This is a genomic window from Kitasatospora sp. NPDC004723 (assembly GCF_040609255.1).
Lineage (GTDB): Bacteria > Actinomycetota > Actinomycetes > Streptomycetales > Streptomycetaceae > Kitasatospora.
In genome coordinates, this window is the sequence record NZ_JBEXJT010000035.1 from 1 (window position 1) to 88,924 (window position 88,924).

At 73.3% G+C, this 88,924-nt stretch carries 90 protein-coding genes, 1 tRNA gene and 1 pseudogene; 39 read left to right on the forward strand and 53 right to left on the reverse strand.

Annotated features, from left to right (window positions below):
- Positions 1-121 precede the first annotated feature (121 nt).
- The 3 genes from ABZW10_RS27155 to ABZW10_RS27165 all read left to right on the forward strand — a co-directional run bounded on the left by ABZW10_RS27155 (position 122) and on the right by ABZW10_RS27165 (position 2,352).
- A complete protein-coding gene (locus ABZW10_RS27155; protein WP_355370534.1) occupies positions 122-1,234 on the forward strand; it encodes a Gfo/Idh/MocA family oxidoreductase in 1,113 nt (370 codons plus the stop codon).
- A gap of 99 nt (positions 1,235-1,333) precedes the next feature.
- Entirely contained in the window at positions 1,334-1,819 is a 486-nt protein-coding gene (locus tag ABZW10_RS27160) for a hypothetical protein (protein WP_355370537.1), read from the forward strand.
- The gene (locus ABZW10_RS27165) at positions 1,816-2,352 is read left to right on the forward strand and encodes a hypothetical protein (protein ID WP_355370539.1); all 537 of its coding nucleotides are present in this window, start codon (positions 1,816-1,818) and stop codon (positions 2,350-2,352) included. Before ABZW10_RS27160 ends, ABZW10_RS27165 begins: the two co-directional genes overlap by 4 nt.
- 16 nt (positions 2,353-2,368) lie before the next feature.
- On the opposite strand, the gene ABZW10_RS27170 is transcribed toward ABZW10_RS27165, so the two are convergent.
- Together ABZW10_RS27170 and ABZW10_RS27175 are read right to left on the reverse strand one after the other, a co-directional pair.
- Entirely contained in the window at positions 2,369-2,791 is a 423-nt protein-coding gene (locus ABZW10_RS27170; protein ID WP_355370541.1) for a type II toxin-antitoxin system VapC family toxin, read from the reverse strand.
- Positions 2,784-3,071: a type II toxin-antitoxin system prevent-host-death family antitoxin gene (locus ABZW10_RS27175; protein ID WP_355370544.1), complete on the reverse strand. Its 288-nt coding sequence runs from the start codon at positions 3,069-3,071 to the stop codon at positions 2,784-2,786. The genes ABZW10_RS27170 and ABZW10_RS27175 overlap by 8 nt, the downstream gene beginning before the upstream one ends.
- 124 nt (positions 3,072-3,195) lie before the next feature.
- Between ABZW10_RS27175 and ABZW10_RS27180 the strand changes: the two genes are divergently transcribed.
- The 9 genes from ABZW10_RS27180 to ABZW10_RS27220 all read left to right on the forward strand — a co-directional run bounded on the left by ABZW10_RS27180 (position 3,196) and on the right by ABZW10_RS27220 (position 11,255).
- The gene (locus tag ABZW10_RS27180) at positions 3,196-3,456 is read left to right on the forward strand and encodes a hypothetical protein (protein WP_355370547.1); all 261 of its coding nucleotides are present in this window, start codon (positions 3,196-3,198) and stop codon (positions 3,454-3,456) included.
- A 47-nt stretch (positions 3,457-3,503) separates the two neighbouring features.
- Positions 3,504-4,001 carry a hypothetical protein gene (locus ABZW10_RS27185; RefSeq protein WP_355370550.1) on the forward strand — a complete coding sequence of 166 codons (498 nt, stop codon included), beginning with the start codon at positions 3,504-3,506 and terminating at the stop codon, positions 3,999-4,001.
- Between the two features lie 86 nt (positions 4,002-4,087).
- Positions 4,088-4,384 carry a DUF6412 domain-containing protein gene (locus ABZW10_RS27190; protein WP_355370553.1) on the forward strand — a complete coding sequence of 99 codons (297 nt, stop codon included), beginning with the start codon at positions 4,088-4,090 and terminating at the stop codon, positions 4,382-4,384.
- A gap of 104 nt (positions 4,385-4,488) precedes the next feature.
- Positions 4,489-5,202 carry a YidC/Oxa1 family membrane protein insertase gene (locus tag ABZW10_RS27195; protein ID WP_355370555.1) on the forward strand — a complete coding sequence of 238 codons (714 nt, stop codon included), beginning with the start codon at positions 4,489-4,491 and terminating at the stop codon, positions 5,200-5,202.
- A gap of 126 nt (positions 5,203-5,328) precedes the next feature.
- Positions 5,329-6,099, forward strand: a complete 771-nt coding sequence (locus ABZW10_RS27200) for a CDP-alcohol phosphatidyltransferase family protein (protein WP_355370558.1) — start codon at positions 5,329-5,331, stop codon at positions 6,097-6,099.
- A 222-nt stretch (positions 6,100-6,321) separates the two neighbouring features.
- Positions 6,322-7,581: a serine hydrolase domain-containing protein gene (locus tag ABZW10_RS27205; protein WP_355370561.1), complete on the forward strand. Its 1,260-nt coding sequence runs from the start codon at positions 6,322-6,324 to the stop codon at positions 7,579-7,581.
- 214 nt (positions 7,582-7,795) lie between these two features.
- Complete coding sequence (locus ABZW10_RS27210; protein ID WP_355370563.1) at positions 7,796-9,082, forward strand: serine hydrolase domain-containing protein; 1,287 nt, start codon at positions 7,796-7,798, stop codon at positions 9,080-9,082.
- Positions 9,083-9,201: 119 nt separating this feature from the next.
- Positions 9,202-9,864, forward strand: coding sequence for a WHG domain-containing protein (locus ABZW10_RS27215; protein WP_355370566.1), 663 nt, complete (start codon positions 9,202-9,204; stop codon positions 9,862-9,864).
- Positions 9,861-11,255 carry a carotenoid oxygenase family protein gene (locus ABZW10_RS27220; RefSeq protein WP_355370569.1) on the forward strand — a complete coding sequence of 465 codons (1,395 nt, stop codon included), beginning with the start codon at positions 9,861-9,863 and terminating at the stop codon, positions 11,253-11,255. Before ABZW10_RS27215 ends, ABZW10_RS27220 begins: the two co-directional genes overlap by 4 nt.
- Here the strand turns inward: ABZW10_RS27220 and ABZW10_RS27225 are convergent.
- Together ABZW10_RS27225 and ABZW10_RS27230 are read right to left on the reverse strand one after the other, a co-directional pair.
- A complete protein-coding gene (locus ABZW10_RS27225; protein ID WP_355370572.1) occupies positions 11,232-11,660 on the reverse strand; it encodes a hypothetical protein in 429 nt (142 codons plus the stop codon). The genes ABZW10_RS27220 and ABZW10_RS27225 overlap by 24 nt on opposite strands.
- Before the next feature lie 374 nt (positions 11,661-12,034).
- Positions 12,035-12,397 carry an ATP-binding protein gene (locus tag ABZW10_RS27230; protein WP_355370574.1) on the reverse strand — a complete coding sequence of 121 codons (363 nt, stop codon included), beginning with the start codon at positions 12,395-12,397 and terminating at the stop codon, positions 12,035-12,037.
- Positions 12,398-12,599: 202 nt separating this feature from the next.
- Here ABZW10_RS27230 and ABZW10_RS27235 point away from each other — a divergent pair, with 202 nt between their 5' ends.
- From ABZW10_RS27235 to ABZW10_RS27255, 5 genes are all read left to right on the forward strand, one after another.
- Entirely contained in the window at positions 12,600-13,463 is an 864-nt protein-coding gene (locus ABZW10_RS27235; RefSeq protein ID WP_355370577.1) for a helix-turn-helix transcriptional regulator, read from the forward strand.
- A gap of 4 nt (positions 13,464-13,467) precedes the next feature.
- Positions 13,468-13,653: a DUF397 domain-containing protein gene (locus ABZW10_RS27240; protein ID WP_355370580.1), complete on the forward strand. Its 186-nt coding sequence runs from the start codon at positions 13,468-13,470 to the stop codon at positions 13,651-13,653.
- A gap of 87 nt (positions 13,654-13,740) precedes the next feature.
- Positions 13,741-14,349 carry an RNA polymerase sigma factor gene (locus ABZW10_RS27245; protein WP_355370583.1) on the forward strand — a complete coding sequence of 203 codons (609 nt, stop codon included), beginning with the start codon at positions 13,741-13,743 and terminating at the stop codon, positions 14,347-14,349.
- Positions 14,346-15,371 (forward strand): CU044_5270 family protein, encoded by a 1,026-nt coding sequence (locus ABZW10_RS27250; RefSeq protein WP_355370586.1) that lies wholly within the window; start codon positions 14,346-14,348, stop codon positions 15,369-15,371. Before ABZW10_RS27245 ends, ABZW10_RS27250 begins: the two co-directional genes overlap by 4 nt.
- A 115-nt stretch (positions 15,372-15,486) precedes the next feature.
- Positions 15,487-16,149: a peptidase inhibitor family I36 protein gene (locus ABZW10_RS27255; protein ID WP_355370589.1), complete on the forward strand. Its 663-nt coding sequence runs from the start codon at positions 15,487-15,489 to the stop codon at positions 16,147-16,149.
- A 77-nt stretch (positions 16,150-16,226) separates the two neighbouring features.
- On the opposite strand, the gene ABZW10_RS27260 is transcribed toward ABZW10_RS27255, so the two are convergent.
- Positions 16,227-17,744, reverse strand: a complete 1,518-nt coding sequence (locus ABZW10_RS27260; protein WP_355370592.1) for an MFS transporter — start codon at positions 17,742-17,744, stop codon at positions 16,227-16,229.
- Between the two features lie 178 nt (positions 17,745-17,922).
- Between ABZW10_RS27260 and ABZW10_RS27265 the strand changes: the two genes are divergently transcribed.
- Positions 17,923-18,669, forward strand: a complete 747-nt coding sequence (locus ABZW10_RS27265; protein ID WP_355370595.1) for a TetR/AcrR family transcriptional regulator — start codon at positions 17,923-17,925, stop codon at positions 18,667-18,669.
- A gap of 269 nt (positions 18,670-18,938) precedes the next feature.
- Here ABZW10_RS27265 and ABZW10_RS27270 read toward each other — a convergent pair whose 3' ends face one another.
- The 7 genes from ABZW10_RS27270 to ABZW10_RS27300 all read right to left on the reverse strand — a co-directional run bounded on the left by ABZW10_RS27270 (position 18,939) and on the right by ABZW10_RS27300 (position 27,022).
- Entirely contained in the window at positions 18,939-19,991 is a 1,053-nt protein-coding gene (locus tag ABZW10_RS27270; RefSeq protein ID WP_355370742.1) for an adenosine deaminase, read from the reverse strand.
- A gap of 126 nt (positions 19,992-20,117) precedes the next feature.
- Entirely contained in the window at positions 20,118-21,377 is a 1,260-nt protein-coding gene (locus ABZW10_RS27275) for a DUF445 domain-containing protein (protein ID WP_355370745.1), read from the reverse strand.
- Positions 21,378-21,537: 160 nt separating this feature from the next.
- The gene (locus tag ABZW10_RS27280) at positions 21,538-22,884 is read right to left on the reverse strand and encodes a nucleotide sugar dehydrogenase (RefSeq protein WP_355370598.1); all 1,347 of its coding nucleotides are present in this window, start codon (positions 22,882-22,884) and stop codon (positions 21,538-21,540) included.
- Positions 22,881-24,185 carry a glycosyltransferase family 2 protein gene (locus tag ABZW10_RS27285; protein WP_355370600.1) on the reverse strand — a complete coding sequence of 435 codons (1,305 nt, stop codon included), beginning with the start codon at positions 24,183-24,185 and terminating at the stop codon, positions 22,881-22,883. Before ABZW10_RS27285 ends, ABZW10_RS27280 begins: the two co-directional genes overlap by 4 nt.
- 180 nt (positions 24,186-24,365) lie before the next feature.
- A complete protein-coding gene (locus tag ABZW10_RS27290; RefSeq protein ID WP_355370602.1) occupies positions 24,366-25,325 on the reverse strand; it encodes an ATP-binding cassette domain-containing protein in 960 nt (319 codons plus the stop codon).
- 31 nt (positions 25,326-25,356) lie between these two features.
- Positions 25,357-26,211 carry an ABC-2 family transporter protein gene (locus ABZW10_RS27295; protein ID WP_355370747.1) on the reverse strand — a complete coding sequence of 285 codons (855 nt, stop codon included), beginning with the start codon at positions 26,209-26,211 and terminating at the stop codon, positions 25,357-25,359.
- Between the two features lie 10 nt (positions 26,212-26,221).
- On the reverse strand, positions 26,222-27,022 hold the full coding sequence (locus tag ABZW10_RS27300; protein ID WP_355370750.1) for an ABC-2 family transporter protein: 801 nt from the start codon (positions 27,020-27,022) through the stop codon (positions 26,222-26,224).
- A 340-nt stretch (positions 27,023-27,362) separates the two neighbouring features.
- On the opposite strand from ABZW10_RS27300, the gene ABZW10_RS27305 reads away from it, so the two are divergent.
- Complete coding sequence (locus tag ABZW10_RS27305; protein WP_355370605.1) at positions 27,363-29,888, forward strand: transglycosylase domain-containing protein; 2,526 nt, start codon at positions 27,363-27,365, stop codon at positions 29,886-29,888.
- Between the two features lie 60 nt (positions 29,889-29,948).
- Here the strand turns inward: ABZW10_RS27305 and ABZW10_RS27310 are convergent, their stop codons facing one another.
- The 4 genes from ABZW10_RS27310 to ABZW10_RS27325 form a co-directional block, all read right to left on the reverse strand.
- The gene (locus ABZW10_RS27310; protein WP_355370607.1) at positions 29,949-31,127 is read right to left on the reverse strand and encodes a winged helix DNA-binding domain-containing protein; all 1,179 of its coding nucleotides are present in this window, start codon (positions 31,125-31,127) and stop codon (positions 29,949-29,951) included.
- A 24-nt stretch (positions 31,128-31,151) separates the two neighbouring features.
- Positions 31,152-31,967 (reverse strand): MBL fold metallo-hydrolase, encoded by an 816-nt coding sequence (locus ABZW10_RS27315; protein ID WP_355370609.1) that lies wholly within the window; start codon positions 31,965-31,967, stop codon positions 31,152-31,154.
- 192 nt (positions 31,968-32,159) lie between these two features.
- Complete coding sequence (locus ABZW10_RS27320) at positions 32,160-32,462, reverse strand: co-chaperone GroES (RefSeq protein WP_078881937.1); 303 nt, start codon at positions 32,460-32,462, stop codon at positions 32,160-32,162.
- A 211-nt stretch (positions 32,463-32,673) separates the two neighbouring features.
- Positions 32,674-33,015, reverse strand: coding sequence for a DUF3618 domain-containing protein (locus ABZW10_RS27325; RefSeq protein ID WP_355370612.1), 342 nt, complete (start codon positions 33,013-33,015; stop codon positions 32,674-32,676).
- Between the two features lie 141 nt (positions 33,016-33,156).
- Here ABZW10_RS27325 and bcp point away from each other — a divergent pair, with 141 nt between their 5' ends.
- Both bcp and ABZW10_RS27335 read left to right on the forward strand, forming a co-directional pair.
- Positions 33,157-33,633 (forward strand): thioredoxin-dependent thiol peroxidase, encoded by a 477-nt coding sequence (gene bcp / locus ABZW10_RS27330; protein WP_355370614.1) that lies wholly within the window; start codon positions 33,157-33,159, stop codon positions 33,631-33,633.
- Between the two features lie 181 nt (positions 33,634-33,814).
- Complete coding sequence (locus tag ABZW10_RS27335; RefSeq protein ID WP_355370617.1) at positions 33,815-34,498, forward strand: hypothetical protein; 684 nt, start codon at positions 33,815-33,817, stop codon at positions 34,496-34,498.
- Positions 34,499-34,591: 93 nt separating this feature from the next.
- On the opposite strand, the gene ABZW10_RS27340 is transcribed toward ABZW10_RS27335, so the two are convergent.
- Positions 34,592-36,955, reverse strand: a complete 2,364-nt coding sequence (locus tag ABZW10_RS27340; protein ID WP_355370753.1) for a chitinase C-terminal domain-containing protein — start codon at positions 36,953-36,955, stop codon at positions 34,592-34,594.
- A gap of 393 nt (positions 36,956-37,348) precedes the next feature.
- On the opposite strand from ABZW10_RS27340, the gene ABZW10_RS27345 reads away from it, so the two are divergent.
- Both ABZW10_RS27345 and ABZW10_RS27350 read left to right on the forward strand, forming a co-directional pair.
- Positions 37,349-38,188, forward strand: coding sequence for an HNH endonuclease (locus ABZW10_RS27345; protein WP_355370619.1), 840 nt, complete (start codon positions 37,349-37,351; stop codon positions 38,186-38,188).
- A gap of 14 nt (positions 38,189-38,202) precedes the next feature.
- A tRNA-Leu gene (locus ABZW10_RS27350) sits at positions 38,203-38,280 on the forward strand.
- Between the two features lie 62 nt (positions 38,281-38,342).
- On the opposite strand, the gene rdgB is transcribed toward ABZW10_RS27350, so the two are convergent.
- The 4 genes from rdgB to ABZW10_RS27370 all read right to left on the reverse strand — a co-directional run bounded on the left by rdgB (position 38,343) and on the right by ABZW10_RS27370 (position 40,723).
- Positions 38,343-38,948, reverse strand: a complete 606-nt coding sequence (rdgB, locus tag ABZW10_RS27355; protein WP_355370622.1) for an RdgB/HAM1 family non-canonical purine NTP pyrophosphatase — start codon at positions 38,946-38,948, stop codon at positions 38,343-38,345.
- A gap of 58 nt (positions 38,949-39,006) precedes the next feature.
- Positions 39,007-39,396, reverse strand: a complete 390-nt coding sequence (locus tag ABZW10_RS27360) for a hypothetical protein (protein WP_355370625.1) — start codon at positions 39,394-39,396, stop codon at positions 39,007-39,009.
- A 194-nt stretch (positions 39,397-39,590) separates the two neighbouring features.
- Positions 39,591-40,325 carry a ribonuclease PH gene (gene rph, locus ABZW10_RS27365; protein WP_355370628.1) on the reverse strand — a complete coding sequence of 245 codons (735 nt, stop codon included), beginning with the start codon at positions 40,323-40,325 and terminating at the stop codon, positions 39,591-39,593.
- Positions 40,326-40,489: 164 nt separating this feature from the next.
- Positions 40,490-40,723: a PTS glucose/sucrose transporter subunit IIB gene (locus tag ABZW10_RS27370; RefSeq protein WP_063349220.1), complete on the reverse strand. Its 234-nt coding sequence runs from the start codon at positions 40,721-40,723 to the stop codon at positions 40,490-40,492.
- A 379-nt stretch (positions 40,724-41,102) separates the two neighbouring features.
- Between ABZW10_RS27370 and ABZW10_RS27375 the strand changes: the two genes are divergently transcribed.
- The 4 genes from ABZW10_RS27375 to ABZW10_RS27390 all read left to right on the forward strand — a co-directional run bounded on the left by ABZW10_RS27375 (position 41,103) and on the right by ABZW10_RS27390 (position 46,914).
- Positions 41,103-42,392, forward strand: coding sequence for a PTS transporter subunit EIIC (locus ABZW10_RS27375; RefSeq protein ID WP_355370632.1), 1,290 nt, complete (start codon positions 41,103-41,105; stop codon positions 42,390-42,392).
- Between the two features lie 407 nt (positions 42,393-42,799).
- Positions 42,800-44,077 carry a PTS transporter subunit EIIC gene (locus ABZW10_RS27380; protein WP_355370635.1) on the forward strand — a complete coding sequence of 426 codons (1,278 nt, stop codon included), beginning with the start codon at positions 42,800-42,802 and terminating at the stop codon, positions 44,075-44,077.
- A 495-nt stretch (positions 44,078-44,572) separates the two neighbouring features.
- Positions 44,573-45,628 carry an LLM class flavin-dependent oxidoreductase gene (locus ABZW10_RS27385; protein WP_355370638.1) on the forward strand — a complete coding sequence of 352 codons (1,056 nt, stop codon included), beginning with the start codon at positions 44,573-44,575 and terminating at the stop codon, positions 45,626-45,628.
- A complete protein-coding gene (locus tag ABZW10_RS27390; RefSeq protein WP_355370641.1) occupies positions 45,625-46,914 on the forward strand; it encodes an NtaA/DmoA family FMN-dependent monooxygenase in 1,290 nt (429 codons plus the stop codon). The genes ABZW10_RS27385 and ABZW10_RS27390 overlap by 4 nt, the downstream gene beginning before the upstream one ends.
- Positions 46,915-46,933: 19 nt before the next feature.
- Here ABZW10_RS27390 and ABZW10_RS27395 read toward each other — a convergent pair whose 3' ends face one another.
- Positions 46,934-47,221 carry a helix-turn-helix transcriptional regulator gene (locus ABZW10_RS27395; protein WP_355370644.1) on the reverse strand — a complete coding sequence of 96 codons (288 nt, stop codon included), beginning with the start codon at positions 47,219-47,221 and terminating at the stop codon, positions 46,934-46,936.
- A gap of 57 nt (positions 47,222-47,278) precedes the next feature.
- On the opposite strand from ABZW10_RS27395, the gene ABZW10_RS27400 reads away from it, so the two are divergent.
- A complete protein-coding gene (locus ABZW10_RS27400; protein WP_355370647.1) occupies positions 47,279-47,410 on the forward strand; it encodes a hypothetical protein in 132 nt (43 codons plus the stop codon).
- A gap of 43 nt (positions 47,411-47,453) precedes the next feature.
- Here the strand turns inward: ABZW10_RS27400 and ABZW10_RS27405 are convergent, their stop codons facing one another.
- From ABZW10_RS27405 to clpS, 9 genes are all read right to left on the reverse strand, one after another.
- Positions 47,454-48,200, reverse strand: a complete 747-nt coding sequence (locus tag ABZW10_RS27405) for an MBL fold metallo-hydrolase (RefSeq protein WP_355370649.1) — start codon at positions 48,198-48,200, stop codon at positions 47,454-47,456.
- 198 nt (positions 48,201-48,398) lie between these two features.
- A complete protein-coding gene (locus tag ABZW10_RS27410) occupies positions 48,399-48,590 on the reverse strand; it encodes a MerR family transcriptional regulator (RefSeq protein ID WP_355370652.1) in 192 nt (63 codons plus the stop codon).
- Positions 48,591-48,747: 157 nt separating this feature from the next.
- Complete coding sequence (locus ABZW10_RS27415) at positions 48,748-49,716, reverse strand: cysteine synthase (RefSeq protein ID WP_355370654.1); 969 nt, start codon at positions 49,714-49,716, stop codon at positions 48,748-48,750.
- Positions 49,717-49,801: 85 nt separating this feature from the next.
- Positions 49,802-50,080 carry a MoaD/ThiS family protein gene (locus ABZW10_RS27420; RefSeq protein WP_355370657.1) on the reverse strand — a complete coding sequence of 93 codons (279 nt, stop codon included), beginning with the start codon at positions 50,078-50,080 and terminating at the stop codon, positions 49,802-49,804.
- A gap of 103 nt (positions 50,081-50,183) precedes the next feature.
- Entirely contained in the window at positions 50,184-50,303 is a 120-nt protein-coding gene (locus ABZW10_RS27425; protein WP_310593142.1) for a putative leader peptide, read from the reverse strand.
- 151 nt (positions 50,304-50,454) lie between these two features.
- A complete protein-coding gene (locus tag ABZW10_RS27430) occupies positions 50,455-50,886 on the reverse strand; it encodes a M67 family metallopeptidase (RefSeq protein WP_355370660.1) in 432 nt (143 codons plus the stop codon).
- Positions 50,887-50,940: 54 nt separating this feature from the next.
- The gene (locus ABZW10_RS27435; protein ID WP_355370662.1) at positions 50,941-52,398 is read right to left on the reverse strand and encodes an amino acid permease; all 1,458 of its coding nucleotides are present in this window, start codon (positions 52,396-52,398) and stop codon (positions 50,941-50,943) included.
- A 231-nt stretch (positions 52,399-52,629) separates the two neighbouring features.
- A complete protein-coding gene (locus ABZW10_RS27440) occupies positions 52,630-53,214 on the reverse strand; it encodes a DUF2017 domain-containing protein (protein ID WP_355370665.1) in 585 nt (194 codons plus the stop codon).
- A gap of 88 nt (positions 53,215-53,302) precedes the next feature.
- The gene (gene clpS, locus ABZW10_RS27445; protein WP_030308112.1) at positions 53,303-53,596 is read right to left on the reverse strand and encodes an ATP-dependent Clp protease adapter ClpS; all 294 of its coding nucleotides are present in this window, start codon (positions 53,594-53,596) and stop codon (positions 53,303-53,305) included.
- Positions 53,597-53,795: 199 nt separating this feature from the next.
- On the opposite strand from clpS, the gene ABZW10_RS27450 reads away from it, so the two are divergent.
- A complete protein-coding gene (locus ABZW10_RS27450; protein ID WP_355370667.1) occupies positions 53,796-55,112 on the forward strand; it encodes a nicotinate phosphoribosyltransferase in 1,317 nt (438 codons plus the stop codon).
- A 232-nt stretch (positions 55,113-55,344) separates the two neighbouring features.
- Entirely contained in the window at positions 55,345-55,935 is a 591-nt protein-coding gene (locus tag ABZW10_RS27455; protein ID WP_355370669.1) for an isochorismatase family protein, read from the forward strand.
- Positions 55,936-55,962: 27 nt separating this feature from the next.
- On the opposite strand, the gene ABZW10_RS27460 is transcribed toward ABZW10_RS27455, so the two are convergent.
- A complete protein-coding gene (locus ABZW10_RS27460) occupies positions 55,963-56,991 on the reverse strand; it encodes a hypothetical protein (RefSeq protein WP_355370672.1) in 1,029 nt (342 codons plus the stop codon).
- 256 nt (positions 56,992-57,247) lie between these two features.
- Here ABZW10_RS27460 and ABZW10_RS27465 point away from each other — a divergent pair, with 256 nt between their 5' ends.
- Complete coding sequence (locus ABZW10_RS27465) at positions 57,248-58,006, forward strand: hypothetical protein (protein WP_355370674.1); 759 nt, start codon at positions 57,248-57,250, stop codon at positions 58,004-58,006.
- A 550-nt stretch (positions 58,007-58,556) separates the two neighbouring features.
- Positions 58,557-59,054 (forward strand): hypothetical protein, encoded by a 498-nt coding sequence (locus ABZW10_RS27470; RefSeq protein WP_355370677.1) that lies wholly within the window; start codon positions 58,557-58,559, stop codon positions 59,052-59,054.
- A 149-nt stretch (positions 59,055-59,203) separates the two neighbouring features.
- Here ABZW10_RS27470 and ABZW10_RS27475 read toward each other — a convergent pair whose 3' ends face one another.
- Both ABZW10_RS27475 and ABZW10_RS27480 read right to left on the reverse strand, forming a co-directional pair.
- Entirely contained in the window at positions 59,204-59,776 is a 573-nt protein-coding gene (locus ABZW10_RS27475; RefSeq protein WP_355370679.1) for a DinB family protein, read from the reverse strand.
- Complete coding sequence (locus ABZW10_RS27480; RefSeq protein ID WP_355370682.1) at positions 59,773-60,246, reverse strand: helix-turn-helix domain-containing protein; 474 nt, start codon at positions 60,244-60,246, stop codon at positions 59,773-59,775. The genes ABZW10_RS27475 and ABZW10_RS27480 overlap by 4 nt, the downstream gene beginning before the upstream one ends.
- 123 nt (positions 60,247-60,369) lie before the next feature.
- Here ABZW10_RS27480 and ABZW10_RS27485 point away from each other — a divergent pair, with 123 nt between their 5' ends.
- Both ABZW10_RS27485 and ABZW10_RS27490 read left to right on the forward strand, forming a co-directional pair.
- Positions 60,370-61,017 (forward strand): NAD(P)H-binding protein, encoded by a 648-nt coding sequence (locus ABZW10_RS27485; RefSeq protein WP_355370685.1) that lies wholly within the window; start codon positions 60,370-60,372, stop codon positions 61,015-61,017.
- Between the two features lie 72 nt (positions 61,018-61,089).
- A complete protein-coding gene (locus ABZW10_RS27490; RefSeq protein WP_355370687.1) occupies positions 61,090-61,659 on the forward strand; it encodes a GNAT family protein in 570 nt (189 codons plus the stop codon).
- Here ABZW10_RS27490 and mycP read toward each other — a convergent pair.
- The 6 genes from mycP to ABZW10_RS27520 form a co-directional block, all read right to left on the reverse strand.
- Complete coding sequence (mycP, locus tag ABZW10_RS27495; protein ID WP_355370690.1) at positions 61,650-62,921, reverse strand: type VII secretion-associated serine protease mycosin; 1,272 nt, start codon at positions 62,919-62,921, stop codon at positions 61,650-61,652. The genes ABZW10_RS27490 and mycP overlap by 10 nt on opposite strands.
- Positions 62,922-63,012: 91 nt before the next feature.
- Positions 63,013-64,575: a hypothetical protein gene (locus ABZW10_RS27500; RefSeq protein ID WP_355370693.1), complete on the reverse strand. Its 1,563-nt coding sequence runs from the start codon at positions 64,573-64,575 to the stop codon at positions 63,013-63,015.
- Positions 64,572-65,024 (reverse strand): hypothetical protein, encoded by a 453-nt coding sequence (locus ABZW10_RS27505; protein WP_355370695.1) that lies wholly within the window; start codon positions 65,022-65,024, stop codon positions 64,572-64,574. Before ABZW10_RS27505 ends, ABZW10_RS27500 begins: the two co-directional genes overlap by 4 nt.
- Positions 65,025-65,117: 93 nt before the next feature.
- Positions 65,118-65,828 carry an endonuclease V gene (locus ABZW10_RS27510; RefSeq protein WP_355370698.1) on the reverse strand — a complete coding sequence of 237 codons (711 nt, stop codon included), beginning with the start codon at positions 65,826-65,828 and terminating at the stop codon, positions 65,118-65,120.
- 197 nt (positions 65,829-66,025) lie between these two features.
- Positions 66,026-66,757, reverse strand: coding sequence for an RDD family protein (locus tag ABZW10_RS27515; RefSeq protein ID WP_355370700.1), 732 nt, complete (start codon positions 66,755-66,757; stop codon positions 66,026-66,028).
- 91 nt (positions 66,758-66,848) lie between these two features.
- Positions 66,849-68,258, reverse strand: coding sequence for an RDD family protein (locus ABZW10_RS27520; RefSeq protein WP_355370703.1), 1,410 nt, complete (start codon positions 68,256-68,258; stop codon positions 66,849-66,851).
- Between the two features lie 403 nt (positions 68,259-68,661).
- Between ABZW10_RS27520 and ABZW10_RS27525 the strand changes: the two genes are divergently transcribed.
- Positions 68,662-69,105, forward strand: a complete 444-nt coding sequence (locus tag ABZW10_RS27525; protein ID WP_355370706.1) for an SsgA family sporulation/cell division regulator — start codon at positions 68,662-68,664, stop codon at positions 69,103-69,105.
- Between the two features lie 74 nt (positions 69,106-69,179).
- On the opposite strand, the gene ABZW10_RS27530 is transcribed toward ABZW10_RS27525, so the two are convergent.
- The 4 genes from ABZW10_RS27530 to ABZW10_RS27545 all read right to left on the reverse strand — a co-directional run bounded on the left by ABZW10_RS27530 (position 69,180) and on the right by ABZW10_RS27545 (position 74,930).
- On the reverse strand, positions 69,180-70,580 hold the full coding sequence (locus ABZW10_RS27530) for a glycosyltransferase 87 family protein (protein WP_355370709.1): 1,401 nt from the start codon (positions 70,578-70,580) through the stop codon (positions 69,180-69,182).
- A 161-nt stretch (positions 70,581-70,741) separates the two neighbouring features.
- On the reverse strand, positions 70,742-72,421 hold the full coding sequence (locus ABZW10_RS27535; protein WP_355370712.1) for a cellulose binding domain-containing protein: 1,680 nt from the start codon (positions 72,419-72,421) through the stop codon (positions 70,742-70,744).
- Positions 72,422-72,636: 215 nt separating this feature from the next.
- Complete coding sequence (locus tag ABZW10_RS27540; protein ID WP_355370714.1) at positions 72,637-74,208, reverse strand: ATP-binding protein; 1,572 nt, start codon at positions 74,206-74,208, stop codon at positions 72,637-72,639.
- A complete protein-coding gene (locus ABZW10_RS27545) occupies positions 74,205-74,930 on the reverse strand; it encodes a response regulator transcription factor (protein WP_355370717.1) in 726 nt (241 codons plus the stop codon). Before ABZW10_RS27545 ends, ABZW10_RS27540 begins: the two co-directional genes overlap by 4 nt.
- A gap of 154 nt (positions 74,931-75,084) precedes the next feature.
- Here ABZW10_RS27545 and ABZW10_RS27550 point away from each other — a divergent pair, with 154 nt between their 5' ends.
- Positions 75,085-75,642 carry a hypothetical protein gene (locus ABZW10_RS27550; protein ID WP_355370719.1) on the forward strand — a complete coding sequence of 186 codons (558 nt, stop codon included), beginning with the start codon at positions 75,085-75,087 and terminating at the stop codon, positions 75,640-75,642.
- 27 nt (positions 75,643-75,669) lie between these two features.
- Here the strand turns inward: ABZW10_RS27550 and ABZW10_RS27555 are convergent.
- A pseudogene (locus ABZW10_RS27555) lies at positions 75,670-76,116 on the reverse strand (VOC family protein); the annotation flags it as partial.
- Positions 76,117-76,417: 301 nt separating this feature from the next.
- On the opposite strand from ABZW10_RS27555, the gene ABZW10_RS27560 reads away from it, so the two are divergent.
- Entirely contained in the window at positions 76,418-76,993 is a 576-nt protein-coding gene (locus ABZW10_RS27560) for an Lrp/AsnC family transcriptional regulator (RefSeq protein ID WP_355370722.1), read from the forward strand.
- Between the two features lie 22 nt (positions 76,994-77,015).
- On the opposite strand, the gene ABZW10_RS27565 is transcribed toward ABZW10_RS27560, so the two are convergent.
- The 5 genes from ABZW10_RS27565 to ABZW10_RS27585 form a co-directional block, all read right to left on the reverse strand.
- Positions 77,016-77,822, reverse strand: a complete 807-nt coding sequence (locus ABZW10_RS27565; protein WP_355370725.1) for a S16 family serine protease — start codon at positions 77,820-77,822, stop codon at positions 77,016-77,018.
- A gap of 79 nt (positions 77,823-77,901) precedes the next feature.
- Positions 77,902-78,552, reverse strand: a complete 651-nt coding sequence (locus tag ABZW10_RS27570) for a helix-turn-helix domain-containing protein (RefSeq protein WP_270146684.1) — start codon at positions 78,550-78,552, stop codon at positions 77,902-77,904.
- Between the two features lie 355 nt (positions 78,553-78,907).
- Entirely contained in the window at positions 78,908-79,279 is a 372-nt protein-coding gene (locus ABZW10_RS27575) for a DUF2752 domain-containing protein (protein ID WP_355370756.1), read from the reverse strand.
- 75 nt (positions 79,280-79,354) lie between these two features.
- Positions 79,355-79,600 (reverse strand): TM2 domain-containing protein, encoded by a 246-nt coding sequence (locus tag ABZW10_RS27580; protein WP_355370729.1) that lies wholly within the window; start codon positions 79,598-79,600, stop codon positions 79,355-79,357.
- A gap of 266 nt (positions 79,601-79,866) precedes the next feature.
- Complete coding sequence (locus ABZW10_RS27585; protein WP_355370759.1) at positions 79,867-81,699, reverse strand: DEAD/DEAH box helicase; 1,833 nt, start codon at positions 81,697-81,699, stop codon at positions 79,867-79,869.
- A gap of 328 nt (positions 81,700-82,027) precedes the next feature.
- On the opposite strand from ABZW10_RS27585, the gene ABZW10_RS27590 reads away from it, so the two are divergent.
- The gene (locus ABZW10_RS27590; RefSeq protein WP_355370731.1) at positions 82,028-82,459 is read left to right on the forward strand and encodes an SsgA family sporulation/cell division regulator; all 432 of its coding nucleotides are present in this window, start codon (positions 82,028-82,030) and stop codon (positions 82,457-82,459) included.
- Between the two features lie 80 nt (positions 82,460-82,539).
- Here ABZW10_RS27590 and ABZW10_RS27595 read toward each other — a convergent pair whose 3' ends face one another.
- The 3 genes from ABZW10_RS27595 to ABZW10_RS27605 are packed head-to-tail and all read right to left on the reverse strand — an operon-like array spanning position 82,540 to position 87,076.
- Positions 82,540-85,152, reverse strand: coding sequence for a DUF2156 domain-containing protein (locus tag ABZW10_RS27595; protein WP_355370734.1), 2,613 nt, complete (start codon positions 85,150-85,152; stop codon positions 82,540-82,542).
- Positions 85,149-86,474, reverse strand: a complete 1,326-nt coding sequence (locus ABZW10_RS27600; protein ID WP_355370737.1) for an alpha/beta hydrolase-fold protein — start codon at positions 86,472-86,474, stop codon at positions 85,149-85,151. Before ABZW10_RS27600 ends, ABZW10_RS27595 begins: the two co-directional genes overlap by 4 nt.
- Positions 86,471-87,076 (reverse strand): class F sortase, encoded by a 606-nt coding sequence (locus ABZW10_RS27605; RefSeq protein WP_355370762.1) that lies wholly within the window; start codon positions 87,074-87,076, stop codon positions 86,471-86,473. The genes ABZW10_RS27600 and ABZW10_RS27605 overlap by 4 nt, the downstream gene beginning before the upstream one ends.
- A gap of 480 nt (positions 87,077-87,556) precedes the next feature.
- On the opposite strand from ABZW10_RS27605, the gene ABZW10_RS27610 reads away from it, so the two are divergent.
- On the forward strand, positions 87,557-88,834 hold the full coding sequence (locus tag ABZW10_RS27610) for a hypothetical protein (RefSeq protein ID WP_355370740.1): 1,278 nt from the start codon (positions 87,557-87,559) through the stop codon (positions 88,832-88,834).
- The last annotated feature ends 90 nt before the right edge of the window (positions 88,835-88,924 follow it).

An 88,924-nucleotide genomic window follows, 5' to 3' on the forward strand; every position in this document is an offset into this window, starting at 1 on the left:
TTCCGATGTGGGGCGGCCGGGCGCCCCCCCCGCCCCCGCCCCCCGGCCCCCCGTCCCCGGCCCGCCCCATGGCGGCGCCGAATCCGGGGCCGGGCGGGCGCGCCGTGGTTGAGTAGGCCGTATGACGACCTCCGCGCGCCCCGTCCCGCCGACCGGCCCCTCCGGCGGTCACCCGCCCTTCCGCGTCGGTCTGATCGGCTACGGCCTGGCCGGCTCCGCCTTCCACGCCCCGCTCATCGCCACCACCCCCGGGCTCCGGCTGGACGCGGTGGTCACCGCCAACCCGGAGCGCCGGGAGCAGCTGCGGCGCGAGCACCCCGGGGCGCGCGCCGTCGACACGCCCGAGCAGCTGCTCGCCGACCCGGAGGCGCTCGACCTGGTCGTCATCGCCTCCCCCAACCGCACCCACGCCCCGCTCGCCCGCGCCGCCCTGACCGCCGGGCTGGCCACCGTGGTCGACAAGCCGCTGGCCGGGACCGCCGCCGAGGCGCGCGAGCTGTGCGAACTCGCCGAGGCCGGCGGCACCCTGCTCACCGTCTTCCAGAACCGCCGCTGGGACGGCGACTTCCTCACCGCCGCCCGGCTGGTCCGCGAGGGCGCGCTCGGCCGGGTGCACCGCTTCGAATCGCGCTTCGAGCGCTTCCGGCCCAAGCCCAAGGCGGGCTGGCGCGAGCTCGCCGACCCGGCCGAGGTCGGCGGCACCTTCTACGACCTGGGCAGCCACCTCGTCGACCAGGCGCTCACGCTCTTCGGGCCGGCCGACACGGTGTACGCCGAGATCGACATCCGGCGCGACGGCGCGGTGGTCGACGACGACGCCTTCCTCGCCCTCACCCACGCCGACGGCACCCGCTCCCACCTGTGGACCAGCGCCGTCGCCCCGCTGATCGGCCCGCACCTGCGGGTCCTCGGCGACACCGCCGGGTACGTCAAGTGGGGCATGGACCCGCAGGAGGCCGCGCTGCGCTCCGGGCTGCGCCCCGACCCCGCCGCCGGGACCCCCTGGGGCACCGAGGACCCCGCCCGCGACGGCGTCCTCGGCACCGACGGGTCCGCCGTCGCGGTGCCCACCGACCCCGGCGACTACCCCGCCTTCTACGCGGGCGTCGCCGCCGCCCTGGCCACCCCCGGCACCCCGCCGCCGGTCGACCCGCGCGACGCCGTCGCCACCCTCACCGTCCTGGAGGCCGCCCGCGCCTCCGCCGCCACCGGCACCACCGTCCGGCTCGGCTGACCCCGGCCCCGGCCCCGGCCCCGGCCCGCCGCTGAACTCCGCTGAACTCGGCCCGCCGCACCTACCGGCCCGCTCCCCCGTCCGCCTACGCTGCACCCCATGCAGACCTGGGAGGAGCGGTACCGCCAGGGCCGGGCGGACAAGGCGGACCAGCAGCAGCGGGCCCGGGCCGACGCGGTCGCCCTGCAGCGCCGCAGCTGGGCCCGGGGCGAGAACGTGCACGGGACGCCGGTCACCGTGACCGCCCCGGACGGCCGGCCGGTCGGCCTGCGGGTCGTGTGGGCCGGCGCCGGACTGCCCGCCGGCCGCGAGCCCGACAGGCGCCGGACCCGCAGCCGCTTCCTCGCCGGCCTCCTGGGAGGCCTCGCCGCGCTGTCGGAACTCGTCGGCGCCCTCGCGCTGCTGGGCCTCGCCCTGCGCTGGCTGTTCATCGAGCTGACCGGCCGCCCGCACTACGCCGTGCTCGCCACCACCGACGGCAGCCCCCTCGCCGTCCACCGCACCCGCCGCCGCAGGCAGGCCCTGATCGCCGCGTCGGCGCTCGCCGACCGGATCGAACACGACGGCACCGCCGCCCTCACATGACGAGGGACGAGGAGCAGCGCCGCCGGGAGCGGGAGTGGACCGCCGAGTTCGAACGACGGGCGGCGGCGACCGACGCGGCGCGGGCGGAGCGCACGCGGGTCGAACGCGCGGCTGCCCTGCGGGCGGCCTGGGCGCGCGGCGAGCGCGGCGAGCGCCATGCGTTCACCGAGGTCGGCGGCCCGGACGGCGGCGAGCCGGTGCGGATCGCGGTGGTCTGGCTCGGCCGGTTCCGGGCCGTGGCCAGGGCCTGCCGCCCGTCGGCCTCGGGAGGCGGCCAGATCACCGACGGGCTGGGCGTCGTCCTCCTGCTGCCGGTCCTGCTGCTGCTGGGGCTCGACCACGGCCTCCGCCTGCTGTTCCTCCGGCTCTCCGGCCGGCCGCGCTGGGCCGTCGTCGCCGCCGTGGGAGCGGGCGGAAAGCCCGTGGTCGTGCACCGCGGGCGTGACCAACGGCCCGCCGCCCTCGCCGCGGCGGCCCTGGCCGAGCGCGTCGAGCGGGAGGGCGCGGCGGCCCTGCGGACCGGGGGCGGCTGAGCGGGGCCGAGCGGGATCAGACGCCGATGACCTCGACCGCCGAGCCCAGCCCCTTGAAGTCCGCGACGTTGCGCGTGTACAGCGGCAGGCCGTGCGCGGAGGCGATCGCGGCGATCATCAGATCGATCCGGCGCGGACGCGGCTGCCGCCCGGCGGCGATGGTCAGCGTCACCAGGGTGCCGTAGCGGGCGGCGGCGGCCGCGTCGAAGGGCAGCGGCTCGAAGTCCGCCATCGCCGCGCCCAGCACCTCCATCCGGGCCGCCCGGCTGATCGGGTCGCGGGCCATCGAGACGCCCTGCTGCAGTTCGGCGAAGGTGATCGCGGTCAGCTCCGGCACGGCCGGCAGGTCGGCCGGGCTGAGCAGCGCCAGGTCGATGTAGACACAGGTGTCCAGCACCCCGGCGGGTCGCCGCCGGGAGGCCCGCCGTCGCTCAGCCACGCCGCGGCCGCTCGAACGGGTCGCCGTCCTCGTCGCCGACCAGTTCCTCCGGGCCGAAGTCCTCCTCGGCCTCCTTGCGCATCTGCTGGTAGTCCACCCGCGGCAGCTTCACGTGCCGCGCCACCAGTTCCTCCGCCGTGAGCCGCCGCCGCCCCACGACCGGCCGCAGCTCCGCGACCTCGACCCCGTTCCTGGTGATGTGGAAGGTCTCCCCCGCCTCCACGGCGTCCATCACCGCGGCGGAGTTGTTCCGGAACTCCCGCTGGGTAATCGTCTTCATCCTCCCAAGGTAGCCCCGTGTAGCACCTGCGGCTACACCTCGCGCTCGATCCGATCCAATAAATCGATCGCACGGACGCCACCCATTCGTTACGCTGCGCACACGAGCAGTCACAATGGGGGGGATGCAGTACCAGGTCAATGTGTGGGACCGGTACAACTGGGACTCGGGCAAGAGCACGAACATCGCCGGTATCAACGTCTCGGACTCGGACATGCAGGGCCTCCACCAGACGGGCCTGGCACAGGAATACAACTTGAACGGCCGAAGTACACCGTCGACCCGGACGGTGAGCGACACCGGGCCGGTTCTGCCTGCGGGCACGGGTGAGCGGTACACCGACCGGGAGGGCGGGCGTACCGACGCCGGGAGGGAGACACGGTGACCTCCACGTCACGAGCCTCGGCAACGGCCGGCCGCTCCCGTCGGCGGTTGCTGATCGGCGGATTCACGGCACTGGTCGTGCTGGTGGCCGCCGCCGTGGGCGGCCTCTACTGGCTGGACTACGAGTCTCGCCATCCCGAGCCCGACAGTGGGCGGCCAGGCGCCTGGATGTCCACGAGCGCGGACGAGGTGTCCCGCTTCGCCCATGTGGGAATCCCGGCCGCGGCGATCGACGTCCGGTGGGGCTACCAGAACGGGTTCCAGGACGACTTCGCCGTCCTCGCGTTCCGTGTGCCGCAGGCCGGGCTGGAGGACTTCAAGGGCACCCTCACTGTCTCGGGCTGGGCCGAGAGCAGGTACGTCCAGAGCGCGGATCTGGACGGCTTCCAGCACGTGGGCGCGCCCGATCCATCAAGCACGCTCCCGCTGACCTGCGGGGACTTCTACTCACCGGGTCCGGCCAAGCAGATCGGCACACGCGTCTGCTTCGCCGCACGGGACGACGGGACGAGTCAGGTGTGGGTCAGCGCGATGCACACACCCTGAACCGGGAACCGGGGCGGGGGTCCGATCGTCTTCCCGGTCTGGAACACTGAACGCACGGGTCCGGAGCGCACAGGGAGGGCGGGGACGTGACGGTGATCGCGATGCTGCTCGGGGTGCTCCGGGTGCTGAGCGGGGAGTGGCTCGCCGAGGGTGGCGGGTCGCTGACCTCGGTGGCGGCCGCGGCCGCCGTGGTGCTGGTGGCCGGGGCGGTCGCGGGGGCGCTGGTCGTCGCGCGGCTGCTGGGGGCGCGGGCGCCCGCGAACGTACGGGACGGGATGCTGCGCAGGCGCGCGTTCCGGACGGCGTTCCTTCCGCAGCGCGATCCGGATGCCCGGGGCCGGCGACGCCCGAGGGCCCCGGGGGCGGCCCCGGCGGCCGCGTAGTCCCGGTAGTAGTCCCGGCAGCAAGTCCTTCCCGGCACACCGCACAGCGCGGCCGTCCTCCGCCGACCACTCGTACCCCGAGGCCCCGGAGGGCTCACCCCGTCATGTCCGTTTTCGCTGTTCTCGACCCGGCCGTCGGCCTGGCCCACGACGTCGTCGCCGCGCTCGCGCTCGTCGTCCCGACCGCGCTCGCGATCGTCCTGTTCACCGTCTGCGTCCGGCTGGCGCTGCACCCGCTGGCGCGGGCGGCGGCCCGCGGCGAGAAGTCGCGCGCCCGGCTGGCGCCGCGGGTCGCCGAGCTGAACCGCCAGCACAAGGGCCGCCCGGAGAAGCTCCAGGCGGCGCTCGCCGAGCTGTACCGGGAGGAGAAGGCCTCGCCGTTCGCGGGGTGCCTGCCGATGCTGGTGCAGATCCCGTTCTTCTCGGTGATGTACCGGCTGTTCACCACGCCGAACGACCTGCTCGGCCACACCCTGCTCGGCGCCCCGCTCGGTCTGCACGTGGGCCAGGTGCAGGGCGCGGGGCAGTGGGCGGTGTTCGCCGTGCTGTACGCGGGCCTGGCGGCGGTGGCGTACGCCGGTTTCCGGCGGGCCCGGCGCGCGCAGGCCGTGCAGGCGGCCAAGGCGGTGCCGGGCACCCCGCCCCAGCCGGGGCTGGCGTTCCTGCCGTACCTGTCCTTCGGCACGGTGCTGTTCGCAGCCCTCGTACCGCTGGCGGCCGGGGTCTACCTGCTGACCACCACCACCTGGACCGCCGTCGAGCGCGCCTGGCTGTACCGGGACGGCGCGCCGGAGCCGGCGGGCGTCGCCCTGGTGTGACGCCCGGGTCGGCCGGACCGTCCGGCCTCCTCTAGCCTGTGTGATCGTTTGGACCGGTCGGGCCGGACGATCACACAGGTGAGATCACGCGGGTGAGATCACACGGGCGAAGGGAAGGTTCGGATCATGGCGGTCGCTGCTCCGGCGTTGGCCGAGTTGCGGGAGGTCTGCCAGCCGCAGGCGAAGCTGGCGAGCCGCAACGGGGAGCACTGGGCGGGACGGCTCTACATGCGCGCCGTCTCGCTGCGGGTCACCCGGCAGCTGGTGCGGACCTCGGTGTCGCCCAACACCCTGACCTGGGTGATGGTGGTCTGCGGGGTGGGCGCCGGGGCGGCGCTGCTGATCCCCGGGCTGCCGGGCGCGGTGCTGGCGGTGGCGCTGATGCAGGGCTTCCTGCTGTTCGACTGCGTCGACGGCGAGGTGGCCCGCTGGAAGCGGCAGTTCAGCATCGCCGGGGTGTACGTCGACCGGCTCGGCGCGTACCTGGCGGACGCCGCGCTGATGATCGGCGCGGGTGTCCGGGCCGCCCGGGGCGGGTCGGAGCTGTGGGTGTCGGTGGGCCTGGCGGCCGCGCTCGGCGTGGTGCTGCTGAAGGCGTCGACCGACCTGGTGGACGTGGCGCGGGCGCGCAGCGGGATGGCCCCGGCGAACGAGGAGTCGACGCAGCCCCGCTCGCAGGGCATCGCGACGGCGCGCCGGCTGGCCTCGGTGTTCAAGATCCACCGGGTGACCAACGGGATCGAGGCCTCACTGGTGCTGCTGGCGGCGGCCGTCGTGGACACGGTGGTCGGCAACACCGACCCGACGCAGGCGACGGTCGCCGCGATCACCGTGATCACCTGGGGGATGGTGGTCGCGCACCTGGCGTCGATCCTGTCCTCTTCCCGGCTGCGCTGAGCCGCACGTAGGACGGCTTCGGAACGGCGCGCCGACCTGCGGGGCGGCGCGCCGTCAAGCGTCCACGCGGTGATTCGGGGGCGCGCAACCCCCCTCTCCCGTCGCACGGCGAACCGTCCTCGGGGGCCACGGCGATGCCCCCGGAGGACGACGCGGGCCGGTCGGACCGGGTGCGAACGTGGGTTCGGGGCACCGGAGTTCGGGCCCCGGGGAGGGATCACCATGAACGTCACCCGCACCGCCCGCGCCGGCCGCCGCACCGTGCGGCTCGCCGCCGTCACACTGGCCGGGGCCACCGTCGTCGCGCTCGCTCCGACGGCGGCGACGGCCGCCGGAGGGACGGCCGCACCGCCCGCCGTATCGGCCGACGCCGCCGCCCGGGTCGACCTGGGCCCCGAGCTGCGGGCCGTCGTCGAGCGCGGCTCCTCGACCGCCGCGCTCGGCGAGGCGCGCGAGAACGGCCGCCGGGTCTGGCGGGACGCCACCGGGGTCGCCGACCTCGACTCGCAGCGGCCGGCCCGCGCCGACGGCCGGTTCCGGATCGGCAGCGTCACCAAGACCTTCGTCTCCACGGTCACGCTCCAGCTCGCCGACGAGGGCAAGCTCCGGCTGGACGACCCGGTCGAGCACTACCTGCCGGGTGTCGTCCCGAACGGCGGCGCGATCACCCTGCGGCAACTGCTCAACCACACCAGCGGCTTGTACGACTACCTGTCGGACCCTCGTTTCCTCTTCGAGGACGAGGCGAGCCTGCGCAGCTACCTCGCCGACCGCCGCTGGAAGACCTGGAGCCCGGCCCAGCTGATCGAGGTCGGCGTGCAGGCGGCGCCGTACTTCCCGCCCGGGCAGGGCTGGCACTACTCGAACACCAACTACGTCCTCATCGGCGAGGTGATCCGCAAGGTCACCGGGCACAACTGGCGCAGCGAGGTGGACCGGCGGATCGTCAAGCCGCTGCACCTGAACGACACCACGTTCGCGGGCGCCCGGACGGGCGTCCCCGGACCGCACGCGCACGGCTACGCCAAGCTGCCGGAGGGCCCGGCCGACATCACGCTGATCAATCCGAGCTTCGGCGACGCGGCCGGCGACGGCATCTCCACCACCGCCGACCTCAACCGCTTCCACGCCGCCCTGTTCGGCGGCAAGCTGCTGTCGCCGGCCCGGTTCGCGGAGATGACCACGGCCGTGCCTGCGCCACTGATCTTCGCGCACTACGGGCTGGGCCTGATCCGGTACGACCTGTCCTGCGGCGAGGTCTGGGGCCACACCGGCGGGATACCGGGGTACAACACGCTGTGGCTCGGGGCGAAGGACGGCACCCGGCAGTTCTCGCTCTCCTACAACCTCACCCAGGGGTCCGAGACCGATGACACCTTGACCACGCTGAACGCCTTCATCGAGAAGGCGTCGTGCGGCCCGGCCGGTGCCGCCACCACGGACACGCGCACGGCGAAGTCGCCGTTCACGCTGCTGCCTTGAGCGACCGGCCGGGCGGGGACACACGGGCGTCAAGCCCGCTGATGCCGATTAGCCATCGCGGCCACCCCCGCCGTTCGACCGGGTCCCGGGATACCGCCGGTGGACCGCCGGGGGCCTCCGGGGCCATCCGCAGGACGACGCGGGGCGGGTGGGGCGGATGCGAGCCTGAGTGAGACGAGAGGCCCGAGGTCCGGGCCGGGGAGGGTGGATCGATATGGCGTTCATTCAGGTTCAAGCACCGCGCAGACGCGGCCGGTTGGGGAAGCGGCTGGCGGCCGTCGCGCTGGCCGGGGCGAGCGTCGTCGCGCTCGCCCCGGCGGCGACGGCCGCGGCGGCGGACGCGCCCGCCGGGGTCGACGCCCGCAGGGGAGGCGTCGACGCCCGGGCGGAGCTGCGGGCGTTCATCGCGGACGGCTCCTCGACGGCCGCGTTCGCCGAGGTCCGGCAGGACGGCCGCCGGATCTGGCAGGGCGCCGCCGGCACGTCCGACCTGGCCACCGGGCAGCCGGTCAGGCCGGACGGCCGGTTCCGGATCGGCAGCGTCACCAAGTCGTTCGTCTCGACGGTCGTGCTCCAGCTGGTCGCCGAGGGCCGGCTGCGGCTGGACGACCCGGTGGAGCGCCACCTGCCGGGCCTCGTCCCGAACGGCGGCGCGATCAGCGTGCGCCAACTGCTCAACCACACCAGCGGATTGTTCGACTACCTGGAGGACCCGCAGTTCTTCTACCGGGACGAGGCGAGCCTGCGCGACTGGGTCCACGGGTCGAGCCGGTGGCAGGACTACCGGCCGGAGCAACTGGTCGCGATCGGCTTCTCGCACGCGCCGTACTTCGCGCCGGGACAGGGCTGGAAGTACTCGAACACCAACTACGTCCTGGCCGGGATGCTGATCCGGAAGCTGACCGGGCACAGCTGGCAGAGCGAGGTCGAGCGGCGGATCGTCAAGCCGCTGCACCTCGACGACACGACCTTCCCCCGGTCCGAGACCGGTGTGCGCGGCCCGCACGCCCACGCGTACGCCAAGCTGGCGGAGGGCCCGGCGGACATCACCCGGCTGAACACGACCGTCGCCGACGCGGCGGGCAACGGGATCTCCACGCCCGCCGACCTCAACCGCTTCCACGCCGCCCTGTTCGGCGGCAAGCTGCTGCGGCCGGCCGAGCAGGCCGAGCTGACGCGGACGGTGCCGACCGGCTCGGGGCACTCGTTCTACGGACTCGGCGTCGCCAAGGCCGACTTCGGCTGCGGCCCGCTGTGGGGCCACGACGGCGGGCTGCCGGGCTGGGGCACGCTGCTGTTCGGCACGGCGGACGGGAAGCGGCAGGTCGCGCTGTCGTACAACCCGTACGAGGGCACGGACCAGTCGGGTCTCGACGAGGCGGCCGTCAACGTGGCGATCAAGACGCTGTGCGGCGCGCAGGCTCCGGCCGGCGCGGCCGCGGACGCGGCGGCGGGGCTGTCGGCCCTGCGGGGCGCGGGCGCGGCGGGCGCCGCGCGCTGACCGAGGACCCGGTTCGGGCGCCGACCACGGGGTGGCGCCCGAACCCGGGTCGATGCTTCGTCAGTTCCCTTGTGGACATCGGGTGGTAACGGCGTTTTCCATCGGTTACGTTGTTACCCATGAATACGATCTACCAGGACGCGTTACAGCGCGGCCAGGAATCGGCCCGCGCCGCCGTCCTCGACTGCGCGATCGGCCTCCTCATCGCCGACGGCCCCGCCGCACTGACCATGCGGCGGGTCGCCACCGAGATCGGCGCGTCGACCAAGGTCCTCTACACCATGTTCGGCGCCAAGGAAGGACTCGCCGACGCCCTGTACCGGGAGGGGTTCGCCCGGCTGCGCCGCGCCCAGGAGCGCACCCCGCGCAACGCCGACCCGCTGACCCACCTCGATGAGCTGGGCGCCGCCTACCGGCAGCACGCCCTGGCCGAACCCGCCTACTACCGCGTCATGTTCGAGCACGCCATCCCCGGCTACCGTCCGAACGCCGAATCCCTCGCCTCCGCCCAAAGCGCCTTCGACGCGTCCGTGGCCGCCGTCCAGGCGTGCATCGACGCCGGGGTCTTCCGACCCGGGGATCCGTACGAGATCTCCAAGCTGTTCTGGGCCGCCGCGCACGGCGCGGTCAGCCTCGAACTCGCCGGCCACTTCCCGCCGGAGAGCGCGGCCCGCCGCTACACGGCGCTAATGACGGCGGTCGGCTACGCCTTCCTGGCCGACGACCACCGGCCCGACGAGTCCGACGAGTCCGACGAGTCCGACGGAGGACGGAACGCATGACCGGCCCGACGCGCACCAACCGCTACCTGTCGGGCAACTTCGCCCCCGTCACCGAGGAGGTCACCGCCTACGACCTCCCCGTCACCGGCCGGATACCCGCCCACCTCAACGGCCGGTACCTGCGCACCGGCCCCAACCCGCTCGGCGTCGAGGACCCGGCCGCCCATCTCTGGACCCTCGGCGAGGGCATGGTGCACGGCGTCCGCATCCGTGACGGCCGCGCCGAGTGGTACCGCAACCGCTGGGTCCGGTCCGCCTCGGTCGCCGACCGGCTCGGCGAACCGCGCCGTGGCGGGCCGGTCGACGAACGCATGGACTTCGCCCCGAACGTCCAGGTCGCCGGGCTGAACGGCCGCACCTTCGCCCTGATCGAGGGCGGGCTGAAGCCGTACGAGCTGACGTACGAGCTGGACACGGTGGGCGCCTGCGACCTCGGCGGCACGCCCGAGGGCTACACCGCCAACGCGCACTCGGTGTTCGATCCGCGCACCCGCGAACTGCACTCGCTCGCCTTCCTCTACGGCGTCGAGGCCGTCCAGCACATCGTGATGGACGACACCGGGACCGTCAGGCGTGCGACGACCATCCCCACGCCGGGCAGCCCGTACATGCACGACTTCGCGCTGACGGAGCAATATGTCGTGCTCTTCGACGGGCCCGTGGTCTTCAGCGCGGCCCACCTCGGCACCGGCGTGCCGTTCGTCTGGGACGACAACCACCAGGCGCGGGTGGGCGTGATGCCCCGGGAGGGCGGCGAGGTCCGCTGGTTCGAGATCGCGCCGAGCCTCGTCGGGCACACCCTCAACGCGTACGAGGACGGCACGGACGTCGTCGTCGACATCGTGCGCCACCCCGAGGGCTTCACCATCCGGGACGTCGGACGGAGCCGGCCGACCCTCGACCGCTGGACCGTCGACCTCGCGGGCGGCGGGCGGGTACGGGAGGAACGGCTCGACGACCGCGTGCAGGAGTTCCCGCGACTCAACCCCCGTTACACCGGGCGGCCGTACCGGTACGGATACGCTGCCGCCGTCGAGCTGTACGCGCCACCGACCGGCGTGGACAACCCGCGCCCGGACGAGGGCTTCAGCAACGCGCTGCTCAAGCACGACCTGCTGCGCGGCACCACCGAGGCCCATGAGTTCGGGCGGTTCGGGGCGGTCGGAGAGGGCGTGTTCGTGGCGGGCGAGAACCCGGCGGCGGAGGACGACGGTTATGTGATGGCCTACGTCCACAACCCCGAGCGCGGCGCCGCCGACCTGGTGATCCTCGCCGCCCAGGACTTCGGCGGCGAGCCGGTCGCCCGCATCCACCTGCCGGTACGCGTACCGCTCGGCCTGCACGGCAACTGGGTGCCGGACGGTGAGTCAGGGGCGCACGAGATCGAATGAGTTACTGGAGCCCGTGGACCGGAGGATGTGCTTCCCGCTGTCGGTGATGTGGTTCACGAACGTGAGGGTGCATCGCAGGGGCCGCTCGATGCTGACCGTCACCAGGTGGTCGGATTCCGGGTCCTGGCGGTAGCGCCAGGCTCCCTCCGTCACCTTCACAACGCTCGCCGTGGAAGGGGATCCGGGATCCTCGCAAGCGGACGCCGGTATCGCGGAAGACCGGCCGAGCCGTCCGCCCTCCACCAGCTCCAGTTGGGCATCGGCCGGCCCCTCCACCACCCATCGGCCCGCCGGGCTCGGCGGCGGGTCGGTGGAGAGGAGGGAGGGGAGCACGAGGAAGGCGCCGAGCACCAGGAGGAACGCCAACACGACGGCGGGGACGGCATACTGCGTTGATTTCGACACGCCGGGGAGGGTAGCAGCGCAGGTCTCCGCCTCCGGAGTGCGCTCCGGGGAGGAGCTTCGACCCGCCGATCGGCAGGTGGACGAGGGGAGTTCGGCACCTGGACGATGATCGGGCCACGGTCGTCGTCATCCCTGCCCACCCCCTGCGGCGGGCGATGACGGGGCAACGACGGTGGCGGATGCGTCCGACCTGGCCGACCGGGCAGCCGGTCAGGTCGGGCGCGCGCCGCGCCGCGCCGCCCCGGGCGGGGGCTACTCGGGTATGCGGTGGTCGCGGTCGTGGCGGTGGGGGTCGTGGAGGAAGTCCGAGCGGAGTCGGCAGACGGCGCCGACGATCGCCGCGGTGATGATGAGGGCGAGTAGACCGAGCATGGTCAGGCGGCGTGGTCGAGCTCGAACCAGACCAGCTTGCCGAGCTTCTGGGGCTCGGCGCCCCACCGGTGGGTGAGGCCCTGGACGAGCTGGAGGCCCCGGCCGGATTCGGCGAGCCCGGCGGGGGTGCGGGGGTCGGGGAGGTCGGAGGAGTTGTCGGCGACCGAGACCCTGAGCGTGCGGTCGAGGAACAGGACGAGGACGACGGGCGAGTCCGTGCGACCGTGACGCCAGGCGTTGACGATCAGTTCGACGAGGGCGAGTTCGGCATCGGCGATGGCGTCGGGCCGGAAGCCCGCGAGGTTCATGGCGGAACGGAGCGCCTCGCGGGAGACGGTGAGGGAGGGGGTGTTGCGGTTACACATGGGGACTCCCAGCGGTGTAGGTGGGGGCGCACCGGATGGAGGCATGAGGGTGCCAACTGCCCTATTGAGGGACGTTGATGACAATCCGTCCGGTGAGCGGTGCATCACAGACTGTAGGGCAGAGGTGGCACATGTGCGGGCACTTCTACCACCTTCATCACTCGATAGAGGGATCGCTGGACCCGCCGAGGAATCAAGGTGGATGCTTGAGGGCATGCCACCACGAACCACCCCGACGGTCAGGCAGGAACGGGTCGGTATCGAACTGCGGAAGATGCGCAACAGCATCGGCCGCACGACCGCCCAGGCCGCCGCACTACTCGGGCTCGATCGGACGAAGATCACTCAGATCGAGAAGGGGTACTACCCGGTCAACTCGGAGCGCATCCGCGCTCTCGCCTCTGACTACGAGGAGAGCGATGCCGAGTTCGTCCATGCCCTGTCCCGTATGGCCGAGGAGCGGCATCGCGGATGGTGGGTCGAATATCGCGGCTCTGTACCGGCCGGATTCCTGGACATCTCCGAGATGGAGTTCTTCGCCCAAGGCATGCACACGTACCAGGTCTGCCACATCCCGGGAGCCATGCAGACCGAGGAGTACGCGCGTGCGATCTTCCAGGACGTCTATCCGCCGCTGTCGCCTCGGCTGCTCGAAGCGCGCGTCGAGAATCGAGCCCAGCGCTCAGCGTTCCTGATGGCCAAAGGCGCCCAGCCCTACACAGCCGTCGTCCACGAGGCTGCACTCCGGATGCGTTTTGGAGGTCGCAACGCTGCCCAGAGGCAACTGGAGCAGTTGTTGACCTTCTCGGAACTCCCTCACGTCACGCTCCATGTGCTCACCTTCGAGGCCGACGGCTTCAAGGGGGCTGGGCAAGGGATCATCTACGCGAAGGGCCCGGTTCCCCGGCTGGACACGCTCCAACTGGATGCGGTTGGTGGGCCAGTGTTCCTCCATGAGCAACGACAGCTGGAGAACTATCGCCACATTCTGGAAACCATGACAGAGCGTTCCCTGTCACCGGTGGAGTCCCGAGACTTCATCACAGTCCTCAAGAAAGAGATCTAGCACGATGGATGACCTCCGCTGGCAGCGCCCCAAAGCGTGCGGCGAGGGTGCGAGTTGCCCAGAAGTGGCCATGGCCGATGACATGGTCTACGTCCGGAGCAGTCTTCTGCCGACCTCCATAGCCCGGCTGACCCTGCCGGAGTGGCGCGACCTCCTCTCCGGGGTCCGCAACGGGGAGTTCGACGTCTGACCCCCCTCCTTCTCTTCCTCCCAACTTCCTCAAACTTCCCTGGAACCGCCTCCGTCCTGCGGACACCAGATCTGCGTGGAGTTCTCCTTGTCCAGTAAGCAGACGCAGGCCGGCGAGCGCCAGCTGTTCGCCGAGCTCTACGATCAGCACGCTCGCACGGTCTTCGCGCACGCGTACAGATCCACCGGGGACCGCGACCTCGCGGACGACATCGTCTCCCTCACCTTCCTCGAAGCCTGGCGGCTCCGACGGAAGCTCCGCGACGAAGTCCTCCACCCCCGCGCCTGGCTGCTGGCCATCGCCACCAACGTGCTCCGCAACACCGCCCGCACCGCCCGCCGGCACCGCGACGCCATGTCCCGGCTCCCCCGCCGCGACCCGATCCCCGACTTCGCCGACGAGGTCGTCAGCCGGATCACCGACGCCAACACGGCCGCCGCCGCCGTCCGGGCACTCGACCAGCTCGGCGGCCCGGACCGCGAGGTCTTCACCCTCGTCGTCTGGGCCGGCCTCGGTTACGCCGAGACCGCCCGGGCACTCGGCATACCCGTCGGAACCGTCCGCTCCCGGCTCTCACGGGTCCGGGACAAGCTCCGCCGGATCGTCGACGCCGAGGATCCCCCCGCACCACGCCGGAGGGCCGGCCTCGCCATCAGCCATCAGTCCGTGGGCCACCACCAGGAAAGGCGGCCATGAGCAACACGCGCACCAACCACTCCGAGTGGAACGAACACAGCGAGCGCCGTGAACTCGCCCGGCTGCTCCCCCCGCCGCCCCACCCGGAGCCCTCCCCCTCACACCTGGCCGCCCGCCGTGACGTCCTGCTCGCCGAGTTCGGCCGCCCCCGCCCCTTCTCCGCCCTCACCGCCCGCTGGCGCGGCCTGGTCGTGGTGGCCGCCGTCGCCACCGCCGCCGCCATCACCGCCGCCTCCCTCACCCCCGACACAGCCACCTCGCAGACCCCTCCGCCGCCCGCCACCGCCGCCTCCGTCGAACTCCTCGACCGGATCGCCAGGGTCGCCTACGCCCAGCCCCAACCCCCCGCCCAGGACGACCAGTTCACGTACCTCCGGACGGTCTCCCACAGCCGCAGCCTCACCGAGGCCCCCGACGGCACCATGGCGCGCTCCCACCTCACCGCCGACACCGAGCGCTGGACCGCCGTGGACGGCAGCCGGACCGGCCTCGAACGCCGTGACGGCGCCGACTCCCGGGTCCCCGCCGCCCAGGGCTCGCTGAACTCCCCCACCTACCGCCTGCTGACCACCCTGCCGACCGACCCCGACGCCCTGCTGAAGCTGATCTACAACGACACCCGGCTGAACCACGGCTCCGGTTCCGCATCGACCACCGGGGCCGACCACCAGGCCTTCATCGCCATCGGCGACCTCCTGCGCGACTCGGTCGTCCCTCCCCAGGTGAGCTCGGCGCTCTACCGCGCCGCCGCCCGCATCCCCGGAGTGGTGGCCGTGGACGACTCGGTCGACGCCACCGGTCGGCACGGAGTGGCCGTGGCCCAGGTGAACGACGGCCGGCGCTTCGAGTGGATCTTCGACCCCGCGACGCTGCGACTGCTCGGCACCCGCACCGTCCTGATCCGGGACGGAGTGTGGGGCAGCGCCGGTGACGAGGTGGATTCCACCGCCGTGCTCGTCCAGTGCATCGTCGGCGCCCCCGGCGAGCGGCCTCCGGCGGAAGCTGCGGAATCAAGCCATTGAGCCAATTCGGCCAGCCATTGACCGGTCCTCGTCGGAACTATTGTGCGAACGGCCGATCCGGCGTTGGGTCGTGGCAGCACAGTCCTGCCACGACTCATCAGGGGAGAAGTTGACCGTGCGTTCCTTCCGCATGCTCGCCGTCGTCACCGCGGCCGCCGGCGCGCTCGCGCTGGCGGCACCGGCGGCCACGGCGGCACCCGTGCCGTCCGCGCCGGCGGTCCCGTCCGCCGACGCCCGGCAGTCCGCCGCTCCGGCGAAGGCAACGCCGTCCAAGCCGGTGATCGCCACCTACAAGGGCCGGCAGATCGACCTGGCCAAGGGCTGGGACGGTGCCCGTGTCTGCACCGAGGTGACCGGCGGTGCCGTCTACTGCCACGACAGCGTCGCCGAGGCCGACCAGGCCATCGCCACCATCGACCCGGCGCTCGCCCAGGCCGCCAAGGCCGCACCGGCCCCGGCCTCCGGCGTCGTGCTGACGCCGGCCTCGCCCTCGGAGTGCGGCTCCGGCTACGCCTGCCTCTGGGAGCACTCCACCTACACCGGCGTCCTGCTGCGCTGGTCGCAGCCGGGCACCAAGTACCTCTCCGACTGGTCGTTCCGCGACCAGGCCAGCGCCGCCTGCGCGTACCGCTCCGGCGGCATGACGATCTACGACGACCGCACCCTGCAGCCGGACCCCTCGTTCTACGTGGGCAACGGCTCCTGCTACGACCTCGGCCCCCTCCCCTACCCGTACGGCGGCTTCTGGAACGACAAGGTGGACTACGTCGTCCTGTAGCCCCTCCCCCGGCGACGCCCGAAGGCCGGCCCCCTCTCCCCGGGGTACCGGCCTTCGTCGCGTCCGCCCTCCCCGCGTCACACCGCCAACTCGGCGACGTCCTCCTTCGGCGCCTCCAGGGCCTCCGCGGCGCCCGTCTTCTTGTTCCGCAGTACCACCGCCGCCAGCAGCGCCGCCGCGAGGACGCCCGCCGCGCTCACCGTCAGGGTGGTGGACATCGCCGAGGTGAACGCCTCCCGGGCCGCGTGGGCGAGGCCCGGGTCGTTCCTGGCCCCGGCCTCGGCCAGTGCGCCGACGATCGACTGCGAGGCCTGCTCGGAGGTGCCCGCCGGCATCTTGTCCGCGTAGCCGCTCGCCAGGAGCGAGCCGAGGATCGCGATGCCGAGCGCGGTGCCGGCCTGCTGGATGGTGTCGTTCAGCGCCGAACCGACGCCCGCCTTCTCCGGCGGGATCTCCCCCATCAGCGCGCCGACCGCCGCCGGCATCGCGAGGCCGGCGCCCAGGCCGAGCAGGGCCAGCGCCACCGCCGGGACGGTGAAGCCGGTGTCCGCGTCGACCGTGCTGAGCAGGACGAACGAGCCGGCCATCATCGCCATGCCGACCAGGACCAGCGGCCGGAAGCCGACCTTCGCGGTCAGGCCGGCGCCCGCGCCGTTGCCGATCAGCGCGGCGACCGCCATCGGCACGAAGGCCAGGCCCGCCTTGACCGGCGAGTAGTCCAGCACGAACTGCAGGTACTGGGTGAGCACCAGCAGCAGGCCGCCGTTGCCGATCTGGACCAGGGTCAGCGAGAGCGAGCCGCCGCTGAAGTTGCGCTTGCGGAAGAGGGCCAGCGGGACCATCGGCTCCGCCACCACGTTCTGCCAGACCACGAAGCCGCCGAGCGCCACCACCGCGACCACCAGGGAGACCAGCGAGGTGCCGCCGAACGCGCCGTGCTTCGGGATCTCGATGATCCACCAGATCAGCGCGGTCATGCCGACCGCCGAGAGGACCGCGCCCAGCGGGTCGGGCTTCTGCCACGGGCCCCGGGACTCGGGCATCAGGACCAGGGCGGCGGTGATCGCCAGCACCACCACCGGCACGTTGATGAAGAAGATCGAGTGCCAGGAGAAGTGGTCGATCAGCACACCGCCGAGCACCGGGCTGCCGACCAGGCCGAGCATCGAGACCGACCCCCAGGCCGCCATCGCCTTGCCGCGCTCGTCCTCCTCGAAGACGGTGATGAGGATCGACAGGGTCGAGGGCATGATCAGCGCCCCGCCGACGCCCATCGCCACCCGGCTCGCGATGACCTCACCGGGGTTGGTGCAGAGCGTCGCCGCCAGCGAGGCCGCCCCGAAGAGCAGCAGACCGATGATCATGACCTTCCGCCGGCCGAACCGGTCGCCGAGGCTCCCGGAGGTCAGCAGCAGCCCGGCGAAGACCAGGATGTAGGAGTCGAGGATCCACTGGGTGTCCTGCGCGGTGGCCTTCAGGTCCTCGGTCATCGACGGCACCGCCACGGTCAGCGCCATGCTGTCGACCACCAGGACGAGCGTGCTGAGGCACAGCACGATCAGGATCCACCAGCGCCGCGGGTTACGGCCTTCCATGATTGCTTCCCCTCCGAAGTACGACTCTGCGATTCGACGCTGCTGCGTACGATGTTCCGTCGATGCGCACACTGTACGCAGCACGGAACAGTGTGCGCAACAGCGATTCCTGTACGCTTCCTGCGAACGGTGTACGCGTTGATTTCCCTGCACCGATCCCCCGAAGGAGGACCGGCCGATGGCTGCCAAGAACCCGATCCCTTCCGTGTGGGCCCGCCCGCAGCGCGCGCCCGAACAGCCCGCGCTCAGCCGGGACGCGATCGTCCGCGAGGCGATCGCCGTGCTCGACGCCGACGGGGTCGAGGCGCTCTCGATGCGCAAGCTCGGCGCCCGCCTCAACGCCGGCGCGACCTCCCTCTACCGGCACGTCGCCACCAAGGACGAGCTGATCGAACTCGCGCTGGACGAGGTCTTCGGCGAGATCCCCGTCCCGGACCCGGGCGCCGCCGACTGGCGGGCCGACGTCACCGCGACCTGCCAGGCCTTCCGGACCACCACGCTGCGCCACCGCTGGCTGGGGTCCGTCATCGGCCAGGCCGGACTCGTCTACCTGGGGCCCAACCTGGTCGCCGTCTCCGAGCGGATGGCCGCACTGTTCTCCGCCGTCGGCTTCCCGGAGCCGTCCCGGGCCATCGAGACCGTGCTCTCCTACGTCCTCGGGATGAGCACCACGGAGGCCGCCTTCCTGACCACGGTGATGCGCAGCGGCCGGACCGAGGCCGAGTTCATCGCCGGGCTGATGCCCGCCGCCCAGGAGGCGGTGGCCGGGCACGAGTTCCTCGCCGAGGCCTTCGCCGACGCCGCGGCCGACGCCGTCGCCGCCACCGACCCGGCCACCCTGCGGAACGCGAAGTTCGACTACGGCCTGAACGTCATCCTCGACGGACTGGCGCTCCGCCTGCCCGGGCGACAGCCCAACTCCTAGGGCATGTCCGGCACCACCGTAACACCATAGATGGCACCACCGGCGCCAGCGTCGGCACCAGCTGCGCCCACAGCAGCCGTGAGCCCATGGCGAAGGTTGTCGACGTACGGCGTGAGATCCATGGCCAGAGCATGGCACACCAGTGGTGCCATGTCGAGACTTTTTGGCACCATCAAGTGGCGCCATTCAGTGCACACGTGGCGCCCGCAGCACGCCGAAGGCCCCGCCGGCACTGGCCGACGGGGCCCGAAGGAGCGGAAAACCGCAGGTCAGCCCTGACGCCACCGCGTCAGATGGGCGTCGATCTCGCCCGCCAGCCGGGCCTTGCCCGACACATCGAGGAAGGACGCCTCCACCGCGTTCTTCGCCAGCGCGGCCACCCCGGCCTCGTCCAGGCCGAGCAGCCGGGCCGCCACCGCGTACTCGGTGTTGAGGTCGGTGCCGAACATCGGCGGGTCGTCGCTGTTGACGGTCACCACGAGCCCGGCGTCGACCATCCGCTTGATCGGGTGGTCCTCGATCCGCTCCACCGCGCGGGTGGCGATGTTGGAGGTCGGGCAGACCTCCAACGGGATCCGGTGCTCGCCCAAGTGGTCGAGCAGCGCCGGGTCGGCGACCGCCTGGGTGCCGTGGCCGATGCGCTCGGCGCCGAGCACGCGCAGCGCGTCCCAGACCGTCTCCGGCCCGGTGGTCTCGCCCGCGTGCGGAACGCTGCGCAGGCCGGCCGCGCGCGCCCGGTCGAAGTACGGCTTGAACTGCGGGCGCGGGACGCCGATCTCCGGGCCGCCGAGGCCGAAGCTGACCAGGCCCTCGGGGGCGAGGTCTACGGCGAGCCGGGCGGTCTCCTCGGCGGCGGCCAGGCCGGCCTCGCCGGGGATGTCGAAGCACCAGCGGAGCACCACCCCGAGGTCCTTCTCGGCGCGCACCCGGGCGTCCTCGATGGCCTCCATGAAGGCGACGTCGGGGATGCCCCGGCTGACCGAGGAGTAGGGGGTGACGGTCAGCTCCGCGTACCGGATGTTCTGCCGGGCCATGTCCTCGGCGACGCCGTAGGTCAGGGCGCGGACGTCCTCGGCGTCGCGGATCAGGTCCACCACGCTCAGGTAGACCTCGATGAAGTGCGCGAAGTCGGTGAAGGTGAAGTACTCGGCGAGGGCCTGCGGGTCGGCGGGCACCTTGGCCCGGCCCCGGTGGCGGGCGGCCAGCTCGGCGACCACGCGCGGCGAGGCCGATCCGACGTGGTGGACGTGCAGTTCCGCCTTGGGCATCGCGGCGATGAACGCCTCGATGGAGCGGTCCGCGGGGGCCGCGGGGGCTGCCAGGGCGTCTGCGCTGGGGGTTCCGATCCGACTTCCGTCCGGCTGGACCACGGTGGGTGCCCTTCTTCTCTGAGACTGAGGCTCTACGCGCGTTTTCTGGTGGTGCAGGAAAGGATAAGCAGCCCGGGCTCAGCCGCCGAGCGCGACCGCCACGGTGTGGATCAGCAGCCCGGCCAGCGCGCCGACGACCGTGCCGTTGATCCGGATGAACTGGAGGTCCCGCCCGACGTTGGCCTCGATCTTGCGCGAGGCGTCCTCGGCGTCCCAGCCCGCCACGGTCTCGGAGATCAGCGAGGTGATCTCGGCCCGGTAGGTGTCGACCAGGTACTGGGCGGCGTCCTGGAGCCAGCCGTCCACCTTGGCCTGGAGCTTCGGATCGGTGGCCAGGCGCGTGCCGAAGCTGCGCACGCCCTCACGGATGCGCCGGCGCAGCTCGCTCTCCTCGTCCTCCGCGGCGTTCAGCACCAGCGAGCGGACGGCGGCCCAGGTGGAGGCGATGAGGTCCTGCACCTCGGGCCGGGCAAGCAGTTCGCCCTTGGCCCGCTCGACCCGGGCGATGGTCTCCGGGTCGGTCTGCAGCTCGGTGGCGAAGTCGGCGAGGAACTTGTCGATCGCGCCGCGCGCCGGGTGCTGCTGGTCGTCCCGGATGTCGGTGACGAAGCGCATCAGCTCCTTGTAGACCCGCTCGCCGACCTGGTGGTCGATGAACTTCGGGGTCCAGCCCGGGGTCTTCTGGGTGACCCGCTCGACCACCTCGGCGTGGTTGTCGGTGAGCCAGTCGTGCGCCCGGACCGCGATGAGGTCGACCACCCCGTGGTGGCCGCCGTCGGCGACCACCTTGCCGAGCATCCGGCCGGCCGGCTCGGCGACCGAGGTGGCGGCGGCGCGGCGGGTGACCGCCTCGGCGACGACCGCCTGCACGTCGTCGTCGCGCAGCACGGCGAGCACCCCGCGCAACGCCGCCGAGGCCTCCTTGGTGACCCGCTCGGCGCTGCCGGGCGCGGCCAGCCACTCGCCGAGCCGCCGGGCGATGCCGAGCGCGGCGAGCCGGCCGCGCACCACGTGCCCGGAGAGGAAGTTCTCGCCGACGAAGTCGCCGAGCGAGCGGCCGAAGGCGTCCTTCTTGGTCGGGATGATCGCGGTGTGCGGGATGGGCAGGCCGAAGGGGCGGCGGAACAGCGCCGTCACCGCGAACCAGTCGGCCAGCGCGCCGACCATGCCGGCCTCGGCGGCGGCGGCCAGATAACCCGCCCAGGCGCCGGCGCCGGCCGCCTTCGCCCAGGTGGCCAGGGCGAAGACCAGGGTCGCGAGGGCCAGCAGGCCGGTCGCGATGGTCTTCATCCGGCGCACGCCGCGTCTCTTCTCCTCGTCGGCCGCGGTGAACCGCATTCCGGGGCCGGTCCCGCTGAAGGCTTCGTCGCTCACCCCGTCAGTCTGCCCGCTGCCCGGCGCGAACGGACGGCGCGCCCGGGTGCCGTGTGCCCCTCCGGTGCCGCGCCCGCCGGAGTGCGGCCCTCCCGACCCCGAGAAGGTCAGCGCGGATGCGGCGTCACGCGCCCCCGAGCACGATCCGGCGCACCCCGGCGACGCCCGTCCAGCGGGCCGGATCGGTGCACCGCCGGCCGTCCAGCAGCACCCGGACGCCCGGCAGGTCGGCCGGGGCCAGCTCCCGGTACTCCGGGTGGTCCGCCTGGAGCACCGCCGCCACCACCGGCTCGCCGCCGTACGGGGGCAGGCCCAGCGCCGTCAGCTCCGCCGCCGGGTACAGCGGATCGGCCACGTACGGCCGGGCCCCGGCCGCGCGCACCGCCTCGACCAGCGGGAACACCCCCGAGTACGCGGTCTCCTTGACCCCGCCCCGGTAGGCGGCCCCGAGCACCAGCACGCCCTGCCCGGCGAGCCCGCCGTCCAGGGCGCCGGCCAGCACCCCGACCGCGTACGCCGGCATCTCCAGGTTGGCCGCCCGCGCCGCGCCGACCACCGTCGCCGAGGGGTCGTTCCACAGGTAGAGCCGCGGGTAGACCGGGATGCAGTGGCCGCCGACCGCGATGCCCGGCCGGTGCAGATGGCTGAACGGCTGCGAGTTGCAGGCGTCCGCGACCGCCGCGAAGTCCACCCCGATCCGGTCCGCGTACCGGGCGAACTGGTTGGCCAGCGCGATGTTGACGTCCCGGTAGGTGGTCTCGGCGAGCTTGGCGAACTCGGCGGCCTCCGCGGACTCCAGCTCCCAGACGCCGTTCGGCCGGCCGAGGGCGTCCAGGTCCGGACGCGGGTCGAAGTCCAGCACCGCCCGGTAGAACGCGGCGCCGCGCCGGGTGGCGGCCGGGTCGGTCCCGCCGACCAGCTTGGGGTAGCGGCGCAGGTCGGCGAAGACCCGGCCGGTGCGGACCCGCTCCGGGCTGAAGACCAGCGCGAAGTCCCGGCCGGGGGTGAGCCCCGAGCCGGCCGCCAGCCGCGGCGCCCAGCGGCCCCGGGTGACGCCGACCGGCAGGGTGGTCTCGTAGCTGACCAGCGTGCCCCGGCGCAGTCCGGCCGCGACGGCGTCGGTGGCGGCGTCGAGCAGCGCGAAGTCGGGGGCGCCGTCGGCGGCGGTGACCAGCGGGACGACCAGGACGACGGCCTCGGCGCCGGCGACGGCCGCCGCGGTGTCGGTGGTGGCGCGCAGCCGTCCCTCGGCGACCACCCGCTCGAGCGCCTCGTCCAGGCCGGCCTCCCGGGGGAACGGCGGCCGGCCCTGGTTGACGGCCTCGACGACCGGCGGGGCGAGGTCGGCGCCGGTCACCTGGTGGCCCTTGGCGGCGAACTGGACGGCGAGCGGCAGGCCGAGCTTGCCGAGGCCCACCACGCAGACGTCGAGCGGCCGGCCGGCGGGCGGCCGGATGTCGAGCGGGGTCACCGGCCGCCCCCGTTCGCGGCGGAACCGGACCGGGCCACCGCGTTCGCCAGCCGGCGCCAGGCCGGGTGGCGGCGCAGCCGCCGGCGCACCCGGACGGGCACCGCGCCGCGCCACAGCTGCTGCACCAGCGTGGGCGGCGGCGCGGCCGGTTCCCCCGGGGGGCCGGCCGCCTCGTCGGAGGGCTCGGGTGCCACGAGTGCCTCCTCCCCCAGCAGGAACAGCGCGTCCGCCGCTCCCGGCGCGCCGCCCCGGAAGGCCGGGTAGCCCGCGTACCGGCGCCGTACCCCGTCCGCCCCGTCCTCGGTCACCACCGGCGGCGCGCCGTGCTCCGCCTCGTACGCGATCAGCTCGCACAGCGCGCCGTACTCCCCGCGGGCGGCCATCTCCAGCCGGATCCGGTCCGCCGGGGCGAGCCGGTGGTACACCTCGTGGGCGGCGAACCGCCGGACGAGTTCACCGACGCCCGCGCAGACCTCCTCGCGCAGTCCCGCGTCCAGCGCCAGGAAGTCCTCCCCGAGCAGCTGAGGCACCTCCCAGCCGAAGTGCCGCGCCCTGATCGCGTCCAGCTGCCCTCCGGGCGCGGCGAGTTCGGCGGCCACCCACTGCACCGCCGCGACGCCCCGGATCCGGTCCAGCGCCCCGGCCCGCTGGGTGACGTTGCCGCGGTCCTCGCGCAGCACCAGGAAGTAGTGGTCGTCGTCGGCGAGCACCGAGATCCGGCGGGCCCGCAGGCAGGCGGCGAGGGTGAAGGGCTGGTCGGAGTAGACCTTGAGCTCCTCCTTGCGGGCCAGGTTGTGCCGCCGGACGAGGTCCAGCCGGAACAGCTTGGTGTCGGCGAGCGCCCAGGCGAGGGCCGAGTCCTCGAAGCCGACCGAGGCGCGGGTGGCGTCGAAGATGCCCTGCGGGACCAGCCGCCCGTTCACCCCGACCTGCTTGGGGATCAGCACGTCCGACTCCCAGGCGTCGGCGGCGGTCACCATCCGTTCCAGTGCCTCGTCGCCGAGCCAGTCGTCGGCGCCGAGGAAGAACACGTACCGGCCGCGGGCCAGCGCCAGGCCGCGGTTGGTCGGGGCGGCCGGGCCGCCGGAGTTGGCCTGGTGGACCACCGTGAACAGCCCGGGGTGCCGGTCCGCGTAGGCGTCGAGCAGCTCGCCGCCGCCGTCCGTGGAGCCGTCGTCGACCGCGACCACCTCCATGCGCGCGGGCCCGATGCTCTGCCGGACCAGCGAGTCCAGGCAGGCGGTCAGGTACGGCAGGGTGTTGTAGACCGCGATCACCACGGTCACGTCGGGTGGGGTCATCGGGCGCTGCCCTCCGGTGCGCGGGTCGCCAGGACGGTGCCCGGCGCCGGGCCGCCCGTGGAACGGGACGGGCGGCCCGGCGCGGGGCGATGAAACGGTCAACTAGGCGGCGTGGCACGGGGTCACGTCCGCCACCCGCACGAGCGAGCGACACCGGACACCCGCTCCCCGGTCGAACGCTCAGCCGATGGCGGCCTCCGCGTACATCCGGGCGATCACGTCCTCGATGGCGGGCTCGCGCACCGAGAGGTCGACCAGCGGGTAGCGGGCGGCGACGGCCGCCACCAGCGGGGCGGCGCTCTGCTGGGCGGGGAAGGCCAGCCACTGGCGCGGGCCCTCGACCCGGACCACCCGGGCGCCGGGCACCTCGATCGGCGGGGCGGCCTCGGCCAGGTCGACGACCAGGGTCCGTTCGCTGTCGCCGACCGCGTGCAGGCCGTCGAGACCGCCGTCGTAGACGACCCGGCCGTGGTCGATCACCATGACCCGGTCGCAGAGCTGCTCGATGTCGGTGAGGTCGTGCGTGGTGAGCAGCACGGTGGTGCCGCGCTCGCGGTTGACCTCGCGCAGGAAGTCGCGCACCTTGCCCTTGCTGACCACGTCCAGGCCGATGGTCGGCTCGTCCAGGTAGAGCACGGCGGGGTCGTGCAGCAGGGCGGCGGCGAGGTCGCCGCGCATCCGCTGGCCGAGCGAGAGCTGGCGCACGGGCGTGTCGAGCAGCGCGCCGAGGTCGAGCAGTTCGACGCAGCGTTCCAGGTTGACGCGATATCGGTGCTCGGGGATCCGGTAGAGCCGGCGGGCGAGTTCGTAGGAGTCGCGCAGCGGGAGGTCCCACCAGAGGGTGGTGCGCTGGCCGAAGACGACGCCGATCCGGCGGGCCAGCGCGACCCGTTCACGGGCCGGGTCGACGCCGGCGACGCGCAGCCGGCCGGCGGTGGGGACGAGGATGCCGGTCAGCATCTTGATGGTGGTGGACTTGCCGGCGCCGTTGGGGCCGATATAGCCGACGCACTCGCCGGCCCGGACGGTGAAGGTCAGTCCGTCGACGGCGCGCACCTCGCGCTTCTCCCGCTTCAGCCGGCCGGCCTTGGCGCGGACGGTGAAGGTGCGGCGGACGTCGTCGAGTTCGATCAGTGTCATGGTGGTTCCCAGGTCGAGGAGGTGGAGGAGGTCAGCCGCCGGCGCCGCGGTAGGCGCGCAGTCCGATCCGCCAGACGAGGCCGGCCGCGGCCAGCGAGAGGACGGCGGCCAGGGGCGAGGCGAACTGGAAGGCGGTGGGCAGGCCCAGCGGGTCGGGCTTGTCCAGGATCCGCAGCGCGGGAAGCCAGTTGACGAAGGCCAGCGGCACGCCGAAGACCGTGCCGGCGACCAGTTCCTTGGCGAAGACGGTCGGCGGGTAGTGCAGCAGGGTGGCGCCGCCGTAGGTGAAGGAGTTCTGCAGTTCCCTGGCCTCGCCCCACCAGAACTGGAGGCTGGCGAAGCCGATGAAGACCGCGCTGAAGATCAGGGTGCCGCAGACCACCAGCACGGGGACCAGCAGCACCCGGTCCCAGGTCCAGTGGGTGTCCAGCGCGGCCAGTGCCCAGGCCAGCACGGCCGCCGCCTGGAGGGGCCGGCCGAGCCGGCGCAGCGAGAACCGTTCGGCGCAGAGCTGGGCGAGCGCGGGTGCGGGCCGGACCAGCATGACGTCGAGCGTGCCGGTGCGGATCCGCTCGCCGAGGGCGTCGATGGAGCCGACGAAGAGGTTGGCCAGGCCGAGGGCGAGGGCCGAGGTGCCGTAGAGGAAGCCGAGTTCGGACAGGTTCCAGCCGCCGAGGCTGTCGGTGTGGCGGAACATCAGGATGATCACCAGGAAGTCGAGGAAGGTGACCACGAGGTTGGCGCCGAGCGTCATCACGAACGAGGCCCGGTAGGACATGATCGCCCTGGTCCACATGCCGGCGACGAGCCACCAGGAGCGCAGCGCCCAGGCCGTGCGGGCGGTCAGCGGCTCACGGGCGGTGCCGGGCAGCGGCTCACGGGTCATGACGGCCTGGTCAGCCACCCTGGACCACCACCTTGCGGGTCGCCAGCAGCTGGACCAGCCGGCCGGCCGCGAGCAGCACCACGGCCCAGGCGAGCTGGAAGCCCAGCGCGCCGAGCAGTTGGGTGCCGGTGACGCGCTCCAGGAAGACGTCGGTGGGCACCTTGATCAGGGCCGCCCAGGGCAGCAGCGGGGCGACGGTGCCGAGCAGGCCGGGGAAGAGCGCGAGCGGCAGCAGCATCCCGGAGAAGAACAGCGACACCACCATCAGCACCGACTGCACGCCCTCCGAGTCGTGCAGCCAGAAGCCGGTGAGTGAGACCAGGAAGCGCAGCCCGAAGCTGACCACCACCGCGAGCAGCGTGGCGAGCAGGAACGCCAGCCAGGTCAGCGGGTGTTCGGGCATCCGGGTGTGGAAGACCAGGGCGCCGGCGAGCGTCGGCGGCACGCCCCGGGCGAGCAGTTCGAAGCCGGCCCGGCCGAGGTCGGTGGCCAGCCACCAGCCCTGGAAGTCCACCGGGCGGTAGAGGTCGATGGCGATGTCGCCGCTGCGGAAGCGCTCCTGGACGTCGTCCTGGAAACCGCCGCCCATGACGGCGACGGTGGCCAGCAGGGCCTGGCTGACCCAGATGTAGGTGACGGCGGCGGCCTCGTCGTAGCCGCCGAGGCCGGGGCGGGCGTGCCAGAGGGCGAGGTAGGTGTAGGCGAGGATGAAGCCGAAGACGGTGTTGGTGAAGGCGCCGGCCAGGGTGGCGGCCCGGTAGGTGGAGAAGCGGCGGAAGGCGCCGCGGACGACGGCGGCGTACAGGAGCAGGGCGGCCCGCGCGCCGCCTGGAGCGCCGTCGCGATCGGGGGGACGGAGCTCGGCCTGCGTAGGCCCAAGCCTCTGCATATTGTCTCCTTATCGACAAATGGCGGTACAGGGAGACCCCTGTCCGCGCAGCAGCGCATGCCGGAGCGGCTCCGACCGCCTTCCCGGGGGGGCCGGGACGGTGGGCGGAGCTCGAAGCGGGCCTCGGCCCGAAGTGGCTGCGCTATCTGGTTTGCACCTTTCACCGTACTGCGGCGAGATCCCTCGCGCACCCGGTTTTCCCACCACCCGGACGGAGTCGCCCCGACCCCTGATCCTCGGTCAAATAGCACATAATCTCCGCATGACCCTGAGCACCGGCCGCCGGGCCAGACGGGCCGCCCGCCGCGAGGCACGCCGCGCCCTGCCGTTCCGGCGGCGGCTGCTGCCCACCTGGCGGATCGTCCTCGGCGCCGTCCTCGCCGTGCTGCTGCTCGCCGTCGGCGCCTTCGCCGTGCTCTACGTCATCGTGCCGCTGCCCGACCCCAACGCCCAGGCGGTCGCCCAGAGCAACGTCTACCTCTACGCCGACGGCGTCACCGAGATCGCCCGCACCGGCGCCGTCAACCGCACCGACGTCACCATCGACGAGGTCCCGGTCAGCACCCGGCAGGCCGTCGTCTCCGCCGAGGACCGCACCTTCTACCAGAACCGCGGCATCGACCTGAAGGGCATGGTCCGGGCCGGCTGGAACAGCCTGACCGGCCAGGGCCTGCAGGGCGGCTCCACCATCACCCAGCAGTACGTCAAGAACTACTACCTCACCCAGAGCCGGACCATCGAACGCAAGGGCCGCGAACTCCTCATCGCCCTCAAGGTCGACCAGCAGCGCGGCAAGGACGAGATCCTGGCCGGCTACCTCAACACCAGCTACTTCGGCCGCGGCGCCTACGGCATCCAGAGCGCCGCCCGCGCCTACTACGGCGTCGACGTCTCCGAACTGACCCTCCCGCAGAGCGCCTACCTCGCCGCCCTGCTCCAGGCCCCCAGCGCGTACGACGTGAAGACCGCCACCCCCGCCAACCGCGAGAAGGCCGTCGCCCGCTGGCACTACACCCTCGACGGCATGGTCCAGCTCGGCTTCCTCAGCGCCACCGAACGCGCCTCCCTCGCCTTCCCCGACCCGATCGACCCGCAGCCCGCCAGCGGCCTGGCCGGCCAGGCCGGCTACCTGGTCGGCGTCGCCGACGACTACCTGGTCGGCAGCGGCATCCTCGACGGCGCCACCCTCAAGGCCGGCGGCTGGCGCATCACCACCACCTTCGACCAGAAGAAGCAGGACGCCTTCGCGCACGCCGTCCAGGACGAGCTCACCGAGGAACTCGACCCCACCGCCCGGCCCGGCACCGACAGCGACGTCCGGGTCGCCGGCGCCTCCGTCGAACCCGCCACCGGCCGCGTCGTCGCCGTCTACGGCGGCCCCGACTACGCCGAGCAGCCCTACAACGACGCCCTGCGCCAGGACAACCAGATCGGCTCCACCTTCAAGCCCGTCGACCTCGCCGCCGGCCTCACCTCCCACCACAGCAGCGGCGACGGCCGCCCGATCACCACCGAGACCCGCTACGACGGCACCAGCGCACGCCCCGTCACCGACGGCCCCACCCCGTACGCGCCGCCCAACGAGGACGACATCGACTACGGCCCGATCAGCCTGCGCCAGGCCATGGTCAAGTCCGTCAACTCGGTGTACGCGCAGGTCGGCGTGGACGCCGGGCTCGACCACGTCCGGGAGACCGGCATCCGGCTCGGCATCCCCGCCGACGTCCCCGGCATGGACCCGGCCAACACCTCGATGACGCTCGGCACCGCCACCCCCAGCGCGCTCGACCTGGCCGGCGTCTACGCCGCCCTCGCCAACCACGGCGAGGCCCACCGGCCCTGGTCGGTCGCCGGACTGGAACGGATCACCCCCGGCACCGGCCCCGTCGAGCCGCCGGAGCTGCCCGCGCACCACACCACCGCCGCCCTCGACCGGGGCACCGCCGACGCCGTCACCGACGTCCTGCGCGACGTCATCAGCCCGCGCGGCACCGGCTCCGCCGCCCTCGGCCTCGGCCGGCCCGCCGCCGGCAAGACCGGCACCACCGACGCCAACCTCTCCGCCTGGTTCGCCGGCTACACCCCCGAACTCGCCACCACCGTCGGCCTCTTCCGGGAGAACCCGAGGACCCACGCCAAGGAACCGCTGGCCGGCACCGCCGGCTACGCCCGGATCAACGGCGGCGCCTTCCCCACCCGGATCTGGACCGCCTACATGAGCGACGTCCTGGAGGGCACCCCCGTCCAGGACTTCGAGCTCGAACCCAGCGAAGGCAACGGCCGCCCCGGCACCGGCGGCCCGACCGACACCCCGAGCGGCACCCCCGCCACCACCGCCCGCGCCTCCGCCACCCCGACCGCCCCCTCCCCGGCCCCGGACCCGGCCGGCGGCCACGGCGGCACCGTCCAGGCCCCGGCGGCACCGGCCGCACCGGCGGCCCCCGCGGCCCCCGCGGCCCCCGCGGCCCCCGCGGCCCCGGCCGTACCCAGGCGGCCCACCACGCCCACCACCGCACCGGCACCCGACCGGACCAGCACCGCCCCCGAGCCGTCCACCCCCGTGGCCCCCACCGCCGCGGCCTCCGCCCCCCAGGAGTCCGCACCACCGCAGCCCACCCCCGGCACCCGGCCGACCACCGACCGGCCCACCGCCGAACCGCCGTCCACCGCCCCCGGCAAGACCTCGGACCCGACCCGCACCCCGGCACCGCCGATCCCGCCGGTCCCGCCGACCGGCAGCGGCAAACCCCCCGCCACACCCCAGCCGGGCACCCCGCCCCCGGCCTGACAGCCCGGGGCTCGGCCCAACGGGCTCAACGGACTCAACGGGCTCAGCGGGTCCGGCGACTCAGGCCGCCAGCTCGCGCTCCAACGGCGTACGGAACCGCGGCGTCACCCGGACCGCTCCCAGCCACCCCGCCAACCGCTCCGCCTCCACCGCGACCGCCGCCCGCACCCCGGCCCCCGCGTCCTCGAACAGCCGCCACACCACCTCGCCGTCCGCCCGCTGCGCCCAGCCGCCGACCACCCGGCCGCACCACCACACCGTCGGCCCCGCGTTCCCCGCCCGGTCGAACAGCGCCGGCACGTCCTCGGGCCGCAGGTACCAGTCCCGGCCCCGCCAGCCCATCACCGCCGGATCCAGCGCCGGCAGCAACGCCGCCCACGGCTCCGGCTCCGCCACCGGCTCCTCGTCCCCCGGCAGCACCAGGCCCGCCGCACCGCCCGCCGTCGCCACCTCCACCGCGCCCACGTCCGCCAGCGCCTTGCGCACGTCCCCCAGCGTCCAGCCGGTCCACCACTTCACGTCCTCGACGCTGCCCGGCCCGTACCGCGCCAGCCAGCGCCGCACCACCTCCGCCTTCGCCTCCCGCACCGGCACCTCCGGCCACGGCGCCACCGGCGCCCACGGATAGCTGCTGCTCAGCCACGACCCGCGCGGCCGGCACCGCCGGACGTGCCCGTCCGAGGCCAGCAGCCGCAGCAGCCGGCTCCCCACACTCTGCTTCGCCTCGTACGGCTTGCCCGCCGACATCAGCATCGTCTCGCGCAGCGCCGGCACGTCCGCGCCCAGCTCCGCCGTGGTCGCCTCACCCCGCACCGCCAGCGCCGCCAGCACCGCCCGCTGGGTCTCGGCCAGCCGCGCCTCGTCCCACCCCTCGGCGAAGTCCGCGAGGTGCTTGAGCAGCGTCGCCCGCTCCTTGGCGGCGATCTGCCGCGCCGCCGCCGCGCTCACGTACGGCGCGAACTCCTCGGTCACCGCGAAGATCGTCCGCCGCATCGACAGCAGCTTCACCAGCGAGACCTCGTCGTACAGGGCCCGCTCCACCTCGGCCGCCGACGGCTCGCGCAACCGCGCGCACGCCGACAGGTACACCGTCGCGGCATCGGTGGCGTGCAGCCCGACGACCGCGTCGGCCACCTCCTCCACCCGCGCCGCCCGCCCGGCGGGCGCCAGCAGCAGCCGCCGCCCCAACCGCGCCCGCCGCTGCCCGTCGTCGACCTGGACCACCCCGTTGCTCGCCATGGGCGGATCCTAGCCAGGGGCTGCTCAGACGTTCGGCGACAGGACGAAGAGCGGGAACACCCGCCGCTGCGGCACCTCGCCGATCTCGTCCAGCGCCGCGCGGATCTCCCGCAGATGGCCGACGGTCAGCTGCAACGGGACCTCGTGCGGCTGGTAGGTGTACCGGATCGGGTAGTCCACCCCCGGCTTCACGCTCATCTCGATGTGGCAGCCGAGCACATGGCTGACCGTCCGGGCCTCGCAGAAGTCGATCAGCCTGCGGATCGACCGGCCGAACGCCGCCCAGTCCTGGATGTAGAGCCGCCCCGGGTACACCGTGTCACCGGTGAGCAGGAACCCCGTCCACGGGTCGTGGAAGGTCACCGCCGCCTCGTGGTGCCCCGGCGTCGCCAGGCACTCCAGCACCCGGCCCCCGAGGTCCACCCGGGCCACGGCGTCGGCGTCCCGGTCGAACCCGAAGAACGCCCAGGCCGTGCTCAGGTCCGCGGGCACCAGCCGGGTGTCCGGCCGGTCCGCGAACTGCCCGTCCCCCGCGACGTGGTCCCCGTGCCCGTGGGTGTGCAGCACCAGCAGCTCGTACCCGTCCCTCGGGTGGCGCTCCAGCCAGTCCGCGACGAGCCCGTCGACGGTCGCCCGCAGCGGGAAGTACTCCGCCGAGGCGGTGGCCCCGGTGTCGATCAGCACCGCCCGCTCGTTGCCGAACAGCAGGAACAGGAACGGCGCCTCGTAGTTCACCGCCATGTTCTGCCGCAGCACGAAGGTGTGCTCGTCGTACTCGTGCACCTGGATGTCCGGATCGGTGTTGTGCTTCGCCGACTCCGACCCGTGGATCCACCGCACGTCCAGTCCCCGCACCCGCGGAGCCGTCCCACCGAAATCGATCGGCGAAGTCCCCATGCCGTCCCCCGTCCCGCTGTCCGGACCATCATCCCCTCCGGCGAAACTACCACCACGCCGGGACGGACCTGCGGAAAGGCCGGTGGGCCGCCGCGCCCACGGCACGGCGGCCCACCGGGGAGAACCGCTCGGCGACTACAGGTACAGCCCGGTCGAGCCCTCGGTGTCGCCGAAGCGCATCGCGGCGACGGCGTGCAGGTCGCGCTCGCGCAGCAGGACGTAGGTGGCGCCGCGGACCTCGACCTCCAGCTTGTCCTCGGGGTCGTAGAGCACCCGGTCACCGGGCTCCACGGAGCGCACGCTCTGGCCGACGGCGACCGCCTCGGCCCAGGCGCAGCGCTTGGAGATCTCCGCGGTCGCCGGGATCAGGATGCCGCCGGTGGAGCGGCGCTCGCCCTCGCCGGCCTCGGTCTTCACCAGCACGCGGTCGTGCAGCATCTTGATCGGCAGCTTCTCGCCGAGCCGGTCGTGACGCGGCGCGTCGCCCGCGCCGGGCAGGGACTGCTGGGTCGGTTCGTCGTTCGTACTCACGACCCCGAAGGTACCGCTCCCGGGCGCGGCGTGTGACGCCAGCCCGGTGCCGCGGGCGGGCCGGCGGACCGGCGCGGGCCGGGCAGCGGCTGCCCGGCCCGGGAGATGCGGCCGTGGCTCAGCGCTTGCGGCGCCTGCGCGCCGAGGCGACCAGCAGCACCAGGCCGACGCCGACCAGCGCGGCCGGAACGATCCGCTCCTTGCGCGGCTGCCCCTTCTCGTCCACGAACTGCGCGCGGGCCTGCTCGACCAGGCCGCTCGCGGCCACGTACGCCCGGCCGGCCTTCTCCTCGACGGCGGCCACGGCCTTCGCCTTGACCTGGGCGGAGACGGTGGTCGGGTGCACGCGCACGGCGAGCTCGTCCAGCGTCGCCGCCAGCTGGGTGCGGGTCCGGGAGATGTCCGCCTCGATCTGGGCGGTCGTCCGCGCCGACTTGTCCGTACTGCTCGCCTCGCCCACTCGGGCCACCCCATTCACTGATGTTCGTCCTGTGCGACTGACCCAGTGTGTCAGCTGCCACGCGGGGCCGCGCGGCCCCACCCACCATCGGAGGTAAGTTTGCCGTGGTACGACCGCCCGTCCAGCACCAGGAGAAACCCCGTGAGTGAGCGTCTCCAGCCCGGTGACACCGCGCCCGCCTTCACCCTGCCCGACGCCGACGGCAACGAGGTGTCCCTCGCCGGCCACCTCGGCCGCAAGGTGATCGTCTACTTCTACCCGGCCGCGCTCACCCCCGGCTGCACCAAGCAGGCCTGCGACTTCACCGACAACCTGGAGGTCTTCTCCGGCGCCGGGTACGACGTCATCGGCATCTCGCCGGACAAGCCGGAGAAGCTCGGCCGGTTCCGCGAGGCCGAGGACCTCAAGGTCACCCTGCTCTCCGACCCGGAGAAGAAGGTGCTGGAGGCCTACGGCGCGTTCGGCGAGAAGAAGCTGTACGGCAAGACCGTCACCGGCGTGATCCGCTCCACCGTGATCGTGGACGAGCAGGGCAAGGTCGAGCACGCGCTGTACAACGTGAAGGCGACCGGCCACGTGGCCAAGCTACTGCGCGACCTCAAGGTCGAGGCGGCCTGACGCACCGCCCGGACACGCGGCGGCGTCTGACACTTCGTCACCGCCGTGTCCCGGTGCTGTCCGCGCTCTGCCCGGAACCTGTCGGACGGACCCCGGCGCCCCTAGCGTTCTGTTCCACCGGGCGCCAGCGGCCCGGGCCCGTCCTTGTCAGGGGAGCAAAGCCGTGCAGAGTGCCAGATCCGTGTCCACCGCCCGTGTCGCCCTCGCCGGCGCGATCGTCGCGGCGCTCGCGCTGACGGCCTGCGGGCCGGAGAACGACGACACCGCCGCACCGCCGCCGGCCACCGCGACGGCGCCACCGACCGCTCAGCCGACCGCCACCGCAACCGCAACCGCAACCACTCAGCCGACCACGACCGCGACCGCGACCGCCAAGCCCTCCTCCCAGACCCCGGCCGGCAAGCGGCAGGTGGTCGAGACGATGACGGCCGGCGGGCTGGCCAAGACCATCGGCCAGGACGCGGTCTCCGACGTCGCCGTGGACCCGGGCGAGATGCGCGACGACATGCACATGGTGCTCGCCAACTTCGACCGCCCCGGGCAGACCTCCGGCCGCCGGATCCTGCTGATCGCCGTCGACAACATCCCCGAGGACCCGGCCAAGCGCCGCGAGCACCTCTGGCGCGGCATGATCGACTACGCCCTGCAGCGCGGTTCGACCGGCACCCCGACCACCGCCGCCCCGTTCGCCGCCGGACCGCTGGGCGGCTCGCTGGAGTGCCTGAAGCTGCCGGAGGCGCCCACCACCGACGTCGTCTGCGGCTGGTCCGACGCCTCCACCGCCGGCGTCGCGCTGTTCCCGAGGACCACCCCGGCCGAGGCGGCCGCCCTGTTCGCCAAGATGCGCGGCGACATCGAGAAGTAGGCCCGCGACGGAACCGGAAAAGCAGCGGTGGCGGCGCACCCCCCGACCGGGTGCACCGCCACCGCCGTCTCTCACCTCAGGCGACCGCTGTCATCAGCAGGCGCCGAGGTCGCTCCAGACACCCCAAGAGCCGCTGGCGCTCGGGTCGTCGCCCTTGGTCCACCACTTGTTCTGGTAGTAGTGGCCCTTCCAGGAGACCTTGGTCGGGGTGGCGTAGGTGGTGCCCGCGTCCCAGCTCGGCGCACCCGCGCAACCGGCCGGCGTGGTCGGCGGCGTCGTGGGCGGAGTGGTCGGCGGGGTGGTGGGCGGAGTGGTCGGCGGCGTCGTGGGAGGCGTCGTCGGCGGGGTGGTCGGCGGCGTGGTGGGCGGGGTCGTGCCGCCGTCCACCGCACCGCGGGTCAGGTCGCCCTTGAGGCCGTACAGCGTGCCGCCCACGTTGACCGTCCAGTTGGACGGGGTGGACACCGGCAGGTAGTAGACGAAGTCCATGTCGATCGACGCGCCCGGCGCGAGCGACTGCCAGCCCGGAAGCTTCACCGAGACCCGGTTGTAGGTGCCCTTGAGGCCGCCCACGTTGCCGGTGCCGGTGTGGTCCTGCCGGATCACGGTCAGGCCGAAGCCGGACTGGTCCTTGGCGTTGCCCGGAGCCGAGTTGCTGTAGTCGAACTGGAACTCGGTGCCGCCCGGCAGGGTCGTCGTCGAGTTGTTGACGATGTGGATCTTCGGGTTGATCGGGTAGTTCGAGTCACCCAGCGCGAAGTTGGTGAACGACACGTCGATCGGCAGGGTCTGCTGCGGCAGCGCGATCGTCGAGCGGGTCGCGCCGTACGCCGAGGAGGCCTTGAACTTGTCGTACATCAGCGAGGTCAGCGTGTTGCCGGGCACGTACTGGCCCTTGCCGCCGTTGGCGGTGGCGTCCCACTTGTAGTCGCCCGCGAGCTCCCAGATCATCGCGCCGCCGGCGCCCTGGTTGACGATGTAGTCGGCCTTGGCACCGATCGACTGCTCGTCCTCGGTGGACAGGTAGACCTTCTTGCTGTCGTTCCACAGCCACGGCGCCACCAGGGTGGAGCTGTAGTTGCGCACGTAGCTGCCCTGCAGGGCGGTGTCGGTCACGCCGTACTTGGAGAGGTAGTCGGGCACGATGCCCTTCTCCAGGTTCTTGGCGTGCCACATCGGGTTCGACCCGGCCGGGGACTCCTTGCCCGCGTCGTCCTTGTCGTTCCAGATGTTGTCGATGCCGACCGCGCCGTCACCGCACGAGGTCAGGCCGGAGCCGACCGGGCAGGTGGTCGCGGCGGCGGTGCCCCAGAGGCCGTTGGTCCCGCCCTGAACGTTCTTGAAACCGCGGGTGTAGTACGGCAGGCCGACGTTGATCCGGCCAGCCGGCATCGCACCGCGGAAGTAGTGGTACGACCAGTCGGCGTTCAGGTAGCCGATGCCGCCGTACTGACCGGTGCCGTAGACGTTGGCCGCCGCCAGCTCGCCGTCCTTGCCGTCGTCGAACAGCGCGGCGTTCGGGCCGACGTACTTGTTCCAGGACCCGTGCAGGTCGTACGACATGATGTCGACGTAGTCCAGGTACTGCGCGATCTGGAACGTCTCCATGCCGCGCAGCAGGTAGCCGGACGACGGGGCCGCGACCGAGAGCAGGTAGTGCTTGCCGTCGGCGGCGCCGGCCCGGTCCAGCTTCTCGCGCAGCGTCTTCATCAGCGCCGCGTAGCCCTTGGCCAGCGAGGCGCGCTTGCCGTTGGCGAGCTGCCAGTCCAGCGGGTTGCCGGCGTCCTTCATCGAGGTCGGGTACTCGTAGTCGACGTCGACGCCGTTGAAGCCGTACTTCTTGATGAAGTCGACGGCCGAGTTGGCGAAGGTGTCGATGCCCGCCTGGTTGACGCTGCCGTCCGGGTTGACGGTCATCGAGTAGAAGCCGCCGGAGTTGACGCGCTTGCCGTCGTCCCCGAAGTACCCGCCGGTCTCGGTCCAACCGCCCACCGAGATCATCGTCTTGACGTTCGGGTACTGCTTCTTGTACTTCGTCAGCAGGTTGAAGTGGCCCTTGTAGGGCAGCGACGGGTCGAGCTCGGCGCCGGGCACCCCGGGGAAGGACATCCCGGTGGCCGCGTTCTTCTCGCTGTCCGTACCGACCGACAGCTTGTTGTCGGAACCGACGTGGGCGAACGCGTAGTTGAGGTGGGTGACCTTGTCCCACGGGATGTCGCTGACCAGGTACGGCTTGGTGCCGTCCTGGCCGGTGCGCCAGCTCGTGAAGTAGCCGATGATGCGGCGCTGGTGGTCCGCGCCCATCTTCTCGCGGCCGTTGGTGTCGTAGACGCTGCAGTACGGGACGTCGACGCCGGGCGTGGTGTAGAGACCGTCGGGCCGACACGCGGCGTTGTCGACGGCGGCGGACGCCTGGGAGGGCGCCGCGCCCAGCGTGGCCACCAGCAGGCCGGCCATCGCGGCACCCGCCAGCGCGGCCAGGCCGGCGCGGGCCGCCGGGCTCGTGGAACGACGGGCAGCGGTGGGACGCCGCTCCGCCGTGGATCGGATCAACACTCGGTCCTCCGGGCAGAGTGTCGGCGCGTGCCTGTGGGGGAGCACGCACGTGGGGGAAAGCAGATTGGCGCCGAAGCTATGTGGTCTGAACCACATAGGTCAATAGGTCTGGACCAATTGGTAATCATTTCCCCAACATCCCCGGTCGAACGGCCGCTTGCCGGCACGCCCTGACACCCCACCAACCCCACCCGCCCCACCCACCCCGGCCGACCACCCCCGTGACCGAAACCCCCCACCACTCGTTCACCCTCACGGGGGACGGGCCCGCACGCGCCCGAAGGGGGGACGGCCATGACGATCAAGTACACCCGCGAGTTGCTGACGGCGGTCGCCGCCGAGTCGTCCAGCATCAACGACATGATGCGACGGCTTGGCGTCCCGATGGCAGGCGGCACGCACAGCTACCTGAGCAAGCGGCTGCGGCACTACGGCATCGACACCACGCACTTCACCGGAGGCAGGCCCGCGTACGAGCGTCGGACCTACAGCCGGGAGCAGCTCGCCGAGGCCGCCGCGAAGTGCACCGGCATCGGCTCGATGCTGCGCGAGCTGGGCGTGGTGCCGTACGACAGCGCGTACTCCTACATGAAGCGGCGGCTGGCCGAGTTCGGCATCGACACCTCGCACTTCGACCGGGAGGACCGGGAGAACCGGGACGAGCAGGTGATCGCGGCCGTCCGCGAGCAGTCCAGCATCGCCGGCGTGATCCGGGCCCTGGGCCTCTCCGAGAGCGGCGGCGCCCGCAGACTCGTCAAGGACGCCATAGCCCGCCACGGACTGGACACCGGCCACTTCACCGGCTCGGCCCACAACCGGGGCGCGAAAGCGGGACCCCGGATCCATCCGGACGCCCTCCTGGTGGAACTGCCGCCCGGAAGCCACCGGGTCCCAGGCGACCGGCTGCGCGCCATGCTCGTCCACATCGGTCGGCCCGATGCCTGTGCCGACTGCGGAACCCCGCCATGCTGGCGCGGCCGGCCGATGACGCTGGAGGTGGACCACATCAACGGCGACTGGCTCGACAACCGGCGCGAGAACCTCCGCCTGTTGTGTCCGAACTGCCATGCCGTCACGCCGACGTACTGCGGACGGAACCGCAAACCCGTATCGACTCCCCCAACCAGCCGGTAGGCTTGCCTTGACGTGCGCCCGTACTCCAGCTGGCTAGAGAGGTACGGTTTAGGTCCGTATTGTCGTGGGTTCGAGTCCCACCGGGCGTACCAAGCGAAATGGCCCGCTTGCCTTCGAACCGAAGGCAAGCGGGCCATTGTCATAGCGCCAGGACTCAGGCCAGCAGGTCCTTCACCACCGGGGCGAGGGCGCGGAAGGCCTGGCCGCGGTGGCTGATGGCGTTCTTCTCGGCGGGGGTGAGTTCGGCGCAGGTGCGGGTCTCGCCGAGGGGCTGGAGGATCGGGTCGTAGCCGAAACCGCCGTCGCCCGCCGGGGCGGTGCGCAGGGTGCCGAGGAGGCGGCCCTCGACGACGCGCTCGGTGCCGTCGGGGAGGGCGAGGGCGGCGGCGCAGAAGAAGTGGGCGCCGCGGTGCTCGGCGGCGATGTCGGAGAGCTGGGCGAGCAGGAGGTCGAGGTTGGCGCGGTCGTCGCCGTGCTTGCCGGACCAGCGCGCGGAGAAGATGCCCGGGGCGCCGTTCAGGACGTCCACGCACAGGCCGGAGTCGTCGGCGACGGCCGGCAGGCCGGTGGCGCGGGCCAGGGCGTGCGCCTTGAGCAGGGCGTTCTCGGCGAAGGTGACGCCGGTCTCGGGGACGTCGGGGATCTCCGGGTAGGCGTCGGCCCCGACCAGTTCGACGTCCAGGCCGGCGTCGCCGAGGATGTCGCGCAGTTCGGCGACCTTGTGCTGGTTACGGGTGGCGAGGATGAGTCGAGTGGTCATGGATCCACCCTAAACCGAGCAAACCGCGCGCTCCGGCGCCGTCCCGGGTGAAGCGGCGTCAGCCGGTGCAGACCTTGGTGAGGTTCGAGGCGGCGTCACCGAGCGGCTTGAAGTCCGGCACCTGCTTGTTGTTGACCGCCCGCTGGACCTTGTCGACCTGGGTGCCGAGGTCGGTGATGGCCTGGGCGACGTCGGTGTCCTTGGAGTTCTTGCCCAGCTGGTCGAGGTCGTTCTTGAGCTTCTGCAGCGCCTCGCCGGCGGCGGCCGCGTCGTTGCTCGCGTTGCTGTAGGCGCTGCTGACCTCGTTGATGTCGCCGGTGATCTTCACGGCGGTGTTCCCGCAGTCGATCGCCTTCTCGGCGGCGGAGCAACTGACCGCGCTGAGCGGGAGGATGGCGATCAGGCCGGCCACGGCGAGCATGGTGGGGCGGGCGATGCTCTGGGGCATCCGGTCCTCCTCGGTGCGCGGGTATCCGGAAGGGAAGGACGCGCGCTGAGGGGTGCGCGGTTCCCGCAACGGGTGCTGCCGGAACCGTACGGGCTCCGGGCCCGGCCTGTACAGCGGCCTGGCCCGGAGCCCGGGGATTTCCGGAAACCGAAGCGGAACCGGTACATCAGGGGGTAAAAGGCGTGCCCCCGGTGTCAGCCCTCCAGCTCGCCGAGGACCTTGCGCTGGACCTCGTCGAGCTCGGCGCAGCCGAGGGTGCCGAGGTCCAGCAGCTGGTCGAGCAGCGCGCGGTCGAAGGGCGCGCCCTCGGCGGTGCCCTGGACCTCGACGAAGCGGCCGTCGGAGGTGCAGACGATGTTCATGTCGGTCTCGGCGCGGACGTCCTCCTCGTACTGGAGGTCGAGCATCGGGACGCCGTCGATGATGCCGACGCTGACGGCGCTGACGCCGCCGGTGATCGGCTTGCCCTTGGCGCGCAGCAGCTTGCGCTCGCGGGCCCAGCCGACGGCGTCGACGAGCGCGACGTAGGCGCCGGTGATGGCGGCGGTGCGGGTGCCGCCGTCGGCCTGGAGGACGTCGCAGTCGAGGACGATGGTGTTCTCGGCGAGCGCGCGGTGGTCGACCACGGCGCGCAGCGAGCGGCCGATGAGCCGGCTGATCTCGTGGGTGCGACCGCCGAGGCGGCCCTTGACGGATTCGCGGTCGCCGCGGGTGTTGGTGGCCCGCGGGAGCATGGAGTACTCGGCGGTGACCCAGCCCTCGCCGCTGCCCTTGCGCCAGCGCGGGACGCCCTCGGTGACGCTGGCGGTGCACAGCACCTTGGTGTCGCCGTAGGAGATGAGGACGGAGCCTTCGGCGTGCTTGCTCCAGCCCCGTTCGATGGTGACGGGGCGGAGCTGGTCGGGGGTGCGGCCGTCGATGCGTGACATAGGCACCGAGCGTAGTCGGTTTCGGCGGGTGCTCCGGGTACGCCCCGAGGCGTCCCGAGGCGTCCGGGTCTGCCCGGACGGGCCGCTCCCGGTGCCCGGACGTACCGCGGCCCGCCGCCCCGGTGGGGTCGGCGGGCCGCGGGAGCGAGCCTGGTGGGCTCAGCTCACATCATGTCCTCGATGTCGGCGGCGATCGGGTCGGCGTCGGTGCCGATGACGACCTGGATCGCGGTGCCCATCTTCACGACGCCGTGGGCGCCGGCGGCCTTCAGTGCGGCCTCGTTGACCAGGGAGGCGTCCTTGACCTCGGTGCGCAGGCGGGTGATGCAGCCCTCGACCTCTTCGATGTTGTCGATGCCGCCCAGACCGGCGACGATCTTCTCAGCCTTGCTGGCCATTGCTTTCTCCCTCTGTCTCGGCCCGTCGGCTGCTCTGCCGGGTGCCGTCCTGCGCGGTGACCTCGGTCGCGGTGACGCGGGGTCAGTGGTCGGTCGTGCCGTGGCGTGCTGCCGGAGCAGCGCGACCAGCATGACCCGAGCCGAACCGATATGCCACGTTAGTCCACTTTTGGCCCATTTCGGCGCGCATCCCCCGGACCGGCGTCCGAGGATGACGAGCAGTGGGGCCGTCTCCCGGCGCGCGGCCTGCGTCCCAAAAGTGGTCTACACCAATATATGTGTACTCCGACGAACGCAGGAAGGGCCCCGGGTGTTCCCGGCCCCGCCCCCGGGCCCCGGCGGGGCCCATCGGCCGGCCACCGCACCCGGAGGGCGAATGATGAGTTCGGCAGGCGCCGCGGCATCCCAGACCACCTGGTGGCACACCTTCTACGGCGGCCTCCAGAAGATGGGCCGCTCGCTCCAGCTGCCGGTGGCGGTGCTCCCCGCCGCCGGCATCCTCAACCGGCTCGGACAGCCCGACGTCTTCGGCAAGGACGGGCTGGGCTGGGACAACGTGGCCAAGGTGTTCGCGGCGGCCGGCGGCGCACTGCTGGACTCCTCGTTCGGCCTGCCGATCCTGTTCTGCATCGGCGTCGCGATCGGCATGGCGAAGAAGGCCGACGGCTCGACGGCGCTGGCCGCGGTGGTCGGCTTCCTCGTCTACTACCGGGTGCTGCACGCCTTCCCGGAGCACTGCAAGCCGCCGACCGTGCTGGTGAGCGACCAGTGCGTGGACTACACCTCGGCGAAGGCGGCGGCGGCGACGTACCAGAACCCCGGCGTGCTGGGCGGCATCCTGCTCGGCCTGATGTCGGCCTGGCTCTGGGTGCGGTTCCACCGCACCAAGCTGGTGGACTGGCTGGGCTTCTTCAACGGCCGGCGGCTGGTCCCGATGATCACCGCGCTGGTCGGCATGCTGCTGGCCGTCGTGGCGGTCTGGGCGTGGCCGCCGATCGGCCGCGGCCTGAACTCGTTCAGCCAGACCCTGGCCGACCTGGGCGCGGGCGGTGCGGGCATCTTCGGCGTGGCCAACCGGGCGCTGCTGCTGATCGGCATGCACCAGCTGCTGAACACCTTCGTCTGGTTCCAGTTCGGCGAGTACACCAAGCCCGACGGCATGGTCGTGCACGGCGACATCCCGCGCTTCCTGGCGGGCGACCCGACCGCGGGGCAGTTCCAGTCGGGCTTCTTCCCGATCATGATGTTCGCGCTGCCGGCCGCCGCGCTGGCGATCGCCCACTCGGCGAAGCCGCACCGGCGCAAGGAGATCTACGGCCTGATGCTCTCGGTCGGCCTGACCTCCTTCGTGACCGGCGTCACCGAGCCGATCGAGTACTCCTTCGCCTACATCGCCCCGGCGCTGTACGCCGTGCACGCGCTGCTGACCGGCGCGTCGATGGCCGTCACCTGGGGACTGGGGGTGCACGACGGCTTCAGCTTCTCGGCCGGCCTGATCGACTACGTGATCAACTGGGGCCTGGCCACCAAGCCGTGGCTGATCATTCCCATCGGCCTCGCCTTCGCCGCCGTGTACTACGCCCTCTTCCGCTTCATCATCGTGAAATTCAACCTGAAAACCCCGGGGCGCGAGGACGAGAGCGAGGTCGAGGACGTGACCAAGCCATAAACCGAGCGTCACCGCGTCGAATCCGAAAAGGCCCCCGGACCGCCCGTCCGGGGGCCTTCGCCATATCCGGGCCGGGCTGATGGTCCCGGTGCGAACGCCCATCGGCCCGGCCCGGACGGGCAGTCGGTGACGAGCCGGTGACCTGCCGTGGAGCATCCGGCCGCCCCGGCTTTTTGTTGCGCAAATAGCCAAAATGCCAATCACGGCGGGTAATCAAGATCGTTGATCCGCAAGTAGGTTTCGATTTCATAGCGCTTCTCAGCTGCGGCGCTTTCAAGGGTTCCGCCCCTCCTCCACCCGTGCTACAAAACTGGTCTACACCACGTGTGGTGTAGACCAGTTCGCGGTTCGGCCCCCTGTGCACCCTCTCCCGACCGACCCGCCCTTGCCGTTAGGAACCCACCCCCATGAGTCAGTCTGCGCAGGCACCGGCGCCCGCCACGGCTCCGGCCACACCCAGCCCCACCAAGAAGTTCGGCCAGAACCTGCTCCAGGGTCTGCAGAAGATCGGCCGCAGCCTCCAGCTGCCCATCGCCGTTCTCCCCGCCGCCGGTCTGCTGATGCGTCTGGGCCAGGACGACGTCTTCGGCAAGGACGGCCTCGGCTGGAACAAGGTGGCCGCGGTCTTCGCCACCGCGGGCAACGGCGTCTTCGACAACCTGCCGCTGCTCTTCGCGGTCGGCATCGCCATCGGCTTCGCCAAGAAGGCCGACGGCTCGACCGCCCTCGCCGCGCTGGTCGGCTTCCTGGTCTACAAGAACGTGCTGACCGCGTTCCCGATCACCGAGGGCCACATCGCCGACGGCAAGTGGGTCCCCGCGACCTACCAGAACCCCGGCGTCCTCGGCGGTATCGTGATCGGCCTGCTCAGCGCCGTGCTGTGGCAGAAGTACCACCGCACCAAGCTGGTCGACTGGCTCGGCTTCTTCAACGGCCGCCGCCTCGTCCCGATCATCATGGCCTTCGTCGGCACCGCCGTCGGTGTCCTGTTCGCCCTGACCTGGGGCCCCATCGGTGACGCGATCAAGAGCCTGAACGACACCCTGATCGGGGCCGGCGCGTTCGGTGCCGGTGCGTTCGGCCTGGTCAACCGCGGTCTGCTGCCGGTCGGCATGCACCAGTTCGTGAACTCCTACGCCTGGTTCCAGACCGGTGACTTCACCAAGGCCGACGGCACCGTCGTGCACGGCGACCTGACCCGCTTCTTCGCCGGCGACCCGACCGCCGGACAGTTCATGTCGGGCTTCTTCCCGATCATGATGTTCGCCCTGCCGGCCGCCGCCTTCGCCATCGCCCACACCGCCAAGCCCCACCGCCGCAAGGCCGTCACCGGCATGATGCTGTCGCTGGCGCTGACCTCCTTCGTGACCGGTGTCACCGAGCCGATCGAGTTCTCCTTCGTCTTCATCGCCCCGCTGCTGTACGTGATCCACGCCCTCCTCACCGCCGTCTCGATGGCCGTGACCTGGGCGCTCGGCGTGCACGACGGCTTCACCTTCTCCGGCGGCCTGATCGACTACCTGCTCGCCTGGAGCAAGGCCACCGACCCGTGGATGATCATCCCGCTGGGCCTGGCGTTCGCCGCGCTGTACTACTTCCTGTTCCGCTTCGCGATCGTGAAGTTCGACCTCAAGACCCCCGGTCGCGAGGACGACGACGAGATCGAGGACGTCACCAAGGCCTGACACCCGCACCACCCCGCACCACCCCGCACGCCGCTCACGGCCCCGCCCCGCCACCCGCTCCCCGGGTGGCGGGGCGGGGCCGTTCGTGTGCCCGGGCGAGGCGGTCCGCGGGCCCGCGACCGGCTCCCCGGGTGTCCACCGCGGCGGCCGCCCGCTGAGACGGTGGTTGACGGATCCGCGGACCCGCTGGTCAACTGAAGCGGTGAACGCCCCCCGTCTGCTGGTGACCCGCAGCCACATCGACTTCGGTCGCGTGTGGTCCGCGGCGTGTCGCGGCTGACCCGAGCGTTCCCCCCGCCGCCGCCCGGCTGACGTCCCCGCCGCGCCCCGGCCCGCGCACCACCCCGTCACCCGCGCCCGCCCGCGCCCCGGGCGGGCCGGCCCGTGCCCGCGCACACCCGCCCGCCCCGTCCCCGGGACCGCGTCCCCAGGACCGCGGGCCGCTCCGCGACCACCGCACGCCCCGCTTCCGTCCCAGGAAAGTCAAGGCCGCCCATGCCCCGCCAGCTGCACCTTTCCGCCGCCCTCGACAGCCCCGGCCACGTCGACGCCGCGCACTTCACCGCCCTCGCCCGGCTCGCCGAACGGGCCGCCCTCGACTTCGTCACCCTCGACGACTCCTACGCCCCCGAACCGCGGCGGCTCGACGCGCTCGCCACCTTCGCCCGGCTCGCCCCGGTCACCCAGGGCCTCGGCCTGGTCCCGACCGTCACCACCACCCACACCGAGCCGTTCCACACCTCCCTGTCGGTCAACACCCTGGACTGGGTCAGCGAGGGCCGGGCCGGCTGGCTGGTCGGCGTCTCCGACACCGAGGCCGAGGCCAGGGCCTTCGGCCGCAAGGGCACCGCCCCAGCCGACGAGCTCTGGGCCGAGGCCGCCGACGCCGCCGAGGTCGCCACCCGGCTCTGGGACAGCTGGGAGGACGACGCCGAGATCCGCGACACCGCCACCGGCCGGTTCGTCGACCGCGCCAAGCTCCACCACATCGACTTCGAGGGCCCGCACTTCTCGGTCTGCGGCCCCTCCACCACCCCCCGCCCGCCGCAGGGCCGCCCGGTCGTCGCGGTCACCGTCACCGCCGCCGACCTCGCCCCGGACGCCGGCCCCGGCGGCCGTGCCCGGGTCACCACCGCGGCCCGCTACGCCGACGTCGTCCTGCTGGACGCCCCCGACCGGGCCACCCGGCTCACCGCCGCCACCGAACTGCGGCTGCGCGGCGGCGAGGCGCTGCGGATCCTGGCCCGGATCCCGGCCACGCTCCCCGACGACGCCGCGACCGCCGCCCTGATCACCGAGGTCACCGAGGGAGGCGGCGGGGTCGACGGCTTCCACCTGGTTCCCGCCGACCCGGCCCGCGACCTCGCCGCGATCGCCGACCGCGTCGTACCGGCGCTGCGCGAGCGCGGCCTGTTCCGCGCCGGCTACACCGGCCGCACCCTGCGCGAGCACCTCGGCCTGGCCCGCCCCGCCAGCCGCTACGCGCTCGCCGCGACCATCCCCACGCCCGCCTCCCCCGCAGCCCCCGTGACCGCCGAGGTGACCCGATGACGGACCGCCCGCTCAAGCAGATCCACCTCGCCGCGCACTTCCCCGGCGTCAACAACACCACCGTGTGGAGCGACCCGGCCTCCGGCAGCCAGATCGCCTTCGACTCCTTCCGCCACCTCGCCGCGACCGCCGAACGCGGCCGGTTCGACTTCTTCTTCCTCGCCGAGGGCCTGCGGCTGCGCGAGGTCAAGGGCCGGATCCACGACCTGGACGTGGTCGGCCGCCCCGAGTCGATCACCGTGCTCGGCGCGCTCGCCGCCGTCACCACCCACCTCGGGCTGGCCGCCACCGTCAACGCCACCTTCAACGAGCCCTACGAGCTGGCCCGCCGGTTCGCCTCCCTGGACCACCTGTCCGGTGGCCGCGCCGCCTGGAACGTGGTCACCTCCTCCGACGCCTTCACCGGTGAGAACTTCCGCCGCGGCGGCTACCTCGACCGCGCCGACCGCTACACCCGGGCCGCCGAGTCCGTCGCGCTGGCCCGGGCGTTCTGGGACGCGGCGGGCGAGGGGACGGTCCGCCACCAGGGACCGCAGTTCGACGTCGAGGGCACCCTCTCGGTGCCCCGGCCGCCGCAGGGCCACCCCGTGGTGATCCAGGCCGGCGACTCCGACGAGGGCCGCGAGTTCGCCGCCGCCACCGCCGACGTGATCTTCAGCCGGCACTCCACCCTGGCCGCCGGCCAGGCCTTCCACGCGGACGTCAAGCGGCGGCTCGCCGGGTACGGGCGCAAGCCGGACGAGCTGAAGATCATGCCCGGGGTCACCTATGTGCTGGGCGACACCGAGGAGGAGGCCGTCGAACGGGCCGCCGCCATCCGCCGCGCCCAGGTGAGCCCGGCCACCGCGATCGCCTACCTGGAGCAGGTCTGGGGCGTCGACCTCTCCGACCACGACGTGGACGGCCCGCTCCCGGCCGGCGACCCGGTCCGGGGCTCCGACCTCGTCCAGGGCCGCACCTCGCTCGGCGACCCCCTGGAGACAGCCGCCAAGTGGCGCGCGGTGGCCGCCGAGAAGAAGCTCAGCAGCCGTGAGCTGGTGATCGAGGTGACCGGCCGGCAGAGCTTCATCGGCACCCCGCGGAGCGTCGCCGACCAGATCGACCGGCATGTGCAGAGCGACGCCGCGGACGGCTTCATCCTCGTCCCGCACCTCACCCCCGGCGGGCTGGACGATTTCGTCGACAAGGTGGTGCCGCTGCTCCAGGAGCGCGGGGTGTTCCGCACCGAGTACACCGGCACGACGCTGCGCGACCACCTCGGCCTGCCGGTGCCCGGACGGCGCTGACCCCGCCCGGCGGGAACCGTCAGACCCGGCCCAGCCGGGCGGCGTGCACGCCGGCCTGGAAGCGGCTCTCCGCGCCCAGGCCGGCGGTCAGTTCGGCGACCAGCCGGCGCACCGTCCGCTCCGACAGCTCCAGCTTGCGGGCGATCGCCGCATCGGTCCGCCCGGCCGCCGGCAGCCGCAGCACCTCGATCTGACGACCTGTCATCACCTCACCCTCGGGCAGGACTTCGGCGGGCGCCCAGGCCGCCGACCAGAAGTACTCGAACAGCTCGGCGACCAGCGCCACCAGCGCCGGCTCACGCACCACCACGGGTACGCGGCGGACGAGGTGTTCCTGTGCGGGACGGCGGCCGGGGTGGTGGCGGTGCGGTCGCTGGACGACCGGGAGCTGCCGGCCGTCCCGGGAGCGCTGACCACGCGGCTGCGGGCGGCCTACGAGGCGGCGGTGACCGGCGCGGACGGGCGCTACCGGCACTGGCTGACGTACGTGGGGTGAGCCGAGGTACGTGAGGTGGGCCGACGTCCGCGCGTCGCGTGGGTCAGAGCTCGTAGACGGCGCCGGGCCGGGCGATGTCCACCGGTCCGGGGAAGGCCGCCGCCGCGTCCCGCCGGTTCAGCTCGGCGTCCGTCCACGGCGGGATGTGGGTGAGGACGAGTCGGCGGGCGTCGGCCGCGGTGGCGTGCTCGCCGGCCTCGCGGCCGTTGAGGTGGACGGCCCGGTAGGTGTCGCGGCCGTCGAGGTAGGCGGCCTCGCACAGGAAGAGGTCGGTGTCCCGGGCGAGCTCGACGAGTTCGGGGCTCTCGCCGGTGTCGCCGGAGTAGACGAGGCTGCGGCCGGCGTGTTCGAGCCGGAAGGCGAAGGCGTCGACGGGGTGGTTGACCTGGGCGACGCCGATCCGGAACGGGCCGAGGTCGAAGCGGCCGGGGGTGAGGGTGCGGAACTCGAACACCTCCTTCATCCCGGGGTTCTCCGGCATGTCGTAGGCGCGGGCCATCCGGGCGGCGGTGCCGGCCGGGCCGTAGACGGGCATCGGATCCGGACAGCCCTCGGCCCGGTAGTTGCGGGCGACCCAGTAGGCGCACAGGTCGATGCAGTGGTCGGCGTGCAGGTGGCTGAGCAGCACGGCGTCGACGTCGTAGATCGAGACGTACTTCTGCAGGGCGCCGAGCGCGCCGTTGCCGAGGTCGAGCACGACGCGGTAGCCGTCGGCCTCCACCAGGTAGCTGGAGCACGGCGAGTCGGCGGACGGGAAGCTCCCCGAGCACCCCACCACGGTCAGTTTCATCCGAGCCCCTCCGCCCCGACACGTCCTGGCTGCCGCTGGTCATGACAGCGGGCCGGGAATGCCGGCCGGAGGCGCTGCCCTGCGCGTGTTGTCGAGAGTAAGGGCGGAGCGGCACTTTGCCCCCGTCTCCGTGCCGTGCTGTGGCTGGAATCACCAGAACGCCCGGGGCGCCGGGGGCGGGGGCGCCGCGGTGGGGCGTCAGCGGTGGCCGGGGCGCCGGCGGGCCCAGCCGCGGATGGTGTCGGGGTACCACCGGGGGTGCCCGCCCGCGTCGACCAGGTCCGGTTCGGGCAGCAGGCCGTGCCGCCGGTAGGTGCGCACGGTCTCGGGCTGGACGTTGATGTGGCGGGCGATCTCGGTGTACGACCACAGGTCGGTGCTGCGGCTCACGGGTCACCTCCGCTGGTGCGTGGGGGGACGTTCGTGAACAGCCTTTCCGGGCGCCGGGCCGCCCCGGGCCCCGGAGCGGGGACCGTGGTCGAACCGTGACGAACCGGAAGCAGGACGCGGACAAAACCCGGGCGTCGCGGCCGGGGCCGCGGACCGGTCAGGCCCAGAGCTGGCCCTGCAGCGCCTCGACGGCGGCCTCGGTGGACTCGGCGGTGTAGATGCCGGTGGACAGGTACTTCCAGCCACCGTCGGCGACCACGAAGACGATGTCGGCGCGCTCGCCGGCCTGGGCGGCCTTGCGGCCCACCCCGATCGCCGCGTGCAGGATCGCGCCGGTGGAGACGCCGGCGAAGATGCCCTCCTGCTGGAGGAGTTCGCGGGTGCGCCGGACGGCGTCGGCGGAGCCGACCGAGAAGCGGGTGGTGAGCACCTCGGCGTCGTACAGCTCGGGGACGAAGCCCTCGTCGAGGTTGCGCAGGCCGTAGACGAGGTCGTCGTAGCGCGGCTCGGCGGCGACGATCCGCACCCCGGGCACCTTCTCGCGCAGGTAGCGGCCGACGCCCATGAGGGTGCCGGTGGTGCCCAGGCCGGCCACGAAGTGGGTGACGGTGGGCAGGTCGGCGAGGATCTCGGGGCCGGTGCCGGTGTAGTGGGCGCCGGCGTTGTCGGGGTTGCCGTACTGGTAGAGCATGACCCAGTCGGGGTGCTCGGCGGCGATCTCCTTGGCGATCCGCACGGCGGTGTTGGAGCCGCCGGCAGCGGGCGAGGAGATGATCTCGGCGCCCCACATGCGCAGCAGTTCGCGCCGCTCCTCGCTGGTGTTCTCGGGCATCACGCAGACCATCCGGTAGCCCTTGAGCTTGGCCGCCATGGCCAGCGAGATGCCGGTGTTGCCGCTGGTGGGTTCGAGGATGGTGCAGCCGGGGGTGAGCCGGCCGTCGGCCTCGGCGCGCTCGATCATGTGCAGCGCCGGGCGGTCCTTGATGGAGCCGGTGGGGTTGCGGTCCTCCAGCTTGGCCCAGAGGGTGACCAGGCCCTCGCTGTTGCCGGGCACCGCGGCGGACAGCCGGGGCAGGCGGACCAGCGGGGTGTTGCCGACGGCTTCGAGCGGGCTGTCGTAACGCAAGGGGTCCTCCGGCGGGCGGCGGTGGGGTTCGGTACGGACGGCCCGCCCCGTCCCGGGCGGTGCGCGGGACGGGGCGGGCTGGCGGTCAGCGGGCGCCGCCGGCCACGGCGGGCAGGATGGTGACGCTGTCGCCGTCGGCGACGGCGGTGGAGATGCCCTCCAGGAAGCGGACGTCCTCGTCGTTCAGGTAGACGTTGACGAAGCGGCGCAGCTCGCCGCCGTCCAGCAGGCGGGCGGCGATGCCCGGGTGGCGGGCGTCGAGGTCGGTGAAGAGTTCCCCGAGGTTGCTGCCGGTGCCCTCGACGGCCTTGGCGCCGTCGGTGTAGGTGCGGAGGATGGTCGGGATGCGGACCTCGATGGCCATGGGTGCGCTCCTGTGCGAGTCGTGAGGTGGGTGGGCCGCAGCGGGCGCGGCAGGGCGTTGCGGCCCGGGGCGGTGGTCTCCACGGGCGGGCCGGACGGGCGGCTCAGCGCGAGCGCGCCGGCGTACCGGGACAGATCGCGCCGGCGTGCCGGCACAGGTCGATGTGCAGGCGCGCCACGAGGCGGGTGCCCGGGGCCTGAGTGCTCACATCGACGGAACGCATGGGCTCATCGTATAGATTCCCGGGCCCGCTCCTCCATGCCCGTCTCGGGATGCGGATGAGTTCGTCCCTCATGTCGGGACGGGCCCGAAAACGGCAACGGCCCGCCGACCGCTCGCGGGCGGTCGGCGGGCCTCGCCCAGGTGGGTGCGGGTCAGGCCGGATAGGCCTCGACGACCTGGACGTCTTCCTCCGTGATCACGCCGTCCACGATGCGGAACGAGCGGAACTGGTACGGGTCCCCGGCACCGTTTCCCTCGGCGGTCGAGACCAGGACGTAGTGGGCGTTCGGCTCGGAGGCGTAGCTCACGTCGGTGCGGGAGGGGTAGGCCTCGGTGGCGGTGTGCGAGTGGTAGACGATCACCGGCTCCTCGTCCCGGTCGTCCATCTCGCGGTAGAGCTTGAGCAGATCGCCCGAGTCGAACTCGTAGAAGGTGGGCGAGCGGGCGGCGTTGAGCATCGGGATGAACCGCTCGGGGCGGCCGCTGCCCTCCGGCCCGGCGACCACGCCGCAGGCCTCGTCCGGATGGTCGGCGCGGGCGTGGGCGACGATCGCGTCGCGCAGTTCTCGGGTGATGGTCAGCATGGCGCCAGGATAGCCACGCCCCGGCGGTGGACCGCCGGGGCGTCCGAGGCTCGGTCAGCGGGCCCCGGTGCCACCGTCGCCCGGCACGTGCAGGTGGTCGTGGGCGACCGCGTGCACCGCGGTGGGAGTGCGGCGCCGCAGCCCCCGGTAGCCGGCGACCAGCAGCACGGCCCAGACCGGGAAGACGTACAGCGAGATCCGGTTGGACTCGTCCAGGGCGATCAGCACGACCACCATGACCAGGAAGGCGAGCGCGGCCCAGCTGCTCCAGGCGCCGCCGGGGGCCTTGAAGGAGGGCGGCGGCAGGTGGCCGCCCTTCCAGGCCCGGCGGTAGCGGATCTGGCAGATCAGGATCATCGCCCAGGTCCACAGGCCGCAGACGGTGGCGACCGAGGTGATGTACTCGAACGCCTTGGCCGGGACGAGGTAGTTGAGCACCACGCCGAGGCCCATCAGCAGCGCGGAGGCGGTGATCGCGGCGGCCGGGCTGCGGTGGCCGTTGAGCCGGGTGAGCCGCCCGGGGGCCTGGCCGCGCAGGGCGAGGTCGCGCAGCATCCGGCCGGTGGAGTACATGCCGGAGTTGCAGGAGGAGAGCGCGGCGGTGAGCACCACGAAGTTGATGATGCCGGCCGCGGCGGGGATGCCGATCTTGCCGAAGGTGGCGACGAACGGGCTGACGCCGGGCTGGAACTCGGTCCACGGCACCAGCGACAGGATGACGACCAGGGCGCCGATGTAGAACAGCGCGATCCGCCAGGGCAGGGTGTTGATGGCCCGCGGCAGGGTCTTCTTCGGGTTCTCGCTCTCCCCCGCGGTGACGCCGACGAGTTCGACGCCCAGGTAGGCGAACATGACGATCTGCAGGGTCATCACGGTGGCGCCGACGCCCTTGGGGAAGAAGCCGCCGTCCTGCCAGAGGTGGGTGATCGACGCGGTGTCGCCGGCGTCGCTGAACCCGAGGGTGAGCACCCCGATGCCGATCAGGATCACGCCGATGATCGCGGTGACCTTGACCATGGAGAACCAGAACTCGATCTCGCCGAAGATCTTCACCGAGATCAGGTTGGCCCCGTAGAGCAGCACCAGGAAGCAGAGCGCGCAGAGCCACTGCGGGATCCCGGGGGCCCAGAACTTCACGTAGACGGCCGCGGCGGTGGTTTCCGCCATGCCCGTGACAACCCAGAAGAGCCAGTACGTCCAGCCCGTCACGTAGCCGGCGAAGGGGCCGAGGAACTCCCGCGCGTACTCGGCGAAGCTGCCGGCCACCGGGCGGTAGGTGAGCAGTTCGCCGAGCGCCCGCATGATCGCGAAGATCACCACGCCGGCGACCGCGTAGGACAGGATCAGGCTGGGGCCGGACTTCGAGATCGCGGTGCCCGCGCCGAGGAACAGGCCGGTGCCGATGGCGCCGCCGATCGCGATCATCTGGATCTGGCGGCTGCCCAGACCCCGGTGGTAGCCCTCTTCGTCCGGTCGGGCGTCGACGACCTCGTCGTAGAGCTGTTCGGCCATGCTGCACCGTCCTGGATGGGATGTCGCGGGTGGCACTCGCGGGGGTGGGGCAGCAGTCGTACCACGCACGATCCGGATACCGGTGTCCATCTGAGCGATATTTGAGCATGACTCGATAGGTTTTCGCCCGTTTTGGACGGAAAAGCCCCGGCCGCCCGTCCAGCATGCGGACGAGCGGCCGGGGCCCGGCCGAACGGGTGGGAGGCGCCCCCGGGGGGCGCCTCCGGGGCGTCAGTCGGCGACCGCCTCCAGCAGCGACTCCTGCAGGGCGCCGAGCCACAGGTAGGCCATCACCAGCGGCTTGCGGTCGTCGGCGTCCGGCAGGTCGTACAGGCCCTGCTCGTCGTCCTCGGTGACCTCCAGCCGCACGCCCAGGGCCAGCCGCAGGTCGTTGAGCGCGCCCAGCCAGCGCAGGCACGCCGGGGCGTCCAGGCTGACCAGGCCGCCCTCGCCGCCCAGGCCGTCCAGCGCCCGGACGACGTGCAGCGCGTCGTCCCGCTTGCGGGCCCGCAGGTCCAGCTCGGTGTAGCGGCGGAACTCCCCGGAGGCCTCGGCGGACCGCGGGTCGGCCGGCCCGTCCGGATCCCCGTAGGCGTCCGGGAAGAGCCGGGCCAGCGCCGGATCGTCGGGCGCCTCGGTCGGCCCCTCGGCGAACAGCGCCGCCAGCGGGTCGCCGGCCCCGTCCCCGTCGCCGCCCGGTCCGGGGCCGATCAGCTCCAGCATCTGCACTTCCAGCGAGCGCAGGATGGAGGCCTCCAGCTCGTCCAGCGCGAGCACCGCGCCCCCGGCGCCGCCACTCTCGAACAACCCAGCCATCGGTATCGGTCAGCCCGTCCTCGTCGGTTCCAGTGGTCCGCGGCCGCACGGCCACCGGTACGGCCGGTCGTGCGGTCGGGTCGTGCGGTCAGTCGTGCTGCAGGGTCGCCCAGAGGCCGTAGCCGTGCATCGCCTGCACGTCGCGCTCCATCTCCTCGCGCGAGCCGCTGGAGACCACCGCCCGGCCCTTGGTGTGCACCTCCATCATCAGCTTCCGGGCCTTGTCCTTCGGATAGCCGAAGTAGGCCTGGAAGACGTACTGGACGTAACTCATCAGGTTGACCGGATCGTTGTGGACGATGGTGACCCACGGGGTGTCCGGCTCCGTCACCGGTACGCCCTCGACCTCCGGGCGCTCGATCTCCACGGGCGCGACACTCACCGCCGGATCCTCCTGCCGCTCAGTTCGGTTCCCGGGTGGCTCCCACCCGGCCGTCACGTGGCTTCCACGTGCCCCTCCTGCCCCATGCTGCCATCCGGGGGACCGGCGGGCGATTCCGCCCCGGGGGCGCGACGCGCTGGAAGGATCTCCGCGCCGAGAAATCGTCACATTGACGCTAAGGGGTAGTAGCATCATCCGCATGGACGCCACTCCCGTGCCCGCGGCCGGCTCGACCGCGCTGCTCACCGATCGCTACGAGCTCACCATGCTGCAGGCCGCCCTGCGCAGCGGGGCCGCGCACCGCCGCTCCGTCTTCGAGGTGTTCACCCGCCGACTGCCCGCCGGCCGGCGCTACGGCGTGCTGGCCGGCACCGGCCGGGTCCTGGACGCGGTGGAGAACTTCCGCTTCACCTCCGCCCAGCTGGACTGGCTCGCCGCCCAGCGGGTGGTCGACGAGGACACCCTGCGCTTCCTCGCCGACTACCGGTTCACCGGCGACATCCACGGCTACCCCGAGGGCGAGGTCTACTTCCCCGGCTCGCCGCTGCTGACCGTCGAGGGCAGCTTCGCCGAGGCGGTGATCCTGGAGACGGTGATCCTCTCGATCCTCAACTACGACTCGGCGATCGCCGCCGCGGCCTCCCGGATGACGTCCGCGGCCGGCGGGCGCCCGGTGATCGAGATGGGCGCCCGGCGCGCGCACGAGCGGGCCGCCGTCGCCGCCGCCCGCGCCGCGTACGTGGCCGGCTTCGCCGCCACCTCCGACCTGGAGGCCGGCTTCACCTACGGCATCCCGACCACCGGGACCGCCGCGCACGCCTTCACCCTCGTCCACGACAGCGAGCGGGACGCCTTCCGGGCGCAGATCGACTCGATGGGCCGGGGCACCACCCTGCTGGTCGACACCTTCGACCTGCGCGAGGCCGTGCACACCGCCGTCGAGGTGGCCGGCCCCGAGCTGGGCGCCGTCCGGATCGACTCCGGCGACCTCACGCTGCTCGCCCACCGGGTCCGCCGCCAGCTCGACGAGCTCGGCGCCACCGGCACCCGGATCATCGTCACCTCCGACCTCGACGAGTACGCGATCGCCGCGCTGGCCGCCGCCCCGGTGGACGGCTACGGCGTGGGCACCAGCCTGGTCACCGGCAGCGGGCAGCCGACCTGCGCAATGGTCTACAAGCTGGTCGCCCGCGCCGCCGGGCCGGACGGCCCCCTGGTCCCGGTCGCCAAGCGCGCGGCCGGCGGCAAGACCAGCATCGGCGGGCGCAAGTGGGCGGCCCGGCGGCCGGACGCGGACGGCATCGCGGAGGCCGAGGTGGTCGGCACCGGCCCCGTCCCGGACGCCCTGGCGCCGCACCTGGTGCAGGTGCCGCTGATCAAGGCCGGCGAGGTGGTCGGCCGGGAGACGCTGGAGGCCGCGCGCGAGCGGCACGTCCGGGCCCGGGCGGCCCTGCCGCTGTCGGCCACCCAGCTCTCCAAGGGCGACCCGGTGCTGGCGACCGAACTGCACGTGTGACGCCCGGCCCGCGGGCGGCTGCCGGGCGGCCCGGGGGCTCCCGCCGGCGGCCCGGGGACGCTTCGTGGACGCTCCGTGGACGGCGGAAGGTCCGGACCGGGCCCGGGCCTTCCGCCCCCGGATGCCACTGCCTACAGTCGAACGTAGAGTTCCCCCGTACGGACCGTGAGGCCCCCTCACGTCCCCGCCACCAGTCCTCCGCAGGACCCCACCAGACCGAGGAATGCCAGCCATGCACCGGGCACTGATCGTCGTCGACGTGCAGAACGACTTCTGCGAGGGCGGCAGCCTGGCCGTCGCCGGCGGGGCCGAGGTGGCCGCCGCGATCACCGACCTCATCGCCGAGTCCTCGCCCGGCTACCGGCACATCCTCGCCACCCGCGACAACCACATCGACCCGGGCGACCACTTCTCCGACGACCCCGACTACGTGCACAGCTGGCCGGCGCACTGCGTGGCGGGCACCGAGGGGGTCGGCTTCCACCCCAACTTCGCCCCGTCCGTCACCTCCGGCGCGATCGAGGCGGTCTTCGACAAGGGCGCCTACGCGGCGGCGTACAGCGGCTTCGAGGGCGTGGACGAGAACAGCCGCGGGCCGGCCGAGTGGCTGCGCGAGCGGCAGGTCACCGAGGTGGACGTGGTCGGCCTGGCCACCGACCACTGCGTCCGGGCCACCGCGCTGGACGCGGTGCGGGCCGGGTTCACCACCCGGGTGCTGCTCGACCTGACCGCCGGGGTGGCCGCGCCCACCACCGCCGCCGCGCTGGACGAGCTGCGGGCGGCCGGGGTGGAGCTGGTCGGCGCGCCGGTCGTCGGGGGCTGAGCCCCGCTCCGGCGGCCGGCCGGCCGGTCAGTGCTCGGTGACCGTCAGCTCCACCACGTCGGTGCCGCCCTGCCGGAACGCCTCGCGCAGCTCGGCGCCGACCGCGCCCGGATCGTCGGCCAGCCGCGCGGCGCAGACGTACACCACCCGCACCCCCAGGTACTCCATCCGGTGCCGGCCGCCGCGCACCCAGGCCGCCTCGGCCTCGCCGAGGCAGCGCGCCTCCGAGTCGACCTCGACCGCGACGCCCGCCTCCGGCCAGTAGAGGTCCGGGACGGCGACGTACGTGCCGCCGCGCATCCGCAGCTCCGGGCCGGTCAGCGGGGCGGGCAGCAGCCACTCGTCGGCCAGCTCGCCGACGAGCACCAGCACCCGGTCCCGCTCGGCGGCCAGCAGACCGTCCAGCACCGCCCGCACCAGGGGGTCGGCGACCAGCCCGCACTCGGCCAGCTCGGCGGCCAGCTCGTGCACCGGGCAGCGCAGCTCGGGCCGGCGCACGGCCTCGTGGAGCACCTCCCGGACCGGCACCGGCCGGCCCGCTCCCCCGCCGGCCCGCTCGCCGGACATCCACTCGCCCAGCGCGTCGGCGACCGCCCGGGCCACCGGGGCGCAGGCCAGCCCGTGCACCGAGCGCGCCACCAACTCCCGCCCGGTGCGCCGGATCCGCACCTCACCGGCGTCCTTCAGCCGCCGCTGGCGGGGCACCAGCACGTCCACCCCGGTGAGGGCGGGCAGCCGGGGCACGGCCGCGAAGCCGTACAGCGCGAGCGCGGCGGCGCCGGTGATCGCCGCCCCCTCGCGGCGCCCCTCCTCCCGGCCGTTCTGCGCCGCGTACAGCAGCGCCGCCCACATCCGCTGCTCCGGCGAGGGGTCACCGGACTGCAGCAGGTAGACCCGGGGCAGCAGCCGCCGCCAGGGGCCGCCGCGGCGGCAGTGCTCGCTGATGATCCGGGCCGGCACACCCCGGGCGCGCAGCTGGCCGGCGGTGAGGACGTTCTGCTGACGGCGCGCCAGTTCCTCCAGGGACGGCGGCGGCATGGGAATCCGGTAGTTCATGCCGACACCATCCCCAACGCCAGGGAGCGAGTTCCGGCCGCCTGACGCACTGTTACTCAACCGTCGCGAAACCGGGATCAGGCTGCACTAAAGTCCTCATACCCTCACCCATTCGGAGGAATGGGTGATCATCTGGTTGTCATACTCGATCATCATCGATCAGCCACCAGGCCGTCTGACCCTGCGTGATCAAGCACATACGGCGAAGTCACCTCCGGGCGTCACTCCAGCCCGCCGGATTGCCTACCCTTAGTACATGTCACGTGACGAGACCGCCGGCCTCCGCGCGGCCCAGCTCCGGCTCGGACGCCTGCCCGGATACGTCCGCCGGCCGGACCCGGCCCGCCGCAGCGGCGCACAGGGCCATACCTACAAGAAGGGTTGGGAGGTCCGCTTCACCGCGCGCAGCGAAGCGGAGATAGCGGAGATCCGCGACCTCGTGGTCGCCGCCGGATTCGCCCCCGCCCGCCCCTTCTTCAAGGGCCACCAACTGATCCAGCCCGTCTACGGGATGGCAGCTGTCCAGGCCTACCTGGCGGCTAGACAGGCGGCCGAGGAACACGCGGCGCGCACCGCCGACGGGCGGGCCCGGCGGGGCGCCGGAGCCGCCCGGCTGCGGGCCGCCGCCAAGACCGCGCGCGAGGCCGTCCACGAAGCCGCCCAGGAAGCCGTCGACGAGGTGGCGCACGACGCGGCCCACGAGGAACAGGAGGCCCAACAGGCCCAGCAGACCCACGAGATCGAGCAGACCCAGCAGGCCCGGCCGGACGCCGGACGCACGGACGTGGAGCACGCGACCGCGGAGCACGGAGCCGCGGACGCCCGGGGCCGGGAGCACGAGCGGGAGCGACTGACCGCCGCCACGGAAGCGGCCGGGACCGCAGGGGCCGCGGCTGCGGCGGCCGCGCGGCTCGCCCGCCGCCGGGCGGTCGAGGCGTTCCCCGCCCAGCTCGCCCGGGGCGCCGCACCGGACGACCGCGTCGGCTCGGCCGAGGGCCGCCGCAGCAGCACCTGACCGTTCGTCAACTTCTAACTCGTACACGGCGATCCACCGTCGAAGGGCCGGGCACGCGGGATGCGTGCGACGGGGCCGGCCCATCACCCCGCCCCCGCCCGGGGCCACCGGGGCCAGGCCCGTGCGCGGCATCGCCGCAGCCCGGAGCGGTCCGACACGACCCGGCCGGCGCGTGAACGGTGGTGCGCCCGGTGGTGCGGGTGCGGCTTCGCGCCGCAGACGTGGACGAGAGCCTCCGGACCGCCTACGGTGGCACATCACACCCTCTGCGATGTCGCACCGACCGGCCGCCGCCACCGGCCGCTCCACCCCGCTGACCGGCCACGACGCTCCGCACCCACGCCTCTGACACCACTGCGCACCACTCCCCGCCCGTCCGCCACCGCCGCACCGCCCGCCGGTCCCCACCCGGCCACCGCCGGAACCGGCCGCGCGGCGGCGCCTTCCGGGCAATCCAGTCGATTGGTAACCGAGCGCACCGAGCGCCTACCGTAGAGTGAGCACAGATGATCGACCGTCAGAAGCCCATCTCACTTGCCGAGAAGCCGAGATGACCCAACGTCATGACAGCACCGCCGAGCCGCCCCAGGGGCCCGGCGAACCCGCCGTACCGCTGGAGTTCGCGGCGTTCTGCGAGCTGCACCGGCCGCGGTACCTCAGCTATGCCCGGGTCTGGCTGCCCGACCCGGACCGCGCGGCCGGCGCCGTCCAACAGGCCTTCGCCGAAATCGCCGTCCAGTGGCGCGAGTTGCTGGGGAGTTCCAACCCCACCGCGCACGCCTGGCAGATCCTGCGCGACACCGTCGGCGACCACACCCGGCGGAGCGGCCGACCCTCCGACCGCCCCGACGCCGAGGAGCCCGTCCAGGAACGCGCCGCGGACCGTCCGGCGGACCGCCCCGGCCGGCCCGCCGACGACGACCTCGCCATCCTGCACTACGTCGTCGGCCTCGCCGCGCCGGAGATCGCGGACGTCATCGGCACCGACACCGCCAGCGTGGCCGGCCGACTCCGCCGCACCATGCTCCGCGAGGCCTCCGGCTGGTGAGACCCGGAGCGGGACGACCGTGAGCCGGAACCACCCTCGCCGGCTCCGTCGCCGCCGCTCGGGCCCGCCCCTCCCGGGCCCGCCCGGGGCCGCCTGAGGCCCGCGGTCAGGCCCGCTCGGGCCCACGGGTCAGGCCCGCTCAGACCCGCTCAGACCCGCTCGCCCGTGACGTCGTACAGGTGGTGGACCGGATCGTGGATCAGGTAGCGGGAGAACGACTCCACCGTGAAGCGCGCCCCGTCGCTGCGGTTGCCGGTACGCCCCCACTGCGCGCCCGTCACCCCCTCGAACGCCGCCGCCAGCACCTCCGCGGCCCGCGCCAGTTCCTCCGCCACCGCCTCCGGCCGCTGCTCGCCGTACCGCTCGGCGACGGCCGTCTCGTCCTGGTCCCAGTTGGCGAACAGCGGGTCGTCCCGGTCCAGCATCAGGTTCAGCCGGACGTGGAACAGCCGGAAGACGTCCCGGACGTGGCACGCGTACTCGAGGTCCGACCAGGTCTCCGGACGCGGACGGCGGCGCAGCGCCTCCGGCTCACCGGCCAGCACCCCCGCCCAGCCCGCCGCGTTGGCCCGGATCATCCCGGCCACCTGCCCCCGGCCGACCGCGCCGGCGTCCAGCCCGCAGTCCGGGCAGGGGCGCTCCAGCACCCACGTCCAGTCCTTGGTGTCGGGCACGATCGCGTCGTCGCCGGTCAGGCCGCCGCTGTCCTCGGAAGTGGTCATGTCCCCAGGATGGCCGCGCCCTGACCGCCCCCACCAGCGGCGTCAGCGCCAGCGGTCGCCGAAATCCTGCCAGCCCCGCCGCCCTCCGCGGCCTCATCGGCCTCGGCGGCCTCCCGGGCGGCGAGCAGTTCGGACAGGTTGGCGCGGCTCCAGTCGCAGACCGCGTCCATCGGCCCCAGCAGCGTCCGACCGAGCGGCGTCAACGCGTACTCGACCCGAGGCGGGTTCTCCGCGTACTCCGTCCGGCTGACAACGCCGTCGTACTCCATTGACCGCAGCGACTCGGCCAGCACCTTCGCCGTGATCCCCACCAGCGGCACCCGCAGCTCCGAGAACCGGCGCGGGCCACCCTCCAGGCAGCGCACGATCTTCCACGCCCACTTCCGGCTGCCCAGCACGGGAACCCGCTGCACCGGGCAGTCCGGGTCGAAGAAGTCCGGCGGCAACGGTGCGGGCACGGTCCGAGTCATGCCCCGAAGGTAACCGAACGGGTGTGCCCGCCGGTACCGTTGAAGTAACCGGCACCCCCCGTTCTACCGTCACGGCGTCGGCGGGCGGCGATCAGCGCCCCGCCCGGACGGACGGAGACCGCCGTGAACCCCACCACCGATGTCATCGTGTTCGGCGCCGGCGGCCAGGTCGGCCGCGCCGTGGTCGCCGAGGCCCGCCGGCGCGGACTGACCGTCACCGCCGCCGTCCGCACCCCCGGACGGCACGCCGATCTGGCCGACCCCGGGGTCACCCTCACCGCCTGCGACGTCACCGACCCCGACGCCGTCGCCGACGCCGCCCGTGGCCACGCCGGCGCCGTCAGCACCGTCTACACCCCCGACGTCCCCTCCCTCGACTTCTACCCCGCCGCCACCCGCGCCCTGGTCACCGGCCTCGGCACCGCGGGCGTGCGCCGGCTCGTCCACGTCGGCATCGCCACCACCCTGGAGACCGCCCCCGGCGTCGCCCTCCACGACGACCCCGGCTTCCCCGCGGCCCACCGCGCCTTCTCCCTCGGCCACGCCGCCGCCCTCGACCTGCTCCGGGACTCCCCCACCACCCTCGACTGGGTCGTCGTCACCCCGCCCCTGGACCTCGACCGCACCGCCCCCGGCACCGGCCGCTACCGGACCGGCGGCCCGCAGGTCCTCGGCGAGCGGATCGCCCAGGCCGACCTCGCCGCCGCCGTCACCGACCAGCTCACCGGCCCGGACTTGCGCCACCGCGAGCAGATCGCCGTCGCCGAGTGACACATCGGCGGTGAACCTCCGGGCAGGCGAATTCACTGGCGGAGCGGAGCGTTCCGGTCCACCCTGGCCACCATGCCGACCTTCGACCCCGGCGCGCTCGCGCACAAGCCGACCCTGCCCGGAGCCACCGTCACCCTCGTCCCGCTGAGCGCCCGGCACACCGACCCGATGTGGCGGTTCACCGCCGACGAGGAGACCAACCGCCTCACCGGCACCCGCCGGGCCTTCACCCACGACGAGATCCGCGACTGGTGCACCACCCGCCCCGACCGGCCCGACCGGCTCGACCTCGCCGTCGAGGACCGCGCCACCGGCCGCTTCCTCGGCGAACTCGCGCTCAACGACCTCGACCCCGACAGCGCCTCGGCCGGCTACCGGATCGCCCTCACCCCCGACAGCACCGGCCGCGGCGTCGGCACCGAGGCCACCCTGCTGCTCCTGCGCCACGCCTTCGCGACCGTCCGCCTCCACCGCGTCCACCTGGAGGTCTTCGCCTACAACCCGCGCGCCGCCCGCGCCTACGAGAAGGCCGGCTTCCAGCACGAGGGCCGCGCCCGCCAGGCCCACCACTGGGCCGGCGAGTACCACGACGTCCTGCGGATGGCCGCCCTACGCCCCGAGTGGCTCGCCGCTCACCCCTGATACGGCGGCCACTGCTGCGGCGGCGGATACCCCTGGTACGCCGCCGCAGCGGCGGCAGCCTCCCGCTCCCGCCGGCGACGCCCGCGCACCACCAGCAGCACCGTCACCACGACCCCCAGCAGCACCACTCCCGCGAGCCCGGCCGTGCCCAGCAGCACCCACTTCACGCCGCTGTTCTCCTGGTTCGCCGGCACCGTCACCGGCGGCGGCGACTGCCACTCCTCCTCGGCCGGCGGCACCGTCGGAGCAGCCTGTGCCTCCGCCCGTCCGGCCAGCGGATTGTCCCGCGGCCCCCCGTCCACCGCCGGGTTCGCCTCCAACGCCTTCGCCGGCGACAGCACCCCGTACCCGTACCGCGCATTCGGCACCGCCGAGCCGTCGGCGGGCGGTGTGGCGCTCTTGATCATCCGGTTGATGACCTGCCCTGCGGAGAGCTCCGGGTACTTCGCCCGGATCAGCGCGGCAGTGGCGGAGACGTAGGCGGTGGCGGCCGAGGTGCCATTGCCCATGCCATGCGCGCTCGTCGACTTGGCGATCGCATGGGGAACCTCCGCACCCGGCGCCACCAGGGTGGTCTCGGGGCCGAAACTCGACTTGCTCCAGATCAGCCCGCTCCGGTCCACCGCGCCGACCGCCACGACCCCGGGAAAGGCCGCCGGGTAATCCACGGTCCCCTGCTTGTCACCGTCGTTTCCCGTGCTCGCTACCAGAACCACGTCCTTGTCGAGCGCGTATTTGACCGCCGCGCGCTCCTCGGGGTCGGCTCCGGAGGGTCCACCGATCGACATGTTGACGACCTTCGCACCGTGATCGACGGCGTAGCGGATAGCTCTGGCGATGTCCGACTGTGGCAGGAGTGATTGCTCCAGCATGACCCGGATCGGAAGGATCTTGGCCTTCGGGGCCAGGCCCATGATGCCGGCGCCGGCTCCATGACCATGACCGGCGATGAGGCTTGCCATGCCAGTGCCATGGCCGCCCGCGTCCTCCGTACCGTCGGTATTTTGTCCGGTGAAATCCGCCCCGGTCAGCACCTGCCCCGCCAAGTCCTGATGGTCCTTCAGCACACCACTGTCAATGACGGCGACTGTGACGCCCTCCCCCTGGGAGACCGGCCAAATCGCCGACTCCGCCCGGTACGTCGTGAGCGGCCACTGCGCATCGCGCACATTGTCGGCGTGGGCAGGCCCCGCGACCACGGTCGCCAACAGTCCGCCCGCCAGCAGCATCGCCGCGCCGCGACCCAGACGCCAGCTCCTCAAGTCCCGCCACCCCACTCAGCGCAGAGGTTGCCCTGTGGCTGCAGCGGCCACAGGGCAACCGATCGATCGGCCCGGGCCCGAAGGCCGGACGTCATTCCACCACGTTCGGATTGACCGGGTCGTCCGACATCCAGGTCTCCTCGTCCTCGACGAGGTAGTCAGGACGACGCCTCCTCTTCGCGTCGTCCTTCCTGCCCCGCTCGGCGCCGCCGGGCGGCACCATGGGCGCCTGCGTCAGCGAGCTGCCCGCACCCGCTCCGGCCTCCGGCCGGATCCTCCCGCGCGCTCCCACGCCTGAGCCGCCCTCGGTGAAGGCCTGCTTGCCGCTGCCGCTCTTGCCGGAGTGGTCCCCCACACCGACGACCGTGCCGCCGGATCGACCAGCAGTGCCCTCGACGGCTCCCCTGCCCCGGGCCGAACCCGCGCCGCCCGTGCTCCCGCCGCCGATCACACCCGGCATGCCTTCGGCGCCGAAGATCGCACCACTGCGTCCGGTTCCGGTCCGACCCGGTGCCCCTTCACGGCCACCACGCACGGCCTCGGGACCAGCCTGCCGGTTCTGCTCGGGGACCGGCCCCTGCCCCTGCCTTACGGCAGAGCCGAAGGACTGCGGGATCCCACTCGGGTGGGGCGACCCTCCCCCGTGGCCACCCTGCGGCGCGACGTGCTGTGCGGCGGGCTGTGTGACAGCACTGTGGGGCAGGGGCTGGCTTCCACCGCTCCCCGGCGAACCGAGGATCGACGTGCCGCTCCCCCCGGACGGCGGCTGGCCACCGGACACCGCCGGCGCCGGCGCCGGCAGGGCGCCTGTACCGTCCACGACAGTCCCGGCGCCGAATTTCGCCGGCGTGGCTTTGGACGACGGCGTAGCAACCCCTCCCTTGACGCCAGGGTCGGAGGGAGCCGGTGGTGTCTTCGAGAACGACGGGCTTGTCCCCTGCGGGTTCGACGGCACAGCGCCGCCGGTCCGAGGACCCGCTACCGCTCCCTCGCGCGAGCGGACCACGGGCGCCGCCCCCACACCGGCGTTTCCGATACTGGCGCCGCTGAGGAAGCCGCCCACGGCCGCGTAGCCGGTCGCGCCTGCGTCGTCCTCCGGGAGATCCGAGTAGTCGATCTTTCCGCCCCCCTTGCCCGGCGGAGGCGGAGGCGGCGGGGGCTTCAGCATCGGGGTGGCCGTGCGGTAGTGCATGGCGAGCGTCTGCAGGACGGTGGCGGCCTCGGCCTTCTTCTGGCTGGCGACGGCGGTGCGGGAGTCCTCGTCGTCGGCGCCGAAGAGGGAGGAGACGGTGTCGCCGACGCCGTCCTTGAACTGCTCCCAGCCGCTGGGTTCCTCGGGCATCTCGCGCTTGGCCTTGTCGATGGCCTCGGAGATCGCCTTGAGCGTGATCGCCGCGTCGTTGGCGTAGGACGCGGTGGTGTTGATGGTGGTGGCGAGCTGGAGCATGCGGGCGTGGAAGGCGTCGCTGGTGCTGCCTTCCCAGGAGGTGGCGGCCTCGGTGCTGGCGCGGGTGAGGGTCGCGCGGATGGCCTTGAGGGTGTCGGCGGCGCGGCGCCAGGGGTCGGCGGCGGACATCACCTCGCCGGGGTTGAGGGCCTGGACCATCCGGCGGAGTTCGGCGTGGCTGTACTTGCTGAAGTCGGTGTAGCTCACCGGACGCCCTTCCCGTCGTCGTGCTGGGCCGGGGCGGTGGTCCACGCGTAGGCGGCGGTACTGGTGGCGGAGGGGTTGGCCACGGACCAGCCGTCGTCGCCGAGTTTCAGCTTCTTCTTGGTCCGGTGCTCCTGTTCCTCGTAGTTGGTGGCGGTCAGTTCGGCCTTCTTCTGGGCCTCGTCGACGGCTTCCTGGAGCTGGTTGAGGACGTCGCGCAGGCCGTCGCGCATGGTCTGGTAGCGGCCGTGCAGCTCGGTGGCCTCCGCGAAGGTGCCGAGCGCGGTGGAGCCGATGCCGCTGCGGCCGTGTGTCGCGGTGCCGTCGGCATGGCGCTGGAACTCGTGGAGCAGCAGCCGTACTTGGGCCGCGAAGGCGCGCAGCTGCTCGACCTCGACGCGGTAGCCGCGTCCCGCCCCGCCGGTCGATCCCGTTCCGTTCCCCGTTGCCACGTGCGGCGCCTCCCCCGTGCGTCCGGCCGGTGTGTCGTTGACGGTTCTGGTGAGTGAGTCATGTCTAACACACAGGCCGCCTCTGGTGGACCGTCAGTTCACGTCCGGTGTCCGGCTCGCCGCGGCGAGGGCGCGGCGGCAGAGCGAGTCGGCGTGCCGGGTGGTCTCGGGGAGGCGGTAGCGGGGGCTGAGCGCGAGGGTGGTCTCGACGGCCTCGGCGAGGCCGATGCGGTGGCCGACGGAGACGAACACGGGTTTGACGCCGGGCCTGGTGCGCAGGGCGCGGCCGACCTCCTCGCCGGTGGCCGGGTCGGTGAGCGGGGTCGAGTCGCCGCGGGCGGGGCCGGGGTCGCGGTGGTCGAAGGTGAACGGGGTCTTGGCGACGCCGAGGGTGCGCAGGCCGGTGAGGACGCCGAGGTGGCTGGCGAGGCCGAGGCGGCGCGGGTGGGCGAGGCCGTAGCCGTCGCAGACGACGGTGCCGGGGCGGCGGGTGAGGGCGGCGAGGGCGTCGAGGACGGCGGGGAGCTCACGGAAGGCGAGCAGGCCGGGGATGTAGGGGAAGGCGATGGTTCCGGTGGCGGTGGCCTCCTCGACGACGGCGAGGGTGGCGCGGTCGAGGACCACGGCCGCCGCGACGACGAGGTCGCGGGCGTCGTCGTAGGCGACGTCGACACCGGCGATCAGCCGGTCGTCACCGGAGCCGTCCAGGCCGTCCGCCCCGGCCGGGAGGACGAGCGGGCGCAGGCGTTCCTGTTCGGCGAGCGCCTCGGCCTCGGTGGTGGGCCAGTCGGCAGGGATGGGCACGGCGGTTCCCCCTGGTGCGGTGCGGTGCGCGGAGCGGTGGCTCGGTCGGGCCCACCGTACCGAGCGGGGCCGACGGCCCCGGGGGCGAGTCCGTGAGCCCGCACGCCCTCCGCGCGCCCCGTACGCGGCCGACCGGCGCGCGGAGGCACCGCACGCCGGTCGGCGAAGGCGAGGGCGGCCCCGGCCGCGCCGACGGCTCAGGCGGTGGAGACCACCACGGTCTTCGCGGCCTTGTCGTGGATGCACTGGCGGTAGGGCTTGTCGAAGACGCCGAACAGGCCGTCGACAAGCCACCAGAGCGCGGCGCAGCAGAGCACGGCGGGCAGGATGAAGACCGCCGCCCTGGTCCAGGCGGCCGACTGGGTCGGGGAGTTGCCGTCGACGAGCATGGCGACCCGGACCTTCATGGCCTTCTTGCCGAGGGTCTGCCCGTCCCGGCTGAGCATCAGACCCTCGTAGACGAAGTAGATCGCGCAGGCGACCCAGAAGGCGCCGGCCGAGGCGGAGCGGTCGGCGTGGCCGGCGAACGGCAGGACCAGGAGGAGGGCGACGGCCTGCACCAGGACGTAGTCGATCAGCCGGGCGAGGATCCGGTTGGGCCAGCTGCCGAGCGGGGGCATCCCGGGGACGGGGCCGGGACCGGGTCCGGGCGCCCCGTACCCGGCGGGACCGTAGCCGGGCGGGGGCTGGTCGTACGGCGACTGCCCGTAGGGGTTCTGCCCGTAGGGCGGGCCTGCGGGAGCGCCGCCGTAGGTGCCGCCGTACGCACCGGGGCCGCCGCTCGGCGGCGGGCCGTCCGGGGGCGGGGTGCCGTACGGGTCCGACGGCGTACCTTCCGGCGTGCCGCCGCCCGACTGCGGGGGCTGCTTGCCGAAGGAGGGCTTGCCGCCCCCCTCCGGCTCGGGGCCTGAGGGGTCGTAGGTGCTCATGCCCCGAGTAGAACATCACGCATTGTATGAATTTGGGATATTGACACCGTTTTGTCCGACAAGACCACGCAGGCGGGAGGCCGGTGGAGCCTCAGCGCCGGACGACCCGGGTACGGGCCGCCCGGTCGTGCCAGCCACGCCGGGCCGGCCGGTCGAACAGCGGCCAGAACAGGCCGGCCACCAGCAGCATCGAGACCTGCCGGACCAGCCAGCGGACCAGGGAGCGGCCGAGCCCGGGACGGGCCGGGGCGGCGGCCCCCGGCGTGCGGGCCACCGCGATCACCCGGATCCGGGCGAGCCGCTTGCCGAAGGTCTGGCCGGTGCCGGCGGTCGGCAGGACCTCGTAGAGCAGGCCGACGAAGAGCAGGATGCCGAGCAGGACGGCGGCCTTGCCGAGCACCGTGCCGTCGACCAGCCAGACGTCGACCTGGCGGTGCGCGAGCCGGCTGGCCATCCGGGCCCGGTCCAGCTTGCGCTGGAGGTGGGCCTCGACCGAGCGGCCGAGCGGGACGCCCGCGGCGACGGCGACCACGGCCAGCACGGCGGTGTCGACCAGCCGGGCGACCAGGCGGCGGCCGAGCCCGGCGGGACGTGGCGCCGCCGCCCCGGCACGGCGGCGCGGGGCGGGGGACGGAGACGGGGACGACCGGACCGGGGCGGCGGGACGGACGGCCGAGGGCGCGGACGGGGCGGGTCCGGCCTTCTCCACGGCCTTCTCCACGGCCTCCTGCACGGCCTCCGCCACCACGAGCGGCGGATCGGCCGCCACCGGGCTCGGCCCCGGCACCGGTGCCGGGGCCGCGGCGGGAACGGGCGACGGATCGGCCTGCTCGGCAACGCCCGCCCGCTCCGGGACGGGCGGCACCTCAACAGGGGACACCTCCACAGGCGGCGCTTCGACGAACGGCTCCTCCACCGCCTCCGGCAACACCCCCCAGGACACCCAGCGCGACGCGCCGCCCGCCTCCATCGGCCCGTGCTGCGCCCGGTGATCCGGCTGCCACCCGGCCGGCTCCGACCCCGTCCCGGCCCCCACCTCCACCTCCGGCTCCGGCTCCGGCTCCGGCTCCGGCTCCGCGACGGGCGCCCGCTCCCCGCCGCGACGGAACACCGGCCCGTTCTCCGGCACCACGAAGGTGAACGACGCCCCGCCCCCCGTCTGGTCCAGGTACACCGGCCCGCTGTCCCCGCCGGACGACGGCCGCCGCACCTCCCCCGCGACACCCCTCTCGGACTCCCCCGCCGGTTCGGCGGCCACCGGCGGCGGCACGTACCGCCCCGTCCCGGCCCGGCCAGCCGCCGCCGGCCCCGGCGGACGGGTCGCGTACCGGGGCGGTTCGAGCACCTCGCCCTCGGCCGGGGCGGGCCGGCTGGTGCCGGGCACCCAGGCGGAGCCGCCCCAGTAGCGGACGAAACCGGGGATGGAGGGGTCGGGGTAGTAGCCCGGCGCGGGGCCGGCGGCCGTGTCCGTGCTGCCGCCGGCGAGGGGCCGGTCCGTCATGGGGGCTCGCTTTCCTGGCAGGCCGATGCGGCTCGCCCGGCGAGGGGGTGCGCGACGGTGGCACGGGCGACCCGGGTGGCTCCGCCGTCGGCGCGAGGGGTGCCGCCGAGGAGGCGGACAGTTGCCGGGCAGTCACAAAGGGTAGTGCCTCGGCGGGCGGGCGGAGCGAAGTTGGCCATTCAGCGGACAGGCCGGGGCCGCCCACGGTAAGGAAGACGGCGCGCACGCCCGACCGCGCGCCCACCGTCCAGCGTTCACCACTCCCCACACCACCGCCGACGGATCTCCGCGAAAAAATCCCGAGAAAACCCGGAAACCCGTGTAAGAGCGCTCCCGGGCCGCGCTCTCCAAGGTCACAGGGCCCGGACACGGGCGCCAACCGCAGGCAGAGAGGAACCCGATCATGGAGCGCCCGACGAGCGTGGTCGAACACGAGCTGGAGCTCAACCTGGTGCTCTCCCCCGAGCACAGCGTCCCCGTCCCGGCCCGGCTGTCCTACGGCAGCCACGACCCCTACGCCGTGCACATCACCTTCCACCTGGACACCGGCTCGCCGGTGACCTGGGTGTTCGCCCGCGAGCTGCTGGTGGAGGGCACCTTCCGGCCCTGCGGCCAGGGTGACGTGCGGATCTGGCCGACCCTCCCCCAGCCTTCGGCCGGGGGGACCCCCACGGGCCGGCGCAGCGTGCTCTGTCTGGCGCTGAGCTCGCCGGCCGGGGACGCGCTGCTGGAGGCGCCGCTGCCGGCGGTGGCCGCCTGGCTGGAGCGGGCGCACCGGCTGGTGCCCCCGGGCAGCGAGATGGCCGCGCTGGACATGGACGGCTCGCTGGCCGCGCTGCTCGCGTGAGGCCCGCGAGCGGCACCGGGCGAGCGGGGCAAGCGGGGCACGCGAGCCGCCCCGGCCACGGCGGACCGGCCGACTCAGCGGGCCGCGGGGGCCTGCTGACGCTCGCGCGCGGAGTCCGGCCGTTCGCCGTCGCGCTGCCCGGGCAGCGCCGCCGCCGGCGCACCGGCCGCCAGGCGCCGGGCGCGCACGCGTAGCGCGGCGGCCAGCAGGAAGGCGATCCCGACGAGCGGATAGACCGAGGTCGGGATCTGGCGGAGCGGCGACAGCTCCAGCACCTTCGCGCCCTGCGGCTTGGCGAGCCACATCGCGAAGGACAGGAAGGCGACCAGCGTGGCCCCGAAGGCGGCCCGCCAGCGGATCTTCCGGACGGCGGCCGGACGGGCCCGTTCGACCGCCGCCTCGCAGGCGAGCAGCACGAGCAGCGGCACACACCAGACCCAGTGGTGGGTCCAGCTGATCGGCGAGATCAGCACGGCGGTGACGGCGGCGCAGCAGACGCCCCAGGCCTCGGAGCGCGACAGCCAGCGCGAGCTGCGGGCGGCCCAGACGGCGACGCCGAGGCCGGCCACCGCGACGACGACGGCGGCCAGGGTGGCGGCGGTGCCGGGGTCGGCGGTGTGCAGCAGCCGGGCGACGGCGCCGCTGAGTGCCTGGTTGTCGACGATCTCGGTCTTGCCGACCCGGGAGGAGTCGTAGAGGTACTTGGTCCAGAAGCCCCAGGTGGCGTCCGGCAGGACGAGCGCGCCGAGCAGGAAGGTGCCGAGGAAGGTCGCGCCGGCCACGATGGCGGCCCGGACGCGGCCGGTGAGCAGCAGGTAGACCGCGAACAGGCCGGGGGTGAGCTTGATGCCGGCGGCGATGCCGATCGCGACACCCTTGCTGCGGCGCCCGTCGGGGCGGGTGAGGTCCCAGAGGATGAGGCAGGCCAGGGCGAGGTTGATCTGGCCGTAGCGCAGCGTGGTGTAGACGGGTTCGAGCCAGACGCCGAGGCCGGTGACCAGGATCACGCCGATCGCCCGCAGGTCCCGGCGCGGCCAGCCGACCAGCTTGAACGACAGGTGGGTGAGCAGCGCGAGCAGTCCGAGGTTGCAGAGCGTGACCGCGACCCGCAGGAACGGGATCGGGAACCAGGTCGTCGGCACGAACAGCATCGCGGCGAACGGCGGGTAGGTGGCGGGCAGGTCCCACTGCGTGACGCGCAGTCCGTAGAGGTCCTCGCCGTTGGCGACGGCGGCGCCCTCGGCCCGGTAGACGATCATGTCCACCATCGAGGTGTGCGCGAAGTGCCGGACCACCGCGTAGCCGAGCAGGGAGAACAACGCGACCGCGGAGGCGGCCAGCAGCGGCCGGCGCGGGGCCTCGCGCAGGGCGCGCAGGGGGGCGCCGAGGGCGGTGCGCAGCCGGTCCGACGGAGGGGCGGGCGCCCGGTCCGGTGCGGTGGGCACCGCGCCGCGCTCGTCTTGCACCGCTGTCACTCTTCGCTCCGTCCGCCGTCGGCCAACCAGCGACGATACCCGATGCCCTGCGGCCGGTCCGGATCGCGTCGATCACGGAGAGTGATGGGCCGGGAGATGGTGCCGGCCGGCCGTGCCCCGCTGCGGTCAGGGCACGGACGGCCGGAGTCGGGGGAGGCGGGTCAGCCGGTGTAGGCGCCGAGGGCCCGGGTGAACTCCAGCGGCTGCTGGACGATCGAGCTGCAGCTGGCGTCGGCGTACGCCTTGGCGCCGCCCTCGCAGGCCTTGTCGCGGGTGCCGGACCACATCGACAGCCAGGCCAGGTGCTTGCTCTTGGCGAAGTCCGCGAGCTGCTTGGCGTCGGCGACGGTGAAGACCTCGCTGGCGACGTCGTTGACGCCGATCATCGGGGTGACCGCGACCTTGCGCCAGGCGGTCGCGTCGTCGAGGCCGAGCACGCTCTTCACCTGGGCCTGGGTGGCGGTGGCCGCGGCGATGGCGTACTTGCCCATCTGGCCCTGCGGGTTGGGGGCGACGCCGTCACCGAAGTCCATCGCCATGACGTTGACCGCGCTGATCGCCACACCGTTGTTCTTGGCGTCGGCGATCAGGTTGACGCCCTCCTGGGTCAGGCCGGAGGGGAGCACGGGGAGGGTGAAGGAGACCTCCAGGGCCCTGCCCTTGACGGCGGCGTTCTTCTGGAGCTGGACGATGGCCTGGGCGCGGCGGGTGTTGGCGGCCGCGTTGGCGATCGCGCCGCCCTCGACGTCGAAGTCGATCCTGGTGAGGCCGTAGGCGTCCACGGTCTTCTGGTAGAGGGCGGTGAGGTCGGCGACCGAGGAGCAGGCGAGGGCCGGCTCGCTGCCGTTGGCGCCGCCGAAGGAGACCCGGACGTCGCCGCCGATCGCGCGCAGGGCGCCGATCTGGGCGGCCACCGCGTCGGCGGCGAGGTCGCTCACGCCGCCCCACTTCGGGGTGCAGCCGCCGCCGGAGACGACGAAGGCCAGGTTGAAGTCCTTGACGCCGCCGGCCTTGGCGGTGGCGACCAGGTCGTAGGGCGGGTAGAGCGAGGTGTCGACGAACGGGCTGAAGCCGGCGCCGCCGGCCGGGGCGGGGGTGCCGGTCGCGGTCGCGGTGGGCGCCGGGGTGGTGGGGGCCGGGGTGGTGGGCACGGCCGTGGTGGTGGCGGTCGCGGTGGCCGTCGGGGCCGGGGTGGTGGGCCGGGTGGTCGCCGTGGCGCTCGGGCCGGGTGTCCCGGTGGTCGGAGCGCCAGTGGCGGTGGCGCTCGCCGTGGCGGTCGGGGTCGCGGTGGCCGTGGCGGACGCCGTGGCCGAGGCGGAGGCGGACGGGGAGGCCGTCGCGGTGGTGGTCGGCCGGCCGGACGGGGTGGCCGCGCTGCCGTCCCCCGGCTTGCAGGCGCTCTGGTTGATCAGGCAGTTGCCCGGCTCGGTCTGCGCGGCGCCGGCGCCCTGGGCGACAAAGCCGACCACGATGCTCCTGCCCGGCTCCAGCCGCTTGCTCCACGCCTCCGGCCGGACCGTGACGTGCTGGCCGTCCGCCGTGAAGGTGGCGTTCCAGAGCGAGTCGATCTTCGCGCCCGCCGGCAGGTCGAAGGTGAGCGTCCAGTCCTCGATGGCGCTGCCGTCCGGGTTGGTGACCAGGTACTGGCCGGTGTAGCCGGAGTCCCAGCTGCTGGTGCGGGTGTAGACGGCGCCGAGCGAGGCGGCGCCGGCCGAGGAGGCGAGGACGACCACGCCCCCGGCGACCAGCGCGGCAGCGACCGCCGAGGCGCCGATCAGCACGCCCTTGCGGCTGTGCCGACGGCGACCGCCGGGGCGGCGGTGGGGCTGCTGGGTCGTCATGGGGCTTACCTCCGGGGCTGGCAGGTGCGCGGTCGAGGGGGTGACCGACGCGGACGACGCTAACGGCGCGCCATGGCCGGAAACCGCCTGCTGAGCCAGGGGTAGAACTCCCTTACGGCGCGCTTAAGAAAGAAGGGGAGCCCGTTCCTCCCCCGGCCCTCCCGGAGCCTGACGAAGCGCCGAAACCTTTCATCACCCGTGCCCGGCGGCCCCGGTCAGCGAGGGAACAGCGGCCCGCGGCCGCGCCGTCTGCCGGCCCGCGGGGGCTCGGTGCCGTCCTGCCGGGTGCGCAGCCGCAGCCGGATCTCGGCGCCGCCGAGCACGGCCGAGGCACCGAGCGCGAGGTCGCCGCCGGTGGCCTCGGCGAGCTTGCGGACGATGTCCAGCCCGAGGCCGGTGGAGCCCTCCCCGCCGTGGCCCTCGCCGCGCTTCAGCGCGGCCTGCGGATCGGTGAAGCCCGGACCGGCGTCCCCGACCAGCACGATCACCGAGCTCTCAGTGGGCAGCACGTCCACCGAGAAGGCGGTGCCGACCGCGGTGTGCCGGAAGACGTTGCCGAGCAGCGCGTCCACCGCCGCGGCCAGGTCGCCGCGCTGGACCGGGACGGGCGTCTCGCGCTCGGCGCCGGCCAGCTGCCAGGGACGGCCTTCGTCCTCGGCGAGCGCGGACCAGAAGCCGACCCGCTCGCGGATCACCTCGGCGGCGTCGCAGCCGACGGTGACGGCGGGCGCGTCCTCGGGCGCCCGGCGGGCCGAGCGGATGATCTGGTCGACCTCGCGCTCCAGCTGCGACACCGCGTGCCGGGTGGCATCGGCCGCGTCGCCCTCGCCGAGCGAGGCGGCGTTCAGCCGCAGCACGGTCAGCGGGGTGCGCAGCCGGTGCGACAGATCGGCGGCCAACTCCCGCTCAGCCGCGAGCAGTTGGACGACCCGGTCGGCCATCGCGTTGAACGCGTGGGCGGCCTCGTGCAACTCCGCGGGACTGCCGGCGGCCTGCTTGCCGTCCACCGGCACCCGGACCGTCAGATTGCCCGCGCCGAGCGAACGGGCGGCGGCGGCGAGCCGGCGGGCCGAGCCGACGATCCGGGCGCCCATCCGGTCGGCGACCAGCACCGAGATGGCGACCAGCCCGAGCGCGACCCCGGAGAGCACCTGCCACGCGGTGGCCACGCCCCGGGTGAGGTCGCCGTCGGCCACGAAGACCTCGACCACGGCGGTCCGCACGGTGTCCACGGCGACCGGCTGGAGCAGCGCGTAGCCGCCCGGCACCTGCACGGTGAACGAGCGCCCCTGGCCGCCCGCGGTGGCCACGTCGGCGTCCAGCGCCCGGACTTCGCCGATGGTCGCCCCGTCGGCGGAGGCGGCACCCGCGGCGGCCCTCGCGGCCCCCGGTACGCCCGCGGCCACTGCCCCCTGCGGACCGGCCGCGCCCGGCACCGTCCCCGCCCCGCCCGGCGCTGCGGCCACCCCGCCCGCACCGCCGGCCGCACCGGAGCCGGAACCGGCCGCCACGGCGGCCTCCGCCGGCGGCAGGTGCACCGCCATCCGCCCCTGCGCACCCGCGTCCGTCGAGGCCACCGCCCGGGCGATGGCGTCCTCGTCGGTGGTGATGGCCAGTGCCGGGCCGAGCGCCGCGGCCTGCCGCTCGGCGGCCGTGAACGCCCGGTCCCGGGCGGTCTGCTGGACCATCAGGCCGAGCGGGATGAGGAACGCCAGCGCGACCATGGTGGTCCCGGCCACGGCGGCCTTGATCAGGGCCCAGCGCAGCGAGTGCCGCAGCCTTCTCATGTCCGGCGCTCCACGGGGACGGGACCGGGCCCGGCGGCTTGCCCGGACGCCTCCAGCCGGACCCCGACCCCGCGCACGGTGTGCAGGTAGCGCGGGCTCGACGCGGTCTCGCCGAGCTTGCGGCGCAGCCAGGACAGGTGCACGTCGATGGTCTGGTCCCCGCCGTAGGTCTGCCGCCACACCTCGGCCAGGATCTCCTTGCGCGGCACCACCACCCCCGGCCGGGCGGCGAGGAAGGCCAGCAGGTCGAACTCACGGCGGGTCAGGTCCAGCGCCCGGCCGTCCAGCGAGGCCTCCCGGCGCTGGAGGTCGATCGCCAGCCCGCCGACCCGCAGCACCTGGCTGACCGGGGCCGCCCCGCCGCCGAGCCGGCGCAGCACGGCAGCCATCCGGGCACTCAGATGCTCCCCGGAGAACGGTTTCACCAGGTAGTCGTCGGCCCCGTCGTTGAGCAGCCGGACGATCTCGGCCTCGTCGTCCCGGGCGGTGGAGATGATGACCGGGACGTTGGTCAGGCCACGGATCATCTTGAGCGCCTCGCTGCCGTCCAGATCCGGCAGGCCGAGGTCCAGGATCACCAGGTCGCAGCCGACCTGGGCGACCTCACGCAGCGCCTCAAGTGCCGTGCCCACGCTGCGAACCGCGTGGCCGGTGTCGGTCAGGTGGCGGATGAGGGCGGATCGCACGAAGGGGTCGTCCTCGACCACGAGCACTGTTGCCATGGGGCTGCACGGTACGCCATCGGCCCCGATTGGTCTGTACCTCGGGGTGGTTCGCGCAGGTCTGCGGCACGTCGGCCGCAGTTGTGCAAGTTCCCTGTGGAAGTACCGGGGCGCCCACCTGCGCGACCGGGGGATACGGCAGGATGTGCGCACGATGCGGAACGGACTGGTACAACTCGGCGCCTGGGCGGCGGCCACCGGGGCGGCGGTGGCGCTGTCCTGGTTCGGTGTGCACGCCGTGCTGACCGGCGCCGCCTTCGAGCAGCCCTCCGCGCTGCCGCTGCCCTCGCCGGCCTCGGCCGAGGGTGCGAGACCCGTGCCGACGCCCTCGGCGACGCCGCCGCAGTCGACCGGCCGCACCGAGCCGACCGCGCCGCCGTCCACCGTCCGGGCGTCGGCGGCCCCGCCCAGGCCGACGCCGACGGCCTCCGCCACCCCGTCGGCCGCCGCGCCGACCTCGCACCACCCGTCCCCGGTCGGCAGCACCACGTCCTCCGTGCACAGCTACCTCGTCCCGGGCGGAAAGGTCGCCCTGGACATCCAGTCGGACCGGGCCTCGCTGGTCTCGGCCGCCCCGGACCCGGGGTGGCAGATGCTGGTCTGGGACGGCCCCGGATGGCTCCGGGTGGACTTCACCAAGGACGCCCAGGCCAACTCGGTGATCGTCTCCTGGAACGGCTACCCGCCGAGGGTCGACCTCGCCGTCCGCTGACCGCCGCCGTCACCAGCGCTCGAAGGGCACGTAGCCCGGCAGGTAGGGCCCGCGGTACCGGGAGCGGTCGACCAGGGTGTGTCTGGTCCCGCCGGGCACCCCGATCGCGGCGAGCACCACGGTGCCGTACGCGTCCCGCACCTCGTAGGGCTCGGCGAGCGAGGCCGCGCCCCGGTCGACGGCGTAGTCGTACGCGTAACACACGTCCGGCACCGCGACCGCGAGGTCGATCACCCCGTCGCCGTGCCGGGCCAGGTGCTCGGCCAGCTCCCGGCCGCGCGGGCCGATCGCCTGGACGAGCGAGGTCAGCACGAACCGCGTCCCGGGCGCCCGCAGCACGTAGGAGACGGTCTCCGGCTCGCCGGTCTCGGGACCGGCGTACGCGGTGCAGCGCAGCCCGAGGGCGACCGCGTACCGGTGGGCCGCCCGCTCGGCGTCGCCGACCGCGAAGACCACCGCGTCGGCGCGGCCCATCGGGAGCAGTCCGGGTTCCTCCGGGGCGACGGCGCGCAGGCCCCCGGGGCCCGGGCCGGCCGTCGGCAGCACGCGTTCGGCGGTGGTGTCGGTCATGTCAGCCCTCCCGGTGGGGGTGCGGGACCACGGGTCGCCCCCGGAACGCCGGGGTGGGGCGGGCGCACGGGGTTGTGGCTGGAGGGTGGCGCCGAGCCGACTTCCGCGCAACTGTTCCGTTTCCTCCTGGTCAAGCTGTGCTCCGGGACGGGAGAATCGGACGCGCCGCTGTACAGAATGCCCATCGGAGGACGGAGCCCCCGCGATGCCCCCCGCCCACGCCGCCAACCCCCCGGTCGCCCCCGGACCGTCCAACTCGCCCACCGGACAAGGGCCTTCGCTCGCTCCGGGCGGACTCGCCGGGAGCACCAACGACGCCATCGACGCCCTGGACGGCCGGCTGATCCGGCTGCTCGCCGAGGAGCCGCGGATCGGCGTGCTGGAGTGCTCGCGCCGGCTCCAGGTGGCCCGCGGCACGGTGCAGGCCCGGCTGGACCGGCTCCAGGCGCGCGGGGTGATCGGCGGTTTCGGCCCGGAGGTGGACCCGGCGGCGCTGGGCTACCCGGTGACGGCCTTCGCGACCCTGGAGATCTCCCAGGGCCAGGGCACGGACGTGCGCGAGCACCTGGCGGCGGTGCCGGAGGTGCTGGAACTGCACACCATCACCGGGCACGGCGACATGATGGTGCGGATCGTGGCCCGCTCCAACGCCGACCTGCAGCGGGTGATCGACCGGGTGGTCGGCTTCGACGGGATCGTCCGCTCCTCGACCGCCATCGCGCTGGAGAACCCGGTGCCGTACCGGATCCTGCCGCTGGTCGACCAGGCCGCCGCCGAGTAGCCGGCCCGACGGCCGGGGCGGCTCAGCAGGTGGGGACGGCCCCGCCGGTGCGCAGCGCCTCCAGCGCGGAGACCGACTCCGCCAGCGTGCCGACCGGCACCAGCCGCAGCCCGGCGGGCGTGTTCACCTTGGCGTCCGTGCACTCGTCCTTGGGCAGCAGGAAGACGGTCGCGCCGTCCCGGGCCGCCGCCTGGGTCTTGAGCGGCACGCCGCCGACCGCGCCGACCACGCCCTGGTCGTCGATGGTCCCGGTGCCGGCGATGGTCAGCCCGCCGGTGAGGTCACCGCCCTTGCCGTCCCCGGCGAGCTTGTCGATGATGCCGAGCGCGAGCATCTGGCCGGCGCTCGGGCCGCCGATGTCGCCGAGGTCGACCTTCACCTTCACCTGGGCGGGCGACAGCTGGAGGTAGGAGAGCGCGGCCGTGGTGGCGGCGTCCTGGGACTCCACCATCTGCTGGGCGTTGACCTCCTCGGCCTTGGCCGGATTGCCCTGCGGGTAGACGGTGTCGGTGGGCCGGATGGCCTCGTCCTCGTCGAACCAGGCCTGCAGCGAGCGCCAGAGGCTGGTCCGCTCCCCGGGGTTGGTCGCCGAGATGGTCACCATCCGCAGCTGTCCCTGGGTGCTGCGGACCGGCGCGCCGGTGATGGTGAGCACCGGCCGGTCCTGGTAGCTGCCGAGGGTGTCCGCGGTCACGCCGGGGAAGGTCAGGGTGTACGGCAGCGGGACGAAGGCGGCCACGCCGAACAGCGCGGTGACCAGGGCGCCGCAGAGCGCGAGGGCCCGGGTCCGGGGAGCGGTGAGGGCCGGGGGCAGCTTGGTGTCGGACACAGAGGCATCCAAACACACCGGGACGTCCGGCGGGCACGCGCACGGCCACCCGGACGGCCCCCCCACCGCGGCGGGGCGCTCAGCGCAGCGCGTCGGCGACCTCGGTGGCGGCCTCGACCACCCGGGGGCCGACCCGCTCCGGGACGAGGCCGTTGAGCATCACCACGCCGACGCTGCCCTCGATGCCGCTCAGTCCGAGCAGCGCCGCGGCCGCGCCGGACGCCCCCGACTGCTCCTCCGCCCGGGTGATGACGAAGCCCTGCTCCGGCCGGCGCTGGCTCGGGAAGGCCCGGGCCTCCAGGATCGCCCGGCCGGCCGCGCTCTCCCCCAGCGGGTGGCGCAGCCCGGTCCGGTAGGCGACGTGGAAGTCGGTCCAGCTGGGTTCGACCACGGCCACCGCGAGCGCCTCGTTGCCGTCCACCAGGGTGAGGTGGGCGGTGGCGCCGAGGTCCTCGGCGAGGCTGCGCAGCGCGGGCAGCGCCGCCTCGCGCAGCAGCGGGTGGACCCGGTGGGCGAGCCGGAGGACGCCCAGGCCGACCCGGGCACGGCCGCCGATGTCCCGGCGGACCAGTCCGTGCTGTTCCAGGGTGGCCAGCAGCCGGTAGACGACCGTCCGGTTGACGGCGAGGCGGGCCGCCAGCTCGGTCACGGTGAGCCCGCGCTCCGAGTCGGCGAGCAGTTTGAGAACCCGGACACCGCGGTCCAGGGTCTGGGAGGTCTCTGCAGTCACGACGCGCAATTCCTTTCCGCGGCGGGTCGCGGATCGGCGGGCCGGTCCGGGACTCGGGGGGTCGCGCGCAGGTGGGTGGCCGCGCTCGGGCCGCGGAGAGTCGTCCTTGACGTCCTGGGGCCCTGCGACGCCCGTCTCGCGGGGGTCGCCCGGCGGGAGAGCGTGTGGGAAAGGTAGTGAAGGAAATGCGGCGGCGGAAGTGTTTGTCCAAAATTCGGGCAAGATCAATTTCGCACGCCCCGTCAAACCGTGTCAAAACGACCCAGAACACCGCGACCAGGCGTTCGTAAGTTCGACCACAGTCCGAGTTCCGGACGGATCGGGCCGGAACGCGCCGCACCGGAGCGATGTGGCGTCAGAGCACGTTGCGCAGGACGGTCCAGGCGGTCGCCACGCCGAGCAGCACGGCCGTCCCCCGCCGGCCGAGCGGCGGCTGCCAGCGCCGCCCCGCCAGACCGTGCCGCAGCCAGACCAGGTAGGTCACGACCACCAGCGGCAGCGCGAGCAGCAGCGCCGCGTTGTCGTGCCAGGCGGCGGCGAGGTCGCCGTGCAGCAGGTCGTAGGCCATCCGGGTGCCGCCGCAGCCGGGGCACTGCAGCCCGGTGACCTTGCGCCAGGGACAGAACGGCAGCATCTGCCCGGACAGATGGGGGTTGCGCGACCACAGGTAGGCGGAGCCCGCCACGCCGCCGACCAGCACCCCGACCGGCGCCCAGGCCGTGCGCAGCCGTTCGGGAACGGCGAAGCCGCCCCGGCCGGGACGGCCGGGGCGGCGACGCGCCTTCGCGGATGCGACCAAGGGTCAGCCGCGCAGCAGACGGCCCTGGGAGTCGGTGCGGTCGTTGCTGGTGAGGAACAGGATGCCGTCGATCAGCGACCAGACGCCGAGGCCGCCGCAGGTCAGCAGCTGGGCGATGCCCATGCCGATGTGGCCGGTGTAGAAGCGACCGACGCCCAGGCTGCCGAGCAGGATCTGCAGAACGCCGGCGACGACCTTCGACTTGTCGGAGAGCTCGGGCTGCTGGGCGTAGGGCTGCTGGTACGACACGTTGGGTGTGCTCCTTGGAAAGACAGACAGGCCCGGGCGCACGACGGAGCGTCGCGTCCTCCCGGGTCGGTGAGGTGCCGGCCGGATTCACCGGGAATTGCGACGACCGACCCCGGACGGGGGGCGGATGGCGTCGGCGGCCCGGAGGCGGCGCAGCACGCCGAAGACTAGCCGATCATCCGACCGGCTGTCTCCACAAAACCTTCGCGTATATCTGAACGTCACATGACCTTTACGGTCCTGCCGTCCACGCCGCCGACGGACCGTTACTTCGCCCACTCACGGATCCGGGCGATCCGCGCGTTCAGCTGGTTGGCGGTGGCCTGCGCGGTGAGCGGACCGCCGCACTGACGGCGCAGCTCGTTGTGGATGGTCCCGTGCGGCTGGCTGGTGCGGTGGTGCCAGGCGGCCACCAGCGCGTTCAACTCCTTGCGCAGCTCGCGCAGTTCCTGGTGCGTCACGACCGGCCGCTGCTCGGCGGGCAGCTCCAGCAGGTCGGCCTCCTCGGCCGGCTTGCCCTTGCTCCGCTGGATCTGCCGGTGCTGGCGCTTCTGCAGCAGCATCTGCACCTGGTCCGGTTCCAGCAGGCCCGGGATGCCGAGGTAGTCCTCCTCCTCCTCGCTGCCCGGGTGCGCCTGCATGCCGAACTCCATGGCGTTGTACAGCACCCGGTCGAAGACCGCCTCGGAGCCCAGCGCCTCGTAGGAGAACTCCTCGCCGCCCGCGCCGTCCGGGCCGTCATTGGCCCGCTCGGCCTCGGCGAGCAGCCGGTCCTCCTCGTCGAAGAGACCCTCGCCCTCCTTCTTCGGCCGGTCCAGCACGTGGTCGCGCTGGAGCTCCATCTCATTGGCGAAGCCCAGCAGCATCGGGATGGTCGGCAGGAAGACGGAGGCGGTCTCGCCGCGCTTGCGGGCGCGCACGAAGCGGCCGACGGCCTGGGCGAAGAACAGCGGGGTGGAGATCGAGGTGGCGTACACGCCGACGCAGAGCCGGGGCACGTCGACGCCCTCGGACACCATGCGGACCGCGACCATCCAGCGCGAGTCCCCGGCCGCGTAGTCGGAGATCCGCTTGGAGGCCTCGGTCTCGTCGGAGAGGACCAGGGTGACCTTCTCGCCGCTGATCTCGCGCAGCATCTTGGCGTAGGCGCGGGCCACCGTCTGGTCGGTCGCGATCACCAGGCCGCCGGCGTCCGGGATCGCCTTGCGGACCTCGCTGAGCCGGCGGTCGGCGGCCTGCAGCACGGACGGGATCCACTCGCCCTGCGGGGAGAGCGCGGTGCGCCAGGCCTGGGCGATCAGGTCCTTGGTCATCGGCTCGCCGAGCCTGGCCTCCAGCTCGTCGCCGGACTTGGTGCGCCAGCGCATGTTGCCGCTGTACGAGAGGAAGATCACCGGACGGACGACGTGGTCGGCGAGCGCGTGCCCGTAGCCGTAGGTGTAGTCGGCGATCGACTTGCGGATGCCGTCGCTCCCCGCCTCGTACTGGACGAACGGGATCGGGTTGGTGTCCGAGCGGAACGGCGTACCGGTCAGCGCCAGCCGCCGGGTGGCCGGCTCGAAGGCCTCGAAGCAGGCCTCGCCCCAGGACTTCGAGTCACCGGCGTGGTGGATCTCGTCCATGATGACCAGCGTCTTGCGGGCCTCGGTCCGGTTGCGGTGCAGCATCGGGTTCACGCCGACGCCCGCGTAGGTGACCACGATGCCGTGGTAGTCCCGGGAGAGCGGCCCGGAGGAGTACGCCGGGTCGAGCCGGATGCCTATCCGGGCCGCGGCCTCGGCCCACTGCTTCTTCAGGTGCTCGGTCGGCGCGACCACGGTGACCTGCTGCACCAGGTGGTTGTGGAGCAGGTAGGAGGCCAGGGTCAGCGCGAAGGTGGTCTTGCCGGCGCCCGGGGTCGCGACGGCGAGGAAGTCGCGCGGCTGGTTCTCGATGTACTTGTCCAGCGCCCCCTGCTGCCAGGCCCGGAGCTTGCCCGCGGTGCCCCAGGGGGCGCGGCCGGGGAAGGCCGGGGACAGGTGGTGGGAGGAGGTCGGCGCGGCTTGGCCGGCGGCCCGGACGGGCGCGTGCGGCTCCTGCGCGTCGGAGAAGAGCGGCATCGAGGCGGCGGCAGTACTCACGGTCTCCGAGGGGGGATCATCGCAGGTCAGAGGCGGTTTTGCGGCCTCGTCCCGCGGTCGGGCGGCGTTCGGACAACCCGCCCAGCGTACCGGGCCCGGGGGCGTTCGGGCGGCCGTGGCGGGGCCGGGCGGGGTGCGCGCCCGGCCCGCGGGCCGCCGGTTCGGCCGGAAATCGATGTGACGTGGATCACAGGGAAAAGTCGCGAAAACCCGGTAAGCGGAACCCCCTCGACCGCCTCTCTTCCGGGTGAGGCCGCCCCAACCCTCCACGCCGTCACCGGCCTCGCCCCCACAGAAGGGAATCACCGTGCACGCCACCGCCGAAGAGACCGTCCAGGCCCGTCTGGTCCTCTCCGCCCACCGCTCCGTCCGGCTCCGGGTCACCCTGACCTACCTCCCGGACGACCCGCTCGCCGTCCGGATGGCCTTCCCCGCCGAGTTCTCGCTGGACGACGAGGCCGACGGCACCGGGCCGGCCGGCGACATCGTCTGGGTCTTCGCCCGCCGGCTGCTCTCCGCCGGCCTGGAGGTGCCCTCCGGCATCGGCGACGTGCACGTCCGGCCCGGCCTCGGCCGGCGCACCCTGGTCGAGCTGCGCGCGCCCGAGGGCACCGCGATGGTCCAGTTCGACACCGCCGACCTGCGGCGCTTCCTGTGGCGCAGCCGCCTGCTCGTCCCCGAGGGCGAGGAGCACCTGCACCTGGACGCCGACCGCGCCCTCGCCCAGCTGCTCGGCTGAGCGGCCCGGCGGGGCGCGCGTCGGCGGCCGCCCGGGGCCGGGCCCGGGCAGCTGCTGGTGGCGACCCTCCGACCGGCCCGCTAGGCCGAGAGCTTGCGCATCAGCCGTACGCCCTGCGCCGGGGTGAGGTGCGGCAGGTACGCCTTGCCGATCGCCCTGGTGATGCTGGGCAGCGCGGCCGGGTCCGGGTAGGCCATGTACATCGGCCGGTACTCCGGCTGGAACTTCGCCTTGAACGCGAGCAGGGAGCGGAAGCCGTACACCGGCTCCAGCGCCCGGCCCAGCCAGTCCAGGGTCTTCTGCAGCCCGGTCGGCGGCTCCTTCTCCGAGCGGGCCAGCGGGGCGCCGGAGAGCGAGACGAAGCGCGCGCCCTCCTGCTTGAAGCCGAGCGCCGCGGAGGCGATCAGGAACTCGGTGACGCCGCGGAAGCCGTCCGAGCGCCGGCGCATGAAGTCCAGCGTCCAGCCGACCGGCTCACCGTTCTCGTAGACCGGCATCCAGCTGGTCAGCCCGTGCACGGCGCGGTCCTGGTCGACGGCGATCAGCAGCCGCACCGCCGGGTCGTCCAGCTCCTCCAGGCCGCCGAGGGTGAAGCCCATCTCGGGCAGCCCCTTCTCCGAGACCCACTCCTCGGAGATGGCGCGGATCTGCTCCTTCAGTGCGAGCGGCGCCTCGTGGTACGACCACCACTCGGCGGTGATGCCCTGCTTGCCGGCCTTGTTGAGCGCGGTGCGGATGTCCTGCCACTTGCGGCCGGTGAAGGCCAGGTCCGGCAGCGCGACCACGGTGTCCTCGGCGACCTGCAGCGAGCGCCAGCCGAGCTGTCCGGCGGCGGCCCGGGTCTCCGGGGTGACGCTGTAGAAGCAGGGCGTCCAGCCGCGCGCGTCGCAGTACCGGGCGAAGCCGGCCACCGCGCGGGCGCGTGCCTCCGGGTCGCCGAACGGGTCTCCGGTGGTCAGCGCCACGGTGTTCAGCACCCGGTAGGCGACGGCCGCCCGGCCGTCCTCGTCGAACCAGTAGTGGTTGCCGTCCCAGGTGGTGAGGAAGGAGAGCGTCCCGCCGCCGTGCTCGGTGAGCAGGGTGCGGGCCCGCGCGGCGTCCTCGGCGTCGACGTGCACCACCGGCCGGCGGAAGACCACCAGCAGCGCGCCCAGCGCGACGGCCCAGAAGGCCAGTCCGCAGTACGTCTCCAGGACGCGGGCGAACGGCCCGACCGCGACCGGGTAGTCGGGCAGCAGGTCGTTGTAGGCGGGCGGCAGGTACTGCGCGGGCAGCCCGGCGACCAGCCCGCGGAAGCTCGCGACCGGCTCGAACTGCCCGGCCACCAGCACGCCCAGCCCGGTGTACGCGGCGCTGGCGACCAGCAGCGCACCGCCGAGCACCGCGGCCAGCCGGCCGAGCACCGCGACGGGCAGCCGCAGCGGGAACCGCTTGCGGGTGGCCAGCAGCAGTCCGGTGGTGATCAGCGGCAGCAGCAGCGCCTCGACGAAGTACTGGACGACGCCGCCCGAGCCGGTGCCGGTCTCGGTGAACAGCCAGACCAGCATGGCGGTCCAGAGCAGTTCGGTGGCGACGGTGATCCGCCAGGCGAGCCGCAGGCCGCGGCGCAGTCCCTCGGCCAGCACCAGCAGCAGTGCCGGGAAGAGCGCGGCCATCAGCCGGGCCGGGGTGTCGAAGATCCGCTCGACGGCGTGCGCGCGGGCGCAGTCGTGGGCCGAGACCGCGCAGAAGTCGGCGACCTCGTCCGGGCTGAGCCGGTGCGAGAGGTAGATCTCCGAGAAGGTGTTGAACGGGCCGGCGGCGTTGTCGTACAGCGAGGCGATCAGCGGGCCGAGCGCGGCGGCGACCAGGCAGAGCGCCACCAGCACCCGGGTCTCGGTGTGCGAGGAGCGGTGCGAGCGCAGGTGCGGACGGCCGCGCGAGAGCAGTGCTCCGGCGGCCAGGCCGGCCAGGGCGCCGGAGAAGCACTGCACGCTCTGCAGGTGCCCCACGTACAGCGCCATCACCAGCGGCACCAGCACCACCAGCAGGTGCAGCCGGCGGCGCCAGAGCACGGTGAGCCGGTAGCCGAGCACGCCGGCCAGCGCGAACAGGCCGACGGCGGGGCCGACCGCGCTCTGGTCGACGACCGAGGTGGTCCACTGCTCGCCGGAGGCGGCGCCGGCCGCGACCACCCCGGTGCCGGCCAGGGCGCCGGCCAGCTGTCCGGCGACCAGCACCCCGAGGGTCCGCAGCGCGCCGAGCCGGCGCTCGGCGGCCGGGGCGACCAGGAGCAGCAGCAGGCTGGTGAAGACGTAGGCGCCGATGCCGGAGCACCAGAACAGCGAGGTGAGCGGCGTCCACCAGCGGCCCTCGCCGAGGGTCGGGGAGCCGGCGCCGACCTTCTCCAGCAGGGCGGCGGACGGCCCGCGGGCGAGGCTGCCGGTGGCGGCGCCGACGGCCCAGAGGCCGGCCAGCAGCACCAGGGTGAGCGGGGCCTCGCCGAGCCGGGCGGCCAGCCGGGTGGCGAGGGCGGCGGTCCGGGCCACGGCGCGGGCCAGGCGCTGCGGGGGCCGCGGCGCGGGTGCGCCGGAGCCGGGGGCGGACTCGCCGCGGGACTGTTCGGGGACCCGCGGGCCGGGCTGTCCGCCGTCCCGCAGCGGTTGCCGCTCGCCGACCAGGGCCCGGGCGGGCGCGGCGCCGAGCCGGATCACCGGATCATCCCGGTCTGCCGGGCGAGCCAGGGCAGGTTCCGGTCGAGCGCCTCCCGGAACACCGTCCAGCTGTGGCCGCCGGGGATCGCTTGGAACTCCACCTTCATCCCGGCTTTCTGTGCGGCGGCGTACATCGTCTCCTGCTGCGGGCGGAAGTCACCGTCGCCGGCCCCGACCGCGAAGACGCCGGCGGTGTCCGGGTACCGGCGGGCGGCCATCAGGTGCGCCGGGTCGACGGCCTCGAAGGCCTTCTCGTCGCCGTCGAAGGCCTTCTCGACGGTCTCGTCGTGGCTGCCCAGGGTGGGCTCGTCCTGGCCCGAGACGTCGATGAACGAGCCGTAGACCTGCGGCGCGTTGACGGCCAGCTGGAGCGCGCAGGTGCCGCCGAGCGAGGCGCCGCCGATGGCGAAGGCGCCGCGGCCGGTGGCGGTCTGGAGGTGGCCGTGGATCCAGTCGGGAACGTCCTCGGCGAGGTAGGTCTGGGCCCGGGCGACGTTGGAGTCCATGCAGAGGCTGTTGCCCCACATGGTGGCGATCTGGTCCACCATCACCACGATCGGGGCGAGGCCCTGGTGGTCGGCGGCGAAGGCGTCCAGCCGCTCCTGCATGCCGCCGGAGTTCACCCAGTCGGACGGGTTGCCGGGCTGGCCGGCCATCAGCACCAGCACCGGCAGCATCGGCCGGGGGCTGGCCTGGTAGGCGGGGGGCAGGTAGACGTAGGCGTCGCGGGCGTCGAAGCCGGACTTGGTCCCGGGGATCGGGGTGGTCGAGACGGTGCCCTTCTCGGGCAGGTCGGCCGGGGCGTGCCAGACCTCCTCCAGCACCCTGCCGGTCGGCGCGGTCACCACCTCGGGGGCCTTGCCGGTGGTCAGCGCCTGGGTCCTGGGCGCCAGCATGACGCGGGCCGTCGGGTACTGGTCGAAGCCGCGGTTGACCTGCGAGGCCGCCATCAGCACCACCAGTGCCGCGCCGCCGGCCGCCAGGAAGCGCTGCCGGCCGGGCAGCAGCGGGGCGCGGAAGCCGGCCAGGGTCAGCGCGAGCACGGCGAGCGCGACCCAGCCGACCACGTAGTCGGGGGTGCCCTCGGGGAAGGGGTGCCACCACCCGTCCACGACGACCTTGACCGCGCCGGTGAGGGCGGCGGCGAGCAGCAGGGCGCCGAGCGGGCGCAGGCCGAACCAGCGCCGGTCGCGGGAGAGGACGAGCAGCCCCAGCGCGACCCAGCCGGCCGCGAGCACGGCGTACGGGATCGGGCCGTGGGTGAGCGGCCAGTCGAGCGGGTTCCAGCGGACGGCGAGTTCGGTGGTGGTGAGGGAGGTCATACGGGTTTCCCCGGGCGCGTGGTGTCGGCGAGGAAGCCGTAGGCGACGACGTTGCCGTCGTAGCCGTGCTCCTCGCTGTACCCGCCGCCGCAGGTGATCACCCGGAGTTGGGCGTCGGCGGCCTGGCGGTACACCCGGTCGTCCGGGAAGTCCTTTCGGTCGTGCACTTCGATGGCGTAGAGCTGGTAGACGGCGGTCCGGCCGTCCTCGCGGAGGATCTCGATCCGGTCGCCGCGGTGCAGGGCGCCCAGGTGGTAGAAGACGGCGGGCCCGCGGTCGTTGTCGACGTGTCCGGCGATGATCGCCGTACCGCGCTGGCCGGGGGTGGCGCCGTCCCGGTACCAGCCGGCGAGGTTGCGGTCCTCGTCCGGCGGGGCCTGCAGGTGGCCGTCCCGGTCGAGGCCGAGGCCGGTGACCGGGGCGTCGAGCCGGACCGCGGGGATGCGGATCCGGGTCGGTCGGGAGGGGCCGAGCGGCGGTACCACGGAGACCGGGGCGAAGCCGCTGAGGGCCTGCCCGCCACCGGGGGCCGGCGGCAGCACGGCGGCCGAGCCGTCGTGCAGCAGCCACGCGCCGAGCACGAGCGCGGCACCGACCGCCATGGTGCCCGGCCACGGGCTCCTGCTCTGCTGGGCGCCCACGGGCGCTCCCCTCTGCTGACGTCGAACCGGTTGACGGTTCCTGGGAAGTTCCTGAGAACCATGCAACCGGATCGGACCCTATGCCACATTCATACGCTGGTCGTACCCGCTCCCCCCGATCGGCGGGCCTCAGGGGCAAGGCCTGGCCCGAAGGGGTGAGACGTCACCACCGCGTCACCCTCCGGTTACCCGGCGGCTGCCAGGAATGACGACGATCGATTCATCGGACACTCAGGAACGGCATCCTGGTTGCATCCTTCGGGCGATGAGTTCCGACCGTCCGTGGTGAAGCACTGACCGATCTTGATCGCATGCCATGCTGACCCCGTTCACAGGCCTATCACCGCACTTGTCCGACCGGGCACCCGTTGCCTGCCCGGACGGCCGTGCGCCGCGGCCCGCCGTGCCCGCCCCCGCGCACGCCCCACGAACGGAGTGACCATGGACGCTCTCTCCCGCCGCACCCTGCTGGCCGCGGGCGCGGCCGGTGCCGCCGCCCTCGCCGCCGGCTGCGCGGCCCGGACGGACCCGGGCGTCGGGCAGGCGTCCACTCCGGCCCCGGTACCGACCACCCAGGCCGCGGACAACGCGACGGCCCCGACCGAGGCGGCCAGGCCCCCGGTCACCCTGATCGGCGACGGCTCCACCTCGGACACCGGCCCGCAGCCGGGCCAGCCGGTCGCCGAGGCGCTGCGGCCCGGACAGCGCCCGCCGCAGTTCGTGGTCTTCTCCTGGGACGGCGCCGGCGAGCTCGACAACGGGCTGTTCGGCCGCTTCCGCCGGCTCGCCCGCGAGCACGACGCCTCGATGACCTTCTTCCTCAGCGGCCTCTACCTGCTGCCGGAGTCCCGCAAGGACCTCTACCGTCCGCCGCAGCACAAGGTCGGCGCCTCCGACATCGGCTACCTGAACGACCAGCACATCCACGACACGCTGGAGAACGTGCACGCCGCCTGGCTGGAGGGCCACGAGATCGGCACCCACTTCAACGGCCACTTCTGCGGCGCCACCGGCGTCGGCCAGTGGTCCCCGGAGGAGTGGGACAGCGAGATCCAGCAGGCGATGGACTTCGTCATGAACTGGCGCACCAACACCGGCTTCACGGACCTGCCGGCGCTGCCCTTCGACTACCGCAAGGAGCTGATCGGCAGCCGCACGCCCTGCCTGGAAGGGCAACGCAACCTGCTGCCCACCGCCGTCAGGCGCGGCTGGCGCTACGACAGCAGCGGCAACGGCACGCAGATCTGGCCGCAGAAGATCCAGGGCGGTGCGCTCTGGGACCTCCCGCTGCAGTCCATCCCGTTCCCCGGGCACACCTTCCAGGTGCTGTCGATGGACTACAACATCATGTTCAACCAGTGCGGCAGCAACACCAAGGCCGACCCGGCGCTGCACCCCGGCTTCCAGACCCAGGCCCGGGACGCCTATCTGATGGGCTTCGAGCGCGCCTACACCACCAACCGCGCGCCGTTCGTCATCGGCAACCACTTCGAGGAGTGGAACGGCGGCATCTACATGAACGCCGTCGAGGACGTGCTCAAGTCGATCGCCGGGCGGCCCGAGGTCCGGCTGGTGTCCTTCCGGCAGCTGGTCGACTGGCTGGACGCCCAGGACCCGGCGGTGCTGCGCAAGCTGCAGACCCTCGGCCCCGGCCAGGCCCCGGCCGGGGGCTGGGAGACCTTCCTGGGATCCCCCGCCCCCGCCGTGGCCGCCGGCTGAGAAAGTGTTGGGTAATCGGGTGATCACTCGTTCTTGAGGTCGTCGGCGAGGCGGCGGGCTGCTTCGGTCTCGATGGGGCCGCGTGGTTCG

What these genes read in the sequence shown, in the direction of transcription:
- ABZW10_RS27155 (WP_355370534.1), top strand. Translation starts at nt 122, where the DNA reads ATGACGACCTCCGCGCGCCCCGTCCCGCCGACCGGCCCCTCCGGCGGT.
- ABZW10_RS27160 (WP_355370537.1), top strand. Translation starts at nt 1,334, where the DNA reads ATGCAGACCTGGGAGGAGCGGTACCGCCAGGGCCGGGCGGACAAGGCG.
- ABZW10_RS27165 (WP_355370539.1), top strand. Translation starts at nt 1,816, where the DNA reads ATGACGAGGGACGAGGAGCAGCGCCGCCGGGAGCGGGAGTGGACCGCC.
- ABZW10_RS27175 (WP_355370544.1), bottom strand. Translation starts at nt 3,071, where the DNA reads ATGAAGACGATTACCCAGCGGGAGTTCCGGAACAACTCCGCCGCGGTG.
- ABZW10_RS27180 (WP_355370547.1), top strand. Translation starts at nt 3,196, where the DNA reads ATGCAGTACCAGGTCAATGTGTGGGACCGGTACAACTGGGACTCGGGC.
- ABZW10_RS27195 (WP_355370555.1), top strand. Translation starts at nt 4,489, where the DNA reads ATGTCCGTTTTCGCTGTTCTCGACCCGGCCGTCGGCCTGGCCCACGAC.
- ABZW10_RS27200 (WP_355370558.1), top strand. Translation starts at nt 5,329, where the DNA reads ATGGCGGTCGCTGCTCCGGCGTTGGCCGAGTTGCGGGAGGTCTGCCAG.
- ABZW10_RS27205 (WP_355370561.1), top strand. Translation starts at nt 6,322, where the DNA reads ATGAACGTCACCCGCACCGCCCGCGCCGGCCGCCGCACCGTGCGGCTC.
- ABZW10_RS27210 (WP_355370563.1), top strand. Translation starts at nt 7,796, where the DNA reads ATGGCGTTCATTCAGGTTCAAGCACCGCGCAGACGCGGCCGGTTGGGG.
- ABZW10_RS27215 (WP_355370566.1), top strand. Translation starts at nt 9,202, where the DNA reads ATGAATACGATCTACCAGGACGCGTTACAGCGCGGCCAGGAATCGGCC.
- ABZW10_RS27220 (WP_355370569.1), top strand. Translation starts at nt 9,861, where the DNA reads ATGACCGGCCCGACGCGCACCAACCGCTACCTGTCGGGCAACTTCGCC.
- ABZW10_RS27230 (WP_355370574.1), bottom strand. Translation starts at nt 12,397, where the DNA reads ATGTGTAACCGCAACACCCCCTCCCTCACCGTCTCCCGCGAGGCGCTC.
- ABZW10_RS27235 (WP_355370577.1), top strand. Translation starts at nt 12,600, where the DNA reads ATGCTTGAGGGCATGCCACCACGAACCACCCCGACGGTCAGGCAGGAA.
- ABZW10_RS27240 (WP_355370580.1), top strand. Translation starts at nt 13,468, where the DNA reads ATGGATGACCTCCGCTGGCAGCGCCCCAAAGCGTGCGGCGAGGGTGCG.
- ABZW10_RS27250 (WP_355370586.1), top strand. Translation starts at nt 14,346, where the DNA reads ATGAGCAACACGCGCACCAACCACTCCGAGTGGAACGAACACAGCGAG.
- ABZW10_RS27260 (WP_355370592.1), bottom strand. Translation starts at nt 17,744, where the DNA reads ATGGAAGGCCGTAACCCGCGGCGCTGGTGGATCCTGATCGTGCTGTGC.
- ABZW10_RS27265 (WP_355370595.1), top strand. Translation starts at nt 17,923, where the DNA reads ATGGCTGCCAAGAACCCGATCCCTTCCGTGTGGGCCCGCCCGCAGCGC.
- ABZW10_RS27275 (WP_355370745.1), bottom strand. Translation starts at nt 21,377, where the DNA reads ATGCGGTTCACCGCGGCCGACGAGGAGAAGAGACGCGGCGTGCGCCGG.
- ABZW10_RS27285 (WP_355370600.1), bottom strand. Translation starts at nt 24,185, where the DNA reads ATGACCCCACCCGACGTGACCGTGGTGATCGCGGTCTACAACACCCTG.
- ABZW10_RS27290 (WP_355370602.1), bottom strand. Translation starts at nt 25,325, where the DNA reads ATGACACTGATCGAACTCGACGACGTCCGCCGCACCTTCACCGTCCGC.
- ABZW10_RS27295 (WP_355370747.1), bottom strand. Translation starts at nt 26,211, where the DNA reads ATGACCCGTGAGCCGCTGCCCGGCACCGCCCGTGAGCCGCTGACCGCC.
- ABZW10_RS27305 (WP_355370605.1), top strand. Translation starts at nt 27,363, where the DNA reads ATGACCCTGAGCACCGGCCGCCGGGCCAGACGGGCCGCCCGCCGCGAG.
- ABZW10_RS27310 (WP_355370607.1), bottom strand. Translation starts at nt 31,127, where the DNA reads ATGGCGAGCAACGGGGTGGTCCAGGTCGACGACGGGCAGCGGCGGGCG.
- ABZW10_RS27320 (WP_078881937.1), bottom strand. Translation starts at nt 32,462, where the DNA reads ATGCTGCACGACCGCGTGCTGGTGAAGACCGAGGCCGGCGAGGGCGAG.
- ABZW10_RS27340 (WP_355370753.1), bottom strand. Translation starts at nt 36,955, where the DNA reads ATGGCCGGCCTGCTGGTGGCCACGCTGGGCGCGGCGCCCTCCCAGGCG.
- ABZW10_RS27345 (WP_355370619.1), top strand. Translation starts at nt 37,349, where the DNA reads ATGACGATCAAGTACACCCGCGAGTTGCTGACGGCGGTCGCCGCCGAG.
- rdgB (WP_355370622.1), bottom strand. Translation starts at nt 38,948, where the DNA reads ATGACCACTCGACTCATCCTCGCCACCCGTAACCAGCACAAGGTCGCC.
- ABZW10_RS27360 (WP_355370625.1), bottom strand. Translation starts at nt 39,396, where the DNA reads ATGCCCCAGAGCATCGCCCGCCCCACCATGCTCGCCGTGGCCGGCCTG.
- rph (WP_355370628.1), bottom strand. Translation starts at nt 40,325, where the DNA reads ATGTCACGCATCGACGGCCGCACCCCCGACCAGCTCCGCCCCGTCACC.
- ABZW10_RS27370 (WP_063349220.1), bottom strand. Translation starts at nt 40,723, where the DNA reads ATGGCCAGCAAGGCTGAGAAGATCGTCGCCGGTCTGGGCGGCATCGAC.
- ABZW10_RS27375 (WP_355370632.1), top strand. Translation starts at nt 41,103, where the DNA reads ATGAGTTCGGCAGGCGCCGCGGCATCCCAGACCACCTGGTGGCACACC.
- ABZW10_RS27380 (WP_355370635.1), top strand. Translation starts at nt 42,800, where the DNA reads ATGAGTCAGTCTGCGCAGGCACCGGCGCCCGCCACGGCTCCGGCCACA.
- ABZW10_RS27385 (WP_355370638.1), top strand. Translation starts at nt 44,573, where the DNA reads ATGCCCCGCCAGCTGCACCTTTCCGCCGCCCTCGACAGCCCCGGCCAC.
- ABZW10_RS27390 (WP_355370641.1), top strand. Translation starts at nt 45,625, where the DNA reads ATGACGGACCGCCCGCTCAAGCAGATCCACCTCGCCGCGCACTTCCCC.
- ABZW10_RS27405 (WP_355370649.1), bottom strand. Translation starts at nt 48,200, where the DNA reads ATGAAACTGACCGTGGTGGGGTGCTCGGGGAGCTTCCCGTCCGCCGAC.
- ABZW10_RS27420 (WP_355370657.1), bottom strand. Translation starts at nt 50,080, where the DNA reads ATGGCCATCGAGGTCCGCATCCCGACCATCCTCCGCACCTACACCGAC.
- ABZW10_RS27425 (WP_310593142.1), bottom strand. Translation starts at nt 50,303, where the DNA reads ATGCGTTCCGTCGATGTGAGCACTCAGGCCCCGGGCACCCGCCTCGTG.
- ABZW10_RS27430 (WP_355370660.1), bottom strand. Translation starts at nt 50,886, where the DNA reads ATGCTGACCATCACCCGAGAACTGCGCGACGCGATCGTCGCCCACGCC.
- ABZW10_RS27435 (WP_355370662.1), bottom strand. Translation starts at nt 52,398, where the DNA reads ATGGCCGAACAGCTCTACGACGAGGTCGTCGACGCCCGACCGGACGAA.
- ABZW10_RS27440 (WP_355370665.1), bottom strand. Translation starts at nt 53,214, where the DNA reads ATGGCTGGGTTGTTCGAGAGTGGCGGCGCCGGGGGCGCGGTGCTCGCG.
- ABZW10_RS27450 (WP_355370667.1), top strand. Translation starts at nt 53,796, where the DNA reads ATGGACGCCACTCCCGTGCCCGCGGCCGGCTCGACCGCGCTGCTCACC.
- ABZW10_RS27455 (WP_355370669.1), top strand. Translation starts at nt 55,345, where the DNA reads ATGCACCGGGCACTGATCGTCGTCGACGTGCAGAACGACTTCTGCGAG.
- ABZW10_RS27460 (WP_355370672.1), bottom strand. Translation starts at nt 56,991, where the DNA reads ATGAACTACCGGATTCCCATGCCGCCGCCGTCCCTGGAGGAACTGGCG.
- ABZW10_RS27465 (WP_355370674.1), top strand. Translation starts at nt 57,248, where the DNA reads ATGTCACGTGACGAGACCGCCGGCCTCCGCGCGGCCCAGCTCCGGCTC.
- ABZW10_RS27470 (WP_355370677.1), top strand. Translation starts at nt 58,557, where the DNA reads ATGACCCAACGTCATGACAGCACCGCCGAGCCGCCCCAGGGGCCCGGC.
- ABZW10_RS27475 (WP_355370679.1), bottom strand. Translation starts at nt 59,776, where the DNA reads ATGACCACTTCCGAGGACAGCGGCGGCCTGACCGGCGACGACGCGATC.
- ABZW10_RS27480 (WP_355370682.1), bottom strand. Translation starts at nt 60,246, where the DNA reads ATGACTCGGACCGTGCCCGCACCGTTGCCGCCGGACTTCTTCGACCCG.
- ABZW10_RS27490 (WP_355370687.1), top strand. Translation starts at nt 61,090, where the DNA reads ATGCCGACCTTCGACCCCGGCGCGCTCGCGCACAAGCCGACCCTGCCC.
- ABZW10_RS27515 (WP_355370700.1), bottom strand. Translation starts at nt 66,757, where the DNA reads ATGAGCACCTACGACCCCTCAGGCCCCGAGCCGGAGGGGGGCGGCAAG.
- ABZW10_RS27520 (WP_355370703.1), bottom strand. Translation starts at nt 68,258, where the DNA reads ATGACGGACCGGCCCCTCGCCGGCGGCAGCACGGACACGGCCGCCGGC.
- ABZW10_RS27525 (WP_355370706.1), top strand. Translation starts at nt 68,662, where the DNA reads ATGGAGCGCCCGACGAGCGTGGTCGAACACGAGCTGGAGCTCAACCTG.
- ABZW10_RS27535 (WP_355370712.1), bottom strand. Translation starts at nt 72,421, where the DNA reads ATGACGACCCAGCAGCCCCACCGCCGCCCCGGCGGTCGCCGTCGGCAC.
- ABZW10_RS27540 (WP_355370714.1), bottom strand. Translation starts at nt 74,208, where the DNA reads ATGAGAAGGCTGCGGCACTCGCTGCGCTGGGCCCTGATCAAGGCCGCC.
- ABZW10_RS27545 (WP_355370717.1), bottom strand. Translation starts at nt 74,930, where the DNA reads ATGGCAACAGTGCTCGTGGTCGAGGACGACCCCTTCGTGCGATCCGCC.
- ABZW10_RS27550 (WP_355370719.1), top strand. Translation starts at nt 75,085, where the DNA reads ATGCGGAACGGACTGGTACAACTCGGCGCCTGGGCGGCGGCCACCGGG.
- ABZW10_RS27560 (WP_355370722.1), top strand. Translation starts at nt 76,418, where the DNA reads ATGCCCCCCGCCCACGCCGCCAACCCCCCGGTCGCCCCCGGACCGTCC.
- ABZW10_RS27585 (WP_355370759.1), bottom strand. Translation starts at nt 81,699, where the DNA reads ATGCCGCTCTTCTCCGACGCGCAGGAGCCGCACGCGCCCGTCCGGGCC.
- ABZW10_RS27600 (WP_355370737.1), bottom strand. Translation starts at nt 86,474, where the DNA reads ATGACCTCCCTCACCACCACCGAACTCGCCGTCCGCTGGAACCCGCTC.
- ABZW10_RS27605 (WP_355370762.1), bottom strand. Translation starts at nt 87,076, where the DNA reads ATGGCGGTCGGTGCCGCGCTCGTGCTCGGCGCGTGGCTGCTGCACGAC.
- ABZW10_RS27610 (WP_355370740.1), top strand. Translation starts at nt 87,557, where the DNA reads ATGGACGCTCTCTCCCGCCGCACCCTGCTGGCCGCGGGCGCGGCCGGT.